The organism is Rhizobium sp. FY34 (assembly GCF_005222845.1).
Taxonomy (GTDB): domain Bacteria; phylum Pseudomonadota; class Alphaproteobacteria; order Rhizobiales; family Rhizobiaceae; genus Neorhizobium.
Map to the genome: position 1 here is coordinate 1 of NZ_STFZ01000022.1, position 89962 is coordinate 89962.

The 89962-nt window shown below is 60.8% G+C and carries 106 protein-coding genes and 2 pseudogenes; 66 read left to right on the forward strand and 42 right to left on the reverse strand.

What is annotated here, in order from left to right; translation table 11 throughout:
• Positions 1-323: 323 nt before the first annotated feature.
• The 3 genes from E8M77_RS17945 to E8M77_RS17955 all read right to left on the reverse strand — a co-directional run bounded on the left by E8M77_RS17945 (position 324) and on the right by E8M77_RS17955 (position 4073).
• Complete coding sequence (locus tag E8M77_RS17945) at positions 324-1730, reverse strand: D-alanyl-D-alanine carboxypeptidase (protein ID WP_246659318.1); 1407 nt, start codon at positions 1728-1730, stop codon at positions 324-326.
• 390 nt (positions 1731-2120) lie between these two features.
• Positions 2121-3269: an AIPR family protein gene (locus E8M77_RS17950; protein WP_137132005.1), complete on the reverse strand. Its 1149-nt coding sequence runs from the start codon at positions 3267-3269 to the stop codon at positions 2121-2123.
• A 414-nt stretch (positions 3270-3683) separates the two neighbouring features.
• Positions 3684-4073 (reverse strand): hypothetical protein, encoded by a 390-nt coding sequence (locus E8M77_RS17955; protein ID WP_137132006.1) that lies wholly within the window; start codon positions 4071-4073, stop codon positions 3684-3686.
• A gap of 261 nt (positions 4074-4334) precedes the next feature.
• Between E8M77_RS17955 and E8M77_RS17960 the strand changes: the two genes are divergently transcribed.
• Positions 4335-5948 carry a helicase HerA-like C-terminal domain-containing protein gene (locus E8M77_RS17960; RefSeq protein ID WP_137132007.1) on the forward strand — a complete coding sequence of 538 codons (1614 nt, stop codon included), beginning with the start codon at positions 4335-4337 and terminating at the stop codon, positions 5946-5948.
• A 235-nt stretch (positions 5949-6183) separates the two neighbouring features.
• A complete protein-coding gene (locus E8M77_RS17965; protein ID WP_137132008.1) occupies positions 6184-6525 on the forward strand; it encodes a hypothetical protein in 342 nt (113 codons plus the stop codon).
• A gap of 242 nt (positions 6526-6767) precedes the next feature.
• Here the strand turns inward: E8M77_RS17965 and E8M77_RS17970 are convergent, their stop codons facing one another.
• The 3 genes from E8M77_RS17970 to soxR all read right to left on the reverse strand — a co-directional run bounded on the left by E8M77_RS17970 (position 6768) and on the right by soxR (position 8793).
• Positions 6768-7697 carry an IS110 family transposase gene (locus E8M77_RS17970; RefSeq protein WP_137132009.1) on the reverse strand — a complete coding sequence of 310 codons (930 nt, stop codon included), beginning with the start codon at positions 7695-7697 and terminating at the stop codon, positions 6768-6770.
• 260 nt (positions 7698-7957) lie between these two features.
• Positions 7958-8260, reverse strand: a complete 303-nt coding sequence (locus E8M77_RS17975) for an alkylphosphonate utilization protein (protein WP_137132010.1) — start codon at positions 8258-8260, stop codon at positions 7958-7960.
• A 65-nt stretch (positions 8261-8325) separates the two neighbouring features.
• Entirely contained in the window at positions 8326-8793 is a 468-nt protein-coding gene (gene soxR / locus E8M77_RS17980; RefSeq protein WP_137132011.1) for a redox-sensitive transcriptional activator SoxR, read from the reverse strand.
• A 50-nt stretch (positions 8794-8843) separates the two neighbouring features.
• Here soxR and E8M77_RS17985 point away from each other — a divergent pair, with 50 nt between their 5' ends.
• The gene (locus E8M77_RS17985; RefSeq protein WP_137132012.1) at positions 8844-10148 is read left to right on the forward strand and encodes an MFS transporter; all 1305 of its coding nucleotides are present in this window, start codon (positions 8844-8846) and stop codon (positions 10146-10148) included.
• Positions 10149-10161: 13 nt separating this feature from the next.
• Here E8M77_RS17985 and E8M77_RS17990 read toward each other — a convergent pair whose 3' ends face one another.
• Genes E8M77_RS17990 through E8M77_RS18000 form a run of 3 tightly spaced genes read right to left on the reverse strand, consistent with a single transcriptional unit; the run spans position 10162 to position 12233 of the window.
• On the reverse strand, positions 10162-10956 hold the full coding sequence (locus E8M77_RS17990; RefSeq protein ID WP_137132013.1) for a VOC family protein: 795 nt from the start codon (positions 10954-10956) through the stop codon (positions 10162-10164).
• Positions 10957-11009: 53 nt separating this feature from the next.
• Positions 11010-11477 carry a DUF1579 domain-containing protein gene (locus E8M77_RS17995; RefSeq protein WP_137132101.1) on the reverse strand — a complete coding sequence of 156 codons (468 nt, stop codon included), beginning with the start codon at positions 11475-11477 and terminating at the stop codon, positions 11010-11012.
• A 27-nt stretch (positions 11478-11504) separates the two neighbouring features.
• Positions 11505-12233, reverse strand: a complete 729-nt coding sequence (locus tag E8M77_RS18000; RefSeq protein WP_137132014.1) for a thioredoxin family protein — start codon at positions 12231-12233, stop codon at positions 11505-11507.
• 63 nt (positions 12234-12296) lie between these two features.
• Here E8M77_RS18000 and E8M77_RS18005 point away from each other — a divergent pair, with 63 nt between their 5' ends.
• Positions 12297-12743 (forward strand): MarR family transcriptional regulator, encoded by a 447-nt coding sequence (locus E8M77_RS18005; RefSeq protein WP_137132015.1) that lies wholly within the window; start codon positions 12297-12299, stop codon positions 12741-12743.
• A 12-nt stretch (positions 12744-12755) separates the two neighbouring features.
• On the opposite strand, the gene E8M77_RS18010 is transcribed toward E8M77_RS18005, so the two are convergent.
• The 3 genes from E8M77_RS18010 to E8M77_RS18020 all read right to left on the reverse strand — a co-directional run bounded on the left by E8M77_RS18010 (position 12756) and on the right by E8M77_RS18020 (position 14382).
• A complete protein-coding gene (locus E8M77_RS18010; protein ID WP_137132016.1) occupies positions 12756-13517 on the reverse strand; it encodes an RES family NAD+ phosphorylase in 762 nt (253 codons plus the stop codon).
• A complete protein-coding gene (locus E8M77_RS18015; RefSeq protein ID WP_137132017.1) occupies positions 13477-13860 on the reverse strand; it encodes an MbcA/ParS/Xre antitoxin family protein in 384 nt (127 codons plus the stop codon). The genes E8M77_RS18010 and E8M77_RS18015 overlap by 41 nt, the downstream gene beginning before the upstream one ends.
• Before the next feature lie 99 nt (positions 13861-13959).
• Entirely contained in the window at positions 13960-14382 is a 423-nt protein-coding gene (locus tag E8M77_RS18020; RefSeq protein ID WP_137132018.1) for an organic hydroperoxide resistance protein, read from the reverse strand.
• A gap of 207 nt (positions 14383-14589) precedes the next feature.
• Here E8M77_RS18020 and E8M77_RS18025 point away from each other — a divergent pair, with 207 nt between their 5' ends.
• From E8M77_RS18025 to E8M77_RS18040, 4 genes are all read left to right on the forward strand, one after another.
• Positions 14590-15066: a MarR family transcriptional regulator gene (locus E8M77_RS18025; protein WP_205910499.1), complete on the forward strand. Its 477-nt coding sequence runs from the start codon at positions 14590-14592 to the stop codon at positions 15064-15066.
• Positions 15067-15185: 119 nt separating this feature from the next.
• Positions 15186-15773, forward strand: coding sequence for a YqaA family protein (locus E8M77_RS18030; protein ID WP_137132020.1), 588 nt, complete (start codon positions 15186-15188; stop codon positions 15771-15773).
• A gap of 99 nt (positions 15774-15872) precedes the next feature.
• Positions 15873-16184 (forward strand): type II toxin-antitoxin system HigB family toxin, encoded by a 312-nt coding sequence (locus tag E8M77_RS18035; protein WP_137132021.1) that lies wholly within the window; start codon positions 15873-15875, stop codon positions 16182-16184.
• A 14-nt stretch (positions 16185-16198) separates the two neighbouring features.
• A complete protein-coding gene (locus E8M77_RS18040; RefSeq protein WP_137132022.1) occupies positions 16199-16576 on the forward strand; it encodes a transcriptional regulator in 378 nt (125 codons plus the stop codon).
• A 38-nt stretch (positions 16577-16614) separates the two neighbouring features.
• On the opposite strand, the gene E8M77_RS18045 is transcribed toward E8M77_RS18040, so the two are convergent.
• A complete protein-coding gene (locus tag E8M77_RS18045) occupies positions 16615-17442 on the reverse strand; it encodes an aldo/keto reductase (RefSeq protein WP_137132023.1) in 828 nt (275 codons plus the stop codon).
• 242 nt (positions 17443-17684) lie between these two features.
• Between E8M77_RS18045 and E8M77_RS23940 the strand changes: the two genes are divergently transcribed.
• Entirely contained in the window at positions 17685-17852 is a 168-nt protein-coding gene (locus E8M77_RS23940) for a hypothetical protein (RefSeq protein ID WP_170975926.1), read from the forward strand.
• Between the two features lie 202 nt (positions 17853-18054).
• The gene (locus tag E8M77_RS18050) at positions 18055-18942 is read left to right on the forward strand and encodes a branched-chain amino acid aminotransferase (protein ID WP_137132024.1); all 888 of its coding nucleotides are present in this window, start codon (positions 18055-18057) and stop codon (positions 18940-18942) included.
• Positions 18943-19002: 60 nt separating this feature from the next.
• Here the strand turns inward: E8M77_RS18050 and E8M77_RS18055 are convergent, their stop codons facing one another.
• Positions 19003-19914, reverse strand: a complete 912-nt coding sequence (locus tag E8M77_RS18055; protein ID WP_137132025.1) for a GGDEF domain-containing protein — start codon at positions 19912-19914, stop codon at positions 19003-19005.
• A gap of 307 nt (positions 19915-20221) precedes the next feature.
• Here E8M77_RS18055 and E8M77_RS18060 point away from each other — a divergent pair, with 307 nt between their 5' ends.
• From E8M77_RS18060 to E8M77_RS18105, 10 genes and pseudogenes are all read left to right on the forward strand, one after another.
• Positions 20222-20824, forward strand: a complete 603-nt coding sequence (locus E8M77_RS18060; protein WP_137132026.1) for a superoxide dismutase — start codon at positions 20222-20224, stop codon at positions 20822-20824.
• Between the two features lie 114 nt (positions 20825-20938).
• Positions 20939-21847: a metallophosphoesterase gene (locus E8M77_RS18065; RefSeq protein WP_137132027.1), complete on the forward strand. Its 909-nt coding sequence runs from the start codon at positions 20939-20941 to the stop codon at positions 21845-21847.
• A gap of 66 nt (positions 21848-21913) precedes the next feature.
• Positions 21914-22357, forward strand: coding sequence for a cytochrome c (locus E8M77_RS18070; RefSeq protein ID WP_137132028.1), 444 nt, complete (start codon positions 21914-21916; stop codon positions 22355-22357).
• Between the two features lie 105 nt (positions 22358-22462).
• On the forward strand, positions 22463-23377 hold the full coding sequence (locus E8M77_RS18075; protein ID WP_137132029.1) for a cytochrome c: 915 nt from the start codon (positions 22463-22465) through the stop codon (positions 23375-23377).
• A 71-nt stretch (positions 23378-23448) separates the two neighbouring features.
• Positions 23449-23703 (forward strand): type II toxin-antitoxin system HicA family toxin, encoded by a 255-nt coding sequence (locus E8M77_RS18080; protein WP_137132030.1) that lies wholly within the window; start codon positions 23449-23451, stop codon positions 23701-23703.
• Positions 23700-24032 carry a type II toxin-antitoxin system HicB family antitoxin gene (locus E8M77_RS18085; protein WP_137132031.1) on the forward strand — a complete coding sequence of 111 codons (333 nt, stop codon included), beginning with the start codon at positions 23700-23702 and terminating at the stop codon, positions 24030-24032. Before E8M77_RS18080 ends, E8M77_RS18085 begins: the two co-directional genes overlap by 4 nt.
• A gap of 148 nt (positions 24033-24180) precedes the next feature.
• Entirely contained in the window at positions 24181-25056 is an 876-nt protein-coding gene (locus E8M77_RS18090; RefSeq protein WP_137132032.1) for an ornithine carbamoyltransferase, read from the forward strand.
• 127 nt (positions 25057-25183) lie between these two features.
• Positions 25184-25666 (forward strand): annotated as a pseudogene (locus tag E8M77_RS18095) (CbtA family protein); the annotation flags it as partial.
• Positions 25663-26013, forward strand: a complete 351-nt coding sequence (locus E8M77_RS18100) for a hypothetical protein (RefSeq protein WP_137132034.1) — start codon at positions 25663-25665, stop codon at positions 26011-26013. The pseudogene E8M77_RS18095 and the gene E8M77_RS18100, both read left to right, overlap by 4 nt.
• Positions 26014-26154: 141 nt before the next feature.
• Positions 26155-27279 carry a GGDEF domain-containing protein gene (locus tag E8M77_RS18105; RefSeq protein WP_137132035.1) on the forward strand — a complete coding sequence of 375 codons (1125 nt, stop codon included), beginning with the start codon at positions 26155-26157 and terminating at the stop codon, positions 27277-27279.
• Positions 27280-27402: 123 nt separating this feature from the next.
• Here the strand turns inward: E8M77_RS18105 and E8M77_RS18110 are convergent, their stop codons facing one another.
• The 4 genes from E8M77_RS18110 to E8M77_RS18125 all read right to left on the reverse strand — a co-directional run bounded on the left by E8M77_RS18110 (position 27403) and on the right by E8M77_RS18125 (position 29703).
• Positions 27403-27969 (reverse strand): type 1 glutamine amidotransferase family protein, encoded by a 567-nt coding sequence (locus E8M77_RS18110; RefSeq protein WP_137132036.1) that lies wholly within the window; start codon positions 27967-27969, stop codon positions 27403-27405.
• Between the two features lie 25 nt (positions 27970-27994).
• Positions 27995-28483 carry a GNAT family N-acetyltransferase gene (locus E8M77_RS18115; protein ID WP_137132037.1) on the reverse strand — a complete coding sequence of 163 codons (489 nt, stop codon included), beginning with the start codon at positions 28481-28483 and terminating at the stop codon, positions 27995-27997.
• A 330-nt stretch (positions 28484-28813) separates the two neighbouring features.
• Positions 28814-29281 carry a cupin domain-containing protein gene (locus E8M77_RS18120; RefSeq protein WP_137132038.1) on the reverse strand — a complete coding sequence of 156 codons (468 nt, stop codon included), beginning with the start codon at positions 29279-29281 and terminating at the stop codon, positions 28814-28816.
• Positions 29282-29289: 8 nt separating this feature from the next.
• A complete protein-coding gene (locus tag E8M77_RS18125; protein WP_137132039.1) occupies positions 29290-29703 on the reverse strand; it encodes a helix-turn-helix domain-containing protein in 414 nt (137 codons plus the stop codon).
• An 87-nt stretch (positions 29704-29790) separates the two neighbouring features.
• On the opposite strand from E8M77_RS18125, the gene E8M77_RS18130 reads away from it, so the two are divergent.
• The 3 genes from E8M77_RS18130 (at position 29791) to dmeF (ending at position 31969) form a co-directional block, all read left to right on the forward strand.
• Complete coding sequence (locus tag E8M77_RS18130; protein WP_137132040.1) at positions 29791-30510, forward strand: cation transporter; 720 nt, start codon at positions 29791-29793, stop codon at positions 30508-30510.
• A gap of 70 nt (positions 30511-30580) precedes the next feature.
• Positions 30581-30859, forward strand: coding sequence for a Ni(II)/Co(II)-sensing transcriptional repressor DmeR (gene dmeR, locus E8M77_RS18135; protein WP_137132041.1), 279 nt, complete (start codon positions 30581-30583; stop codon positions 30857-30859).
• Positions 30860-30904: 45 nt separating this feature from the next.
• Positions 30905-31969, forward strand: a complete 1065-nt coding sequence (gene dmeF / locus E8M77_RS18140) for a CDF family Co(II)/Ni(II) efflux transporter DmeF (RefSeq protein WP_137132042.1) — start codon at positions 30905-30907, stop codon at positions 31967-31969.
• A 69-nt stretch (positions 31970-32038) separates the two neighbouring features.
• Here the strand turns inward: dmeF and E8M77_RS18145 are convergent, their stop codons facing one another.
• The 7 genes from E8M77_RS18145 to E8M77_RS18170 form a co-directional block, all read right to left on the reverse strand.
• A complete protein-coding gene (locus E8M77_RS18145) occupies positions 32039-32320 on the reverse strand; it encodes a hypothetical protein (protein WP_137132043.1) in 282 nt (93 codons plus the stop codon).
• Between the two features lie 158 nt (positions 32321-32478).
• Entirely contained in the window at positions 32479-34071 is a 1593-nt protein-coding gene (locus E8M77_RS18150; protein WP_137132044.1) for a diguanylate cyclase, read from the reverse strand.
• A gap of 273 nt (positions 34072-34344) precedes the next feature.
• Positions 34345-36450 (reverse strand): S9 family peptidase, encoded by a 2106-nt coding sequence (locus E8M77_RS18155; RefSeq protein WP_137132045.1) that lies wholly within the window; start codon positions 36448-36450, stop codon positions 34345-34347.
• A 105-nt stretch (positions 36451-36555) separates the two neighbouring features.
• Positions 36556-36678, reverse strand: a complete 123-nt coding sequence (locus E8M77_RS24415) for a hypothetical protein (protein WP_281408204.1) — start codon at positions 36676-36678, stop codon at positions 36556-36558.
• Positions 36675-36947: a hypothetical protein gene (locus tag E8M77_RS18160; protein ID WP_137132046.1), complete on the reverse strand. Its 273-nt coding sequence runs from the start codon at positions 36945-36947 to the stop codon at positions 36675-36677. The genes E8M77_RS24415 and E8M77_RS18160 overlap by 4 nt, the downstream gene beginning before the upstream one ends.
• A gap of 3 nt (positions 36948-36950) precedes the next feature.
• Positions 36951-37172, reverse strand: coding sequence for a type II toxin-antitoxin system HicB family antitoxin (locus tag E8M77_RS18165; RefSeq protein ID WP_137132047.1), 222 nt, complete (start codon positions 37170-37172; stop codon positions 36951-36953).
• A complete protein-coding gene (locus tag E8M77_RS18170; protein ID WP_170975927.1) occupies positions 37169-37438 on the reverse strand; it encodes a type II toxin-antitoxin system HicA family toxin in 270 nt (89 codons plus the stop codon). The genes E8M77_RS18165 and E8M77_RS18170 overlap by 4 nt, the downstream gene beginning before the upstream one ends.
• Before the next feature lie 380 nt (positions 37439-37818).
• Between E8M77_RS18170 and E8M77_RS18175 the strand changes: the two genes are divergently transcribed.
• Positions 37819-38199 (forward strand): DUF930 domain-containing protein, encoded by a 381-nt coding sequence (locus E8M77_RS18175; RefSeq protein WP_137132102.1) that lies wholly within the window; start codon positions 37819-37821, stop codon positions 38197-38199.
• An 18-nt stretch (positions 38200-38217) separates the two neighbouring features.
• Here the strand turns inward: E8M77_RS18175 and E8M77_RS18180 are convergent, their stop codons facing one another.
• Both E8M77_RS18180 and E8M77_RS18185 read right to left on the reverse strand, forming a co-directional pair.
• On the reverse strand, positions 38218-39372 hold the full coding sequence (locus E8M77_RS18180) for an AI-2E family transporter (RefSeq protein ID WP_137132048.1): 1155 nt from the start codon (positions 39370-39372) through the stop codon (positions 38218-38220).
• 136 nt (positions 39373-39508) lie between these two features.
• Positions 39509-40381 (reverse strand): VOC family protein, encoded by an 873-nt coding sequence (locus E8M77_RS18185; protein ID WP_137132049.1) that lies wholly within the window; start codon positions 40379-40381, stop codon positions 39509-39511.
• Positions 40382-40573: 192 nt separating this feature from the next.
• Between E8M77_RS18185 and E8M77_RS18190 the strand changes: the two genes are divergently transcribed.
• The 5 genes from E8M77_RS18190 (at position 40574) to E8M77_RS18210 (ending at position 43987) form a co-directional block, all read left to right on the forward strand.
• Positions 40574-40984 carry a universal stress protein gene (locus E8M77_RS18190; RefSeq protein WP_137132050.1) on the forward strand — a complete coding sequence of 137 codons (411 nt, stop codon included), beginning with the start codon at positions 40574-40576 and terminating at the stop codon, positions 40982-40984.
• A gap of 18 nt (positions 40985-41002) precedes the next feature.
• A complete protein-coding gene (locus tag E8M77_RS18195) occupies positions 41003-41323 on the forward strand; it encodes a TraR/DksA C4-type zinc finger protein (protein WP_137132051.1) in 321 nt (106 codons plus the stop codon).
• A gap of 137 nt (positions 41324-41460) precedes the next feature.
• The gene (locus E8M77_RS18200) at positions 41461-42126 is read left to right on the forward strand and encodes a hemolysin III family protein (RefSeq protein ID WP_137132052.1); all 666 of its coding nucleotides are present in this window, start codon (positions 41461-41463) and stop codon (positions 42124-42126) included.
• 98 nt (positions 42127-42224) lie between these two features.
• Entirely contained in the window at positions 42225-43364 is a 1140-nt protein-coding gene (locus tag E8M77_RS18205; RefSeq protein ID WP_137132053.1) for an acyltransferase family protein, read from the forward strand.
• Between the two features lie 122 nt (positions 43365-43486).
• Positions 43487-43987, forward strand: a complete 501-nt coding sequence (locus tag E8M77_RS18210; protein ID WP_137132054.1) for a GNAT family N-acetyltransferase — start codon at positions 43487-43489, stop codon at positions 43985-43987.
• A gap of 73 nt (positions 43988-44060) precedes the next feature.
• Here the strand turns inward: E8M77_RS18210 and E8M77_RS18215 are convergent, their stop codons facing one another.
• Positions 44061-44579 carry a phenolic acid decarboxylase gene (locus tag E8M77_RS18215; protein ID WP_137132055.1) on the reverse strand — a complete coding sequence of 173 codons (519 nt, stop codon included), beginning with the start codon at positions 44577-44579 and terminating at the stop codon, positions 44061-44063.
• 119 nt (positions 44580-44698) lie between these two features.
• Here E8M77_RS18215 and E8M77_RS18220 point away from each other — a divergent pair, with 119 nt between their 5' ends.
• Positions 44699-45601, forward strand: a complete 903-nt coding sequence (locus E8M77_RS18220) for a LysR family transcriptional regulator (RefSeq protein WP_137132056.1) — start codon at positions 44699-44701, stop codon at positions 45599-45601.
• 62 nt (positions 45602-45663) lie between these two features.
• Here the strand turns inward: E8M77_RS18220 and E8M77_RS18225 are convergent, their stop codons facing one another.
• Both E8M77_RS18225 and msrB read right to left on the reverse strand, forming a co-directional pair.
• Complete coding sequence (locus tag E8M77_RS18225; RefSeq protein ID WP_137132057.1) at positions 45664-46593, reverse strand: DMT family transporter; 930 nt, start codon at positions 46591-46593, stop codon at positions 45664-45666.
• Positions 46594-46717: 124 nt separating this feature from the next.
• Positions 46718-47125: a peptide-methionine (R)-S-oxide reductase MsrB gene (gene msrB, locus E8M77_RS18230; protein WP_137132058.1), complete on the reverse strand. Its 408-nt coding sequence runs from the start codon at positions 47123-47125 to the stop codon at positions 46718-46720.
• A gap of 202 nt (positions 47126-47327) precedes the next feature.
• Between msrB and E8M77_RS18235 the strand changes: the two genes are divergently transcribed.
• From E8M77_RS18235 to E8M77_RS18280, 10 genes are all read left to right on the forward strand, one after another.
• Complete coding sequence (locus tag E8M77_RS18235) at positions 47328-49685, forward strand: putative monovalent cation/H+ antiporter subunit A (protein ID WP_137132059.1); 2358 nt, start codon at positions 47328-47330, stop codon at positions 49683-49685.
• Positions 49682-50101 carry a Na+/H+ antiporter subunit B gene (locus E8M77_RS18240; RefSeq protein ID WP_137132060.1) on the forward strand — a complete coding sequence of 140 codons (420 nt, stop codon included), beginning with the start codon at positions 49682-49684 and terminating at the stop codon, positions 50099-50101. The genes E8M77_RS18235 and E8M77_RS18240 overlap by 4 nt, the downstream gene beginning before the upstream one ends.
• Positions 50101-50478: a Na+/H+ antiporter subunit C gene (locus tag E8M77_RS18245; RefSeq protein WP_137132061.1), complete on the forward strand. Its 378-nt coding sequence runs from the start codon at positions 50101-50103 to the stop codon at positions 50476-50478. The genes E8M77_RS18240 and E8M77_RS18245 overlap by 1 nt, the downstream gene beginning before the upstream one ends.
• A gap of 11 nt (positions 50479-50489) precedes the next feature.
• Entirely contained in the window at positions 50490-52058 is a 1569-nt protein-coding gene (locus E8M77_RS18250; RefSeq protein ID WP_137132062.1) for a Na+/H+ antiporter subunit D, read from the forward strand.
• Positions 52055-52528, forward strand: coding sequence for a Na+/H+ antiporter subunit E (locus tag E8M77_RS18255; protein ID WP_137132063.1), 474 nt, complete (start codon positions 52055-52057; stop codon positions 52526-52528). The genes E8M77_RS18250 and E8M77_RS18255 overlap by 4 nt, the downstream gene beginning before the upstream one ends.
• On the forward strand, positions 52528-52905 hold the full coding sequence (locus E8M77_RS18260) for a cation:proton antiporter (RefSeq protein WP_137132064.1): 378 nt from the start codon (positions 52528-52530) through the stop codon (positions 52903-52905). Before E8M77_RS18255 ends, E8M77_RS18260 begins: the two co-directional genes overlap by 1 nt.
• On the forward strand, positions 52902-53243 hold the full coding sequence (mnhG, locus tag E8M77_RS18265) for a monovalent cation/H(+) antiporter subunit G (RefSeq protein WP_137132065.1): 342 nt from the start codon (positions 52902-52904) through the stop codon (positions 53241-53243). The genes E8M77_RS18260 and mnhG overlap by 4 nt, the downstream gene beginning before the upstream one ends.
• 428 nt (positions 53244-53671) lie before the next feature.
• Positions 53672-54100: a MucR family transcriptional regulator gene (locus E8M77_RS18270; RefSeq protein WP_137132066.1), complete on the forward strand. Its 429-nt coding sequence runs from the start codon at positions 53672-53674 to the stop codon at positions 54098-54100.
• A gap of 270 nt (positions 54101-54370) precedes the next feature.
• Positions 54371-54808: a helix-turn-helix domain-containing protein gene (locus E8M77_RS18275; RefSeq protein ID WP_246659314.1), complete on the forward strand. Its 438-nt coding sequence runs from the start codon at positions 54371-54373 to the stop codon at positions 54806-54808.
• Positions 54801-55562 (forward strand): DUF6456 domain-containing protein, encoded by a 762-nt coding sequence (locus E8M77_RS18280; protein WP_137132067.1) that lies wholly within the window; start codon positions 54801-54803, stop codon positions 55560-55562. The genes E8M77_RS18275 and E8M77_RS18280 overlap by 8 nt, the downstream gene beginning before the upstream one ends.
• Positions 55563-56145: 583 nt before the next feature.
• On the opposite strand, the gene E8M77_RS18285 is transcribed toward E8M77_RS18280, so the two are convergent.
• The 3 genes from E8M77_RS18285 to E8M77_RS18295 all read right to left on the reverse strand — a co-directional run bounded on the left by E8M77_RS18285 (position 56146) and on the right by E8M77_RS18295 (position 57667).
• On the reverse strand, positions 56146-56490 hold the full coding sequence (locus E8M77_RS18285) for an HNH endonuclease (protein ID WP_137132068.1): 345 nt from the start codon (positions 56488-56490) through the stop codon (positions 56146-56148).
• A 183-nt stretch (positions 56491-56673) separates the two neighbouring features.
• Entirely contained in the window at positions 56674-57093 is a 420-nt protein-coding gene (locus tag E8M77_RS18290) for a SufE family protein (RefSeq protein ID WP_137132069.1), read from the reverse strand.
• A 166-nt stretch (positions 57094-57259) separates the two neighbouring features.
• The gene (locus E8M77_RS18295) at positions 57260-57667 is read right to left on the reverse strand and encodes a DUF5330 domain-containing protein (RefSeq protein WP_137132070.1); all 408 of its coding nucleotides are present in this window, start codon (positions 57665-57667) and stop codon (positions 57260-57262) included.
• A 494-nt stretch (positions 57668-58161) separates the two neighbouring features.
• Between E8M77_RS18295 and E8M77_RS18300 the strand changes: the two genes are divergently transcribed.
• On the forward strand, positions 58162-59655 hold the full coding sequence (locus E8M77_RS18300) for a HAMP domain-containing sensor histidine kinase (protein WP_137132071.1): 1494 nt from the start codon (positions 58162-58164) through the stop codon (positions 59653-59655).
• A complete protein-coding gene (locus E8M77_RS18305; protein WP_137132072.1) occupies positions 59627-60490 on the forward strand; it encodes a peptidoglycan-binding domain-containing protein in 864 nt (287 codons plus the stop codon). The genes E8M77_RS18300 and E8M77_RS18305 overlap by 29 nt, the downstream gene beginning before the upstream one ends.
• Before the next feature lie 66 nt (positions 60491-60556).
• Here the strand turns inward: E8M77_RS18305 and E8M77_RS18310 are convergent, their stop codons facing one another.
• A complete protein-coding gene (locus E8M77_RS18310; protein WP_137132073.1) occupies positions 60557-60790 on the reverse strand; it encodes a hypothetical protein in 234 nt (77 codons plus the stop codon).
• Between the two features lie 152 nt (positions 60791-60942).
• On the opposite strand from E8M77_RS18310, the gene E8M77_RS18315 reads away from it, so the two are divergent.
• Positions 60943-61281 (forward strand): DUF1491 family protein, encoded by a 339-nt coding sequence (locus tag E8M77_RS18315; RefSeq protein ID WP_137132074.1) that lies wholly within the window; start codon positions 60943-60945, stop codon positions 61279-61281.
• A 3-nt stretch (positions 61282-61284) separates the two neighbouring features.
• On the opposite strand, the gene E8M77_RS18320 is transcribed toward E8M77_RS18315, so the two are convergent.
• Positions 61285-62274 carry a DUF2336 domain-containing protein gene (locus E8M77_RS18320; protein WP_246659315.1) on the reverse strand — a complete coding sequence of 330 codons (990 nt, stop codon included), beginning with the start codon at positions 62272-62274 and terminating at the stop codon, positions 61285-61287.
• Between the two features lie 700 nt (positions 62275-62974).
• Here E8M77_RS18320 and E8M77_RS18325 point away from each other — a divergent pair.
• The gene (locus E8M77_RS18325; RefSeq protein ID WP_137132075.1) at positions 62975-63154 is read left to right on the forward strand and encodes a hypothetical protein; all 180 of its coding nucleotides are present in this window, start codon (positions 62975-62977) and stop codon (positions 63152-63154) included.
• 13 nt (positions 63155-63167) lie between these two features.
• On the opposite strand, the gene E8M77_RS18330 is transcribed toward E8M77_RS18325, so the two are convergent.
• Entirely contained in the window at positions 63168-63716 is a 549-nt protein-coding gene (locus E8M77_RS18330; protein ID WP_137132076.1) for a DUF1254 domain-containing protein, read from the reverse strand.
• Positions 63709-64335: a DUF1214 domain-containing protein gene (locus E8M77_RS18335; RefSeq protein WP_137132077.1), complete on the reverse strand. Its 627-nt coding sequence runs from the start codon at positions 64333-64335 to the stop codon at positions 63709-63711. The genes E8M77_RS18330 and E8M77_RS18335 overlap by 8 nt, the downstream gene beginning before the upstream one ends.
• A gap of 133 nt (positions 64336-64468) precedes the next feature.
• Here E8M77_RS18335 and E8M77_RS18340 point away from each other — a divergent pair, with 133 nt between their 5' ends.
• Together E8M77_RS18340 and E8M77_RS18345 are read left to right on the forward strand one after the other, a co-directional pair.
• Positions 64469-64825 (forward strand): hypothetical protein, encoded by a 357-nt coding sequence (locus tag E8M77_RS18340; protein ID WP_137132078.1) that lies wholly within the window; start codon positions 64469-64471, stop codon positions 64823-64825.
• A 3-nt stretch (positions 64826-64828) separates the two neighbouring features.
• Complete coding sequence (locus E8M77_RS18345; protein WP_137132079.1) at positions 64829-65446, forward strand: PIN domain-containing protein; 618 nt, start codon at positions 64829-64831, stop codon at positions 65444-65446.
• A gap of 48 nt (positions 65447-65494) precedes the next feature.
• Here E8M77_RS18345 and E8M77_RS18350 read toward each other — a convergent pair whose 3' ends face one another.
• Complete coding sequence (locus E8M77_RS18350; protein WP_137132080.1) at positions 65495-67696, reverse strand: transglycosylase domain-containing protein; 2202 nt, start codon at positions 67694-67696, stop codon at positions 65495-65497.
• 183 nt (positions 67697-67879) lie between these two features.
• Here E8M77_RS18350 and E8M77_RS18355 point away from each other — a divergent pair, with 183 nt between their 5' ends.
• From E8M77_RS18355 to E8M77_RS18395, 8 genes are all read left to right on the forward strand, one after another.
• Positions 67880-68350 carry a YcgN family cysteine cluster protein gene (locus E8M77_RS18355; RefSeq protein WP_137132081.1) on the forward strand — a complete coding sequence of 157 codons (471 nt, stop codon included), beginning with the start codon at positions 67880-67882 and terminating at the stop codon, positions 68348-68350.
• Positions 68351-68704: 354 nt separating this feature from the next.
• Positions 68705-69598, forward strand: a complete 894-nt coding sequence (locus E8M77_RS18360; protein WP_137132082.1) for an NAD(P)-dependent oxidoreductase — start codon at positions 68705-68707, stop codon at positions 69596-69598.
• An 88-nt stretch (positions 69599-69686) separates the two neighbouring features.
• Positions 69687-69947 carry a ribbon-helix-helix protein, CopG family gene (locus E8M77_RS18365; RefSeq protein WP_137132083.1) on the forward strand — a complete coding sequence of 87 codons (261 nt, stop codon included), beginning with the start codon at positions 69687-69689 and terminating at the stop codon, positions 69945-69947.
• Positions 69948-70255: 308 nt separating this feature from the next.
• Positions 70256-71023 carry a hypothetical protein gene (locus E8M77_RS18375; RefSeq protein ID WP_137132084.1) on the forward strand — a complete coding sequence of 256 codons (768 nt, stop codon included), beginning with the start codon at positions 70256-70258 and terminating at the stop codon, positions 71021-71023.
• Between the two features lie 215 nt (positions 71024-71238).
• Positions 71239-73431 (forward strand): methyl-accepting chemotaxis protein, encoded by a 2193-nt coding sequence (locus E8M77_RS18380; RefSeq protein ID WP_137132085.1) that lies wholly within the window; start codon positions 71239-71241, stop codon positions 73429-73431.
• An 89-nt stretch (positions 73432-73520) separates the two neighbouring features.
• The gene (locus E8M77_RS18385; protein ID WP_246659316.1) at positions 73521-76028 is read left to right on the forward strand and encodes a heavy metal translocating P-type ATPase; all 2508 of its coding nucleotides are present in this window, start codon (positions 73521-73523) and stop codon (positions 76026-76028) included.
• Entirely contained in the window at positions 76025-76453 is a 429-nt protein-coding gene (cueR, locus tag E8M77_RS18390) for a Cu(I)-responsive transcriptional regulator (protein WP_137132086.1), read from the forward strand. Before E8M77_RS18385 ends, cueR begins: the two co-directional genes overlap by 4 nt.
• Entirely contained in the window at positions 76453-76659 is a 207-nt protein-coding gene (locus tag E8M77_RS18395; protein WP_348639910.1) for a heavy-metal-associated domain-containing protein, read from the forward strand. The genes cueR and E8M77_RS18395 overlap by 1 nt, the downstream gene beginning before the upstream one ends.
• 325 nt (positions 76660-76984) lie before the next feature.
• Here E8M77_RS18395 and E8M77_RS18400 read toward each other — a convergent pair whose 3' ends face one another.
• The gene (locus E8M77_RS18400) at positions 76985-77626 is read right to left on the reverse strand and encodes an outer membrane protein (RefSeq protein ID WP_137132088.1); all 642 of its coding nucleotides are present in this window, start codon (positions 77624-77626) and stop codon (positions 76985-76987) included.
• Between the two features lie 233 nt (positions 77627-77859).
• Here E8M77_RS18400 and E8M77_RS18405 point away from each other — a divergent pair, with 233 nt between their 5' ends.
• The 5 genes from E8M77_RS18405 (at position 77860) to E8M77_RS18425 (ending at position 82464) form a co-directional block, all read left to right on the forward strand.
• Positions 77860-79347 (forward strand): protein adenylyltransferase SelO, encoded by a 1488-nt coding sequence (locus E8M77_RS18405; protein ID WP_137132089.1) that lies wholly within the window; start codon positions 77860-77862, stop codon positions 79345-79347.
• A gap of 122 nt (positions 79348-79469) precedes the next feature.
• The gene (locus tag E8M77_RS18410; RefSeq protein ID WP_137132090.1) at positions 79470-79706 is read left to right on the forward strand and encodes a DUF4160 domain-containing protein; all 237 of its coding nucleotides are present in this window, start codon (positions 79470-79472) and stop codon (positions 79704-79706) included.
• Complete coding sequence (locus E8M77_RS18415; RefSeq protein ID WP_137132091.1) at positions 79696-80154, forward strand: DUF2442 domain-containing protein; 459 nt, start codon at positions 79696-79698, stop codon at positions 80152-80154. Before E8M77_RS18410 ends, E8M77_RS18415 begins: the two co-directional genes overlap by 11 nt.
• A gap of 287 nt (positions 80155-80441) precedes the next feature.
• Entirely contained in the window at positions 80442-81026 is a 585-nt protein-coding gene (locus E8M77_RS24295; protein WP_246659317.1) for a hypothetical protein, read from the forward strand.
• Positions 81027-81213: 187 nt separating this feature from the next.
• Entirely contained in the window at positions 81214-82464 is a 1251-nt protein-coding gene (locus tag E8M77_RS18425) for a terminase family protein (protein WP_137132106.1), read from the forward strand.
• Between the two features lie 366 nt (positions 82465-82830).
• Here the strand turns inward: E8M77_RS18425 and E8M77_RS23945 are convergent, their stop codons facing one another.
• On the reverse strand, positions 82831-82968 hold the full coding sequence (locus E8M77_RS23945) for a hypothetical protein (protein ID WP_170975925.1): 138 nt from the start codon (positions 82966-82968) through the stop codon (positions 82831-82833).
• Between the two features lie 221 nt (positions 82969-83189).
• Between E8M77_RS23945 and E8M77_RS18430 the strand changes: the two genes are divergently transcribed.
• From E8M77_RS18430 to E8M77_RS18445, 4 genes are all read left to right on the forward strand, one after another.
• Positions 83190-83831, forward strand: a complete 642-nt coding sequence (locus tag E8M77_RS18430; RefSeq protein ID WP_137132092.1) for a hypothetical protein — start codon at positions 83190-83192, stop codon at positions 83829-83831.
• Between the two features lie 33 nt (positions 83832-83864).
• On the forward strand, positions 83865-85100 hold the full coding sequence (locus E8M77_RS18435; RefSeq protein WP_137132093.1) for a phage portal protein: 1236 nt from the start codon (positions 83865-83867) through the stop codon (positions 85098-85100).
• Between the two features lie 72 nt (positions 85101-85172).
• On the forward strand, positions 85173-85445 hold the full coding sequence (locus E8M77_RS18440; protein ID WP_137132094.1) for a ribbon-helix-helix protein, CopG family: 273 nt from the start codon (positions 85173-85175) through the stop codon (positions 85443-85445).
• Positions 85445-85741 carry a type II toxin-antitoxin system RelE/ParE family toxin gene (locus E8M77_RS18445; protein WP_137132095.1) on the forward strand — a complete coding sequence of 99 codons (297 nt, stop codon included), beginning with the start codon at positions 85445-85447 and terminating at the stop codon, positions 85739-85741. Before E8M77_RS18440 ends, E8M77_RS18445 begins: the two co-directional genes overlap by 1 nt.
• A 26-nt stretch (positions 85742-85767) precedes the next feature.
• Here E8M77_RS18445 and E8M77_RS18450 read toward each other — a convergent pair whose 3' ends face one another.
• On the reverse strand, positions 85768-86625 hold the full coding sequence (locus tag E8M77_RS18450; protein ID WP_137132096.1) for a phosphatase PAP2 family protein: 858 nt from the start codon (positions 86623-86625) through the stop codon (positions 85768-85770).
• Positions 86626-86994: 369 nt separating this feature from the next.
• Between E8M77_RS18450 and E8M77_RS18455 the strand changes: the two genes are divergently transcribed.
• The 3 genes and pseudogenes from E8M77_RS18455 to E8M77_RS18465 all read left to right on the forward strand — a co-directional run.
• Complete coding sequence (locus E8M77_RS18455; protein WP_137132097.1) at positions 86995-87318, forward strand: DUF6107 family protein; 324 nt, start codon at positions 86995-86997, stop codon at positions 87316-87318.
• 76 nt (positions 87319-87394) lie between these two features.
• Positions 87395-87967, forward strand: coding sequence for an HK97 family phage prohead protease (locus E8M77_RS18460; RefSeq protein ID WP_137132098.1), 573 nt, complete (start codon positions 87395-87397; stop codon positions 87965-87967).
• 4 nt (positions 87968-87971) lie between these two features.
• A pseudogene (locus tag E8M77_RS18465) lies at positions 87972-88649 on the forward strand (phage major capsid protein); the annotation flags it as partial.
• Positions 88650-89307: 658 nt separating this feature from the next.
• On the opposite strand, the gene E8M77_RS18470 reads toward E8M77_RS18465, so the two are convergent.
• Complete coding sequence (locus tag E8M77_RS18470) at positions 89308-89841, reverse strand: helix-turn-helix transcriptional regulator (protein WP_137132100.1); 534 nt, start codon at positions 89839-89841, stop codon at positions 89308-89310.
• Positions 89842-89962 lie beyond the last annotated feature (121 nt).

The following is an 89962-nucleotide window of genomic DNA, read 5'->3' on the forward strand; positions in this document are numbered from 1 at the left end:
TGATGTCCCAAAGGGCACTCGGTCTCCCATCCGCCACCGCACCAGGCATTACAGCGCTGAATGCGGCTTTTGGGAAGTTACAAGGGGATCAGCAAGCGCTGCGGCTCTTGCTCCCTACTCCCGCCTCTGTTTTGCTCGGCGAACCTTGCCCTGCAGGGGATAGGGGATACGCGAAGGCTTCGGCTCCTGCTCCCCTTCTCCCCAGCGGGGAGAAGGTGCCGGCAGGCGGATGAGGGGGCATAGGTCACTGACGATAGCCGGGATTACCAAGCTTTCTGCCCGCCTTTGCCCGGTGATGCCACCCTCCCGACAAGCCGATCCCCTCAACCTCCCGCCGGCACGACCTGGCAGGCAAAGCGGCTTTCCTTCAGCACCTTGCAGGCGGAAAGCGCTGCGGCCTGATCGGCAAAGCCGGAAAAGCGGGCGCGGTAGCTTGAGCCCGGATTGCCATGGGTGGAATCCGTATAGGGCGTGACATTCTTGAAGCGACCATCGAGTTTCGGCATGGCGCGCGACAAAAGCGTGATGGCATCCGTTTCGCTGCCGGCTGCACCGATCTGCACCCGCCAGCCGGCAGAGGACATGACCTTGAAGGGCAGGGCGCCGGCATCCGTCGGCTCGGCATAGGCAAGCCCCGGTGTGGCAGATTGTGTGGCAGCCGGAGTAGCAGATAGCGTGGCAGCTGGCGCAGGCGTCGCGACAGGCTGGAGAGAGGCGGTTTCTTGAAGGGCGGGTTTCACCTTCGGCGGCTCATAACGCTCGGCCACCAAGGCCTGCTGCACGGGGGCGGCCGGTGCTGCCGGCGCTGCCGGGAAAGTGGCAAGTGCCTTGGCAGACGGGCGCGGAGCCTGTGCGGGTTTCGCCGCCGGCTGGCGTGCCACGGGGGCTGGAATCTCGGTGCCTGAAGAGGGCAGAAGCGTTGCCTGGCGTGCCGGAGAGACAGAGGCGATCAGCGCATTGCCGCCGCGCACGGTTGCCTTCGGCATCGCCTCATCCAGAAGTTCCGCCATGCGCGCATCGCGGCTGCGGGCGCTCTTGCCGCCCAAAACCACGCCGATCACCCGCCGTCCATTGTCGTTGACGGCGCTCACCAGATTGAAGCCGCTGGCATTGGTAAAGCCGGTCTTGATGCCGTCCATGCCCTTGTAGCGATACATGAGATTGTTGTGGCCACGGATCGGCTTGCCGCGAAAGGTAAAGCTTGGCGTGGAAAACAGCTGATATTCGCGGGGAAAATCGCGCATCAGCGCCAGTCCCAGCCGCGCCATGTCGCGCGCCGTCGTCACCTGCTGGCTGTCTGGCAGGCCGGACCCATTGCGAAACACCGTGCGCGACATGCCAAGCTGGCGGGCCTTGGCGGTCATTGCCTGCGCAAAGCGGTCTTCCGAACCATAGAGATGGTCGCCCATGCCTTCCGCCACGTCATTGGCCGAACGCACGATCATGCCGAACACTGCCTCGCGCACCGTATAGGTATCGCCGGCACGAATGCCGAGCTTCATGGGAATGGTGCGGGCGCCGTTGGCCGACATCACGATCTTCTGGTCCCATTTCAGCCGGCCGTCGCGCAGCGCCTCAAACACCATATAGAGCGTCATCATCTTGGTCAGTGATGCCGGGTGGTTCAGCTCATCGGCATTGGTGGATTGCAACACCTTGCCGCTGTTCACATCGAGGATGAAATCCGCGTAACCGGCCCTGGCTTCCACTGCAAAAAGCCATGCGCCCATTACCAGCAGCACGGCGATGGCCTTTTGGCCAAGGCCGCCTTTGCCGCGTGTCATATCCTTCATCCCGAACCCCCGAATTTCGTGCAGCTGTCACAATACCGTCCAACTGCGGCGGAAAATTAGAGACAGTTTTAAATTTTAAAGTTGTAGTTAATGGATGGTTAACAAAGGGATAAGGCGGAGGAGTGGGGCGGTGTGTCTGCCGGGGAATTGCGTCGTGGGGTGTTCAGAGCGGGTGGGGGCGCCAAAGGTGAAAGCCCGGTTTGGTTCGTTGCTATTATTGGCCGCCGCAAAAGCCCGTCGTTAAACTTCGACTTCTCCAATAAATCCGACAGTGGCGGATGGAAATGCCTTCGCATAGGGGATACGCGCGTGCGAAGGCATACGGCGTTATCCAAGCTTAGCGTAAATTGAAGTGATCTGCGACAGACTGGAGTAGCAGGCTTTGCTTTTGCCCATAGTTTGTGGGTTGCTACCTGCAATTTCCATGTATACTTGCTTTGTCGGCCCAATAATATCGTTGTCGGTAAAAACTTTCGGGGGTGTCATATCCCATCCCTTTGTGCTCTTTTTAGCAAAAACCGCGTGTGCAGCTAAGATCGGAAAGATTACACCGTCGGGCACTTCAATGATTTCACCGTTTTCACGCGTGATCGAGCGAATACGAGTTCCTCGAAATCCTTGGTGGGATTTCCATTTATCATAAAGATCAAGCGCCATGGGAGCTAGATCCAGGAAGCACTTATACACGTCGGCTGGGCCGTTCTCTACAAGGCGTTGAAAAATCTTCAAGCACCGCGTCTTCTGACTATAGGTGAAAGTACGGCCTCCGGCATCACTCGCAACGTCAAGTTTTTTTAGCATCGACTCTGGCATGATAGCCATGGTGACCTGTATCAGCTTTTCAGTATCCAAAAAGCCACCATCCCCTGTTAGGTCGGTTTCCGACTTACGTAATTTGGCACCTGGACGGCTTGCCGCGATCGCCTGTTCAAGTTCGTCGAGTTGTCCGCGGCGTCCTGCTATAGATATTGCGCGTACATCATTCTGAAAATTTCGCGCGATTGAAATTTCGGCCGTTAAGTCAGCGTCATCGGTGACAATAATCTCAAACTTAACGTAAGGTACAACTGGTGGCTGGTTATCCCATTGCTCATAATAACGACGCAATTCACCTTGCGTTTGCGAGCCGTTTATAATGCTTGCATTGGACAAAGTGATCACGCGAGCTTTGTCATCGACTTCCGCCGCGCTTGCTACGATAGTCATTCCACCGTTCAGCACGCAAAATTCTGCTGCATTGTCACTAAGAGTTTTACGGATTGCTTGATGAACCAACGTTGGCGACCGCTTCTGCTTGCCCTTCGCATCGACAAGATAGTCGCGAACATTCTCATTGTCCTCCAGTGGGAGGACGGAGGCAGCCGGCGCATGCCCAGAGTAGATTTTGCGCCCAGCCGCGTCGTCATCGGGAGAGCTAATGTTCCGGCATACGGAATACAAGAACGCATACGTCTTGGATTTGGCGTTTGAAGCCATAGTAATTTCTCCTTTTTCCAACCTCCGCCATCAAAAGGCGCGTCCACCTGGGCGGCCCAAACGAGAGGTCAGTAAAGGATGACTTAATATTCTTAATTGCACAAGTGAATTTCTAAAAAATAAATTATAACGTACCGCTCTCGCAAGTAGCTTCATCTCGTTGCGAAACGATTCAAAAAATCCTGATTACAACTACCGTTACTTTTGCGACTTTTCTGCGCTGCAGAATATAAGTTTCTACAGGAGCTAGACGATCGCTTTTGGCGCAAATCTGTCACGCCAATCCGCACCCCTCAACCTCGCGAAAATCCGCCTATTGTCCAAGAGCTTCGCGACAGGCGGTCCTTCACATATCCATCAGGCCGGCCCCACCTGGGCCGGCCTTCAGCATCAAGCTCTGATCACTTCAAAAAATCACACGAACTGGCTCAAGCCCGGAACGGAATTCACCACCTGATCGACGGTTTCTGCACCGGCATGTTCGCGGGCAACGGCCATGGTTTCGCGGGCCAGCGCTGTAATTTCGCTCATGCCGAGACCCTGCGCCATCAGCTGCTGGCCAAGCGCCATCACGCCGCCGCCAAAGCTTGCCATCAGCCCGCCCAGCAAACCGCCGCCGCCGGAACCTTCGCCATTGAACTTGGCCACCAGTTCGGCAGCGCCGGGAATGGCCTCGATCATGCGTGCCACGGCGCCGTCATCGGCCTCGCGCTGCAGGAAGCCCAGCATCATGCCAACGGCCTTTTCCGCAATCTCCGGCGAAATGCCGACATTATCCGCCACGCGGCTCACCAGCTCGTTCATCACTCTCTCCTCAAGGTGTTTTGACGTTCACGTCAACGTAAAAAAGATTCCGGCCTTATGCAAGCCGTTACAGGCCTCTATCATGCGGCTATGACACGCGTCTGTGAACAATGACAAGACGGGGACCTTAAGGAGGATTTTTGCCCTTCGCATCGGACATCACCGATGCCCCGTTTGCTGCGCCGTGATCGCCGTTGCCCATCGGTTGCGCCCGTCCTATACATGAGGAAATACTGAACCGAGCGAGGGAAGGGCGGTTGCATGCTTGAGGCGGGAAAACTCTTCATTGGCGCAAGTCGCAAGCCGGACGATACGCTGAAGAAGCCCGAATATCTGAGCCTCAAGTTTGGCAATCGCCACGGGCTGGTGACCGGCGCCACCGGCACCGGCAAGACGGTGACGCTGCAGGTGCTGGCCGAAGGCTTTTCGGCCGCCGGCGTGCCGGTCTTCTGTTCCGATATCAAGGGCGATCTATCCGGCATTGCCGCGATCGGCGAGCCCAAGGATTTCCTGTTGAAGCGCGCCGAACAGATCCAGTTCGCAGACTATGATAACGCGGCTTTCCCGACGATTTTCTGGGATCTCTATGGCGAAAAGGGCCACCGCGTGCGCTCCACCGTGGCCGAAATGGGGCCGCTTCTGCTGGCCCGGCTGATGGATGCGACGGAGGCGCAGGAAGGCGTGCTCAACATCGCCTTCAAGATTGCCGATGAGGGCGGCTTGCCGCTTCTTGACCTCAAAGACCTGCAGGCGCTTCTCAATTATATGGGCGAACATGCGGGCGAGATTTCCACCCGCTATGGCTTTGTCTCCAAGGCCTCTGTCGGTTCGCTGCAGCGCGGCCTTCTGGTGCTGGAACAGCAGGGCGCCGAGCATTTCTTCGGCGAACCGGCGCTGAAAATCACCGATATCATGCGCACCACGACCGATGGCCGCGGCATGGTTTCGATCCTGGCCGCCGACAGGCTGATGATGAACCCGCGGCTTTACGGCACCTTTCTGCTCTGGCTCTTGTCGGAACTCTTCGAGGTCCTGCCGGAGGTGGGCGACCCGGAAAAGCCGCGCCTCGTGTTCTTCTTCGATGAAGCGCATCTTCTGTTTTCCGAAGCGCCGAAAGTGCTGCTGGAACGGGTGGAACAGGTGGTGCGCCTCATCCGCTCCAAGGGGGTCGGCGTCTATTTCATCACGCAGAACCCGCTGGATGTGCCGGAAACCGTGCTGGCCCAGCTGGGCAACCGGGTGCAGCATGCGCTGCGCGCCTATACGCCGCGCGAGCAGAAGGCGGTGAAGACGGCGGCCGATACGTTTCGCGCCAATCCCGATTTCAAGACCGATGAGGCGATCACGCTTTTGGGCACCGGCGAGGCGCTCGTCTCGACGCTGGAGGCCAAGGGCGCGCCCTCGATTGTCGAGCGTACGCTGATCCGCCCGCCCTCCGGCCGTATCGGGCCGCTGACCGATGAGGAGCGCCGCCGGCTGATGGCGGCAAGCCCTGTTGCTGGCCAGTATGATACGGATATTGACCGCGAATCCGCCTTCGAGATCCTGATGGCGCGGGCGCAGAAGGCGGCCAAAGCCGAAATGCCCCAGCGCGCCCGCGTGGAGGAAGAGGACGTGGTGGAGGAGGTGTCTAGGCCCAAAGCCGATAGCGCCGCCGGGCGCTGGTCTCTGCCCGGCTTCGGCGATGCCGAGGAAGAGGATGCCGCACCGGCGCCGGCGAAAAAGCGCGCCACGACCACCAGAAGCAGTGGCTATCAGCGCGAAACCGTGGTCGAGGCTGCGATGAAAAGTGCGGCCCGCTCGGTCGCCACTTCGGTTGCCAACCAGCTTGGCCGGGCGCTGGTGCGCGGCATCTTGGGAAGCTTGAAGCGCTAGGGCTGGGGCGGTGCGGGGCTTGGGCGAACCCTGCATCGTTTCATTCTTGGCAACCTGGTGCTACAATGCCATATTCATCTCAACTGCAGTTATTGCCTGATGACACCTGCAGAACGGATAGAATAGCGCAACGCCGGAGACGCTGACAAACGGTTGGCCTGTTTGCGCTCCAAATGACTGGAATGCCGCAATTGCGGCGTCATGCGGTTTGATACTGTAACGATCGTGGGAACACATGGTTGAGAACAGACGCGGCATTAGCGCATCTTCGGGCAAGGCGGCGCACCGACTGGACAATGTCCCACAGAACGGCGGCAGCGGAGGAGGGACCACGATGGAGCCGAGGGTGGCCAAGTTGGAGGCCGATATGGATTATGTGAAAAGAGATGTTGGCGAATTGCGGGTTGATATGCGCGAAATTCGAGATCGCGTTATCAAGATCGAGGCGGACGTTTCACATTTGCCATCGAAGGCCTTCGTGTTCGCCGTATTCGGTGTTGTAACGGCATTCCTTTCTGCTGTTACTTTGTTCCAGACGCAAATTCAACGTCTTCTGGGTCTCACCATCGGCTCGTAAAGTCGGGTCACGACAGAAGGCGGATTGGCCTTATCGCTCAGCCCCTCACCCTAACCCTCTCCCCGCTTGCGGGGCGAGGGGACTGCGCCGCGCCTCGTCCTCAGCGTCCAGCCCGATGGCCATGCTTTCACCGCGTGCAGAAGAGTTTCGATGACATAGATTGAGGCGTTGCTCGGATGTCGATCCTATCGGTCCTCGCGTCCCTCTCCCCGTCCTTACGGGGAGAGCGACTGTCTTGGCAGTCAAGCGTTTTGCCATGGTTTTTCGTCCCGGATGATGGCGTTGAGGATGGTGAGCAGTTTGCGCATGGTGGCAACGACGGCGACGATCTTGGGTTTCCCGGCAGCGACGAGACGGTCGCGGAAAGCCTTGAGCACAGGGTTGTGTCGACTGGCGACGAGGGCTGCCATGAACAGCACGGCCCGCACCTTGCCCCGACCACCGCCGATGAAGCTCTTGCCTTTCCACGTGCCCGATTGGCGGGTCCAGGGGGCGAGCCCGGCAAGGGAGGCAATCTGCCGCCGGTCGAGGCCGCCCAGTTCCGGCATCTCGGCGAGAAGCGTGCGTGCCGTCGCCGGTCCCACGCCCGGTACCGATGTCAGCAGCGTCTCGCGCACCCGCCAGACGGGCGACTTGCGGATCTGATCGTCGAGGTCCTTGTCGAGGCTTTCGAGCTCGCGTCTGAGGGCTGCAAGCAGGCGCTTGATGCTCTTCTGCGCCTCTTTCGCGAGCGCCATGCGCTCCCGGTTCTCCTCGGCCACGATCATCTGGACGATCTGCTGCCTGCGGGCAACGAGTGCCGAAAGCGCCTGGGTTTCCGCATCCTTGAGCGGTCGGAGCTCGGGCCTTGTTGCCAACACATAAGCGGCGATCACCGCCGCATCGATGGCGTCGGTCTTGGCCCGACGGCCGAGCGCATTGGCATAGGCGCGCACCTGTGCCGGATTGACCACGACTACGGCAAACCCGGCTGCGGACAGTCCTGCAACGGCGGCCGTCTCGAAGCCGCCGGTGGCTTCCAGTGCGACCACATCGGCGCCGATTGGCTGCAGGCGTTGCACCAGATCGTCGATGCCGGCTTGTGTGTTTTCCACTTGGAAGACCAGGCCGGACGGCGCTACGGCCACATCCAAACGATCCTTCGACACATCGATCCCGACCACAATATCCATCTTATCCCATCCTTGCCTAAACGGACTTTGCTTGCGCAAGCGGCCCTGGCGACTGTTCGGGTTCGATGGAACGGCGGACGGAGACCCTTGCTCTCCCACGGGCTTGATGTCCCAAAGGGCACTCGGTCTCCCATCCGCCACCGCACCAGGCATTACAGCGCTGAATGCGGCTTTTGGGAAGTTACAAGGGTTAGGGTGAGGGGCAAATCGACCGTGGGATGGCGGACGGCCTCGGGTCTCTCGACGGCCCCCTCAAAAAGTTAGCGCTTGCGCACAAATTCCGTGCGCAGCACGAGGCCCTTGATGGCATCGTGGCGGCAATCGATTTCTTCCGGATTGTCGGTCAGCCGGATGGACTTGATGACAGTGCCCTGTTTCAGCGTCTGGCCGGCGCCCTTCACCTTCAGATCCTTGATCAGCGTCACGCTGTCGCCATCGGCAAGCACCGTGCCGGCGGAATCCACCACTTCTGCCGCCTTGGCGGCAAGAGCGGCCATTTCCGAGGCCGGGCGCCATTCGCCGGTCGCTTCGTCATAGATATAATCGTCATCATCGGCTGCCATGGCGCCTGTTCCTTCATCGCTGTTGAGGATCGTCTCCTGCGGCTTAGGCCTCAGGGGGGCAGATGTCAAAGCAGCAGGCGCGCACCGGAACCCTCGCTGGACAGCCGGTCCTCGCTATTGCGCAGCGGGCACTGGTCGAGCGACAGGCAGCCACAGCCGATACAGCCGGTCAGATCGTCGCGCAACCGCGTCATTTGCAAGATGCGTTCGCTCAACAGATCACGCCAGCCGGCCGATAGTTTGGCCCAATCCCTGGCGGAGGGCGTGCGGCCATCGGGCAGGGCGGCAAAGGCACGGGCAATCTCCTGCAGGCTGAGGCCCGCCGATTGCGCCACCCGGATCACGGCGATGCGGCGCAGCACATCACGCCCATAGCGCCGGTGGCCGCTTTTCGTCCGCTGGCTCTTGATCAGCCCTTCCGTCTCGTAGAAATGCAGGGCAGAAATGGCAATCCCGCTGCGCCGCGCGACTTCGCCAACGGAAAGTTCGCTGGCCTTTGATTTGGCTTTAGAATTCTGCTTGACCTCAACCATGCTTGAGGTTTTACACGCCTTGTCCAGCCACGCAATGGGAAGAATGGGCCATGGACCAGATGACGAGAGAGCCGGACGCAAGCCAAGACACAAGCGATACAAGCGATACAAGCGATACGGGCTGGAAGGCGCTTCTGGCGCCGCCGCATGGGCTGCGCCTGATGGCTGTCTCGATCGGTATCGGCCTGCACGCCTTCAACGAGGTGGCGATCGGTCCGGTTCTGCCCATTGCGGTCACGGCACTCGGCGGCGTCGCACTTCTGCCTTTCGTCTATGCGGTGTTTTTTGCCAGTATCATGGCCGGCGGCCTGTCTGCCTCGCCGCTCCGGCGCCGGCTTGGCGCGCGTTCGGCTTTGCTTGTCGCAGGCCTTGTCTATGCTGTGGGCATGATCGTGCAATGCGCGGCCCTCGATGCCTATGGCCTGATGGCGGGGCGCGTGCTGCAAGGCGTGGCTGATGGCTGGATCGTCGCACTCTGCTACACGCTGATTGCCGATTTGTTTCCCCCGCGCCTCGTGCCGCGCATCTTTGCCGCCGAAGCCATGGTCTGGGCCATTGCCGCGGTGCTGGGTCCGTTTGCCGGCGGGCTTGTGGTGGAACATTTTGGCTGGCGGCTGGCGCTGGCCGTCAGCGTGCCGGTCATCGCGCTGTTTTTCGTGGTCATGCCCTTTGCCCTGCCGGCCGATAGAGCAAAGCCCGCCGGTGCCGCGCCTGTTTCGCATGCGCTCTTGCCGCCTCGGCTTTTCGGTCTTTCCTCCACCGTCGGGCGTGGCAGCTGGCTGCTTTTCCTGATGACGGCGGCGCAGAGCGTATCGACCGTGTTCCTGGCCTATACGCTGCATGCGCGGCTTGACCTGTCGCCGGTCCATGTCGGGCTGGTTCTCATCACGCTGTCGCTCAGCTGGAGCGCTGCCGCAATCCCGGTCGGCAATATCGCTAGCGTCGAGAAGCGCCAGGCGATCATGCGGGCGGGACCGCTGGTGCAGGCCTGCGGCGCACTATTGGTTGCAACCGGGCTTTATCTCATGCTGCTGCCCATCGTGCTTTTCGGCCAGATGCTGAATGGCATTGCCTTTGCCATGGTGTTTGCCAGTGCCAATCAGGCGGTGATCGAGGATGCCGATCCGGACCATCGCATTACCACAAGCGCGCTTTTGCCGGCGTTGGAAACCAGCGGCTATGTGGCGGGCGCCGTGATTGTCGGCGGGCTGGGTTCGCTGTTTCAGGCGCAAAGCTCGGTCATGGCCGGCGAACCCGGCCATGTGGTCTTTGCGCTCTGGGGCGCTGCGGCAGGCCTGTCGCTTCTGTCTTTCCTTGCCGCACGCGGCGTGGTGCTGAAGCTGCGCGCGGCCTGAAAACCCGAAAGCCTCATGCCATGCCGACCAGGGAAAAATAGGCGCCCTGCGGGTCCATGGCATTGACGATAACACTGCCGCCCGGCACGTCCTGCGGCCCGAAGACCACCTGTCCGCCACCCGCCTTGATCGTCTCCACCGCAGTCGCGATGGAGGGTACGTTGATGTAATAGGCCCAGCAGGCAACGGGCACTGTGGGCGGGCGGGTCATCATGCCGCCGATCTGGCGCCCGTGATGGGCAAAGATCAGGTAATCGCCCATCTCGCCCATGGGCATGGCCTGGTCCAGCGTCCAGCCGAACACCTTGCCGTAAAAGGCGAGCGCCTCGCGCCCATCATTGGCATAGAGTTCGTTCCAGCCGAAAGTGCCGGGCGTGCCGACCGGCGCCATGGGCGGCGGATTGTCCATGGGCTGTGGCGTCATGATGCAGATCACGGCGCCATGCGGATCGGCGACCACGGCCATGCGTCCGACGCAGGGAACTTCAAACGGCGGCTTCATCACCGAACCGCCCTCGGCTTCAAACAGCTTGACCGTCGCATCCACATCATCCACGCCGACATAGCCCGTCCAATTAGGCGGAACTCTGCCCTCCATGTCCGGCGGAATGGTCATCAGGCCGGCCACGCCGCAATCTTCGTCACCGCTGCGGGTGTCGAAAATGATGTAATCCTCACCCTCCATGCCGGGCATGGCGATAGTCTTTGCACTCCAGCCGGTCACCGCGCCATAGAAGGCGGCGGCGGCGGCCATGTCCGAAGTCATCAACTCGCACCAGATGAAGGTGCCATGGGTGGGAGAGGGCATGGGCGGTTTCCTCGTCTTGATCAAATGGTTCTGAACGGGTGCGGGATGTGGCGTCAGGCAATCCGCGTATAATCGGCGCGCATGAAGGCGTGCCAGCCGCCATCCGGCTGGCCGGCGCTGGAGGTGAAAACGCGCGTGTCATCGCCGGTAAAGATGATCTGTTCGCGATACGCCTGTGTGACTGTGGGGTCGCTGAAGCTCGGGCCGGTCGTGTAGAGGCTGAGCGTCGTGCCATCCTCGGAAAGATCGCCCTCATAGACCCACATATGCTCCATCATCGTGCCGATCCAACTGCCGATATATTTGCCGGTGGCGCTGTTATGGCCGAGTGTCAAAAGCGTCGTGGCCGGCATCCCGCCCGGCATCTTGCCGCACCCTTCCGCCACAAACCAGATGCCGTGGAGAGACCGCACCTCCTCCTCCCAATCCTCGCCATCGCTCATGTCGGCGGCTGCCACCTTCCAGCGGCCGACAAGCCGGTTGAGAAAGGCGTGTTCGGCACGCGGCTGCGGCATGGTCATGTCCATTTCTCGTTCTCCCTGTAGGGCTCAATGGCAGCAGGCCGCAGCTTTCGGCCCCGTCTCATATTCATCGTGACGCTTGATGAAGTTCATCGTCTCGCTCTCGTTGCGCCCAAGCGGCGCGATATCGAGGATCATCATCGTCGCCAGCATTTCCTCGCCGCCGCGGGCATAGGAAGAATAGGTATGGAAGATCTGGCCGGTCTCATCCTTGTAAAAGGCCGATTGACCCGGCAGCTCGTCATGCGCCTTGGCAGAGGGCGTGTCGCGGAAATTGTAGAAGACCGAGCCGGAGGCCAGCTCTTCCGGCCTGAAGGAGACGCCGAAATCCAAGTTGAAACTGCTGCCGAAGGAGGAGACCCAGGGAAAGCGCCAGCCCATGCGCCGCTTATAGGCCTCGATCTTGTCGAGCGGCGCGCGTGACACGCAGGTCAGCGTCACATCATGATGGTTGAGATGCGGCAGCGTGCCATCCAGATGATCGGCAAGGAAGGAACAGCCGGTGCAGCCGGCATCCCAATCCGGGCCGAACATGAAGTGATAGACAATCAGCTGGCTGCGGCCTTCGAAAAGGTCGGCAAGGCGGCGCTCGCCGAATGGGGTCTGAAAGCGATAATCCGCCTCCACTTTCACCCAGGGCAGGTCCAGCCGCTCGCGATTGATCGCGTCGCGCAGCCGCGTCATTTCCTTTTCGCGGGCAAGCAGCGCCTTGCGCGCCTCAAGCCATTCCTCTTTGGATACCACGGCATGCTTCATCGTCACATCCTCCCAGATGTTCCAGTGCCTTGACATTTACGTTGATATCAACGTAAATAGGTCATGTCAAACGAAATTGTGATTCCTTTTGCAACCACAGTGCATGTGCGCGATACCTGCCTCTGCCTGCACGTGCAGCGCGCCGCAAGAGCCCTGGCGCGCAAGTTTGACACGGCCTTACGCCCGCTTGGCCTGACGAATGGCCAGTTTTCGCTGATGATGTCGCTCAACAGGCCGCAGCCGGCTGCCATGGGCTCGGTCGCCACGCTGCTTGACATGGACCGCACAACGCTGACGGCAGCGTTGAAGCCGCTTCAGCGGCGCGGCCTGATCGAGACCTTTGCCGACCCCAAGGATGCCCGCAGCCGGCTGTTGCAGCTGACCCCGGAGGGTAAGACCATTCTTGCGGCCGCCGTGCCGATCTGGACACGCATCCACGCCGAACTGGATGAGGGCCTGGGCGAGGGTGGGGCGCCGCGGCTGCGCGCCGATCTGGCTCTGATCCGGTAGACAGCGTCAGGTTCAGCCAAATCGCGCCGCAATCCGTGGGTCGGATACGAAGTCGGACAGGGTGAAGCCCAATCGGCGGTGCGGAAATTCGCACAGGGCCTGTACATGGTGAGCCGACCAGTGGATGCGCCAGCTTTGGCGGGCAACGGGCTCGCGGTGTGCAAAAGCTGCGGGGCTGAGAAGGGCAATGTTCATTCCCTTGCCGGGATCTCTGATGGATCGATACAGGATAGCCTCCAGCTTCGCAGACCGGGCCGTGTCGGCCAATGCCTGACAGGCGCTGTACTCGACTGGGTCTTCGAAGGCCTGCTGATTGTCGGAAAGAGGCGACCGCGTCAGGTCAATGCCGCGCGTGGTGCTGATCCGGGCGGCAAAGGCGGTATAGTCGGCCGGATTGGCGGGCAGCGGCGTTTGCGGCGAGTCCGTGAAGAACAGCAATCTGTAAAAGGCCATCTCGGCCACGGCTGTCGTCTCGCTCAGCGCTGCATAGAACACGCCCGGCGTCCTGCCTGCGCGGCGAAACCGTGAGCCATGGGGATAGACGGCGCCGTAACGGAAGGGTGTGGCCAGCAGATAATCGAGGGGCAGCGTTTCGGCCGGCAGTGCAGGCTTGGTCGTCTCCAGCACCTGTTCGAGCAGCGCCTGTTCATCGCTCGTATCAACCAGTTTCATGGTCGATACCTGATGTTGCGCCTCCACCAGTCGCCAGACGTCGTGGCGGATGGTGATCGCCTCAGACGAGAGCGCGGCGGGCGTCCAGATAGCCGAGAACATCGATCAGACCTGAAATTGTGAGAATTTTTTCAAGCGGAATACCGTCAATGGCCGTGTTTTCGTTGCGTAGCCAGGCCTTCGCAACGGTCTCGTCACCATTGGTGATCGCATCCAGCGAGCGAAACAGGCGAATGAACAGCAGGGCCAGTTCGAAACTTTTGTCGCCGGGATAGAGGAGCAGTTCGGATCGCTTCAGGCGGGATACCGAGGCTTCCGACAGCCCGAGAATGGCGCCCAATGTCTTGCCGTTCATGCCCAGGCGATCTGCCGCACGCACAACCGCCTTGCTCACCACAGCGGCTTCTGCGGAAGGGTCTGCCTTCGAGCGCACTTGAATATTCATGATCGCATCCTTTCCTGAGAAAGAATGTAGCACTCAGACGTCAAAATGCAAGAAGGGCCGCGATGGGCGACCCTTCCGGCATGCGGTGAACGCTGATGCTTAAGCGACGGAGACCGGCACTTCGGTCGAAGTGCGCATGGCATGGCTATAGGGGCATACGATATGCGCCTTGGCGACCAGGTCTTCGGCCTGTGCCTTGTCCATGCCGGGAATGTCGACGACGATCGAGACTTCGATGCCAAAGCCGGTGCCATCCTCGCGCGGGCCGATGCCGACACTCGCCGTCACCTTGGCGTCTTCCGGGATCTTCACCTTGGCATTGCCGGCCACGAATTTCAGCGCGCCGAGAAAGCAGGCGGAATAGCCGGCTGCAAACAGTTGTTCCGGGTTGGTGCCGGTGGCGCCATCGCCGCCCAGTTCCTTCGGCACGGTCAGCGTGACGTCCAGAACGCCGTTTTCCGAATGGGCGCGGCCAGCGCGGCCGCCGGTGGCAGATGCCTTGGTTGTGTAGAGAATAGCCATGATCGTCTCCTTGGTGCGTATTTGGGGTTGCGTATTTGGGTTTCGTTCTCGGGGTTATGGGTCGTTCGAAAACCGGTCCGGTTGGATCGGTGATATTAATGTTGTGCAATTCAATTGCGCGCAATATAATTAGACGCATTGAAGTCCGGCGTCAAGCCTGCGACAATGAAGAAATTAGGGCGTCAGATGAGGAAGTCAGGATCGGCCATGGAAAATAGCGGCACCACCGGCGAACAGATCCGCTTGCAGCAAATGCTGTGCTTTGCGCTTTATGGTGCAGCTCATGCCTTTTCGCGCGCCTATAAGCCGCGCCTGGAACCGCTCGGTCTCACCTATCCGCAATATCTGGTCATGGTCAGTCTTTGGGAAAAGGATGGCCAGCCGGTGAAGGCGCTGGGCGCGGCGCTGGGCCTTGATTCCGGCACGCTCTCGCCGCTTCTGAAGCGGTTGGAGCAGGCGGGGCTTTTGGCACGCACCCGCGCCAAGGCCGATGAGCGGCAGGTGCATATCACGCTGACCGAAAAGGGTCGGCAGTTGCAAAGCGAGGCGGCCGGCATCACGCCGCTGATGCTGTCTGCCACCGGCTGCGGACTGGAGGAGGTGGCCGATCTTCGCGACCGCCTGCAGGATCTGAAGGACAATCTCGTCAGGGCCGGCGATGCCTCTGCCGCCGAGCACGGGTGAACCGGGTTCCGAAGTCAGCGGGGGCTGGACTTTTGCGCGCCCAACCTTTTGAGTAGTTGCCGCTCTCCCCAAAACCGCAGACCTGCGGCTCTTTCCTTCGCTTGTTCCCCGAGATCTTCATGCTGCGCAATCTCTATACGTGGACCATGGCCCTTGCCGCGCGCAAGGGTGCTGCCTGGTGGCTTGCCATCATCGCCTTTGTCGAAAGCTCGCTGTTCCTGGTGCCGGCCGATGTGCTCTTCGTGCCCATGGTCTTGGCGAGGCCACGCCGGGCCTATCTCTACGCGACCATCGCCACGATTGCCTCCGTGCTCGGCGGCATTCTCGGCTGGATGATCGGTCACTATGCCTTCGAAGCCATTGCCCGGCCGGTGCTGACCTTCTATGGCAAGCTCGATACATTCGAGGGGTTGGCGCAATCGGTCGATTGGAAAACCATCCTTGTCCTGCTCGTCACCTCCGGCCTTGCGCATCTGCCGCCGATCAAGGTGGTGACCATCCTGTCGGGCGTTGCAAATTTCAGCCTGCCACTGTTCATCCTGTCGGCCATCGTGGCGCGCGGGTCGCGTTTCTTTGCGCTGGCCTGGCTGCTCAAGACCTATGGCGAGGATATGCGCCATTTCATCGAAAAGCGGCTGAAACTGATCAGCGCTCTGGCCGCCGGCATGCTGATCGCCGTCTATGCGGCCTATATGCTTCTGCGCTGACATTTCATCGCGCGGCCATCGGTTTTCACAAACGGCTTGACGATCGTTCCCAGATCGGGAATTCTATCCTCGGTTTTCCCATGGCGGTGACGGAGCGTCATGAATGTCATCGCAAAATCCGCGCTGGTGCGGTTCTGGGAAGGGCAGCCAAAGGGCGAGCCACGCAGGGCCGCGCAGGCGGCCTTTACGCAATGGCACACGGCGGCATCGGATGCCAGCTGGAACAATTTCGATGCATTGAAGCATACCTTCAATTCCGCCGATTATGTCGGCAATGGCAAGGTTGTCTTCGATGTCGGCGGAAACAAGTATCGACTTGTGGGGCTGGTTGCCTATCGGACGAAGCGGATTTACGTCCTCTTTGTCGGCACCCATGCAGACTATGACCGGATCGACGTGACGGTGCTGTGAAAGGAGACTGTCTCATGGATATCACCGCCATCCGCACGTTGCAGACGCAAGCGGAATATGAAGCGGCTCTCCAGGCCGTTCGCCCCTATTTCGAGGTTGAGCCGGCAGAGATGACGGCGGAGGCGGCCCATTTCGATGCGCTGGTCCTGCTGATCGAGGAATATGAGGCGCGGCATTTTCCCATCGAACGCGCTTCGCCCGTTGAGGTCGTCAAGGCCATCATGCACGCCAACAACTATACGCGCGCCGATCTGGTCGCGGTGATTGGCTCCAAGGCGCGGGCTGCCGATCTTCTGAATGGCCGCCGTGAGATCAATCTTGACCAGATCCGCAAGCTGAGCAAGGCTTGGGGCATTCCGCCGTCAGCCCTTATCGCCGATCTGGCTGCGTGAAAATCACCCGCCGGAAGGCTCCGGCGGGCGGTTGCACATCAATCCCAATGCGGCGGGCGCAGGTGCGCGGGGTTGACGATGCGGCCATCGGCTTTGGCCAGTGCCTGCACCGCCTGCATTTCCTCGTCCGACAGGGCAAAATCGAACAGGTCGAAATTTTCCTTGAGCCGGCTTTCGGTCGCGGTTTTGGACAGGGCGATCACGCCCTCCTGCTGCACGGCCCAGCGCAGAGCCACCTGGGCTGCCGTCTTGCCATGCTTTGCGCCTATGTCTTTCAGTACCTCCTCCTTCGGCACTTTGCCATCGGCCATCAGATAATAGGCGGTCAGCGAAATCCCGTGGCTGCGGGCTGCAGCGAGCAATGTCCGCTGGTCCAGATAGGGGTGAAATTCCACCTGGTTGGTGGCAAGCGGCGCCTCGGACAGTTTTGCCGCTTCCTCCATCATCTCGATGTTGAAATTGGAAATGCCGATATGCTTCACCTTGCCGGCACGGTGAGCCGCGTTCAGGCTTTCCATGCGCTCGGCAAGCGGCACGTCGCTTTGCGGCCAGTGCAAAAGCAGCAGATCGACATGATCGGTCTTCAGCTTTGTCAGGCTCTCGTCCACCGAGGCTGCAAAATCCTTGGCGGCGAATTTATCGACCCAGACTTTCGTGGTGAGGAAGATCTCGTCGCGCGGCACGCCGGATGTGGCAATCGCCTGGCCGACTTCCGCCTCATTGCCATAGATCTGCGCCGTATCGATATGGCGAAAGCCGAGTTCGATGGCTTTCGGCAGCACGCGCAGCACATCGGCGCCGGGCATGCGGAACGTGCCGAAACCGAGTGCCGGGATATTGGCGCCATTGGCGTTTACTGAGTGCATTCTACTCTCCTTGTCAAACAATCGGCCCTTTGCGCGCTGGCGCGCATGGGTGAAATCGGCCATAGCGGATGGCGTCACATCTTTTGCGCTCCGACACGACAGCAGTTCCGCCGGTCTCTGTATCTTGTCCAAAAAAACGAGGGCGCAAGGCCCGTAGCCGTGTTGCGCAAAAAAATCCGACGGTGCATCGAATTTGTGCCCCATAGAGCGTGTTTCATGCCAAGCAACAAGAATGAGGGACGATGCGTATTTTCTGGTGTCTGTTGTGGCTTGCGGTGCTGATTGCCATTGTGTTGAGCATCCCGCTGATTGATGGCTCAGCCATCCATTTCGAAACCCGCTCCAGCGGTCAGGGTCAGGGCCAGGGCCAAGGGCAGGAGAGCCCGCTTCTGCCCATGCCGCGCCAGTGAACAGGTGGCCTCCCGCAGCGCCAATCATCACGCGATCTGATGGGTTCATTCGGCGCAATGCTGGCTCGCGAACAGCGATGTCCGCCAAAGGCCATGCGCAAGCAATATTCTTTCGAAGGCTGCCCGGCGCGCAGAAAATCCTTGACCTTCCGCTGCTTGGCGGCCTTCACTTGGCCAAAATCTGCAAGTCAAGGAGACGATCATGCCCGTCGATACAACGCCCCGCAGCGCCACCCTTACCTTTGTCGACGGGCAGTGGGTGAGCGGCAATCCGCCGCTGATCGGCCCCACCTCGCATGCCATGTGGCTGGGTTCGACAGTGTTTGACGGCGCCCGCTGGTTCGATGGCATGTCGCCGGATCTCGACCTGCATTGCGAACGCGTCAACCGCTCGGCCCTCAACATGGGCATGAAGCCGGTGATGGAAGCAGCCGAAATCGAGGCGCTGGCACTGGAAGGCGTCAAGAAATTCGACGGCCAGACGGCGATCTACATCAAGCCGATGTACTGGGCCGAACATGGCCTGTCCTATTCGGTCGTGGCACCGGATCCCGATTCCACCCGTTTTGCGCTTTGCCTATTCGAGGCGCCGATGCACACGGCAAAGCCCGGCTCGATCACCGTTTCGCCGTTTCGCCGGCCGAACCCGGAAGTTGCCATGACCGGTGCCAAGACCGGCAGCCTCTATCCCAATAGCGGACGGGCCATCATCGAGGCGCGCGGCCGCGGCTTTGAAAACGCCCTGATGCGTGACCTGAACGGCAATGTTGCCGAAACCGCATCCTCCAACATCTTCCTGGCCAAGGATGGCGTGGTGATGACGCCAGTGCCGAACGGCACGTTTCTGGCCGGCATTACCCGTTCGCGCGTCATCACGCTTCTGCGCGGTGCCGGCATCGAGGTGCGCGAATGCACGCTGACGGTGGAGGATTTCCACGCAGCCGACGAGATCTTCACCTCCGGCAATTATTCCAAGATCGCACCGATCAACCGCCTCGACGAGCGCGAATTCCAGGAAGGCCCTGTCGCCCGCAAGGCGCTGGCGCTGTACATGGATTGGGCGCGTTCGACGACAAAGGCTGCCGCGTAAACCATCGGTCTTTCAAGCGATCGGGGAGGGGCGTCATGGGGCGCCCTTTGTCTCGCCGCCCTATGCCGCCTGCCGATAGGCGAGCACGCTGCCGCGCCCGGCTGCCTTGGCGGTATAGAGGGCCTGGTCGGCTGCCCGCGTCAGGCTGGGGATATCGCCGGCGTCTCTTGGAAAAGTGGCATAGCCGATTGTCACGCCGATCGTCAGGCTATTGCCCTCGAATTCCACCGGATGGGCGACGCAGGCGGCAAGCCGCTGCGCCAGCGCCTTGGCATTGACCACCAGATCGTCTTCCGGGGTGAGGAACACGAATTCGTCGCCGCCAAAGCGTGCCGCGAAATCCTGGCCATCGAGACATTCGTGGAAGCGGCGGCCAATTTCGCGCAGCACGGCATCGCCGGCGGCATGGCCATGCACATCATTGATGGATTTGAACAGATCGAGATCGGCCATCAGCAGCGAAAAGGAGCGGTTCTCCGCCGCCTGCCTGTGATGCAAACGCTCTGCCTCCGCCTCAAAGCCGGCACGGTTGGCAAGACCCGTCAGCACATCATGGCGCGCCAGATAGGACATCTGCCGCTCGGCCAGAATATGATCGGTAATGTCTTTCTGGGTCGAGACGATGATCTGCCCGTCGATCAGCACGTCATGCACATCCATGATCCGTCCGCCGATCTCCACCTGCGCCCTGTTCCAGCCCTTGCGCAAAAGTTCCTGCCGGGCCGCTTCGAAATAGGCTTGCGGATCGACACCCCATTTGCCGGCCGCACCGGAGCGCGCATAGTCGGCCAAGTCGACATAGCTATGGATCGGGTCGTCGATCTGCGGATGATAAAACTCCCGGAACCGCCGGTTCATATAGACCGCTTTGCCATCCAGGGTGAACAGGGCAACACAGACCGGAAGATGCTCCATTGCCAAGACCATGGCCGCATGTTCGCTTATGCTGCGTGCGTATAGTTTGGTTTCCATGGATACCCCGCCGTACAAATCCCCAGTGATGCTAGGAAATCCGGGTGAACAACCAATGAAAGACTTGCCGAAACGCGATACAATGTAGTTTCAACTTATAGTTGCGCGAAACATTTGAACTCTTAACCTCGGCTGAAGGGGTATTGCACCGCAATGGTATTGCCCGCTCCTGTGGCCGGGTGCCGATGCAAGGATTTGCCATCCTATCGGAAATTTGCCTTTCCACAGGTTGCCACGTGGCGTCGGGGAACCTATGTTCCGCTCACCTCACGCTTATTCGATCTCGATGCCAAGAGGAGATGATTTCATGGCCTTCGAACTTCCGGAACTTCCCTACGCCTACGATTCGCTGAACCCTTTCATGTCGGCGGAAACGCTGGAATTCCACCACGACAAGCACCACAAGGCCTATGTCGACAACGGCAACAAGCTGGCCGTTGAAGCCGGCATGGCCGATCTGTCGGTCGAAGATGTCGTCAAGAAGTCGTTCGGCACGCATGCCGGCCTCTTCAACAATGCCGCCCAGCACTACAACCACATCCATTTCTGGAAGTGGATGAAGAAGGACGGCGGCGGCAAGGTTCTGCCGGGCAAGCTTCAGGCTGCCATCGACAGCGATCTGGGCGGCTATGACAAGTTCAAGGCTGATTTCATTGCTGCCGGCACCACGCAGTTCGGCTCCGGCTGGGCTTGGCTTTCGGTGAAGGATGGCAAGCTCGTCATCTCCAAGACCCCGAATGGCGAAAACCCGCTCGTGCATGGCGCTTCGCCCATCCTCGGCGTCGATGTCTGGGAACATTCCTATTACATCGATTATCGCAATGCCCGTCCGAAATATCTCGAAGCTTTCGTCGACAGCCTGATCAACTGGGATTACGTGCTGGAAATGTACGAAGCTGCTTCGAAGTAATCTTTCGAACCGCAATGCCTTTCAAAAAACGCCCGGCCGGTTTTCCCGCCGGGCGTTTTTCATGCAACAGAACCTGTCACAGGCATGTCACGTCTCGGGCCTATCTCGCTTTGCATGTCGCAAGAACCCATTCTCCGCTTCGGCGTCATCGCCGATCCCCAATATGCCGATCTTGACCCCAACCGGGCGCTCGACCGGCATTTCCGCCAAAGCCTTGCCAAGCTGTCGCAGGCCATCGGCACATTCGAGGGCGAGGATCTCGATTTCATCGTCACGCTCGGCGATCTGATCGATCGCGGTTGGGAGAATTTCGAAGCACCGCTCGAAATCTATCGGCGCTCGCGCCATGAATGCCTGTTCCTGCCCGGCAATCATGATTTTCTGGTGAAGCCGGAACGCATAGCCGAGGTCTATGACAAGCTCGGCATGCCATCGCCCTATTACAGTTTCGTGCGCTCCGGCATCCGCTTCATCGTCACCGATTGCTGCGAGGAAAGCCTGTTTGCAACCGCAGCCGATCCGGCCCGGCATGCGAGAGCCAAGGCGCGGCTGGAGCGTCTGGAAGCGGCCGGTGCCCAGAATGCCAAGGATTGGAATGCCGGCATTTCCGAGCGCCAGTTCGCCTGGATTGCCGGCCAGCTGGAAACGGCGCGGGCCTCCGACCAGACAGTCATCGTCCTCGGCCATTATCCGCTTCATCCGCAAACCGACCATGCGCTCTGGGATGCCGGCGCGCTTGCCGAGCTTTTGTCCAGCGCTCCGCATCTGCTGGCCTATCTCTGCGGTCATGACCATCGGGGCGGGCTCGCCAAGGCTGGCCATTGCTGGTTCTTCAACGCCATGGGCATGGTGGATACCGAGGAAGACAATGCTTTTTGCGTCGTCGAAATCCATGCCGATCGCATCGAGATCCGTGGTTTCGGGCGCGAACAGAACAGGACATTGCCTTTGTCCACCCTCTTGCATCAGGAGCGTTCACATCTTGGTGTGCTCGCAAAAACGTCATTTCTTTCAGATGCGTAGGGTGTAATCATTCAAGGGTACAAAGTGCCGCGGGGTCCGTCTGGCGCTGATCAAGGGGAGACTTTCATGAATTTCAAAATGGTAACTGCTGCCGCCCTGGCGCTCTGTCTTGGCGCGAGCGCCGTGTTCGCCGCTGGCGAACCACAGGTCGTTCGCCAGGATCTGATGAAGAAAATCGGTGGCTCGCTCGGTGCGCTCGGCGCCATTGCCAAGGGGCAGAAGCCCTATGACGCCGAAGCGGTGAAGACGGCGCTTTCGACGATCAGTGCCTCTGCCAAGGATTTCCCCAATCATTTCCCGGCCGGCTCTGAAACCGGTTTTGAGACGGAAGCCGCTCCGGCCATCTGGCAGAATATGGCAGACTTCAAGGCGAAGGCTGCAAAGCTTTCCACTGATGCCGATACGGTTCTGGCCGCTATGCCGGCCGATTCCGCCGGCGTTGGCCAGGCGCTGCAGACACTCGGCGCCGAATGCGGCGCCTGCCACCAGCCCTACCGCCTGAAGCGCTGATTTCGCCCTCACGTCTTTGACCGCCGCCCCGGACCTTCCGGGCGGCGGCATTGCCTGTTTTTGTATTTTACCTGATCATTGAACTCACCTGCGAGCGGACATCCCATGGCGTTGAACTGGACCAGAGTGCTAACCGCCGGCGTGGTTCTGGCCGGTCTCGGCGGCGGGCTTGCCTATGCGCTGACCAGGCCATCTGCGCATCCCGCACAATACTGGACTGGGCTCGGGACACCGGATCTGGCGAATGGCGAAACGCTGTTCTGGGCCGGCGGCTGTGCCAGTTGTCATGCGGCCAAGGATGCCGAAGGCGAGGGCCTGAAGGTTCTGTCCGGCGGGCGGGCGCTGCCCACGCCGTTTGGCACCTTCCACGTTCCCAATATTTCGCCCGATCAGAAGGCCGGTATCGGCGCCTGGACGCTGGCGCAGTTCGGCGATGCGATGACGCGTGGCGTGGGCGTCGATGGCGAGCATCTCTACCCCTCATTCCCCTATGGCTCCTATGCGCGGCTGACGGCAAAGGATGTCAACGATCTTTTCGGCTATCTGAAAAGCCTGCCGGCCAATAGCAATGTCGCTGCCGCCCATGAACTGGGCTTTCCCTTCAATATCCGCCTGTCGCTCGGCGGCTGGAAGCTTCTCTATTTCACCGATCAGCCGCGTGTAGAGCTTGCCAATGCATCCGCTCAAGTGAAGCGCGGCCAATACCTGGTCGAAGGTCCGGGCCATTGTGGCGAATGCCATACGCCGCGCAATGTGCTGGGCGGCTTCCAGAGCGGCATGTGGCTGGCCGGTGGCCCGAACCCGGAAGGCGAGGGGCGCATTCCCGATATCACGCCGGGCTCGCAGACGATCGGCGCCTGGAGCGCGGATGAAATCGTCGCCTATCTGGAAACCGGCTTCACGCCCGATTACGACAGTGTCGGTGGCTCCATGGTCGAGGTGCAGAAGAACATGACGCATCTGCCGAAAAGCGATCTCGAAGCGATTGCAGCCTATCTGAAGGCCGTTCCGGCACGGTGACGGGCGAGGTTCGTCCGGCGTTCGACAGGACGGATGCTTGCAATAAGTGCTAGCATAGTTATAATCCGCCCATGAACAACAAGCATCGGCGTGTCTTGCTGTCTATTTTCACAGACCCGGTTTCCGGCTCGATTGCCTGGACCGATATAGAGAGCCTGTTTCAGGCGGTCGGTTGTCGTGTCGTTGAAGGTTCGGGGTCGAGAGTGAAGTTCGAGAAGGACGGGACTATTGCCGCGTTCCACCGACCGCATCCAGACAAGCACGCCAAACGCTATCAGGTCCGGGACGCTCGCCTGTTCCTGACTGAGATTGGAGTGGAGCCATGAACACGTTGACCTATAAGGGCTATGCCGCACGCATCGAATTTGACGGCGATGATGAGATCTTTGTCGGGCATCTGGCGGGCATTGCCGATGTGGTCGGCTTTCACGCAGACACGGTCAGCGGGCTGAAGACCGCCTTTCGCGAGGCCGTCGATGACTATATCGACACATGCCTGAAGCTGTCGCGCACGCCCCAGAAACCCTATTCCGGCAAGGTAATGTTCCGCATTGATCCGCAGGTGCATGCGCGGGCCGCCAAAGCTGCCGAACTCGCCGGCAAAAGCCTCAACGAATGGGCCGGCGACGTGCTGGCCAAGGCGTCGGGAGAGTGAGGGCTGCGCGGGTAGGCAGCTTGGCTGGGAAACGGCAGCTTTGCGCCAATGGCGGCCATTGCACCAACCGCGAAACCGAATACGTTGGGAACGGCCGCTTCGTCGGCGATGTTGCCAGCAGTCGTACCAAGCTCGAAATCGGTGCCCTATGTCTCTTCAAGCCACTAGAGATTTTCTAGAATTCCATTCTCTTCCAATCGATACCCTGACAAGCCTGCTCGAAAGAGCTGAACAACTCGCGGCCGATTGGGATAGCCACACCATGCCGCAAACCTTGAAAGGCAAGCGCATCGGCCTCATCGTTGATGATACAGGATGGCGAAATACTGCCGCCTTCGATCTCGGAGCAAAGGCGATGGGCGGCGTTGTGGTTCAACCACCGATCAGCTTCAACACCAGAGAAACTACTGCTGACCTCGCGGGCTACCTCGACAATTGGTTCGACCTCCTTGTCGTAAGAACAAAGGAACTGGCTACCTTGAAGGAGCTGGCAGCAGCAATGCAGGCTCCCGTCATTAACGCGCGGACGAGGTCCAATCATCCATGTGAAACACTCGGCGATCTGGCCTATGTGAGGAAAATCAGAGGTTCATTGGACACGCTCAAAGTCGTCGGCATTGCCCCTGACGCCAATATTTTGCGTTCATGGGTCGAGGCTTCAAAGACATTGCCGATAAACGTGGTTCAGGTGTATCCAGAGCGGTGGCACGTTACCGACCCAGCACTCATCAACATTAATTTCGAAGTAAGCCAAGATATCCACCACGTCTTAGAGGCTGACGTGATCGTAACAGATTCATGGCCGACGGATGCTCATGATGCTGAACTGATTAACTATCAGGTCACTGCAGCGGTTCTGAACGAATGCAAGAGCAACGCAATATTTCTGCCCTGTCCACCCGTCGCAAGGAACCAGGAAGTGACGGCAGATGCGATGGAACACAGCTCTTGCCAGAGCAGACAGGCAAAAGCGTTCTTGCTGCACGCGCAGAACGCTCTCATGGAATGGGCCACAAACGCATGATGTCCGCTCAGGGCCAATATCAAACATCTCCGTTCACGCAAGCGGAAGTGTGTATGGGCATTGAACGGTGCCTTCCCGGCTCGCACCCACTCCCTACCGAAACTCCGCGCCAAACCCTGCAATCTCCGCTTCCGCTATCCTGACCGCCATCGGCTACGCGCTGGTGCTGAGCGCGATCCTGTCCATTGCTGGCCAGATGGGTGCTGCGCAACATGGCGGCTGGCGCACGGGCCTGTTGTTTGGGCTTGCCGGCTTTGCCTCAGTGATGTTGGCGCCCATGCTGGGCTTGCCGCCGGAACTGCCGGGCTCGCCCGCAGCCCAACTTGGTGCGCGCCAAACCTGGTGGATCGCAACTGCTATTGCCACCGCTGTCGGCATTGCGCTTTTCGCAATTCGCCGAGAGCCCTGGGCGGCCGTTCTGGCTGTGGCGCTGGTCGCTGCGCCGCATGTCATCGGCGCGCCACCGCCGCCGGACGGTGAGCATCCGCTGGCGCCGCTTGCGCTCGAGCGGCAGTTCATCGTGGCGGTCACCGTCACCAGCTTCGTCTTCTGGGCACTGCTCGGGGCCTTGAGCGGCGCGCTGTTGAAGCGTTTTGAGGCCGCGCGGTGACAGAAACCGGTGCGGCCTGGCGCGACGATCTTGATGCACTGCAATTTGCCGTGGCTGATCACGGCGGAGCCTGCCTCATCCATCGTCTCGCCTTCCGCGCCCTTATTGGCATGCTTGTGGGCGGTCCCGCCGCCCACAAGCTTTCCGGCGATCTCAGCCGCGACACCTGCCTTGCCTTTTTCGCTCGCGAGGAACAGGCTTTCCACGCCGCTGCAGAGGCTAAGATTCGGCGGCAATTCATTCCGCCCGGCCGAAACCTGCATCTCAACAGCCGCGATATCCGCCGTGCCATGGCCGGCGATGCAGGTGGAGCCAAGGCCAAAGCCTGCCGCGTGCTCGGCGGGTGAGGGGGTGCCAATCTGGAACAGCGATAGTCGCAATCACAATTTTCTGAGGCGCGAATGGGGAAATTATTAAGAACCACACCCTCAAGATCCAGGGGGTTTTAGCGTCCGCAGGTCGGGACCGCCGCCAACAAGGGGTAAGATGTGCGTTACAGAGAGACCGACGAGCTGTTCAAGACGTTGGTGTTGGAGCTAGCCTCTACATTCACCCCGACGACAATCATGGGGCTGACGATACTGACTGTCGGTCTGTATGCCTATCAGAGCCTTGGCAGCCCCATCCTCTTGCTGGCCACCATCACCGGCATCATTGCATCCATTGCCAAGATCGCCGTGACGTTAGCCCACCGGCGGTCTGACGCGACCAAGCATGCCACTGCCAAGGATGCCGCCCGCTGGGAGATGGCGCATGGGCTGCTGATCTTCATCATCGCCACCTGTGTCGGAACGCTGGCCAGTCTGGTGTTTCACCATCGCGACCTTTCGGTGCAAATTCTGGCGACAGTGCTCGTCTTTGGATATTCTGCCGGTGTGACCGTGCGGGTATCGGTTCGGCCCTTCATTGCTGTTGCTGCGATCATGATTGCAGGTCTGCCCGCCACGATCTCCGTCATGCTGTCGGACGATCCGGCCCACCGGATACTGGCGGCGCTGTGTGTCGCCTTTCTGGTGGCGGCGATCCAGAGCGTCTGGCATGTCTATCGGACGTCCGTCAGGCAAATCGGTCTGCGTCTCGACATGGAGCATCAGGCGCGCCACGATTCGTTGACAGGACTGCGCAATCGCACGGCACTGAATGAGGCATTCAAATCGACTGGCCGCCCCGAGGATTCGCTGACCGGCGTTCATTGTTTCGATCTGGATGGCTTCAAACATGTCAATGACCGCTTTGGTCACGCCGTCGGGGATGAACTGTTGGCGCGTCTTGCCGCCAGACTTTGCGAAACCCTCGTCTCACCCAATATCGCCGTGCGCGTGGGCGGCGATGAATTTGCCGTGCTTCAGCCGGATGTCCGGCATCTCGCTGAAGCCGACGTCCTGGCCAGAAAGATCGTCGATGCTTTGAGCTTGCCGTATCGGATCGGCGGCGAAGAGATCACCATTGGCATCAGCCTGGGCTATACGGTCGCCCTGTCCGGCTCCGCAAAGCTGGAACATATGATGGTGATTGCGGATAAAGCCTCCTATCGCGCAAAGCGCAATGGCGGCGGCATCGACCGCGAAATCCCGCCAGACCTGGCACCCGGCGCATCCCCTTTCGCCGCCTGACCGCCAAAAGCGGACATTGCGCGCTCAGGGCCAATATCAAACATCGCCGTTCACGCAAGCGGAAGTGTGTATCGGAGGAATGCCTGTTCAGCGAACGGCGCCTTCCCGGTTCGCACCCACGCCCTACCGAAACTCCGCGCTAAACCCTGCCATCTCCGCTTCCGCCTCCGGCGTCCACATATCAAGTGCCTTCAGGATCTCCACTGTGAAGGTGAAGGGCGAGGTGCCGGGGGCGGTGATGACACCCTGGTCGGAAACGGCCTTTGGCTGGTCGCGGTAAAGCGCTTCGCCGCGATAGGCGGGATGGGCCTTGTGGGCGGCAAGCGCATTGCCGGTATGAGCCACTTCGTTCAAGAGGCCGGTGGCGGCCAGCGCGCTCGAGGCGGCGCAGATGCCGGCGATCAGTTTTTGCTGCGTGCGGAAGGCAGCGGTGAGGGGGGCAAAGTCGGGGGCTGCTCCCTTTTCCCAGCTCATGCCGCCCGGAATGACGAGCGCATCGAAATCCTTTGGCGAAAGGTCGCCATAGGCGCACTCGGGTGTCACGCGCAAGCCGCCCATCGAGGTGACGGGCGCGCCGTCCGGCGAGGCGGTGACGATCTCGGCGCCCAGGAAGCTGCGGGCAACGGCAGTCAGCAGGCCGATTTCCCAATCGGCATAGTCTTGGGTGAGTGCAATCGCAATCCGGGCCATTCGGGTCTCCTTCTCGGCTGCGGGGTCAGGCAAGTGCCTGCAAAAACCGCATGCCCGTCACCGGGCGGGCGGTGAAATCCATGTTTTCATAGAAGCGATGGGCGGCGAAATTGCCGGTGGCGGCCGAAACGGAGAGGAAATCGCAGCCCTGCGCCTTGGCTGCGGCGCGGGCGCGGTTGACGAGGTGCTGGCCAATGCCATGGCCGCGATGGCCGTCGCGCACGAAAAGCTGGTGCAGGTCCATGCCGCGCTGACCTTCCTGGGCGCGGTAGAGCGGCACGAGTATGGCATAGCCCATCAACTCGTCGCCGGCATCGGCCACCAGCATCTGGATCCAGGGCATGGGGCCGAACAGGTCGCGCTCCAGCGCTTCTGGCGTCATCGCCGCTGCATCGCCGTGATGGGCGGCCAGCTGTGCGATCATGGCATTCAGCTCCGGCAGGTCACGCGGCTTTGCAACGCGGATGTTCACCACGGCCGGGCGGATCAGGGAGATTTCGGTATCTTCAGGCATTTGCGGCGTCCTTGAGGTTTTCTCGTGCCGTCAGGTGCCGTCTTTTAACAACAAAGCCGCCTGACGGCGGCTTGTTGACATTATGATCTGTCCAAGCCGCCCGTTACCGGTAGGCCCAAAAATACGTGGCAGCGATGGGTGCGTGGATGATCATCATGGCACGATCAGTGCGCCAGCTTCGGCGTGATGTCAAGAGGCCGTGTGCCGGGGCGTGAACTTGGCAAATGACATCCGGCACGCTTTCATCCCGCCTCTGAGGTTCTTGCAGGCCTGGATGAACGGCATCGGAACCGGAAAACCGTCTCGGGAGATCGTTGGCCCATCGTCTCGTCATTCATCAAGCGGCGGCACCGGGTTTCCTTGCTTGTCCGTCAGTCGTTTCGCAAAATTCACCTTGGTCAGCATGAGGTCCTTCTGCGTGTAATGCACCACATCATCCGGCGAGCGGGTGCCGACCACCAGATAGGTGGCGTCGCTGCCCGACCGGTTTTCAAGGCAATGGCCAACAGCGATGCCCGCCTTGAAGGTGGCCGCATCGCCGGGCTGCATATCTGTCGCGCTATCGCCTTCCAGAAGCGTCACCGTGCCGGCAAGCATATAGACGAATTCGTCCTCCCGTTCGTGCCAGTGCTGGTGCGAAGAGCGCGCGCCGGGTTTGAGTGTTTCTACAAAGGCACCGAACTGGGTTAGTCCGCCCGCATCACTCATGAGCCGCGCCGTATAGGGGCCAAGCTCTGCGTTATGTCCGCTACCGGTCCATTCGTCCAACGGCGCGTCTTCCTGTCGTATGATCGGCATTTTCCCTCTCAATGTTCGTGTTCGCACAAGCCATGGTCGGATAGCGCGCGGATCACATAGCAATCCTCCACCGTGTGGCCGCCGCAATGGGAGAGGATGCGCTCCAGCTCGTGTTCCAGCCGTTTCAGCTTGTCGATCTTTTCGCGCACCTCCGCCAGATGGATCGCGGCAATGCGGTCGGCGCCGTCGCAGGGTCGGTCGGGATGGCTGCTCAGCGCAATCAACTCGCGAATGCGCTCGATCTCGAAGCCGAGGTCTCGTGCATGGCGGATAAAGGCCAGCCGCTCTACATCGCTGCGACTGTAGCGGCGCTGGTTGCCGTCGGAGCGCTCGGATGGCGCCATCAGCCCCATCTGTTCATAGTAGCGGATAGTCGGCACCTTGACGCCGGTGCGTTTTGAAACCTCGCCGATCGACAGCATTTTTGTGCAACTTTCCGCTTGAAGCTCTAGTCCCTAGAGGGATTATCTGTGCTGTCACCATCAGATTGCAAGGAGAAAGGTGACATCATGAGTGCAGGCTGCGGACACAATCACGGTACGTTCGAGGGGCTTTCGCAAGATTACAAGCGCAGGCTCTGGATCGTTATCGCCATCAATGCGGTGATGTTTGCCGTGGAAATGACGGCGGGCCAATTGGCGCGCTCGCAGGCCCTGCAGGCCGATGCGCTGGATTTCTTCGCCGATGCCGTCACCTATGGCATATCGCTGGCCGTCATCGGCACCTCGCTGAAGGTGCGCAGCCTGGCCGCCGCCGCCAAGGGCATCAGCCTGTTTTTCATGGGGCTATTTGTGTTCGGCTCGACGCTTTACCGGGTGTTTTACATGGGCATGCCGGAAGCGCCGCTGATGGGCGCCATCGGCTTTCTGGCGCTTGTCGCCAATCTTGCAAGCGTGCTTTTGCTCGTCAATTACAAGGATGGCGATGCCAATGTGCGCTCCGTCTGGCTCTGCTCGCGCAATGATGCGATTGGCAATGTCATTGTCATGGTGGCCGCGCTCGGCGTGTGGGGCACGGCCACGGCCTGGCCGGATCTGGCGGTCGCAGGTGTCATGGCCGGGCTTTTCCTGACCTCCTCGGTGCAGATCCTCACGCAATCCTATCGCGAGTGGAAGGCGGGCGGTGCCCTGGCCATTACGCCGGCGCCGGATCATGATCATGCTCACGATCACGACCATGATCATGCGCATGCCGGCACATGCGGTCACGGCCATCATCGCCCCGGTTGATCTTTATCAGCTTGCGCGAATGGAAGCCTCATTATAGGGTAGCCCCCTATTCTATAGTTGAGGTATGTCCATGTCCCATACGCTGCGCGAGCATGACAGGCTTCTGGCCCGCGTCAGGCGCCTGAAAGGCCAGATGGAGGCGGTGGAGCGGGCGCTGGAGGCGCAAAAGCCCTGCGGCGAGGTTCTGCTGCTTCTGTCGTCCATTCGCGGTGCGCTGTCTGGCCTTACCGGCGAGATCATGCAGGAACATCTCGAAGAGCATGTCGTGCATGCCGCAGACGAGGGTGAGCGGGCGGCGGCAGCCTTGGAACTCTCGCAGGCTCTGCGCAGCTATATGCGCGGCGAATGAGACGGGGCGCAGCCTTCGTCTTCACTGTCAAAGGATGAACCCACCATGTCCGCTCCGATCGATAGCTTGAGCCACGACCATGTCTTCTTGGGCAAAGACCATGCCCGCAACGAGCGCAAGGTCTGGCTGGTGATTGCCATTACCGCAACGATGATGGTGGTGGAGATTGCCGCCGGCTCGTTTTATGGCTCGATGGCGCTGCTTGCCGATGGCTGGCACATGTCCACCCATGCCGGCGCCATGCTGATTGCCGCCGGCGCCTATTGGTATGCCAGGCGGTCGGCGCGTGATCCGCGCTTCACCTTCGGCACCGGCAAGCTGGGCGATCTGGCGGGCTTTGCCAGCGCCATGGTTCTGGCCATGGTGGCGCTGCTGATTGCCGCCGAAAGCGCCGTGCGGCTGGCGCAGCCGGTCGAAATCGCCTTCAACCAGGCCATTCTCGTGGCGATCCTCGGTCTTGCCGTCAATCTCGTCAGCGCCTATCTGCTGCGCGATGAACCGCATCATCATGGCCATGGCCATGGGCACGGCCATGCGCATGATCATGATGACCACGACCATGACGATCATGATCATGATCATGATCATCACGACCACCATGATGCGCATGATCATGCCGAGGGCCATCACCATGAGGGCCATCATCACCCCCATCCGCATCCGGTTCATGCGCCCGCGCGCCGCTCGCAGGATCATAACCTGCGCGCGGCCTATCTGCATGTTCTGGCCGATGCGCTGACCTCGGTTCTCGCCATCGTCGCGCTGCTCTTTGGCCGCAGCTATGGCTGGGTCTGGCTTGATCCGCTGATGGGCATTGTCGGCGGTCTGGTGATTGCCCGCTGGTCCTTCGGCCTGTTGCGCGATACCGGACGGGTGCTGCTCGATGTCTCGCCGCGCGGTGGTGCCGTCGCCAAGGATATCCGTGACCGCGTCGAAAGCGACGCAGACCAGATCACCGACCTGCATGTCTGGCAGGTCGGTCCGGGCCATCACGCGGCCATTCTATCGATTGCGGCGCGTGAACCGCAGCAACCGGCGGCCTATAAGGCAAAACTGCGGGATGTCGGGGGATTGTCGCATGTGACCGTCGAGGTCACGCGGGCGGCTTGACGCTGCTGGGGGCAGGCGCTATCGACCACTCACTGCCTGTGTCTCGGGGCTTGGATTGCGTCGCGGCGGTCAGAATTCGGAATAGACGTCTTCCACGCGCTCCAGCGAGGAGGGCGTCGTTTGCAGAATGCTGGTATTCTCGCGTGATGCCGGTGCCTTTTCGCGATTGCCTTCCACGGCCCACAGGGCATTGGCAAGCGATGAGGATAGAAGCGTGCTGCTGCCCGTCATGCCCCAATTGGCGCGCCTGCGGTTTTCGGTCTCCCGCTGCGCTTCGTCTTCGGGCTTGCGCTCGGCGACAAGCGGTCTTCCGGTATATCCGTAGCCGCTGATGGTGCTGTCGATCTGCATGGCATTCTGCCCGGTCTTATGAAAGCTGTTAACCCTTCATTAACCGGCGAAGCTTGCGCGAAGCTTGCGTAAGTGCCTTGCCCCTCACTTGACAGAGATCCGATCCTGCGGGGTGGACTGGTTCGAAGAACGCCTCACGACTGGCGGGAGCCTGTCGTCTATGCGCCGATCAGGGCGACAGACGCGGTCTTGCCGCCGGCTGCCCTGGTTGTCGCCTCATCGCCAAACACGATGAGCCGGTTGCGCCCGGCAGCCTTGGCCGCATAGAGCGCCTTGTCGGCAGCCTTTACCGCGTCTTCCAGCGTTGTGCGCATGGTCGCCGTCACCTCGCATAGGCCGGCGGAAAAGGTGATGTTCATGTCCAGGACATCCGGCAGCGTGATGGAGGGCATCTGGGCACGCCAATGCTCGGCCCGTTCGCTCGCCGTCTGGCGGTCGGCGCCCGGCAGCACCACCAGGAATTCCTCGCCACCCCAACGGAACACATTTTCCTCGCCGCTCATGCCCTGTCTCAAGATATTGGCGAAGATTTGCAGCACGGCATCGCCCGTCTGGTGGCCGAACCGGTCGTTGAACATCTTGAAATGGTCTATATCGACGATCAGCAGAGACAGCGGCATGCCGGCCCGCTCGCGCTCGAACAGCGCCGGCAATATGGTCTGGGCGTGGCGGCGGTTGTAGAGCCCGGTCAGGTGGTCGCGCGAAGCCTCGTCACGCAGCAGGGTCTGCAGGCGCACATTTTCTTCCAGCCGTGTTTCAAGATCGCGCGACAGCGCCGCCAGCCGCTGCGCATCGGCCTTGCGCAGCGAAATGTCGCGCAGCACGACCATGCGGCCGCCATCACGTCCCCAGGGTGCCAGCGAATGGCAGGAAAGCTCATAGGTCAGGCCATTGGCGGCCAGCCGCACTTCATGTCGCAGGCCATCGCCGCAGCAGCCATCCTGCAACAGCGTATTGAGTTCGGATGCGTCCGTCAGGTTCTTGCCGATCGGCTGGGCCGGTACGCCGGGCAGGCGGGCTGCCGCCGGATTGAGTTCCAGAATGCGGCCCTTTTCGTCCAGAACCAGAACCGGATCGGGCAGCATGGCAAACATCGCGTCGCGACCGATCGGCGGCAGCACGAACAACTGTCCGAACAGTTGCGCCCCCAGCATGAAGGCGCCGGTGGCCGTGAAGAGAAACGGCGTCGGATCATCGTTGAACAGGGTGAAGCCGTAGATCGTATAGGAAATATTGCCTAGCCACGGCAGGATGGCAGAGGCCAGGAGCGCCCAGAGTTGCCAGCGATGGATGCCATTCGAGCGCAAGGCCGTCACCGTGCCGTAGAGGCAGGCCGTCGCCATGGTCGAATAGGCAAAGATCAGCCCGACATTATAGATCCAGCCATGTTCGAAGAGCATGGTCGTCTCGTCGATCAGGCTGATATAGAGGCTTTGATGCCAGTCATTCGTCAGGGCCAGAATGCCGAAGACTGCGGCAATGATGCCGACTGTCACCAGCTGCCAGGTCTTTTCCAACTCGCGGCCGCGCGCATAGGTCAAAAAGCTCAAGGACCAGTAGAGCGGTGTGGCCATGATGCCGAACCAGGCCAGCTGGCAGAGCAGAAATCGTGTCTCATAATCGGTAACGCTGTGGCGATAGAGAACGCAGATCGTCCACCAGAGCGCGAAGGTGACCGAAAGGGTGAAGGCCCTGCGGCCCGGCGCACTGGGTGCGCGGATCGCGGCAAACAGGATCAATATCGCAAGCATCGCGACAGTCCCGAGGAGCCATATCGAAGTCCCCACTTGCCAATACCCCGCGTTTCGCTGGCGCTTAGTGTCCAAGGCCAAGTTCGAAATGCGAACACTAGGGCCGATTTGCTAATTATATCCTTATACGCGAGGAGAATGATGAAGGACAATCCTGCGTGCTTATTGTCGCTGCTGAAATCACCGGTTGATATCGGGCTCCGCTCTGTCAGCCTGCCTCGCCGAGGTGTCGGCCGGCTGCCTTGTCAACAAAGCGAAGCTCGGCCGTCGCCATTACATCCGGCCGGCCACCTTGATGGCAAAGGCATATTCGAAGGCGATTTCCTCCAGCCGCTGGAAACGGCCAGACTTGCCGCCATGGCCGGCGGCCATGTTCGTCTTCAACAGATAGGGGCCGGCATCCGGGGCCTGGTCGCGTAACTTCGCCACCCATTTGGTCGGTTCCCAATAGGTGACGCGCGGATCGGTAAGGCCGGAAATGGCCAGTATTGGTGGGTAGGATTTTACTCCTACATTGTCGTAGGGTGAATAGGCGGCGATCCAGGCGTATTCTTCCGCAGAGTCAAGCGGATTGCCCCATTCGGGCCATTCCGGCGGGGTAAGCGGCAGCGTATCGTCGAGCATGGTGTTCAACACATCGACAAAGGGCACGGCGGCGATGATGCCGGCGAATTTTTCCGGCGCCATATTGGCAATCGCCCCCATCAGCATGCCGCCGGCCGATCCGCCTTCGGCAATGATGTTGTCGTAAGACGTAAAGCCCTCTTTCACCAGATGGTCGGCAGCGGCAATGAAATCCTTGAACGTGTTCGGCTTGTCTTCCATCTTGCCGTTTTCATACCAGGCAAAGCCCTTGTCCTTGCCGCCGCGCACATGGGCGATGGCATAGATGAAGCCGCGATCGGCCAAAGACAGGTTATTGGTGGAAAACGAGGCGGGAATGCTCATGCCATAGGCGCCGTAGCCATAGAGAAGGCAAGGCGCCGATCCATCGAGCTTGGTGTCTTTGCGGTACAGGAGGGAGACCGGCACCAGTTCGCCATCATGCGAGGGAGCCATCACCCGGCGCGTCACATAGTCTTCTGCCGTGTGGCCCGAGGGCACTTCCTGCGTCTTGAGCAGTGTGCGCTCGCGCGTTGCCATATGATAGTCAAACAGCTGCGAGGGCGTCGTCATCGAGGAATAGGAAAAGCGGATGACGTCCGTGTCATATTCGGCAGCGCCCGACAGGCCGAGCGAATAGGCTTCCTCGGCAAAGGCGATGGCATGTTCCTCGCCTGTTGTGCGGTCGCGCACGACAATGCGCGGCAGACCGTCGCGCCGCTCCAGCCAGATCAGGTGGCGCGCATAGGCCATGTGGGAGAGGATCAGCCGGCCCGGCTCATGCGCCACAAGCTCTGTCCAGTTCTCCTTGCCCGGTGCCGAGACCGGCGCCTCGACGATCTTGAAATCCTTGGCGCCATCGGCATTGGTGAGGATGTAGAAGACATCGCCGCCTTCGGTCATCGAATATTCGACGCCTTCCTCGCGCTCTGCCACCAGAACGGGCTCGGCGGTCAGGTCTTTCGTCGAGAGCAGCCGGTATTCCGATGTCTCATGGTCATGGATGTCGATATAGATCACGTCATCCAGCAGCGATCCGCCAACGCCCATGAAGAAGCCCGGATCGGTTTCCTCATAGACCAGCCGGTCGGACGATTGCGGCTCGCCGATGATGTGGTGGAAGACTTTTGACGGGCGGTGGTTCTCATCCTGCAGCGTGTAGAAAAAGCTCTTGCCGTCCTGGGCCCAGACGCCACCGCCAGCGGTATTGTCGATCACGTCGGGAAGATCCTTGCCGGTTGCAAGATCACGCACCCGCAGCGTGAAGTATTCCGATCCCTTGTCATCATAGCCCCAGATGCCGAAGGAATGATCGCTGCAATGATCAATGCCCGACAGGCGGAAATAATCCTTGCCCAGGGCTTCCTTGTCGCCATCCAGCAGCACGTCGCGCTCGCCGCCATCGCGCGGCGTGCGGAAATAATGCGCCTGCTCGCCGCCGGTCACATAAAGCGTGCCATAGGCAAAAGGCCCGTCCTTCACGGGAACCGACGAATCGTCTTCCTTGATGCGGCCCTTCATCTCGGCAAACAATTGCGCCTGAAGCGCTGCCGTATCGCCGAGTGCGGCTTCCATATAGGCGTTTTCCGCCTCCAGATGGGTGCGGATTGCGGGATCGAGCAGGGAAGGGTCCTTGAACATCGCCTGCCAGTTGTCGGCGCGCATCCAGGCAAATTCGTCTGTGCGGGTGATGCCGTGGCGGGTATCGCTCAGCGGCTTTTTTGCAGCTTTCGGCGGGGTCGGGAGGTTCTGGAAAACGGCTTTGGACTTGGCCAAGGGGACACTCCGGCATCAGGGATCAGGAGTGCCAGAGATAGGCGCCGCAGCGCAGGAGAACAAGCCCGGCATCAAGGCGGCGGGCATTGGCCGGCGCTTATTGCCTTACTTTTTCTTGGAGCGCTGGCCGGGCAGCACGCCGTCACGCCAGCTCTGCCAATAGACAAATCCGATTGCCATCGCGACGCCGATCACGGGCAGGGAGATCAGGATGATATTTTCGATCATTGGCTCAATCCTTTCAGGATCATGCTGCCGGTCCAATGTAATGCGAGCCCCAGAACAAAGCAACCAATCGTCCCGATGGCCAGCCAATAGGAATTGATATCCATGCGCATGTCGCCATAGATCATGCGGGTCACAGGGGTGAATACTCCGATCAGCATGACCCCCATGCCGATGCCGTTGAGGAACGTGGCGCGCAGTTTCACCTGTTCCTTGCGGGCATCGGAAAGCACTGACAAGCCTTTTGCCTTGTCTTCATCGTCCACCGTCATGGTTCAGACTGCCATCGGGTGTCTCAGAGGACGCGGAACCTGTCGTCCCAGCGCCTCGGCGGCCTCTGTCCAGGCTGCAATGGCGTCGGCCACATTCGAGAGCGCTTCCTGCGGCGTTTCGCCGTCGCTCATGCAGCCCGGCAGATCCGGCACGGTTGCCAGAAAACCGCCGCCGTCTTCCGGCGAAAGCGGTGAAATCAGCACGGCATAGGTCAGGTCCGTCATGGCAGGCGCCCCAGTGTGTCGATGAACTGCACGAGCTTTCGAATATATACCGGCTTGACCGGGCGTTTGAAAGGGATGGTGAGGATTTCGCGCATGGCCGGATGGCTGATCTTGAAATGCGAACTGCCGGACCTTGGGCGCGCGCAGGTGACGCCAAATTCCGCGCAGATGGCCTCTATATCCTCGATGCGCCAGTCTGCCTGTGGATTTCCCGTATTCTCTGAAGACGCTTGCTCATGGCTTCCCCCGGCATGACATGCGATCATATTTTATATGCGTTCGCGCTACAATGGGTGGTCAATCGGCCATGTCTCCCCTAGGTTCCGCCCCGTCCTGGTCACTCAGAGCATTTCCGGCAAACTGGGGCTCATTCTGACGGAGCGATTTTGTGACGAGATCAAGCCGAGGCACGAAGGGCGTATCCTTTGATACGGTCGAGTGGCTCGGCGCCGATATCGGTGCAAAAGCGCTCGTCCCTTCGGGTTTCCGATCGGCGGACGCCCGATGGCGAACCGGTCTTGCCCGATGCGGGAGCATTGAACTTCACCCGTTTCACCACCGGATCGTACGCGCCGATCGTGAAACAGAATTGAACCCGAGTTTGCCGGAAATGCTCTAGGATGGGAATGACATGACACAGAAACGCATGCCCGCCGCCCTGCTGCTTGGCCTGGCGTCGGTGGTTCCAGCTCACGGGCTGGATGACAGCATTATTCGCCAGCTGGACCGGCTGACGCCGGAAGAGCGCCGCGAACAGCGCTGCGATATCGAGGCCATGAACCGCATATCGCGGGAGATAAAGAGTTTTCGGCCAGACAAGGTGATCGCCTACACGTTCGGCGACCCGGTCGAGAAGGGCAATCAGCTGAAGGCACCGGGCGCGGTTTTCCGCTCGGATGGCGATTGGTACCGGCTGAAGTTCAAATGCGAAACAGCCGAGGACGGATTGAAGGTCCTGTCCTTCGATTACAAGGTCGGCTCGAAAATCCCGCGCGAGCGGTGGAACGAGTTCTACCTTTACGAATGAATGGGAGAAAGGTGTGCCTCAGCCGGGAAGCTGGGGCACGGTCTTGCGGTCGGGAAACAGTTCCTGGGCAATCGTCATGACGATCAGCGACAGGGGAAGCGCCAGCATGGCGCCGACCGCACCCCACATCCAGGTCCAGAACAGGATGGCGACGAAGACCACGAAGGGGTTGATCTCCAGCTGCCGGCCCATCACGGTCGGGAAGAGCAGGTTTTCCATCATCAGATGGGCGGTAAAGAAGATTGCCGCCGGCAGAAGGCCTAAAAGCAGCGTATCATGGCTGAGCATGCCGCCGACCCCCACGGCAAAGGTCATCAGCGTAATGCCGAGAAAGGGCACAAAGCTGGAGAGGAAGGCGAATATGCCCCACATGACCGGCATTCCGAGCCCGCCGAAATAGGCAATCACCATCATCGCCACACCAAGGCCGAGATACATCAGGCTGGCGGTGGCAAAATAATAGCCGAGCACTTCTTCCACGGCATTCAGGATGCGGATGGTCAGCAGCCGCTGATGGCGGTTGGGAAAGGCCATGATGATGGCGCGGCGCAGGCGCAGCCGGCCATAGAGAAACAGCAGCAGGCCGGCAAAGAAGATCAGCCCCTGCACGATGGCCGGCGTCAGGCTGGTCGACAGAAGGCCGAGAATGCTGCCGCTGTTTTCCAGCAGCTTTTCCATCGACATCGGCCCGGTCTCGAAGGTTGCGGGCGTGATATGCAGCCAGGGATTGCGCTCCAGAAAAGGCGTGATGCGTATGATCGCCTGTTCCAGCACGCTCGGGCCGGATTGGATCAGCGTCGCGGTCGGTTCTGCCAGGGCATTGATGATGAAGAAGATCGATAGCATCACCAGACTGGAAAGAATGAGTGCAATGCCAAAGCGCGGAATGCCGAATTCGCCCATGCGCTCGGCCACCATGCCAAGGATCATGCCAACGACGATGGCCAGCGTCAGTGGTTTCAGCACCAGCGACAGATGCTCCACCACGGCAAAGCCGATGATCAGGAAAATGCCGATCACCGCCCAGGCCTTGGCCACTTCCAGCGCCTCGCGGCCAAGCGGCATGAATTCGGTCGAGTCGCCCGAATGGAGGGCCACCTCTTCATGCCGAGAGGCTTCGCGTTGCAGTATCCGGCGCCTGTCCTTGCCGTTCTGGGCCTGTGTCGTGTTCATCGCCGGAAATCCTCTTGAGCGTGCCCACAACGCGCAAAAGACAGACCGGTTCCACGCCTATGGCGTGTAAGATTGTGGCCTTATGCCAAGCGTCGATGATAGAAAACCAATGGGTTCCTATCATCGATCCTTCGTATTACGCGGCAAGCGTCAGGCCGATGCCCCAGGGATCCTTCAGCGACCAGCCGGAGGCGGTGCGGCGCGTGTCTATCTCGAGCTTTTCGAGGCCGGACAGCGCCGTCTGCAACTGCGCCGCATCGGTGAATTTCAGCGTGTAATCCGAAAGACCGCTCATGTTGTCGGCGCGGGCCGTGGCGCCACGGCTGTTCCACACATTGGCGGCGATATGGTGGTGGTAGCCGCCGGTGGCAAAGAAGCTGGCGCCGGGATAGCGGGCCATGACCTTGAGGCCGAGAACATCGCGGTAGAAGGCATCCGCCTGCGGCACATCGCCGACCTGCAAGTGAATATGGCCAATCGCCGTGCCCTTGGCCATGCCCTGCCAAGCATCCTTGCGCGCACTGTTGTACAGCGCCTGCAGGTCCAGCCGCTCGGTCGCCATCTTCACCGTGCCATCGTCAAGATAGGTCCATTCAAGTGGCGAGCGGTCGCGGTAGATCTCGATGCCATTGCCTTCCGGATCGGTCAGATAGATCGCCTCGCTGACCAGATGATCCGAGGCGCCGTCCAGATGCACGCCCTTGTGCACGGCATGCGCCAGCCAGGCGGCAAGTTCAGTGCGGTTCGGCACAAGGAATGCCGTATGGAACAGGCCGGCGGCGGTGCGCGGTGCGCGGGCAATCATGCCACCGGTCGACAGCGTCAGCAGCGGCACGCCAGCAACGCCGAGCACTTCGCCGCTGGGCTGGGCCTCGATCAGGGACAGGCCGATGATCTCGCGGTAATAGCGCGAGACAAGCGCCAGATCGGTGACGACCAGATGCGCCGTATCGACATGGGCTGGCCGTGTCAGGGCAAAGGAGGCGGTCTCTGTGGTAGTGTCGGTCATGGCGGATCTTCCTGCGTCCATCGTAAGAGTAGATATAGGCAGGCGGTATCGTTCACGAAAGATGGTTGTTTGGCGAAACTTCGTTCGACAATTGGAGACAGTGGCATTTCTTCTCATATTTGACTTCGCTCAAGGTGCAACTGCCGCGAAAGCTGCACCCTGTCGATGAAGAACACCTGGGAGCGAAACGCAATGTACAAATCCATCATCGTCGCCGTCGATATCGGTCAGCTGGAACGGGCCGAGCGCCTGCTGCACAAGGGGTTGAGCCTTGTCGATACCGGCGGCCGCATCACTTTGGTCAATGTCGTGGAAGAATTGCCGGGCTATCTCACCATCGATATCCCGACCGATATCATGGGCGAGGCGCGCACCGACAGCCTGGCCAAGCTCGTTGCCCTGAAGGACAAGACTGGCGCCGATGCCGCCGTCGAAATCCGCCAGGGCGCACCGGCGCATGAAATCCTCGCTGCCGCCACAGCGCATCAGGCCGATCTCATCATGCTGGCCTCGCATGTGCCGGATTTCAGCAATTATTTCATCGGCGCAACGGCAGACCGCGTGGTGCGCCACGCCAAGTGCTCCGTGCTGGTCGATCGCTGAAACAAGGGCAGAAAAACAATGGATACGCACAAATATCAGGCCATTCTGATCGCCCGCCGCAGCGAATTGCAGCACCGTTTGGAACGGATCGAAACTGATCTTGACCGGCCCGGCAACCCCGATGACGATGACCGCGCCATCGAGCGCAACAATGACGAGGTGCTGGAAGAACTGGGCGGTGCCGGGCAAAAGGAGCTGGAAGCCATCGAGGCAGCGCTCGACCGCGTCGTGGCCGGCACATTCGGTGCCTGCGCGCAATGCGGCCAACCGATTGCCGACGAGCGGCTGCAGGCCGTTCCGCATGCAGCACTCTGCAGTGATTGCCTCAAGGATCGTTGAAGAGACTGTGATCTGCCGGCAGCCGATTGAACCAACGTAACGCGGCATCACGCAAAGTGATGCCGCGTTTTGCGGCTGCCCCGTTGCGTCTTTCCCTGTCGCCCGGCATTTTGGGTCGGGCAGAGGAAACGTGACGCATGAATGACCTGTTCCGATTCGGACGACCCTATGATTTTCACGAGATCGTTGCCGATGGTGTCATCCATGGCATCGGCATCGTCTTGGCGCTGGTCGGTGTCACGGCGCTGATCTTCTATGCCACGCTGTGGTCGAGCCATGGCGAGATCATTGCCGCCTGGGTCTATGGTGTGGGCCTGCTGCTCTGTCTGTCGGTATCCTTCACCTATAATATCTGGCCGCATTCGCGCACCAAATGGGTGCTGCGGCGCTTCGATCATTCAGCCATCTTTGTGTTGATCGCTGCCACCTATACGCCCTTTCTCCAGCGCGGCGCCTCTGATCCGCTGATCCTGTCCATGCTGGTCTTCGTCTGGGCCATGGCGGTGATCGGCATCACGCTGAAATGCGTCTTTCCCGGGCGTTATGATCGCCTCGCCATCCTGCTTTATCTCGGCATGGGCTGGAGCGGCATAGTGGTGGTGGCGCCGCTGTCGCAGCTTCTTCCCTCCGTCACGCTCTGGCTGATCGTCATCGGCGGCGTGATCTATTCGCTCGGCGTCATCTTCCATGTCTGGGAGCGGCTGCGCTTCCAGAACGCCATCTGGCACGGTTTTGTCATCTCGGCGGCTGCCGTGCATTATTCGGCGGTTCTCACCTGCTTCAGCCTGTCGGGGAGTGCGTAAGGGGCGCCTCGGCACGCCGCCCTTCCGTAACGTCAGCGGCTGAGCGTTAACGGAATTTCAACCGCCCTCTGGTTGCATGCTTGCAATTGGAGCGCGATATGATGACGTGCAATGGATCATACAGGCGGCGGCATGATTTCGATCTTCTGCGCGTCGTGAGCTTTGGAACGCTGATCGTATACCACGCCAGCCTGATGTTTGGCACGAAGCCATGGTTGATCAAGTCGGAGACACCCAGCCGTCTGATGGACCTGATCTCGGTCGCGTCGCATCCCTGGCGGATGAGCCTGCTGTTCCTGCTCTCGGGTTTCGTCACCTCATCGAGCCTTGGCCGGAAGACCGTCAAGGAGATTCGCAGTGCGCGCACCCGTCAGCTGCTGCTGCCGTTCATCGTGGGTGTTCTCCTGATCGTCCCGCCGCAGGTCTACCTTTCCGACACCAACCCGTTCCCTGATTTGTCCTATTGGCAGTTCTGGAAGGCCTACCTGATCTCTGCGGTCAGGCTCGAGCACGTGTGGTTTCTCGCCTATCTCTGGATCTACATCTTCGTCTGGTCGATGGTGTGGCCCCGGTTCGAGGCGCATTGGGCACGGATTGCGTCGACGGCTGCCGCGCTGCTGAAGGGCCCCAACCTGTTCCTGCTGCCGGTCGTCTTTCTGTCCCTGTTGCGGATCGTGCTTTATCCGGTCTTCGGAGAGGTGCTGATCATCACCCACGACGTGTATGCGCACGTACTATATTTTTCGATGTTCATGGCCGGCGTGCTTCTGATGAACGAGGACGGCTTCTGGCAGGAAATCGACCGGCAGCGCCGGGTAAGCTGCGCCTTGGCCGTCATCTCCTTCACTGCTCTTGCGATCACCGTCGTTGCCGTGCCCCGGGAGCAGCTGTCGGATATAGTCCTCGTCGCAGTGCGCATCGTCAGATCGATCTTCCAGTGGAGCATGATCATCACCCTTCTGGCGTTTGCCCGACGGTATGCGACGCGGCCCAACCGGGTGGTGACCTATCTCAACAACTCGATCATGACCTATTACGTCGTCCATCAGACGGTGCTGGTCGTCGCGGCCTATTATCTATCGCGGGAGAGCCTTCTGGATGTGCAGGCCTTCGTCCCGGTTTGCATCGTGACAGCGCTAACCTGCGCGGTGATTGCGGAGGTGAAGCGCTTGGCCGCGATCTATTGTCCATCGACCGGTCTCCTGGCGGGGATGGGACACAAGCCAACGCGCCCCTAATCCCATGCAACGCGGACCCGTTCCTCGGCCCCCGCGTGGTCACCGGCGTTCCTCCAAGGCTCTTTACCGGGGGCTTTTTCGTCTGTTATAAGAGATGAAAGTCAACTATAGTGGAATAGCCCATGGCCGCCGAACTGCTGATCCGCGATGCAACTGAAGCCGACCTGCCGGCGATCCTCGACATCTATAATGATGCGGTGGCCAACACGACGGCGATCTGGAACGACAACCTGGTCGATCTGGCCAATCGTCAGGACTGGTTTGCCGCCCGCCGCGCCCGCGGCTTTCCCGTTCTGGTCGCCGAGCAGAATGGCGTGATTGCCGGCTATGCCGCCTATGGTGACTGGCGTGCCTTTGAAGGCTTTCGCCACACGGTCGAACATTCGGTCTATGTCGAAAAGGATCATCGCGGCGCCGGCATTGGCAGGCTTTTGATGCAGGCACTGATCGTAAAAGCCCGCGAGGGCGGCGTGCATGTGATGATCGCCTGCGTCGAGACCGGCAACCAGGCCTCGATCCGCCTGCATCAGAGCCTTGGCTTTCGCGTGGCCGGCCAGTTTTCCGAGGTCGGCACCAAGTTTGGCCGCTGGCTCGATCTCACCTGCCTGGAACTGCGCGTGTAGCGCATAGGGTATTTGCCAGACGCCCCGGCTCCTGCGGAGGTCGGGGCGCTGGTTGGCATGCGGGTCGCGATTGTCAGTTGCGACGTGCGGCATAACCCTGCGCAAGCTGGTCCGGCGGGCAAATGATCACGGTCTCGTTGTCGGCGCCGCAATCTTCCAGATAGGTAATGTCGGCGAATTCATCGATGACCAATTTCGGATAGGTCGGCCCGGCATCGCGAAAGGCCTTCATCTGGTCCAGATGATCGTTCTGGAAGCAGACGGTCTTGCCGGGATTGTCGCCAACCCAGGCCGGGAAGAAGATCACCCCATGCAGCCGGCGTTCCGTGAGATTGACGGCGACGCTGACAGTGGTGCCGGTCGGCTCATCCCAGGAGATCTTGAAGACCTTTGGGGCGAGGCGCACGATATGGGCAAGCTGGTCGCGGACCCAGCGGCCGCCCACCAGACCGGCATGGATGCGGTAGTCGATCGTGCGGTCGTTCTTCACATACATTTCGTACTGCCAGCCATTTTCATAGGTGTAGATGAAATGCTGGCCCACCAGATCGGTCAGTTCTTCTGGCTTCGTGGATTCGAAAAGATCGGACATCTGAAATTCCTCATGCGTTGATAATCATTGAGAATAAAAGAAAATTTCCGCTATTCCAGTTTCGAATTCGGTCCATTATCATCGGATTATCCGATTGATCGCTTCCGAGGTCCCTGTTCATGTCCTTGTTGCCACGCTCCACGCTCGAACAATGGGGTGTCTTGCGCGCCATCGTGGCGGAGGGAAGCTTTGCGGCGGCAGCCGAACGATTGAACCGCAGCCAGTCCTCCATCAGCTATGCCATCGCACGGCTGCATGATGCGGTGGGCGTCGAGCTTTTGACGCTGCAGGGCCGGCGCGCCGCCTTGACGGAGGCCGGAGCGCGGTTGCTGGCGGAGGTGACGCCGCTTCTGGATGATCTGATGCGGGTGGAGCGGCGAGGCCAACATGTCGGCCGAGGCGGTGCGATCACCGTTCGTCTGCTGGTGGACAGGCTTTTTTCCCGGTCACGCCTGTTTTCCGTGCTGCGGGACTTTGCCTCCATCTGTCCGGATGCCGAGGTGCAGCTGGTTGAAACGGTGCGCCTGACTGTGACGGATGCCGATCCCGACAGCTATGATGTCGCGGTTCTGGCCGTCGAGGCCGGCAGCCGTGAGGTGGATATCATTGCGCATGTGAACCTGATCGCGGTTGCCCATGCGGCACATCCGCTCAATGCCTCAACCGTGGCCATCCGCCAGAGCACTCTCGCGCGCTATGCCTGCGTGGAGGTGCGCGGGTTGGAAGTGGAGGACGGCGCTCAGCGGCCGCCGGGACGGCTCTGGCGCATGAGCACTGTCGAATCCGCCATCGATGCGGTGCGCAGCGGCCTGTGCTTCGGTTGGCTGCCGGCCGATGCGATCCGCGCTGATCTGGAAAATGGCACTTTGCGGGCGCTGCCGCTGGCGATCGGGCGGGTTCGCCCGGTTCTGCACGGTTTGCGCGTCGCACGTGAAGACCTGTCCGATGATCATCCCGTAGCCATTCTGCGCCGCCTGCTGCAGGCCGGGCGGAGCGCGACAACCGGCGGGGCGGATGGCTGATCTGCCATGCGTGCCTCGCCCCGCCTGCCTTGACTCCCTATCGATGGGATGCGGACCGGCCATCAGGCCGTGCGTCGGCTTGGCAGGGTCATGGCGATGACGCCGATCATCACGAAGGCAAGTCCGATCCAGGCGGTAACGGAGAGCCGTTCGCCGAGAAAGATGGCGCCGATCGCCACGCCGATCGGAACGCGCAGATAGGCCTGCGAGGTCGTCGCCACCGAACCGAGCGTCTGCACCAGACGGAAATAGATGACGAAGGCGAGCGAGGTGGAAAAGACCGAGAGCGCCAGAAGCGCCGCCAGCGAGGGCAGCGAGGGGCTGAGCGTCCAGGGATGATCGATGACGAGACTTGCGGGAAACAGCAGCACGGCACCGCAGACGAGCGAACCGGCCGCCGGCATCATCGGATCGAGACCCTTGAAATTCTTGCCGTAGATGGCAGCACAGGCATAGCAGACGGTGGCCGCCACCACGGCAAGCTGCGCCACGACATCGCGCCCCAACCCGTCCAGCGCGCCGACGCCGATGATCAGGCTCGCCCCGGTCAACCCGGCCGTAACGCCCAGAAGCTTGCGGCCGGAGACCGCCTCGTGCCGGGTGACGAATGCCGTGATGAGGAAGGTGACGACCGGCGTCAGCGAATTCAAAATGACGGCAAGCCCCGCATCGACGCTCTGTTCCGCCCAGGCGATCAGCGTGAAGGGCACGGCGCTGTTGAGGCAGGCCTGCACCAGGAAGCGGCCCCAGACAGCCCTGTCCCGCGGCATGCGAAGCCCCCTCAGTCGCAGGATCGCCAGCAGCAATGCACCGGCAAGCAAGGTGCGCGCGGCAATCAGCGTAACCGGCGGGATCGTTTCGATGCCGATTTTGATGAAGGTATAGGCCGATCCCCAGCAGGTGGCGAGCAGCAAAAGAAGAAGAAGTTCGCGGGCAAGTGTGCCCTGGGAGGTGCTTTGAGGTGTGTTCTGAAGGGTGTTCTGTACGGGCATCGGAAGGACATTTCCTGTGGGTCTTGCCCGGACCCTATCCCCTCGCGAGTGCCATATGCTTCGATCGCGGACGAACTATCGCGTTGCTGCGGCCTGCCGCAGCAACGCCCTGTGGCTTGGCCCCTTACACCGGTTCAAACACCATGGAATGGCCGTTGATGCAGTAGCGCAGGCCGGTCGGCGGCGGGCCGTCGGGAAAGACATGGCCCAGATGCCCGTCGCAGCTGGCGCAGCGGATTTCCGTGCGCACCATGCCATGCGTTGTATCGCGCAATTCGCGCACGGCATCCGGTGTCACGGCGGCAAAATAGCTTGGCCAGCCGCAGCCGGAATCGAATTTCGTATCCGAAACGAAGAGCGGCGTGTCGCAGCCCGCGCAGCGGTAAAGGCCCTTGTCCTTGGCATTCCAGTAGGGGCCGGTAAAGGCGCGTTCCGTGCCCGCCTGGCGCAGGATCCGGTATTGCTCGGGCGTCAATTGCTCGCGCCACTCCGCATCACTCTTGATCACCTTCGGCGTGATTGTCTCCGTCATCGCTTGCTCCTTGGGGTTTCTGCCTAAATAGGGAGGGTGCGTGTCCCGAAAAAGGCCGGATAGTGGTTGATTTCGACGCACAAGACGTTGAGCCGGTCAAACCCATGGCTTACACAGGGCCAAGCTACAACGATCAGACGCCGAATTGACGACGGGAGACGTAGAGCATGATGCCCAATGCGGCGAGGAGGCCAGGGAAACCATGATCACCCTGTTGTGTCTGTTCCTTCCTTTCATCGCTGCCATTGTCGCGCCCTTTGCCACGCGCCGGCTGGGGCATCAGGCGGCCTGGCTGCTGGCCGCGGCACCGGCCTTTGCCTTCGTCTATTTTACCGGATATCTGCCGGAAATTGCAGCCGGCGAAGTGGTGACCGGCGGTTTTGTCTGGGTGCCCAGCCTCAACCTGTCGTTTTCCTGGTTCATTGACGGTCTGTCGCTGACCTTTGCGCTGCTGATCACCGGCATCGGCACGCTGATCGTGCTTTATTCCGGCGGCTATATGAAGGGTCATCCGCAACAGGGGCGCTTCTTCTCGTTCATCCTTCTGTTCATGGGCTCGATGCTCGGCGTCGTGCTCTCCGACAGTTTCCTGATGCTGTTTGTCTATTGGGAACTCACCTCGATCACCTCCTTCCTGCTGATCGGCTTTGACCATGAGCGGGCAGCCGCCCGGCGCGCGGCATTGCAGGCGCTGGTGATTACCGGTGGCGGCGGGCTCTGCCTGCTCGCCGGATTGATCTTTCTCTGGAATATCAGCGGCGTGACGCAGCTGTCGCTTCTGGTGCATGCCGGCGATGTGGTGCGCCAGAGCCCCTTCTATCTGGCGGCGCTGCTGCTCGTGCTGGGTGGCTGCTTCACCAAGTCCGCGCAATTTCCCTTCCATGCCTGGCTTCCCAATGCCATGGAAGCACCGACACCGGTCTCCGCCTATCTGCATTCGGCCACCATGGTGAAAGCGGGCGTCTATCTTTTGATGCGGCTCAACCCGACGCTGGGCGATATGCCGGCCTGGGAAATCCTGCTGCCCTTCTTCGGCGGCGTGACGCTGATTGCCGGCACCTTCCTGTCGCTGCGCCAGACGGATCTGAAATTGATGCTGGCCTATACGACCATGGCCTCGCTCGGCCTTCTGGTCATGCTGACCGGCTTCGGCTCCGATCATGCCATTATCGCTGCCGTCCTCTATCTCGTGGCCCATTCGCTGTTTAAAGGCGCGCTGTTCATGGTCGCCGGCCTCATTGATCACGAAGCGGGCACGCGCGACGTGACGCGGCTTGGCGGCCTGATGCGGGCCATGCCGATCACCTTTGGCGCGGCCCTGCTTGCCGCTCTGTCCATGGGTGGCCTGCCGCTTTTCCTCGGCTTTCTGGCCAAGGAAGAGATCTATTATGCGCTGGAAGGCGGCAATCTGCGCGCCATCGTCTTTGCGCTCATCGCCGTCATCGGCAATGCGCTGATGTTTGCCATCGCCTTTGCCGTGGCGCTGAAGCCGTTCCTCGGCCCCAAGGTGGACACACCGAAACAGGCGCATGAAGGCCCGCTTCTATTGTGGATCGGCCCGGCGGTTCTTGCCGTTCTCGGCCTCTGCGGCGGCCTGTTTTCCGGCATTCTGCATCGCTTTGTCTCCACGCCCATGGCCAGTGCTGTGGAAGGCGTGCCGACGCAGGTTTCGATTTCCACCATCCCGCATATCGGTGTTCCGCTTCTCCTGTCGCTTGTCACCGTGGCGCTCGGCGTCCTCGTCTATCTGCAGCTGTCGCGCGCCCGCGCCCTGATGGTGCGCCTCATGGATGGCATCGGCCCCGGCCCGGACCGCGCCTTTGATGGCTTCATTGCCGGTCTGGTGCGTCTGTCGGTGCTGGTGACCCGGTTCGTCCAGCCCGGCCGGCTGGAAGTCTATCTCACGGCCACTTTCATCTTCCTGGCGCTGACGCTTCTGGTGCCGCCGATCCTCTATGGCGAGCTGCCCGCCGTGCCGCTCTTCCCCTCGGATGTGGCGCTGCATGAATGGGGCTTCTTTGCCATTGCGCTCATCGGTCTTGTAGCCGTGCTGATGGCCAGCAACCGCCTGACCGCGATTGTCTCGCTCGGCATTCAGGGCTTTGCCGTGGCGGTGATCTTCCTGCTGTTTGGCGCACCGGATCTGTCGTTCACGCAGTTCATGGTCGAAACCCTGTCGGTGGTCATTCTGGCGCTCGCCATGACACGGCTCAGCCTGTCGCCATCGGATCATCGGCCGATTGCGCACCGGCTTTTCGATGGCACGATTGCGCTTGCCTGCGGCCTGGGCTTTGCGCTTTTGCTGCTCAAATCCACCCAGAGCGTGTTTGATGACCGCCTGACGGATTTCTTCAACGCCTATTCGAAAATCATCGCCCACGGTGCCAATGTGGTGAATGTCATCATCGTCGATTTCCGCGGCGTGGATACGCTGGGCGAAATCGCCGTGGTGATGATCACCGGGCTTTCGATCCTGGCGCTGATCCGCATCCGCCCCGGCGGCGGGGCGACAAAACCGGCCGATAACAATCCCGATGCCAATGGGGGAGGGCGGCGATGAACACCCTGATTTTCCGCAGTGTTGCGCCGTTTCTCACGGCGCTGATGATCATGTTCTCGATCTTCGTCCTGTTACGCGGCCATAACGAACCGGGCGGCGGCTTTATCGGCGGGCTGATTGCCGCCTCCGCCTTTGCCATTTACGGCATTGCCTATGGCGTTGCCGCCGTGCGCCGTGCGCTGTGGTTCCACCCGATGTCGATTGCCGGTTCAGGCCTGCTTCTCGCCGCCCTGTCCGGCTTCGTGTCTATCCTCGCCGGCGTGCCCTTCATGACCGGCATCTGGATCTATCCGCGCCTGTTTGGCGTCGAGATACCGCTTGCCACCGTCATGTCCTTTGATATCGGCGTCTATCTCGTCGTCGTCGGCGCCATCACCTCGATTGCGCTTGCGCTCGAAGAAAAGGAGCGCGACTGATGGAAGCGGTTTTCTCCGTCCTGGTCGCCGCCTTTTTCTCAGCGGCCATCTATCTCATCCTCTCCAAACATTCGGTGCGCATGCTGCTGGGCATCGCCATTCTCGGCAATGCGGTCAATCTTTTGATCTTCACCGGTGGCCGGCTGACGCGCGAAGTGCCGCCGATCATCGGCGCGGGTCTCGACAGCCTGCCGGCCGGTGCCGCCAATCCGCTGCCGCAGGCGCTGATCCTGACGGCCATTGTCATCTCCTTCTCCTTCTTTGCCTTCCTGTTGACGCTGACCTACCGCGCCTATCAGGAGCTTGGCACCGACAATACCGATGAGATGCGGCTTGCCGAGCCGAAGGATGACCCCATGCCGCCGCTCGGCTACTGAAAGGGACGATCATGGCTACCCCATCCTCGACCCCCGTCGATCTGTCCGCCGCTTTCGTCATGGCCGCACCCACTGCCGGCGACTGGCTGGTCATCCTGCCGCCGGCGCTGATGATCACTGTCGGCGCCGTGCTGGTGATGGTCCGTCACCGCATTCGCCTGCATGCGCCGATTGCCATTGCAAGCCTTGGGTTTCTGGTCTTCCTCGACATGCTTCTGCTCTGGAAGGTTGCGGTGGAAGGTCCGGTCACCATGACCATGGGCCGCTGGCTGCCGCCCTTCGGCATTTCCTTCACGGTGGATGTGTTCGGCGCGCTTCTGGCGCTCGTCTCGGCCATTGCTGCTCTTGCAGCCGGCATTGCCGCCGCAAGCGATGTCAATGATAGCGGGCGCCGCTACGGCTTTTATCCCTTCCTGATGCTGTTGATGGCCGGCGTTTCGGGCGCCTTCCTGACCGGCGACATCTTCAACCTCTATGTCTGGTTCGAAGTGCTGCTGATCTCGTCCTTCGGCCTTCTGATCCTCGGCTCGGAGCGCCAGCAGATCGACGGCGCGCTGAAATACGGCATTCTCAACCTGCTCGGCACGACCTTCTTCCTCATCGCCGTCGCCTATCTCTATGCCATTTTCGGCACGCTCAACATGGCCGATATCGCCATGCGGGTCGGCAGCCTTCAGGGCGCGCCGCTGATGACGCTATCGGCGCTTTTCGTGCTGGCCTTTGCCATGAAGGCTGCGGCCTTCCCGGTCAATTTCTGGCTGCCGGCCTCCTATCACACGCCGCGCATCACCGTATCGGCCCTGTTTGGCGGGCTTTTGACCAAGGTTGGCATCTATGCGCTGATGCGCGTGATGATCATGCTGTTTCCGCTGCAACGCGAGGAATTGAGCCTCGTCATCGGCATTGTTGCGGTGCTGACCATGGTTCTGTCGGCCATCGGCATGCTTGCTCAGAATGATCTGCGCCGGCTGGTCGGCTATGCGGTGATTGCCGGCATTGGCAATATGCTGGCCGGCGTGGCGATCGGGTCGCTGGCCGGCGTTTCCGGCGCCATTTTCTATGCGCTGCATTCGATCATCGCCATGACGGCGCTTTATCTCGTCGTCGGTCGGGCGGCGGCGATCTCCGGCAGCTGGACGCTGGAGGGCGGCGGCGGCATCTACCGGCTTGCACCCGGCTTTGCCTTCTTGTCGCTTGCCATGCTGCTGGCCGTGGCCGGTCTACCGCCATTTTCCGGCCTCTGGCCGAAAATCATGCTGGTCAAGGCCTCGCTCGATATCGGCGCCTGGTGGCTGGCCGCCGGCATTCTTGTCTCCGGCTTCCTGTCGACGATTGCGCTTGGCCGGGTCTTCCTCTTTGCCTATTGGCGCCCGCAGGCCGCCCAGACGCCTGATGCACCGTACGGGCCTTCGGCCATGGACTGGCCAAGCCTTGGGCCGATCATCGGGCTGACGCTGCTGGTTACCGCCTTCGGCCTCTTCCCCGAAGGCGTCATCCGGCTGTCCGAGACAGCCGCCGCCGGCCTTCTCGACCCCAGCCGCTATATCGGCTCTGTCTTTGCGACGGGAGGTGCCCCATGACCGCCTTTTCCATGAATGTCCTGTTTGCCGTGATCTGGGTGGCGATCAGCGGCAGCGCGACCTTTCTCAATTTCGTCTTCGGCTTCTTCGTCTCGGCGCTTGCCATCGGGCTTGTGCGCGAACAGGCAGACGGGCTCAGCTACCTGAAGCGCATCGGCCGCATCGGTTCGTTGACGCTGCTGTTCTTCAAGGAACTGGCACTGTCGGCCTTCAAGGTCGCCGTGCTCGTTACGCGACCCAAATTGGACATCAAGCCCGGCATCTTCGCTTTTCCGCTGACCGTCGATCGTGATTTCGAAATCACACTTCTGGCCAATCTCATCACGCTGACGCCCGGCACGCTATCGGTGGATGTGTCGGACGATCGACGTTTCCTCTATGTCCACGCCATCGATTGCAGCGATATCGCGGCCACCAAGCGCGACATTGCCGATGGTTTTGAACGCAAGATCCTGGAGGCCTTCCGCTGATGACCGAACAGGCCATTCTTTCTGCGGCGATCTGGTTTGCGCTGGCGCTTCTGGTTGTGTCCTTCCTGCTCACCGTCTGCCGCGTCATCCTCGGCCCGACACTGGCCGACCGGGTGGTGGCGCTCGACATGCTGGTCGGCATTGCCATCGGCTTCATCGCGGTGATTGCGGTGAAGACCGGCTTCACGCTCTATATCGATGTGGCAATTGCGCTGGGGCTTGTCGGCTTCCTCGCCACCGTCGCCTTTGCCCGGTTCATCCTGTCGCGCGGCATGGTGAATGAGGAGGGCATTGCCGAAGACAAGCCGAAACTGGCCATGGCGCGCAGGAAGGTCGCTGCCGCCAAGACGGCAAAGCGCAAAGGAGCAAAATCATGAGCCTTGTGCTGACGCTTGCAACCGCCATCCTGATCGTGTCCGGCGCGGTCTCTGCGCTCATCGCTGCGATCGGTGTTCTGCGCCTTCCCGACATGTTCACCCGCATGCATGCGGCCTCCAAGGCGGGCACGGTGGGCTCCGGACTGCTGCTTCTGGCTGCCGGCCTCAATGCCGGCGATCTGTCGATTTTTGCCCGTTCCTTGGCCGGCTTCCTGTTCTTTATTCTGACGGCTCCCGTATCTGCGCATTTGCTTGCGAAAGCAGCTCATCAAGTAGGCTACCGCTTGCACGCCTCCTCTGTTGTTGATGAGCTAAAGCGCGATAGACCACTTGAATAACGGCGCATCTGCCACAAATACTTCGGGTGTCCGGTTACGGCAGAATTACGTTGAAAAACTCTAGCTCTTCAACGTGAAGTTACCCAAAGGCCGGTCTGGAACAAAGACGTGCAAATTGTATTTGGACTTTGTGCCGAAGGATGTTAATCGCAAACGAGTAGAGCGTTGATACTGATATTGGTTCGTAGCGCCTCTCAATCTCCGACTTCTCAATCTATGCAATGAGGATGCCGGCGTTTTGAGCCTGGCATGCGAGCATTTTGTATTTGTATCCGTCGTTGAAACTGGCTGGCTGCCGCATGGATCTAGGGGTGGATCCTTTTTCCTTTTCAAGGAAAACGGCGGCCTGAACAGTGCTTTTCGGCGTGCTCTGCTACGTGGCAGGACAGTTGCCTGGCCTGCCGAGCCAAGACAACAGGAGACCTGAAATGACTGAAATTGTATCGGGCAAGGCGCCCGATCTTCTTGTGGAACTGACCGCCGATATTGTCGCTGCCTATGTCAGCAACCATGTCGTGCCAGTGAGCGAACTTTCCCATCTGATTGCTGATATCCACGCCGCTCTCAGCAACACGACCTCGCCCGCGCCTGCACCTGCTGCGGTCGAAAAGCCCAAGCCGCCCGTGTCGATCCGGAAGTCCATCGAGGACGATTACCTGATCTGCCTTGAAGATGGCCAGAAGTTCAAGTCGCTCAAGCGCCACTTGATGACCCACTATAACATGACGCCGGAAGAGTATCGCGAGAAGTGGGGCCTGCCGTCCGACTATCCGATGGTCGCTCCGGCCTATGCCGAAGCACGGTCGCGTCTGGCCAAGGAAATGGGCCTCGGCCAGCGTCGCAAGCGGGCCAAGTAAGGCTCTTTTGCTCAAATGCCTCCGGGCATTTACCCCGCTCCGCCGGAGCTGATCAGGTTTCGATCCCTCCGGCGGTGCCCGCCTCGCTGCGTCGAGCGCGACCAACCTCTCTAGGCCTGTGGGCATGGGGCGAGGAAAATAATCCCAAAAATATCTGTGACTCACTCTGAAAATCGTGTTAAATCAACGCGAAGTTGATAATGCTCGGCTTTCTCCATCCCCGCATTTCCTCTAGGGTGTATGAATTAATTCCTATCACAGGAGTTGTTCATGTCTTTTGAGAAGCCTTACGACACCCCAACCCACCTGTTGGACAATACCGGCCCTGCCCAGAATGCCGAGGTGGAGCAGCCGGCGCCGGGCCTTGTCTCCCCCGCCAGCATGCCGCTGACACAGGCCTGCCGCGTCGTGCGCCATGTCGTTGCCGAACTCGTGATGATGACCAGCGACCGCGCAATGCTGCGGCGCGACCGTCGCCGCATGCTGTGCCATGTGCGTCAGATTGCCATGTATGTCTGCCATGTCTCGCTCAGCATTCCTTTGGGCGAGATCGGCCAGGCCTTCGGGCGTGATCGCACCACCGTCAGCCATGCCTGCCATGTGGTGGAGGATCGCCGCGACGACAGCGCCTATGACGAACTGATCTCCACCGTCGAGCGCATTGTCAGCGCCGTCTTCGCCCGCTCGGAGGTGCCGCGCTATGAATGAGGCGATCGACAGTTTCACGAGGGGCGAGCGCAAGGCGCTGGCCCGCCTGCTGCGCCTTCTGGCATGCGGCCCGGCGCCTCTCGACATCACCGATCCGCTCGTCATCCGCGCGCTGCGGCTCGGGCTCATCTCGGAGGCCCCGGAAGGATTTTCCGCCCGGCCGGAAGCCAGGGGCTTTTTACGCCGGCTGCTCTGCGACATGCCGGAGGATGCCTATGCCGAACAGCACCGCGAGATCGAGATCGATACCGTTGTTGTCGAGACCATTCGCCAGACGGTGCGTCGCAATCTGAACGAATCGCCGCTTGCCGGTCTTGCGCGGCTGAAAGACCGGCAGGGCACGGCCTTTCTCCCACGCGAGGCGGTGGAGGCCGGCGACCGGCTGGCCAGCGATTTCGAGCGCGGCCAGATGCAGCCGAGCATGACCGCCCGCTGGGAACCGCGCATCGACAGCGCAGCATCCGGCGCACGCGGCGGGCAGGCGGATTTGGCCGACAGCGCCCTGGCCGCCCGCAACCGTGTGGGCCAGGCGCTCGATGCCATGGGTCCGGAACTTTCCGGCGTGGCGCTCGATATCTGCTGCTTCGGCAAGGGGCTGGAACTGGTGGAGCGGGAAAGGGGCTGGCCGGTGCGCTCAGCCAAGTTGATGCTGCGCACGGCGCTTCTGGCGCTGGCCCGCCATTATGCGCCGCCGGCACCCCGGTCACGCAGCACGCATCGCTGGGGAGTGGAGGGCTATCGGCCGGAGCTATGATAAAGAAAGCGGGGTGAGGTTAAGGTCTTTCGCGCTTTTTCAGGGCTGGGCGCGGTAGTTGCGTCGGCATCTGCAATCGGCCCGAAGCGGACTTGGGCCAAATTTGCACTTGATTTTTGTGCGGTCTAACCTGTTGGAATCGCAGACATGAAAAGCGGTGCATAAACATTGATGTTTCAATCGGCAGGGCCTGGCGGGACCGTCGGGTTCCGACCCTTTCGAGACGTTGTCTCCGCGCTCGGGAGCTGGTAAAAGCTGCCGTCAGAAGGGGACGTCAGATGCTGCGTGGAATTACGGTATTAGTGCTATTGTTGGGCCTCCTTTTCTACTGCGCCAAAATAACCAACGACGAAATGGATCGGGTGAGCTGCGATTCGTCCTACCGTGGGCATCCACGCGAACTCGAACGTTGCAAGTCAAACACACCATAATAGGGCACGCGCTCGAACCCGCGAAGCGGTTTTCCACTCATACCGACACACACCCTATGCTGGATAAATCCTGTTATCTGATCGATTTCCGCAGTTGGCGCATACCCGCCACGGCAGCATTCGCTTCCAGCCGGAACATTCGCCTGTGACGGTTAGCGGCCTCGACGCAATGACTGCCGTGATTCCTTTGCAGAATCCGAAAAGCTCGGAGGCTTGTTTCTCACCCAGGTGACGAATGTCTGCACGGCAGGGTCTTCCACGATGGCTTCGATCGTGGAAAATTTCTTGGCGAGTTGGGCATCGGTAAAGATCGAATGTATCTGGTCGTGGCAGATACGGTGCAGGAGGACGGTTTTCTTTCCACCCTTGCTCTTGGGAACGAGATGATGCTCGTCTCTCTGATCCTCCGGGATGACGCGCTCGCATATCGGACAGAACACCGGCTCTGGCGCAGGCTCGTCCCATGAAGCGAGCTCATCTCTGTTCTTGCGGGCCAATGCTCGATCTTTCCTGGTCTAGTCCCCGGATGCTGTTCCCGAGGATAGGTGCTCGTTTCAATACGTGCACGCCAGTAGCACGAAACCATCAGAGCCCTATGGCTTCTTTTGGCACTTTCCAGCCGAAAGCGCGCTCAACACGAGCAGGTTTTCGCGGCCCGCGCTTCTTTCCGGGATAGACTGTCAGGCCGGCGCAAGCAGCTTTGCTTCATCGCGGATACGCTTGACCATCGAGCGCAGGCCGTTCGCCCGCTGCGACGAAAGGTTCTCCACCAGCCCGATACTGTCGAAGATCTGGATGACATCGGTTTCGGCAACCTGCGAGGCGTGCTTGCCCGAATAGGCGGCAAGCACGATGGCCACCAGCCCGCGCACGATATGCGCGTCGGAATCGCCCTCATAGGTCATCAGCGGATCGGCCTCGGCCCCGTGATGCGAAACGACCCAGACCTGACTTGCGCAGCCATTCACCTTGTTGTCTGCCGTCTTCTTCTCCTCGGCCAGATCCGGCAGCGCCTTGCCCAGTTCGATGACATAGCGATAGCGGTCTTCCCATTCCTCGAGATAGGCAAAATCCTCGATGATCTTGTCGATGCGCGTCATGTCGGCTCCTTGGCTTTCAGCGATCATATAAGGAGCCGCAGCGCCGGCGAAAACGAAAAAAAACGCCGCGAGAACAGGTTTCTCGCAGCGCCAGTCAAAGACCGTAAGGAGACAGGGTAGACAGGCAGCGGGATCAGCCGATGCAAGGGCGTGGATGGGGAGGCCTTCAGCGTTCAGGACGCTTCTGGGGCAGGGGAATGGTGCCGGTCGTCACGCCGTCGGCCTGAGAGGTGATGACGGGTGGCATCGGCTGGGTCGGGCTCGTATTGGCGCCAGGTTTTGCGCCCTCCTGGGCTGCGAGCTGCGTATCGAGGAACTGGTAGGCAACGCGGGCGCCTTCCTTGGCGCGGATGGCCAGCGCCGTGAAGGTTTCGCCGCCCTTTTCGCAGACCTCCGGCTTTTCCGTGCACAGTGCACTGACATAGCCATAGGCATCGGTGGCGGCGGAAATGGCATGCGACAGCTGTAGCTGGCTTGCCTGACTGTCAGACGGCGCTTCCGGGGCGCTGCTGAAGTAGGACAGCACCACCAGGCCCATCGTAAAGACCATGCTTGTCTTGATCAGAAACCACATTTGCGTTCACCTGCCTGGGGCTCATCGGCTGCCGGATCGTGTCCGGTCTTGGATTGCCCTGACCTTAAGCGTGATGCTGAAACGTCCTGTTGCGGTAAAAGCTGCACTTTTCATCAAATTTGTATCGCATTTTATCGATTGCTGTCCACAGGCCCGCAGCAAGTTGAATAGATGCAACTTTACCGGTTGTTGTTAAGCATAAATGTGGCAGCGAGCACCAAAAGCTGGGGATTTATCGGGGCCCACCCTGCCGCAAGTCTTAACGCAATAGCGAAAATTGAAATAAATCCGCTGCTTACGTCCCATTAACCACAAGCGCAGATGGTTCGTTCCGGGACAGCGAAAGCCTCGTTTTGGGCCTTTTCTGGGGGGCTTGGACCCCTGCCTTTTATAATTTCCTTAAGCGGCCCGGCCCTATGGTCGGGCATCGAGATTCGCGGTTAGGTATAAGAGTGCGCGCATTCAACGACATTGGCGGAAGGACGATCCAGATCATGGATCGCTTGGCGCTGCGCTGGCTCCGGCAGCTGGGCGGAGGTTATTCCGTGCGTGCTTCGGATGCGGCGGCCCTGCGTCTGCTGGGTCTTGCCTGCCTTGCCTGCCTTATCTGCCTGCCGGCACTGTCGGCTCTGGTGCTGAGCCCCGCACTGGCGCTGCCCGTCGGCGCCTCGCTGATGCTGGCAACCTTTCTCAGCCTGTCTGCCGCCGCCATTGCCCTGTCGCGTGGCACTGTTGCCGAACAGGTGCCGGAAGACAATGTCGATCACGCCTTTGATGTCTGCCCCGGTGTCGTCTTCCACTGCGATGTGCAGGGCGCCATCCTGAAATGCGGCGGCCGTGACCGCGCCCTGCTGCCGGCCATGCGTTTTGACCGCCCCGGCCTGTCGCTTGCCGAACTCGTGCATGTGTCCGATCGCATTGCTGTTGCCCAGGCGCTCGATGCGCTGCGCCAGGGCGCGACTTATGCGCTGGTGGATGTGCGCATCGAACGCGGCATGGATGCCGAGGGTGACCGCCAGTTTCTGACCGTACGCCTCGATCTTTCCCCGGTGACTGCCGAGGATGGCGACTTGCGCCAGATCTTCGTGCAGCTGCGCGATGTCACTGAAGAGGTGGGCCTGCGCGAGGAAATCCAGCTGCGCACCGCAGACGCCCAATCGGCCAATGATGCGAAGTCGCGGTTTCTGGCCGCCGTCAGCCATGAGCTGCGCACGCCGCTGAATGCCATTCTCGGCTTTTCCGATGTGCTGGCTGGCGAGTATTTCGGCGCGCTGGCCAATGATCGCCAGCGCGAATATGTCTCTCTCATCCGCCAGTCGGGCGGCCATCTTCTCTCGGTCGTCAACACCATGCTCGACATGAGCCGCATCGAATCGGGCCGTTACGAGCTTCTGACCGAGCATTTCCGCATTGCCGAAGCCGTGGAAACCTGCCGCGCCATGCTGGATCTCCAGGCCCGCAACAAGGGCGTGACGCTGACGGCGCGCGTGTCGCGCAGCCTTGGCGAAGTGGTGGCCGATCGCCGCGCCGTGCAGCAGATCCTCATCAATCTTGCCGGCAATGCCATCAAGTTCACCCAGTCGGGCGGCGTCGTCTCCATCGATGCCAGCCAGCAGGGCACTGATCTGAAGCTCACCGTCAGCGATACCGGCATCGGCATTGCGGCGGAAAAGATGGCGCTGATCGGCCAGCCCTTCATGCAGGTGCAGGATGATTACGCCCGCGCTTACGAAGGCACCGGTCTCGGCCTGTCGCTGGTCAAGGGCCTGGTTGCCCTTCACGGTGGAAACTTCACGATCGAAAGTCGCCTCGGTGAAGGAACCGTGGTAACCATTCTGATACCGGTTGAAGGACCGGGCGAGCGCGCTAGCGTGCATGATGCAGGCGATGCCATTGAATTCCCGCCGCGTTTGAGAACGGTCTCGGATGCGTGTGTAGCGAGTGGACAGGGATTGGCGCATGACCGCGCGAAAGCGAAAAGGGCCTGATCGCAGAAAGGTGCCGGTAAAGCCGCCGGGTCTTGTCTGGCGGGTATTTTCGGCGGCCGGCCGTCTGGCGATCCGCAATCCGCGCAGCCTTGGCGGAAGCCTTTGCCTTGCCGTGGCCTTCAGCTTCGTGGTTGCCAATGCCCTCTGGTACCAGCCAGGCGGCCACCCGTCGCCTTTCCTGCGTACCCGTGACCCGGAAGACCCGAACGCCATTGCCGGCTATCGCCCGGCCCGTCGCGCCGAGCCGGCGGAAATGACCACATTCCGCATCGAGCGGGCCGGCTCGGAACGCCCGGCCAGCGCGCCTTCGACAGTGACGGCGCCTGCCAATCCATTGGAAACCGCGCATCGTGCAGCGCCTGCGCCGGCTCAGCCTGCCATAATGGCGCCCGCAAGTTCCACCCCGGCTGGCGAGCCCGTATTGCCGCAGCAAACGGCTTCCATCCCGGTGACGAAGGTTGTGCCCATGCAGCGCCCGTCTGGCAATCTTGTCGCGGACGATCCGGTCGCCGCTGCCATTCGCGCCGCCGAAAAACAGCCGGTGCCCAAGCCGCCGGCCGATATTCCCGCCGCCGCCCGTGCGGCAAAGGCCGAAAAGCCGGATGCAGACAGCGTTCAGCCGACGAAGATTTCGGTCTCCACGGATGTCGATCTGGTGATGAAGATCCAGCGCGGTCTCGTCAACATCGCCTATACGGATGTGACGATCGATGGTGTGGCGGGGGCACAGACGCGCGCCGCCATCCGGCATTTTCAGAAACATTACCGTCTGGAAGAAACCGGCGAACCTTCCGAGATCGTCCTCAAGAAGCTGAAATCGATCGGCGCGCTCTGATTGCGCAGTTCTGCGGGCAAGCTCCTGCCCAGGTGAGGCGGCAGAGAGTCTCGGCTTCCGGCCTGTCTATTTCGGATGTTCCTGCGCAAAGATCAGCAATTGCCAGACAACCGGCCCAAGCACCGAATGCTGGTGATGAGCGGTCGGCACTGCCTGGCCCCGCGCCAGGACCAGTTCATCGCCGCAGGCCTTGCAGCGATAGATGCCGGCATTGACGGCGATCTGGCCCGGCAACCACTCCTTGTCGAATGCGCCGACATCGCTTTGTATGATGTGGTGAAGATATTTGTATTTCGCCATGGTCACTCCGCAGGTCCGCTGCATGATGCAATATGGCGCTATGATAACGCGACAAACGTTAGGAAAGTCGAACAGACATGCAGCAGCTTGTACCGATCGGGCACAAAAGCCGTGCCATGGCGGCATGCTGCGTCTTGCTATAGGACACTGTCATGCGCATCCGTTCAGACATTCTCGTTTCCGCCATGATCCGCCGCGTTTTCTCCGCCGGCGGTTTTGCCGCCGTCGAGCACAAGGGGGCCGACCAGGCCGGCGCGATTTTCATTCGACAACGCCACCGCGACGGGCTGGAGGATCTCTACGGGCCGGCCCCGCAGATGATGCTGGAAGAGGATGGCGAGCGGCGCTTCGAGCGCAGGCTTCAGCGCGCCGAGGCCTCGGCTGTCAATGAGACGATCGCCCGTGAGCGCCGTTTCGACAGCGATCTCTGGCTGATCGAACTGGAGGTCGAGGCGATCGGTGATCTGTTTGTCGTGGTCGAGACGAATTGACGGTCAGCGTCCGCGATTGCCGGCGCGTAGCAGAGAATGGCGCGGTGCTTCTGGCCGGCGTTCGACCTGCGGATCGGCATAGGTATAGCGGTCGGCGCGGCGCCAGGCTTCCACCCGCTGGCTGCAGTCGTCCTCGTCCAGCGACTGCCAGAGGATTTCGCTGCGTGTCGTATCGACAATCACCTCGCGCAGATGGCCGTAGAACCGTTCCAGGATGAACATAGCCTCATCGCGCGGCATGCCGATGCCCTTCAGCGTCGTGCCGAGCTGGTGGCCGGAAATATCGAGCATGATGCGTTCGGCAAGCCAGCGGCTGGCCGACAGCGTATCGGCAAGCGTAGTGGCAAAGGCGTCGGCCTCGCGGGCGCGGGCAAAGCGAACCAATAGCGCTTCCTGCACGGCGGTGACGGTGCGAAGGCCCAGACGGTCGCTGGAAAGCCGCGCCTGCATGGCGGCCATCTGTTTCAGCTGGCGGCGCAGTGCCTCCTCGCGATCAACCTCGGGTGAGGGAGCGCCAGAGGGAGCGTGATTGGTGGAGGCCTCGCTTGTCGAAACCGTGGGGGCAGGGGTGGCTTGCTGTGAAGCCGTGACGCGCGAGACGGCGGGCGGCAAAGGCTGGCGGCTTTGGCGCAGGCTGACCAGCGCATCGACCACCGCTACGGAAAGATTATCACGCCGCGCAATGGCGCGGGCATGGTCGGAGCCTTGGCTGCGGGCAATGGTCACCAGCGCATCATCATCCAGGCATTGGGAGGCCGACAGGAAGGGGGCGGAGATGGAAATGGGCTGGCTGGCGATGAAGAAGGCGACGGCTTGCGGCACGGTCGGGCTGCGCGACAAGGCAGCCACGGCCTGGCGGCGGGCTTCTTCGCTCGAAGCCTGAAACAGCGGCGTGAAAAGCTCTGCAAACTGTCGAAGTTCTGATTTGGTCGGGTGTTCGAGGTCCTCGAAACTCGTCACCGTGGCCATCAGAACCACATCCTTTCTGCGCATGCCCTGCGGCCTCTCAAGTTCACGAAAACGGTCCACGGTCATATCCACCGACGCATTACAAAAGATAGACATTCAAGCTTGCCCACGACGCATCATGCGCCGGGTCTTGTCCGTACGGACGAGGTGGAGGCCGGGCTGTGGCGCATTGCGTTGCGCAGATGACGTGCGGCGCGCATCGCCTTGACCCTTCTCTGACCGTGCCGGTCTGGCATGGTTAAGACATGGTAGGCATCACGAGGTTAATGGGCGGTGAAGAATGGCACAGATCCTCTCGTCGTCCCCAGAAGCTGTGTCAAACCGTTGCATGCTTAGGCGCTGAAAAACCCGTTTCGGGACGAAGCCGCATCCGCTGTCGCGCAAAATCGAGGCACGCGCTACGTGCTTTATTAGAATTAGTGAAATGTTAACGGGCCTGTGGCTGAATTCCACTCAGAAGGCATGATTCGTGTTTCCCGCTGGGGAGGCGCAAAGTCCAGGGGCACCGGTTCGAACCCGGCGCTGCTTGGCCGACAGAGGCGGCGATACCGCATTTTCGTCTCATGCCTTCAGGATTGTCGCTGGAGCCTTGGGGATCATGGGATCTCGGGCGCTGACGAGAAAGGCGCAGATGCCTCGTCGTTGAGGATGCGCCGGCCCTCGGTGAGGGCAGGGTGAGATCGGTCCGTCCTTCATCCGTCTCGAAACCTTTATGGAGACGAGCATGGCAGAGATCGTTGTAATGAAGAAATGGCGCGATGCGCATGCCGCCCGGCTGCCGATGCGCAGTGAAAAGCCGGTCCCGGCGCAGCTGGTGATGTTCACTGGCGTGCGCTATGAGCGGCTCGAGGATCTGACCCACCGCAAGATGGACGAGATTTCGCTGCGCTTCGACAAGCACTGAGGAAAGCAGGAGATCAGGGCAAAGGCAGCGCCGCACAGCTGGCGCCGGCCAGAAAGCCCGCGGCCATGGGCTTGTAGCTGGCCTTCGGCGCCATGGCCCGCAGAACCGCATAGCCCTGTGGCTGATGCGTTTCCACGATGATCGACTGCATCAGGCTGGCCGGGATCGCCTTGCGCAGTGCCGTTGCCTGCACCGGGGTCGCCACGATAATATCCAGCGCCCGACCCGCCGAGGTGCGGTCATTGATGCTGAAAGTTTCGTTGGAGGCATCGTCAAAACTGGCAAGCGACCAGAAGGGCACGCCATTTCCGGCAGAAAGCCGCACCGGCTGTTCGCTGAGATCAAAGGCGCAGACGGCGGTTTCCAGAAACGGATCCTCGCTCAATAGTCCCGCCGCATCGGCAGTCTTGCCCATCACATGGAACCGGAACGGCGCGCCTTCATCCAGCACGCGGTTATAGGCATCGTGCTGCGCAAAGGCAGGCAGCGACAAGATGATGACAAGATGCAGAAGACCGGCGCCGACAAGACCGGTGAGGGCGGCAAGCAGGACCTTAAACATGGGCACAGCCCTTGCGCTCCAGCCTGGGCATGGACAGATCGATAAGGCCCGAACTGCCGGCCGTCGGCGTGTCAAGCAGCGTCAGCACCAGCCGGAAGGGTTGCCCGCCTGCGACCGCCAGCCAGTTGCCGGGGCTTGCCGTGGGCGAAATGCTGATCTCGAAACTGCCATCGGCGCGGCGCAGAATGATCTGCGAATTGAGCGCCACCGGAAGATCGGGCGACAGGGTCGCTGACCGATCGGCCGGCCGGGCCAATGCACCCCCGACCCTGCCGATGGCACCCGGTTCGGCCGTATAGAGTGTCCAGGCGCGGGCCGGCGGCACTTGGCCGGACAGCACATAGGTGCAGCTGCCATTCAGGCTTTCGCCCCCATCATCCCGTTCGGCGGTAAAGCGCAGGCCCTCGGCACTGCCCAACAGCAATTGCCCGGCATTGGCGCGGTGCGCCTTGGCGTAAGGATCGGCCTCGATGGTCTGCGCCTGAGGAAAGGCCTGCCAGGCCCCGAGCTGAATGGCGCCAAAGCCGCTTGTGGCATCCAGCGCAATGAGGGTGGACCAGACACCGCCGCCAAACGCAATGAGGAGGCTCAAAGCCACGAGAAGGGGGAGGCGGAACAAGGATGCATCAACCTTTGCAAATCATGCCTCACGACTAGCATTGTTTCGCCCGCGCGAAAATGGCGAAGCGGCGATTTGGCAGATGGGGTGGATTGCAGTATATAGGAGTGAGGCGTTTCTATAGGAGCTTGCCATGTCCTCTACCGTTTCGGCGAATGTCGATGGCAAAACAGCCACGAAATTGAAGATGGTGGCATCACTGGAAAACCGGTCCGTTTCAAATGCGGTTTCCAGTGCAATCACCGTGTTTGTGGGACTTCCCAAGGGGGTGCGCGATTTTCTACTCGAACTTCACGCACAGAACGACCAGGAAACGATCGGCAGGCTTGGCCGCGAAATGATGGCGGCGGCGGCCAGGGTTCGTCTGGAAAAGGCAACCGCCGACCTTGCATCCGAACAGCGTTTCGGCGGCCCGGACATGGCCTCGAGCGAGATCGACCTGATGGAAGAAGCAACGCGTCTCAGCCGCGCCGCCGCACAGCGGTCTTAAGATATGGATCGTCCGGTCCGCGTGGTGCTCGATGTCAATATCTTCGTTGGCAATATCATTGCGCATGACCGTCGTCATATCGGAACCGCGACACAGACCCTCGTCTCCATGGTCAGCAGTCAGAAATGGGGGATGGCCGACAGCGCGCAACTGGTGATCTCGTTCGAGATGATCGAAACCCTCGAAACGGTTCTCCGCCGGCTGAAATTTGCGGAAGACCGAATCCTGGCCTATTCCGGCTCCTTGATCGACATCATGAAATACGGCCCAGACGGGCTCGATCCCTATCTCATCCTGGGCGGTGAAGAGCGCTTCGCGATGTCCGATATCGAGGATGTCGGCGTGTTGGCGACCGCCTTCGGTGCCAGAGCCGACATTCTTGTCACGGACAATTTGCGGGATTTCACCAGCAAGGATGCCTCTGTCATCGATACGCAAGTGGTGGAGACGCGGTCTGCCGGCAAGCGAACATTGCAGGCCCTGAGATATGAGATCGCACCGGCGGATCTGATTGTCGCCCACCCGTTCGATGTGATGCACTGGATGCGCCTGGGCTATGATTTTTCGCCGGGCAGTCTCTGGAGTACACTTCAGAGGCCGGGAAAAGAGCATGTGCCATGATGCCCGGCAGTGTCGTTTGGTCCCAGCCGTCTGGCGTGAGACAGCCCCTCACGGCTTGGCATTGACCGGCGTTGAACCGCGCAGGTCCGCTTCCGCCACCTTTTGCGTGATCGGGGCAAGCGGTGTGGCCTTCGACAGATCGCCGCCGATGCGCCGCAGGATGCGCGTGCTTTCCGCCGACAGCGAGCGGGGGCGGATCAGCGCCGGAAGCCCGGTTTCCGAGCCTTTGGCGGCAAGCGCCCGGCCATTGGCGTGGTTGCCGGTGGGCAGCGGATTGTCGATGCCGGGAATGGCTTTCAACTCTATGCCCTGATGGGCATAATCCATCAGCTTCTTGAAGGTCATGGCCGGCAGCGAGCCGCCGGTCATATTGTTCATCGAGGTGAAATCGTCGTTTCCGAACCAGACGGCTGTCGTGTAATTGCCGGTGAAGCCGATGAACCAGGCATCGCGATAGCTCTGCGAGGTGCCGGTCTTGCCGCCCGTCACGATGCCGCCATCAAGGGCCGCGCGCTTTGCAGTGCCGATGACCGGGATCTGCACCAGCATGCGGTTCATCGAGGCAGTGGCCTGTTGCGAGACAATGCGGGCCGGGGGTGGCATGTCGCGGGCAAAATCAAACAGCACGTCGCCATTGTAATCCAGGACCTGGGCAAGCCCGTGCCGCTGCGATTGCACGCCGCCGGCGGGCATGACCGCATAGGCCGTCGCCTGATCCATGACGGTGACTTCCGACGTGCCGAGCGGAATGGTCTTGTCGGAGCGCAGCGGCGTTTCCACACCCATCAGCTTGGCCGTCTCGACGATCTTGTCGGTGCCGAGTTCATCCTTGGCCAGCCTGACCGGCACGGTATTCAGCGATTGCGCCAGCGCCGACATCAGCGTTACCTTGCCCTTGTAGGAGCGGGCGTAATTTTGCGGCGACCAGCCGCGCCAGGTGATCGGCGCATCGGAAATCACCGATTCCGGCGTAAAGCCCTTTTCCATGGCCGCCGTATAGGTGAACAGTTTGAAGGAGGAACCCGGCTGGCGCAGCGCCTTGGTGGCGCGGTTGAACTGGCTTTCGCCATAATCGCGCCCGCCGACCATGGCGCGCACGGCACCACCCGTTTCGATCATCACCAGCGCGCCCTGCTTGACGCGGTAGCTTTCGCCATATTCGCGCAGCGAGCTTTCCATCGCCTCTTCGGCGGCCTGTTGCAGGCCCATGTCGATCGTGGTGCGCACGATCACCGAATGCTTGGTGAGCTTGCCGCTTTCGGCCAGTTTTTGCACTTCCTCGAAGGCCCAGTCGAGGAAATAATCGGGGGCGGTGGCATCCGCCCGGTCGATGACGCTGGCCGGATTGCGGCGCGCCGCCACCACCTGGCCCTCGGTCATCAGCCCGCCCTGCACGAGATTGGTCAAAACTTCGTTGGCACGGGCACGCGCCGACGGCAGGTTGACATGCGGGGCATATTTGGCCGGTGCCTTGAACAGGCCGGCGAGCATGGCGGCTTCGGCAAGGTTCACATCGGTAATGTTCTTGCCGAAGTAAAATTGTGCGGCCGCCGCTGCGCCAAACGTGCCGCCGCCCATATAGGCGCGGTCGAGATAGAGCGACAGGATCTCCTTCTTCGACAGATTGGCTTCCAGCCAGAGCGCGAGGAAGGCTTCCTTGATCTTGCGCTCGATGGAACGTTCATTGGTGAGGAAGAGGTTCTTGGCCAGCTGCTGCGTCAGCGTCGAGCCGCCCTGCACGACGCCACCGGCACGGGCATTCTCGCTCATGGCGCGGATCAGGCCCAGAAAATCAATGCCGAAATGCGAAAAGAACCGCCGGTCTTCGGTGGCAAGCACGGCTTTCACCAGATGATCGGGCAGCTGATCGACGGGCACCGAATCCTCGTGGATAATGCCGCGATGGCCGATCTCATTGCCGTAGCGATCCAGAAAGGTGACAGCGAAATCGCCGCGGGCGCGCCAATCCTCCTTGGTTTCCTCGAAGGCGGGAATGGCAAGCGCCAGAAGCAGCACGAAGCCGGCGGTGCCAAATGTCAGGCCCTCATCGGCAATCTCGACAACGAGACGCTTCCAGCCGCGCACGCGAAACCGGCGCGAGAAGATGCTGATCTCCTCCCAGATCTCCGAGAGCCTGAAGCCGAGGTTCCACAGGGTTGAATCCAGCCAGGCATCGGCGCGCAGGAGAAAATGGCGCCGGCGGCGACGCGGCGGCTCTTCGAGATTGCGATTGTCCTGTGGCCCTGCCATGAAGTTCGCTCGGTCCCTGCTCGGCCTGATGCACCAGCCGCTTGACGCCTGAAGCGCGAAGGACGAAAAGCCGGTACAATTCCATACGCCCGCAATGGCTGACAAATGGTTGACGGACAGGTGTTCATCGCCCGCCAAACTCCGCCATTGGGAATATGTTCAGTCCATGCTAAAAAAGACAAGATGCAAAATCCTTTCTGGAAAACCAAAAGCCTTGAAGAGTTAACCGGCGCGGAGTGGGAAAGCCTCTGCGACGGCTGCGGGCTCTGTTGTCTCAACAAGCTGGAAGATTGGGATACGGGCGAAGTGGCCTTCACCTCGGTCGCCTGCCGCCTGCTCGACGGGGAAAGCTGTCGCTGTTCCGACTACGAGAACCGCAAGGCCACCGTGCCCGAATGCATCCAGCTGACGGTGGAAAGCGTGCGCGAAATCCCCTGGCTGCCGCCCACCTGCGGCTATCGGCTGATCCGCGATGGCGAGGACCTTTACTGGTGGCATCCGCTGGTTTCCGGCGATCCCGAAACCGTGCACCAGGCGGGAATTTCGGCGAAAAACCGCACGATTTCCGAAGAGCATGTCGATATCGATGATTTCGAGGATTACCTGATCGACTGGCCGCTGCATGTGGGCGACCTTGCGCAGGAGCGCCGGTGAGGGATTTTTTGCGTCCTTGAGAAGACCCCATCTGGCTGCCGCACGGACCGGGGTTGAAACTGCATTGACCCCCCTCTGTCCTGCCGGACATCTCCCCCTCAAGGGGGGAGATCGACTCGCGGATACCGCTCGGTCTTACTTCTTTGCATAATCTCGATCGGGCGGTTGGACTATAAGCGGTTGCCGTTCTGCTGATCTCCCTCCTTGAGGGGGAGATGTCCGGCAGGACAGAGGGGGGTGCAGGATGCTCAACCCAGATACCCGGCAGGGCAGACGGAAATCCCCCCCATTCCCAATTGCCCTGCCGCACCCTATCTCTGGGCTCGACCAGAACCAGGCGGAGGAGACACAAGCATGGGCAAAAGGATCATTTTTACCGGCGGCAGCGGCAAGGCCGGGCGCCACGTCATTCCTTATCTGATCGGCAGGGGCCACCGGGTTCTCAATCTCGATCGCAACCCCTTTCCCGGCGGGGCGGTGGATACGCTGATCACCGATCTGACGGAGAGTGGCGAAGTGTTCAACGCGCTGTCGCAGCATTTCGGTTTCGATGGGCTGGAAACCGGCGACGGCCCGGCAAAGGTGGATGCGGTGGTGCATTTTGCCGCCGTGCCGCGCATTCTCATTCGCCCCGATAATGTGACTTTTGCCGAAAATGTCACCTCCACCTATCATGTCATCGAGGCGGCGCTGAAGCTTGGCATCAAGAAGGTCATCATTGCATCGAGCGAAACCACCTATGGCGTGTGCTTTGCCGAAGGGGATAAGGATTACCACCAATTTCCGCTGACCGAGGAGTATGATGTTGACCCGATGGACAGTTACGGTCTGTCCAAAGTGGTGAACGAAAAGACGGCGCGCGCCTTTGCCATGCGTTTTTCGGCCGATGTCTATGCACTGCGGATCGGCAATGTCGTTTCGCCGGAAGATTACGTCCATGTGCCGGCCTGGCTTGCCGATCCGCAAAGCCGCAAGCGCAATGCCTGGAGCTATATTGATGCGCGGGATTTGGGCCAGATCGTCGATCTCTGCGTGGAAAAGGACGGGCTCGGCTTTCAGGTGTTCAATGCGGTGAATGATACGATCACCGCCCGCGAGCCGACGCGCGAATTTCTGGCAAAACACGCCCCCGGCACACCGGTGACCGGCGAGATCGACGAATTCGGCGCGCCGATCAGCAACAAAAAGATCCGCGAGGTGCTGGGCTTTCGCGAGGCGCATGACTGGCGCCGTTATGTGAAGGATTGATGGGAGGGGGCTGCGGCGGCGTATCGGCAATTTGACGTCGCGCCTGTTTGCGATTAAACTTTCTGTATTACAAACACCAGGAAAAATCATGGCTAAACAGGAGCTTTCCGATCCGATCACCATGCGGCTGCCGAAGGATGTTCTCTCCGAGATCGAGCAGATTGCAACGATTTGCGATCGCAGCAGAAGCTGGGTCTTCGTACGGGCCCTGAAAACCTATCTCGCGGCGGAAGGCCGCGAGATGATCGAGTTGCATCAGGCCCGGCGGGATATCGAAAACGGATTGGGACATGATCTTGATGACGTGATTGCGGAAGTGGACGCGATCACAAAGGGAGAGGCTGCTTGAAGGTCACTCTGTCGCCCAAGGCAAAATGACCCGCAGTATTCCTTTATCGACCCCCCTCTGTCCTGCCGGACATCTCCCCCTCAAGGGGGGAGATCAGCAGAACGGCAACCGCTTATATTCCCGACCCTCTGATCCAGGTTCGACAAAGAAGTAAGGGCGAGAGGTGTCCGCTGGTCGATCTCCCCCCTTGAGGGGGAGATGCCTGGCAAGGCAGAGGGGGGTAAGTGCAACAAAGGCGCGAGACCCGCCTCCTTCGTTGGCCCTCACTTCCCCATGTTCGCGCAAGGACGCGCCGCTAGCCTTATCCGATGAACAGGATCCGCCAGTTTCCCATTTTAGGCGCCGCCCTTGCCCAGGGGCTGGCGGCCATCGTGTCGCTCGGGCTTGCGGTAATCCTTGCCGGACGCATGCCGCCCTTGGCGCTGGTATTTGTCGTTCTGGCCGTGCAGGTGGGCCTTGCCATGGCCGTGACCTGGCGGCTGAGGCTTCCCGTCTGGTGGCTGTGGATTGCCGCGCTGTTTCCGCTGGCGCTGGCGCTGGTGCTCAATCTCGGCAGCCTGCCGGCCTGGCCCTTTGGGCTTGCCTTTCTGATGATCTATCTGTTCTTTTCCAATACGGCGCGCGAGCGGGTGCCGCTCTACCTCAGCAACCGGCAGACGGCAGAAACGATGCTGGGCCTGATGCGCGAGCGAAAGGCGAAAACCTTCATCGATCTCGGCTGCGGCTTTGGCGGCGTGGTGCGCGCGGTGGCCGGAGAAGACCGGCAGGCATACGGCGTCGAAACCGCGCCGATGACCTTTCTCATTGCCTGGCTATTGTCGCGGCTGGCACGGCGCGGCACGATTATGCGCCAGGATATCTGGGCGACCGATCTGTCGCGCATGGACGTGACCTATGCCTTCCTGTCGCCGGAGCCGATGGCGCAGCTTTACGCCAAGGCCAAGGCCGAAATGGCGCCCGGCAGCCTGCTCGTTTCCAACAGTTTTGCCGTGCCGGATGTCGAGCCCAGCGAAATCTGGGAGCTTTCCGACCGGCGAAAGACGCAGCTTTTCCTTTATGCCATGACCGGCCCTTGATCTTCTGATGATGGGAAACGGCCTGCAAACATGCCGGCGTGCAATCGCTGTGGCAACCGAAGGCTGCTGCTGATACCGCCTGCGGTAATCGCAGGTTATTGCATCAAAAAATAGAAAATCCTCTTTGTAATCAGTGTATTGCTATAATTACTTATATATTATATCTAAATTTACCTTGCCATTGCAACCTTGGGAGGTCCAATGGAGATACTGCAATGCGTTTTTCGGATCTGTCCATATCAACCCGTCTCAGTATCTGTGCGCTGGTTCCATTGGCAGCCGTCGTGGCGCTCGCCTGGCATCTCATGATCGATGAATATGCCTCCTACAAGGCATCCGCCCGCATAGCCGAGGCAAGCCATGACATCGAGTTGATCAGCCATGTGGTGCAAAGGTTGCAGGTGGAACGCGGCCAGACGGCGGGTTTCCTGAGTTCCAAGGGCAGTGCCAACCGCCAGGAGCTGGGCAGCGCGCGCGCAGAGACCGACAAACAGATTCTGCAGCTGGATGAGGCACTCGTCAATGCCGCAATCCTTGGCGTTGCGCCGCAGGCGCTGGCGAAGGTGACCGACCGGTTGCCGGGCTTGTCTGCTCTGCGCAGCGGCATCGACCAACTGACGACCACGCCGCCGCAATCATTTGCCTTCTATACTGGGCTGGTGGGGGACCTGCTGGACGTGACGCGCACGCTCTCGCTATCGGGACTGGATGAAACCGTCGGTGCGCGCCTGCAGGCCTATGTGAACCTTGGGCTTGCCAAGGAACTGGCCGGTCAGGAGCGCGGCATGGGCAATGGCTTTATCACGTCGGGCCGCATTCCCCCGGACCTCTACATGAATTTTGCCCGCTATTCCGGGGCCGGCGATATCCTGATCAAGGAATTTGCCAAGCTGGACCCGACGCTTGCCGCAACCAAGCTGCAATCCTTCGCGGCCAGCCCGGAGCAGGCGCAGATCGAGGAGTTTCGCCGCAAGATGCTGACGGCTGGCGGCGAGGCCTCGCTTGCCGGCCTGGACGCCAGGGACTGGTTCGGCAAGACCACGGCGCGCATCAATATTCTCTACGAAGCAGAGCTTGCCGAACTGGCGCAGATCCGTGCCGCATCGCAAGCCATGGCTGCCAAGGACGCACGCGAACTGCTGATTGCCGGCGCGATTGCGGCTACATCCGTAGGCCTCACGCTGTTTCTCGGCTTTCTGACATTGATGACGGTGGTGCGTCCCCTGCGCGCCATGGTGACTGTCGTTGAAGAGCATGGGCGCGGAGAGGCGGGTGCAACCATGGTGGTATCGCAGGCGCGCGACGAGATCGGCCGGCTTGGCCGCGCCATTCTGCTGTGCATGGAAAATCACGCCCGAAGCGCCCGTGACGATGCCGAGGAGCGCCAGCGCCAGGCCGAGCTTCGCCTGCGCGATACGCAAGCGCATCGCATGAAGGAGGCCGAACGGGCGCGCGCCGTGGAGTATGCGGTTCATGCGCTGGGCGATGGCCTGACGCAGCTTTCCGCCGGTAACCTGACCTACCAGATTGCTGATGCGTTTACCGGCGATCTCGAACCGCTGCGGCTGGCCTTCAACCGTTCGGTGGTCGAGCTCAAATCCACGATGCAAGGGGTCTCTGCAACGGTGGTGACCCTGACGCATGGCGTATCGGAACTGCGCGCCGGCGCAAACGACCTGGCCGAGCGGACGCAGCGCCAGGCCGCCTCGCTGGAAGAGGCCTCCGCAGCGCTGAGCGAGGTGACCTCGACCCTGGAGGAAACCAGCAATCGCATGCGCACGGTGAGCGGCGTGACGAATGGCGCGCGCAAAAGTGCCGAAACCTCGGCGAAGATCACGCAGGAAACCGTTGGCGCCATGGAACGCATCGAAGCCTCCTCCGGCCAGATCGGCCAGATTACCGAAGTGATTGACGGGATTGCCTTCCAGACCAATCTTCTGGCGCTCAATGCCGGTGTGGAAGCGGCGCGTGCCGGCGAGGCCGGCAAGGGCTTTGCGGTAGTTGCCCAGGAAGTGCGCGAACTGGCGCAGCGTTCGGCCAAGGCTGCCAAGGAAATCAAACAGCTGATCCAGGCTTCGGCGCAGGCGGTGCAGAGCGGTGTGGAACTGGTGCAGAATTCCGGCCGCCACATGGTGGAGATCAGAGATCACATCCTGACGATTGACCGGGAAATCAGCACGATTACCGAAGGTGCGCGTCAGCAATCGACGGCCATTGCCGAAATCTCATCGGCTGTGAACAATATGGACCAGATGACGCAGCGCAATGCCGCCATGGTCGAGGAAAGCAATGCGGCCACGCAGGCCATCGAGCAGGAAGGCCAGCAATTGTTCGACAAGATCAGCCGCTTCCGGCTGGAGGATGGGGCAGGCCGGCAGGATTTACGGGCTCGCCGGGTTGCAGCCTGACGCAAAGCTTTTCCTTTATGCCATGACCGGCCCTTGACCTTCCCATGATGGGAAGGCCCATGTAAGCATGGATCAAAGGATTCCATGCCATGAATGCCATTGCACCATCGTCTGCACTTCTCCCGTCACTCATCATCCCCGTCGAGGGCATGACCTGCGCCTCCTGCGTCAAGCGGGTGGAAAAGACCGCGGCCAAGGTGGCGGGCGTGACCTCCAGCGCGGTGAATTTTGCCACCGAAAGCCTGACCGTGGAGACTGGTGCGGGCTTTTCGGCAAAGGTTCTGGCCGAGGCCATCCGCAAGGCCGGCTATGAGCCGAAATCCGAGCGGCTGGATCTGGTGCTGGATAGACTGCCGGATGCCGGTGCGGCGGACAGGCTCATGCAGGGGCTTCAGGCGCTGCCCGGCGTGGTGGCGGTCGATCTGGTGGCAGGCCGGACCAGTTTTAGCGTCGATACCTTTGGCCGCGAGGCAAAGCGCGCCGTGATCGCAGCACTTGCGGGGCAAGGTTTTGCGCTTGCCCGGCCGAAGGCCGCCGAGCAAGGCAAAGGTGAGGCGGCGCATCATGGTCATGCGGGCCATGATCACCATGCCGAGGATGCCGCAATCCTGAAGCGCGATCTGGCGATTGCTGCCATCCTGACCCTGCCGCTATTTGTGCTGGAAATGGGCGGCCATCTCTACCCGCCCTTCCACCACTGGCTTTTGGGCGCGGTGGACAGCGAGGTGCTCTATTACGTCTATTTTGCGCTCGCCACTCTGGTGATCTTCGGCCCCGGCTGGCGCTTCCTCAAGGCCGGCATTCCGGCACTTTTGAAAGGCGCACCGGAGATGAATTCGCTGGTGGCGCTGGGCGTTCTGGCCGCCTATGGCTATTCGCTGGTCACCACATTTGCGCCGGGTCTTCTGCCGGCCGCTTCGCGCTTCGTCTATTACGAGGCCGCAACCGTCATCATCACGCTCATTCTTCTCGGACGGCTCATGGAGGCGCGCGCCCGTGGCCGCACCGGCGCTGCGATCAAAAGGCTGCTGGATCTGCGGGTAAAGACTGCGCGGGTGGAGCGAGACGGCGAGACACTCGATATTCCAACCGACGAGGTTCAACCCGGCGATGTGCTGATCGTGCGTCCCGGCGAACGCATTGCCGTGGATGGCACGCTGATCGACGGCACCTCGAATGTGGATGAATCGATGATGTCCGGCGAGCCGCTGCCGGTGGCAAAATCCGCCGGTGCAGGCGTTATCGGCGGCACGATCAATGGCACGGGCAGTTTCCGGTTTCGCGCCGAAAAGGTGGGCGCCGATACGATGCTGGCGCAGATCATCCGTCTGGTGGAAGAGGCGCAAGGGGCAAAACTGCCGATCCAGGCCATGGTGGACCGCGTGACCGGCTGGTTCGTGCCAGCGGTGATGGGTCTGGCCGTGCTGACCTTTCTCGTCTGGTGGCTTATGGGGCCACAACCGGTTCTGCCGCATGCACTGGTGGCGGCGGTGGCGGTGCTGATCATTGCCTGCCCCTGCGCCATGGGGCTTGCAACGCCCACGTCGATCATGGTCGGCACCGGCCGCGCCGCAGAACTTGGCGTGCTGTTTCGCAAGGGCGATGCGCTGCAGGTGCTGCAGGGCGTCACACTCGTGGTGCTCGACAAGACCGGCACGGTAACCAAGGGTCACCCGGAACTGACCGATGTTGTGGTCTGCGACGGCTTTGAGGAAAACGCCGTCCTGTCTCTGGTTGGGGCCGTCGAGGCGCGCTCGGAACATCCGGTGGGCCAGGCGATCCTGGCCTCGGTCACGGCCCGCGGATTGGACATGGACGAGGCGAGTGATGTGCAAGCCCGCGCCGGCTATGGCATAGAGGCCGTGGTGGGTGGCAAGCGGGTGGCCGTCGGTGCCGACCGGTTCATGACAGCGCTCGGGCTTTCGGTTGATCTGTTTGCCGATCAGGCGGCAAGGCTCGGCGATGAGGGCAAGACGCCGCTTTATGCGGCCATCGACGGCAGGCTTGCCGCCATTCTGGCGGTGGCCGATCCGGTCAAGCCGACAAGCCGGGAGGCCATATCCCGGCTGAAGGCGATGGGCATCACGGTTGCCATGGTGACCGGCGACAATGTCCGCACGGCGCGCGCAGTGGCCACTGAGGTTGGCATCGACAAGGTTGTGGCCGAGGTTCTGCCGGCCGGCAAGGTGGAAGCGCTGCGGCAGTTGAAGACTGACAAGGGCGCGCTCGCCTTTATCGGCGACGGCATCAATGATGCGCCGGCGCTTTCGGCGGCCGATATCGGCATCGCCATCGGCACCGGCACGGATGTGGCGATCGAAAGCGCCGATGTGGTTTTGTCCTCCGGCGATTTGAACGCCGCCGTCGATGCGATCGCCGTCAGCCGTGCGACGATGCGCAACATAAGCCAGAACCTGTTCTGGGCCTTCGGCTATAATGCAGCACTTATTCCGCTGGCCGCCGGTGCGCTCTATCCGGCCTTTGGCATACAATTGTCGCCAATGATCGGCGCCGGCGCCATGGCTCTGTCGAGCGTTTTCGTGCTCACCAATGCGCTGAGGCTGAAGCGCGTGGACCTGAAAGGCGGTGGTGCATGAATATCGGTGAGGCGTCGAAAGCCTCCGGCGTTTCGGCCAAGATGATCCGCTATTACGAGGAAATCCGGCTGATCCGGCCAAAGGCGCGCAGCGACAACAATTACCGGATCTATGGCGAGGACGAGGTGCATGGGCTGCGCTTCATCAAGCGCGAAAGGTCGCTGGGCTTTTCGCTGGAAGAGACCGAGCGACTTTTAGCACTGTGGCAGGACAAGGAGCGCGAAAGCGGCGCGGTGAAACAGGTGGCGCTCAGCCATATTGCCGATCTCGAGCGGCGCATCGCAGAAATGTCGGCCATGGTGAAGACGCTGAAACATCTGGCGCATTGCTGCGGTGGCGACAAAAGGCCCGATTGCCCGATCCTTGAGGATCTGGCAGGGCAGGGCGATGCAGCGGACGAAGACTGCAAACCAAGGAGACGATGATGACCACCACATTCCAAGTCAGCGACATGACCTGCGGCCATTGCGAAAAGGCGGTGAAGGCAGCGCTTGCCGAAGCGCTTCCGGGCATTCCCGTGGCCGTTGATCTGGCAGGGCACCGGGTGACGCTGGAGGGTGGCGATGCCGCGACCGCCGAAGAGGCGATCCGCGAGGCAGGGTATACGCCGGAGCGGCTGGGCCTCGCCTAACAGTCTGCCCATCAATTGCCTCTGACCGGCTGCAAATGGCACTGTCTGCGCTTGCGGCCATGATCGGTCGGGCGGTGGCCTTTTGTTGAAGGCCCTCTCTGGCCTGCCGGGCTACCGGGGTTGAGCCACGGGTCTCAACCCGTCCTTCGGACCCCCACATGGGGGGAGAAGACAAGCGGAACTGTCCCGCATAGTCAGAATGCCGACGATGCGGCGAGTTAAGTCCCTCCCCCTTGTGGGGAGGGGTTGGGGAGGGGACTTTGCCTCATACCCGGTTCCCAGCCGTCAGGCGGGGAGAGCTTCGCGACCCACGGGACGCGAACAATCAGAACTTGACGGCGAGGCCGACATTGACGACGTGCTGGTCGAAATCGGTGTTGATGCCGGCGAGGTTCTTGTCGCTGAAATCGTTGTAGCGATATTCCAGACGGCCGAACATATTGTCGGTGAAGGCGTAATCGATGCCGGCGCCGACGGTCCAGCCGTTGAAGGTTTCGCTTTCATCGACGCCCGGACCCTTGACGAAGCCATTGGCTGCCGTCCAGCCGCCTGCGGCATAGATCAGGGTGCGATCCATGGCATAACCGATGCGACCGCGAGCCGAGCCGGAGAATTTGGTGCCGGCATTGAAGCCGCCAGCATAATCATTGTCGTTCCAGTCGTAATTCACATCGCCTTCAAGGCCGACGAGGAAGCCCGACGACATCTGCCAGTTATAGCCGACAAAGGCACCGAGACGACCGCCATCGAAATTATCGCTGGCCGAACCCGTGGCCGACTGGAAGTCGCCGTCTGCCCAACCATAGCCGCCGAGAATACCGATATAGGCGCCGGTCCAGGTGAAGGCAGGCGCCATTTCTTCAACGGCAACCGGAGCCTGGGGGATCTGTTCGACGGCATCGGCAGCCAGAGCCGCAGACGAACCGGCAAAGGCGACGGAGGCGGCGAGAAGAAGGATCTTGTTCATATCTGCATTCCCTGTGATGAAGTCTGGAATGGAGGTAGGGCGCAGCCATCATAAAGCTGTAGCTAAAATACAACAGAGTATCAGAAATGCTTGGATCGGGGTGCCCGTGCCGGGAAAATGCGCGGTATCATCGGCTTTTCCGCAGTGCTTGCGTATCCTCTGCCATACCCCATATGGAAAGCAGACAGGCTTTCCGATAGACTGAAAGTGGCTGGCAGAAAAGGAGAGACCCCTTGTTTCCATTCGATAATTCCTATGCCCGCCTGCCGGAGAGCTTTCATGCCTCGGTCTATCCCGAACCGGTGGAAGGCCCGGTGCTGATTGCCTTCAATGCGCAGCTTGCCCAACATCTCGGCCTGGACCTGGACGCTTCAGATGCCGGGCGATTGGCGGCGATTTTTTCCGGAAATGTACTGCCGCCGGGTGCCGAGCCGCTCGCCATGGCCTATGCCGGCCACCAGTTCGGCAATTTCGTGCCGCGCCTGGGCGATGGCCGGGCGATCCTTCTGGGCGAAGTGGTGGATGCGGGGGGCAAGCGTTGCGACATCCAGCTGAAGGGGGCGGGCCCGACGCCGTTTTCCCGCCGTGGCGATGGGCGGGCAGCGCTGGGGCCGGTGCTGCGCGAATATATCCTGTCTGAAGCCATGGCAGCGCTTGGTATTCCCGCCACGCGGGCGCTTGCGGCCGTGGCCAGCGGCGAGCGCGTGCAGCGCGAACGCATGCTGCCCGGCGCCGTGTTTACCCGTGTGGCGGCAAGCCATGTGCGCATCGGCACGTTCCAGTTCTTTGCGGCGCGCAGCGATACGGATGCGCTGAAAACCCTGGTGGACTATGTGATTGACCGGCATTATCCGGACCTGAAAGCTGAGGAAAAGCCGGCGCTTGCGCTGTTGCAGCGGGTGGCGGAGCGCCAGGCGGAGCTGGTGGCGCGCTGGCTTGGCATCGGTTTCATCCATGGGGTGATGAATACCGACAATATGACGCTGTCCGGCGAGACCATTGATTTTGGCCCTTGCGCCTTTCTCGACGAATACGAGCCGATGAAGGTGTTTTCCTCCATCGACCAGCAGGGACGCTATGCCTATCGCAACCAGCCGGGCATTGCCCAGTGGAACATTGCGCGGCTGGCCGAATGCCTGCTGCCGCTGATCGATGCGGATGAGGAACAGGCGGTAACGGCGGCCAATGCCGTGCTGCAAAGTTTTGGTGCCCATTTCCAGGCCGCCTGGCTTGGCGTGTTTCGCGGCAAACTCGGGCTTGCCACGCAAGAGGATGGCGATGACGAACTCGTGCAGGCGCTGCTCTCCGCCATGCAGGATGGGCGCGCCGATTTTACGCTGACCTTCCGCCGGCTGACCGATCTGGCGCAAGCCGATGCGGCAGGCGGCGATGCGAGGCTCCAGGCGGAAGCGGTATTTCTCGAAGGCTTCATGCCCTGGGAAAAGGCCGAGGCCTGGCTTGCCACCTGGCGCAATCGTCTGTCGCGCGAGCCGGATGCGCCTGCAAGCATCGCGCTGATGCGGCGCGCCAACCCGGCAATCATTCCCCGCAATCATAGGGTGGAAGAACTGATTGCCGCGGCTCTCGCCGGCGATCTGTCGCCCTTCCACCGCATGCTTGCCGCCGTCAGCGATCCATACGCGGATCATGCTGAGTTTGATGCCTATCGCGAGGCGCCGAAGGATGAGGAGCGCGTGCTGCGGACATTCTGCGGCACGTGAAGGTAGAAAGATCATCGCTGATGCACTTGAATGCGAAACGGGCATGACGCATTCTGCCGCAACATTTTGCAGCCGGTGCGCGCTTGAAATAGTGCGCTTTGTGCACTATTTTGGCGATCAACATGCCGGTCATCATGCGTCTGGGATCGATCAGGATCATGATTTTCGCGGATGATCACAATCCGCCGCATTTCCATGTCTCGACACCGGACCATGATGCCTTGATGCGGATTGATGACCTGAGCATTCTGCAGGGCCAGATTACCGCAAGGACCCTGCAACAGGTTCGGCAATGGGCGCAGATGGACGGCAATCGCCAGCATCTGGAAGAGGAATGGAGGCGCCTGAATGAGCGATGATCTGATCTCGGTGGGCGCACCGCTGCCGCGTATCGGTAAAGCAGAGGCGCTGGAGGGGCGGCTGGTGCGGGTGACCTGGACGACAGGCCGGCAAGAGGTCGTCGATCTGGCACCGGCTCTCTTCAGCCGACGCGTTTTCATTCCCTTGCGCGAGGATGATAGTCTGTTCCGCGCGCTGCAGGTGGACGAGTGGGGAACCGCGCTGGAATGGCCGGGCGGTATTGATTTTTCGGCGCTGTGGCTGAGCAAATTGCCGGCCATCGAATTTGGCAATGACGATTTCCGCCATGCCATGGACGAATTGGGCATGACGCTGGAGGGCATGGCGGCGGCACTGGATATTTCCCGCCGACAGGTGGCGGATTATCGAAAAGCCAAGGCGATCCCGCGCTCCGTGGCCTTTGCAACGCGTTATCTCATCGGTATCCGCCGACAACGCGCCGGCTGATATCTGATGCAGTCTTCACGGGTTCTAGGGTCACGCCCGCAGCAAACCGGCCAGAAAAATCGCGACGATAGGAAAATAGTCCTTGACGGCGTCACGGTGATTTGATAGGTTTTAGTCACAGTCGAAGAATTGTATCCGGCAAAGACAAGAGCCGGCGACACGACATTGAAATGAATGACAGCAAGGTCCGGGCTCAGGCGAGCGGCGGGCCTTTTTTCGTGCCCGGCATTCGGTTGGCATTCGGCATTTGGCTTCCAGTTTTCGTGCAGCGCTTCAGGAGAAAGACAATGGACAGGCTCGATGGGATCGATCTTTCGTTGTTTTCCACCTTTGATGCCGAGGAGTGTGGGCCGGTGGCGCTGCAAGCGGCGCGGCTGGATGCGGACGTGGTGGCGGATGCGCGGCGGGTGCTGCTGGAGCTGAAAAGTGCCGATGCAGCCGCCGGTGCCGAGGAATTGCGCCTGTTGCTGAGTGAGATGACGCGCGAAATGCGCGACCAGTTTTCAGCCTTCCGCGCCTTGCGGGCGCAGGCCGAGGAACAGGGCATGCATGGCGACGAGGCAGCGCAAAAACTGGCACGCGCTGACCTGAAGGCGGCAACCGATGCCATGAGCCTGATCGTGCGCACGCTGGAAAAGATTGACAGCCTGCAACGGCAGCTGGCCCGCGACCGGGCCGAAGAGGCCGAGCGGCAAGGGGATGAGGGCGGTTTCGAGGAGGCTTTGCGCGATGTTCAGGCGCTTATCGAGGCACGCGCCAAAGAGCTTCTGGCAACCTGGCTGCAGCACAAGCACGCTGGAACGGGTGAACCCGGTGGTGCGCTTGGGACAGGACCACCCGGATCTGCTGGGGCTGATGGCGGCAATCCATGAGATTTCGGCTGAGCATGAGGGCGGTATGAGAGGTGTTGAGGCTGCTCGGCACGATATCAGGGCGGCCGTCGATGCGGGCCTGCCCATGCTGGCCGGCACGGGCCCGGCTCCAGCTCTGCCACCAGTGGCTCCTTGCGAAAAAGGCCGGCCGGTGGAGGCCGTCGTGGTGCAGCAGATAGCAGGCGGCATGGCGCTTCCGGCCTCGGTTCTCGCCCATGCGTATCGGGTTCGCCGCACCTGGGAGTTTGCCGGACGCGCCGAGCAGAGACCGCCGAAAGGCGACTGGCGCAACTGGCTGTTGATGGGCGGTCGCGGCTCCGGCAAGACACGCGCCGGCGCCGAATGGGTGCAGGCGCTGGCGACCGGGCCACAGGCCAGGGGCTTGCGGATTGCGCTGGTGGCCGAAACGCTGGGCGATGCCCGCGAGGTGATGATCGACGGCGTATCGGGCATTTGCCGGATTGCCGGGTCCAAGGCGCCGGATTTCGAGATTACACGGCGAAGGCTCGTATGGCCCTCCGGGGCGGTGGCGCAGATCTTTTCCTCCGAAGACCCGGAAAGCCTGCGCGGGCCGCAGTTTCACTTTGCCTGGTGCGATGAACTGGCCAAATGGAAACATGCCGAAGAGACTTTCGACATGCTGCAATTTGCGCTCAGGCTGGGCGAAGATCCGCGCCAGCTGGTGACGACGACGCCGCGCCCGGTGCCGATCCTCAAACGGCTGATGGCCGATCCGGGCACCCGGCTGGTGAAAATGTCGACGCGCGACAATGCCGGCAATATGGCGCCGGGCTTTATCGCGGCACTCGAAAGCCGTTATGGCGGAACGCGGCTCGGGCGCCAGGAACTCGATGGCGAGTTGATCGACGACCGCGAGGACGGCTTGTGGAAGCGCGCCGATCTGGAGGCGCTGACCATTCGCTTTACCGGCGCGCTGCGGCGCGTGGTGGTGGCGGTCGATCCGCCCTCCGGCATGGGGTCCGGCTCCTGCTGCGGCATTGTCGTGGCCGGGGTGGAGGCGAGCGGCCGCGCCGTGGTGCTGGCCGATTGTTCCGTCGAGGGCCTGAGCCCGGCAGGCTGGGCGCTTGCCGTCGTCAAGGCCTATCACCGCTTTGCCGCCGACCGGGTGGTGGCGGAGGTGAACCAGGGCGGCGAAATGGTGGCGGCCATGCTGAAAAGCGTCGATGAAAGCCTGCCGCTTGCCCAGGTGCGTGCCACGCGCGGCAAATTTCTGCGCGCCGAGCCGGTGGCAGCCCTCTACGAGCAGGGACGCGTGGCGCATGCCGGGCGCTTTGCGGCGCTGGAAGACCAGATGTGTGATTTCGGCCCGGACGGGCTATCGTCTGGCCGGTCTCCCGACCGTCTCGATGCGCTGGTCTGGGCGCTGACGGCGCTGATGCTGGAAGGGCATGGGGAGCCGCGCGTGCGGGGATTGTGATGGCGGTGGAATTTACGCTGGCGGGCTGCAAATGGCACTGTCTGCGCTTCCGGTGCTTACGTATCAAACATACGCTGCGCTCCGGGTCTCGACATCATCATTTTAGCCACGTCATCGACAATTCTTGAGAGGTCTCATGCGGACGTCCGCTTGGAGGGCGGTATAATTTGCCCCTCACCCTGGCCCTCTCCCCGTCAAGAACGGGGAGAGGGGACGCAAGAGCCGCAAGGGTTCTGCTATCCCTCGCCCCGCCTGCGGGGAGAGGGTCGCCAAGCGAAGTGGAGGCGGGGTGAGGGGCAATAGGGCCCTTGCCCGCCGCGCAAGATTGATGGCGATAAAGGCACCGCACGAAGCGGCAAACGCGATTCAGCGTGCCGGAGCCGGCTGCGGAGCGCTGTCGCGCATCTGCTTCCATTCGGATTCGAGGCGCTCGACAAGATGCAACGGAATCTGCGGCTTTGCGGTTTTGGAGGTCTGGGACACGGTGGCAGGTTGCGACATCATCATGATCTCCTGACGTTGACTGATCGGACGCTTAAACGGCGCTCTGACCCTGTTGGTTCCATATCGTTAGCAGAAAGTAAAGCACCTGCTAAACGACTAAACCGATTAGTATATTTCAAATCGATTGAAAGATTTGCATGAAGCCCTCCGCAACCTGTGTGCGGCGGTCAAACCATGTTTGCAGGCACAGCGGGCGGGTGGTTCGGGCAAGGGAGCAGCCGATGGCAGAGGGTGAGACAGACTGGATCCGGCGGGTCAGCGTAGCACTGTATGGCGGGCGCATGAGCGCTTCGGCAGGTGAGGGCCATAGGGCCGTGTTGCATGCCTGGCAGGCGACAGTGGCGCGCGGTGACCACCGGTTTTTAAGCTATATCCTGGCGACCGCTTTTCACGAGACGGGCGGGAAGATGCAGCCGGTGGCGGAAAACCTCAATTATAGCGAGGCCGGCCTGCTGCGCAGCTTTGCCCGGTATTTCAGCCCGGCAGAGGCCAAGGCCTATGCCCGCCAGCCGGAGAGGATTGCCAACCGCGCCTATGGCGGACGCATGGGCAATGGAAGGGAAGACAGCGGCGATGGCTGGCGCTATCGCGGCCGGGACCTGGTGCAGATCACCGGGCGTGACAATTACCGGCGCTTTGGCATCGAGGATTGCCCGGAACGTGCGCTGGAGCCGCAACGCGCCGTATCTATCCTGATCGAGGGCATGCTGACCGGCACCTTTACCGGCAGGCGGCTTGCGGATTTTTTCGATGAGAAACGCAGCGACTGGAAGGGTGCGCGCGCCGTGATCAATGGCCGGGACCGGGCAGAGGATATTGCCCGCTATGGGCGCAGCTATCTGCAGGCGCTGACCGGCGCCTGAGCCTGTTTCACCCTTTCAAAGAACGAGGATGTGATGAAAACACCGTTTCGTCTGCCCTGGCGCCGTGCAGATCCGGCACGACAGCCGCCAAGCCCGACCGCGCCCGTTCTAGCCGCCGAGCAGAAGGCGACGGTTGGCATGGGGTCCGGTTTCGCGTTTCTGTCGGGCGAGGGCGGGGTGCACTGGTCCGGCCGCTCCTATGGTGCGCTGTCACGCGCCGGCTTCATGGGCAATCCGGTCGTCTACCGGGCGCTGCGCATGGTTGCGGAGGCGGCAGCCTCGGTGCCCTGGCTCGCCTATCTTGGACTCCGCGAAGTGGCAGGCCATCCCGCTCTTCTGCTGTTACAACGACCCAACCCGCGCCAGAGCGGCCCGGATTTTCTCGAAGCGCTGTTTGGTCAGCTGATGCTGTCCGGCAATGCCTATGTGGAGGCGCTGGAGATTGGCGGGGCGCTGCGCGAACTGCATCTGCTGCGGCCCGATCGGGTCAGCGTGGTGGCCGGCGCCGATGGTTGGCCGCTGGCCTATGATTACCAGGTGGGTAGCGTGCGCCGGCGCATTGCAGCCACAGGCGAGGCCAGCCGCGACGGGGCAGGCGGCGGGCAGGGGGGCGATGCTGCGCAGCTTTTGCATCTGAAGCTGTTTCATCCGCTCGACGATCATTGCGGTTTTTCGCCGCTATCGGCCGCGGGAGCAGCGCTTGACCTGCACAATGCCGCTGCCCGCTGGAACAAGGCGCTTCTTGATAATTCGGCGCGGCCCTCCGGCGCGCTTGTCTACCAGCCGAAGGAGGGCGGCAATCTTTCCGCCGACCAGTATGAGCGGCTGCGCGCCGAGCTGGAACAGGGCTATGCCGGTGCCGTGAATGCCGGGAGACCTCTGCTTCTGGAAGGCGGGCTGGACTGGAAGGCCATGGGGCTTTCGCCCAAGGACATGGATTTCATCGAGGCGAAGAATGCCGCTGCCCGCGATATCGCCTTGTCGCTCGGCGTGCCGCCTATGCTGATCGGCATTCCCGGCGATACGACCTATGCCAATTATCAGGAGGCCAACCGCGCCTTTTATCGCCTCACGGTGGTGCCGCTCCTGACGCGCACGGCGGCAAGCTTTTCCGCCTGGCTTTCCGACCATTTCGACGAGGGGCTGCGGTTGGAACCGGATCTTGACCGCGTGCCGGGGCTTGCGGCCGAGCGCGATGCGCTCTGGGCCCGAGTGGGGGCGGCGGCGTTTCTGAGCGATGACGAAAAGCGCGAGGCAGTGGGCTATTAGTGTGATTGGACGGGCGGTCGGCAAGCGCGTATGCTCTTGTAATACACGGTAAGACAAGAGGAGCCCGACCGCATGGCAGACGCATCCGACAGACGAGCCCTTTCCGACCCCATCACCCTGCGCATTCCGCAAGACATTCTGGCCGAGGTGGAGCAGATCGCCAAGGCGACCGAGCGTAGCCGCAGCTGGGTGATCGTGCGGGCACTGAAATACTATCTGATGGCCGAGGGTAACGACATCCTGCAGATCCTGAAAGGGGAGGAGCAGGTGCGCAATGGCGAGTTTGTCGAGGCCGAGGATCTGTTTGCGGACCTTCTGGGCGATGCCCGACCTGATGCTGCCTGATGCGCGTTGTTCTGTCGAAGAACGCCGCTGATTATTTGCGACGGGAACGCGACTATCTTGAACAGGTCAATCCTCGTGCCGCCCGGCGCGTGATGGAGCATTTCAAGACTGCATTCCAGCTGCTGGCCCGCCACCCGCAGGCCGGAGCGCCGTTACCGCTTGACGGGCGTCGTCGCTATGTCTGCGGCGCCTATGTGATCGACTATTCGCTGGAAAACTTGCGCTTGGTGGTTTCGCATATCCGACATGGCCAACAGGCCGATCCCGACCTGGCACTGGATGATGACGGGTTGTGATCGGCGGTGGGGTACGAGCCGCCCTGTCAGCTTGCGTTGAAGGACCAGCGGAGCCGGGCCAGCCGGGTCAACACAAGAGTGAGGCCGGCGCGCACCTGGCGGATGGTCTTGCGGCGTTTCTCATGCAGGGCAAAGCCGATCTGGCTGAGCAGGGCATCGAGCTTGTCATCGCAGGATTCGGTGCCCGGACGCACATAGATCAGATACCAGAGGCCGCTGGCGAGCATGGCCATGAGGCCGGCGGCAATCAGCACATCCGACAGGAAATGGGCGCCGAAGACCATGCGGTTAAGCCCGGTGGCCGCGGCAAACAGCGAGAGCAGGACGAAGACGCAGCGGCGCCAGACCGGTGGCACGAAGAGGGCAAGCGGGATGAGACAGACGACCACCGCCACTTCGCCGGAGACGAAGGACCGTGCGTCAAACGTTTCACCGCCGAATTGCCAGGGCGTCATGAAATGCTTCTCGCCGCCGAATTCCAGGATCTGGCGGGGGCGGGGACGATCCCAGAAGGGTTTGAGGATGAGGTTGACGATAAGGCCCGGTCCCAGCAGGAAGAGACTGGCGAAATAGACCGTGAAGCGCGGATTGAACAGGCAGGGCCGCGTGGGGTAGATGAGTTTCAGCGCTAGCCCGACCAGCATGGCGATGGAGAGTGTCAGCGGAAAATACTGGCCGATGGCACGAAATGTCTGCAGCACTGTCACATGGCTTGCCGGAAAACCCTGGCCTTCGACATAGAACAGGCGGCTTACACCAAGATCGATCTGCGGAAATGCCGAGAAGATCATCGAGATCGAGGCGGTGACGAAAGCCGATACGAGGATCGGTTTTTCCTGCAGCGTGCCGCGATGCGCCTGCCCGGAAGACGTGACATAGACCATGGATCGTTCCCCAACATACCCGACCCGCACATAATACAAACTTCATGTAGGGCGTATGACGCAGGCAGTTCATACAAAGGATGACGTGCGGGCGATGGCCGGCAAATAGCCCGGCTGCGCTGGTTTCTCAGCCAGGGCCAAGGGGTTGAGCGCGGGTGTTCCGGCGAAAGGGCAGGGGCGGCCTGACGCTCATCCGACGCTTCAAACGCTTCACCTGCCACATGAAGAGCCGCAACCGCCCTGTGAGGGGTGACGCGCAAGCGATTCGAAAGCTTGAAGGATTTGGTGGCGCGGCAGAAGCCGGCGGTCCTCACGTGGCACGTGAAGACGGCGCCGATAAAGATGATCATCGCTCAGAAAGGTAAATAAATGGCTGAGCTTGGCCATGATGGCGGCCTGATGGCTGCAAAACTGGCGGGTGCCGCTGCCGGCGCCTGGGTGTCGCTCGTCTATCTCGTGCCCAAAAGCGGGCGCGAGGCGGCCAGCCGTTTCCTGACCGGGTTGTCCTGCGGGGTGATGTTCGGCGGACCGGTGGGGCTGTGGCTCGTGGAGCGCCTGGGGCTATCGGGCCAGCTGTCACCGGTGGAAACCATGCTGAGCGGGGCGGCGGTGGCAAGCCTGTGCGCCTGGTGGGTGCTCGGCGCGCTGGTGCGCATTGCTAACCGCTACGGGGCGAAATCCGATCCGCCGTGAACGCTCGGCGCGCTTCTGGCGCCTGAAACGCCGCACAGTCGCGGCACAGGATCACGATCATCTGAGGGAGAGTCTCATGCACGCTTACCGCGGGCCGCGCCCGAATGCGCGCAAATTTGCCAGTCTCGAGCTTTCGGGACTGGGCGGCGACGGAACATTCAGCGGCTATGCCAGCGTGTTTGGCGAGGTGGATCTTGGCCGCGACACGATCGAGCGCGGGGCGTTTCGCAACTCGCTGATGGAGCGCGGCGCACCCAGCGTGCGCATGCTCTACCAGCATGATCCGAACGAGCCGATCGGCAGCTGGACGGTGATCCGCGAGGATGCCCGCGGGCTTTACGTGGAGGGCGTGCTGTCTTCCGGCGTGGCGCGGGCCCGCGAAGTGCATGCGTTGATGAAGAGTGGCGCACTGGACGGGCTTTCCATCGGCTTTCGCACCGTCAAAGCCCGCACCGACGCCAAAACCGGGGTGCGGCGCATTCTGGAGGCCGATCTCTGGGAAATTTCCGTGGTGACCTTTCCGATGCTGCCATCGGCCAGGGTCTCCGATGTCAAGCATGCGCGGTTCTTCCGCGACCGCGAAACCGAACTCGTGCGCAGCATGCGGCGGGCGGCAAGACTGATGATGGCAACCAGTTTCAAAGGATGACGCAATGACACAGGCGACGACGATGGTGACGGCACCGGAAGTGAAGGCCGTGCCGGACACGGTGACGGCGGCCTTCGACGATTTCATGGAGGCTTTCGAGGCCTTCAAGGAGGTGAACGACCGAAGGCTCGGCGAAATCGAGCAGAAACTGACCGCCGATGTGGTGACGCGCGACAAGATGGACCGCGTCAACCGCGCCGTCGACGAGCAGAAGAAGCTGCTTGACCAGCTGGTGCTGAAGAAGCAGCGCCCGGCGCTGGGCGGGAGGGCAGAGATGAGCCTTGAGGCCAGCGAGCACAAGGCGGCTTTCGACGCCTATATGCGGCGCGGCGACGAAGGCTCGCTGCGCGATCTGCAGGCCAAGGCGTTTTCGGTGGGCACGCCGACCGATGGCGGCTATCTGGTGCCGGCCGAGACCGACAGCGCGATCGGCCGGCGTGTCTCGGTGGTTTCGCCGATGCGGGCACTGTCCACCGTGCGCACGGTCTCGGCCTCCGTTCTGAAGAAGCCGTTTGCCACCGCCGGCCTTTCGACCGGCTGGGTGGCCGAAACGGCGGCGCGCCCGCAGACCAATACGCCGGCGCTGGTGGAGCTTTCCTTCCCCACGATGGAACTCTATGCCATGCCGGCCGCCACCCAGGCGCTGCTGGATGATGCCGCCGTCGATATCGAGGACTGGATGTAGGGGGGTGTTACCTTTGTCACAGATCAAAGAGCGACGAAGTCTCAGATAAACTCATGTTTATCAATCACTTGCTGCAGAAATTGTCCCAGCGCAGCGCGGTTCAGAATGTAAATTATCCGCTGAAATCGCCGAACCATCGCGCAATCTTTGGCACAGTTTCGCGCATTCTTCCCGCATTGTTCTGCCATTCGCTCTGACAAGAACAACATTCTGAGAAGTCTAGATAATTTTTGGCCCAGACCAAATGAAACGGCGAATTGCCGTGTTGCGCAGACGTGCCGTGGTGCGGCCTGACCCGTTACCCCAGAAATGGAAACTGGGACGATTGATCCCAGTTCCGTCAAGCCCGTCCCACTTACCTGCTCTATCCGAAAATTTGGGGTTTCGTTGTTCCTGAGGGGATCAGCCTTCTCAAATAATGGGCACGCCACGATACAGGACCTGTCACGCGCGGCCAGCCGTCACAGTAAGCCGGTCTGTGAGGCCTCATTTAACGTAGCGGTGTATGGTTATAAAATTTCGCCCAATGATTTTAGCAATGAGCCAACCAACATAAAGGCAAGTTCGGTGGATACCCCGTCGCGCATATGGAACAGGCACTGGGATGCAACTAGAGATGCGCCGTGCGGCGCCCCTAAAATCAGTGCCTTTATGACTATGAAGCCGAACGTTTCCCGGTGCCAGGTTCGGCTGCAGCGCGCTCAAGCTTGCGTTTGAACTCCAATGTCAACATTGGCAATGCGGCGTCTAGCATTTCCTTGTCGCCCATATCCCGCACCACTTTTGCAAGTTCGTTATAGAGGTATGCGACCTCTCGGGCGATGCGCCGTTGTGGCGGTTTTTGGCCAACCTCGCCAAATATCGCGGATACACGGTCATGGAGCCGTTCCATCAGGTCGGGGTCGATCTGTAACGTTGCCATGTTTCCATGGCCGGGCGCGAACATGTCGCCTTTCCCGGTAGCAAGCCAATTGATGTTGATACCGAACCGCTCGTTATAGATTGCGAGTGTCATGGCATCGGGGGTCCGCTCTCCACGCTCGTAATACGCAAGCGTGTTTTTGCTGATGCCAAGTGAATCAGCAAATTCAGTCCGGTCGGGATCCCCCAAGGCCCGACGAACATCCCGAATTCGCCCGCCCAGTAGCGTTTTCGGCTCGCTTTCCGGCTTCGCCAATAACTCACCCATTAGACAACAATCGCGTATTTACAAATACGCGATTGTCCGACATCAGCGCCCTTGAGACAGATCGTGTTTAATTGAGAGGAGAGGATTTCTGGTTCATCGTAGCTCGATCAAAGGAAGCGAA

Bases quoted from the DNA above. Each gene is read 5' to 3' on its own strand.
- E8M77_RS18360 (WP_137132082.1), top strand. From the start codon at position 68,705: ATGGGCAAAAGGATCATTTTTACCGGCGGCAGCGGCAAGGCCGGGCGC.
- E8M77_RS18040 (WP_137132022.1), top strand. From the start codon at position 16,199: ATGGATATCACCGCCATCCGCACGTTGCAGACGCAAGCGGAATATGAA.
- E8M77_RS18055 (WP_137132025.1), bottom strand. From the start codon at position 19,914: ATGGAAACCAAACTATACGCACGCAGCATAAGCGAACATGCGGCCATG.
- E8M77_RS18345 (WP_137132079.1), top strand. From the start codon at position 64,829: ATGGATCGTCCGGTCCGCGTGGTGCTCGATGTCAATATCTTCGTTGGC.
- E8M77_RS18175 (WP_137132102.1), top strand. From the start codon at position 37,819: ATGCCCGCCGCCCTGCTGCTTGGCCTGGCGTCGGTGGTTCCAGCTCAC.
- E8M77_RS18375 (WP_137132084.1), top strand. From the start codon at position 70,256: ATGAACAGGATCCGCCAGTTTCCCATTTTAGGCGCCGCCCTTGCCCAG.
- E8M77_RS18250 (WP_137132062.1), top strand. From the start codon at position 50,490: ATGGCTACCCCATCCTCGACCCCCGTCGATCTGTCCGCCGCTTTCGTC.
- mnhG (WP_137132065.1), top strand. From the start codon at position 52,902: ATGAGCCTTGTGCTGACGCTTGCAACCGCCATCCTGATCGTGTCCGGC.
- E8M77_RS18270 (WP_137132066.1), top strand. From the start codon at position 53,672: ATGACTGAAATTGTATCGGGCAAGGCGCCCGATCTTCTTGTGGAACTG.
- E8M77_RS18305 (WP_137132072.1), top strand. From the start codon at position 59,627: ATGACCGCGCGAAAGCGAAAAGGGCCTGATCGCAGAAAGGTGCCGGTA.
- E8M77_RS18410 (WP_137132090.1), top strand. From the start codon at position 79,470: ATGCCGGTCATCATGCGTCTGGGATCGATCAGGATCATGATTTTCGCG.
- E8M77_RS18050 (WP_137132024.1), top strand. From the start codon at position 18,055: ATGCCCGTCGATACAACGCCCCGCAGCGCCACCCTTACCTTTGTCGAC.
- E8M77_RS18075 (WP_137132029.1), top strand. From the start codon at position 22,463: ATGGCGTTGAACTGGACCAGAGTGCTAACCGCCGGCGTGGTTCTGGCC.
- E8M77_RS18330 (WP_137132076.1), bottom strand. From the start codon at position 63,716: ATGTTTAAGGTCCTGCTTGCCGCCCTCACCGGTCTTGTCGGCGCCGGT.
- E8M77_RS18180 (WP_137132048.1), bottom strand. From the start codon at position 39,372: ATGAACACGACACAGGCCCAGAACGGCAAGGACAGGCGCCGGATACTG.
- E8M77_RS23945 (WP_170975925.1), bottom strand. From the start codon at position 82,968: ATGATGTCGCAACCTGCCACCGTGTCCCAGACCTCCAAAACCGCAAAG.
- E8M77_RS18080 (WP_137132030.1), top strand. From the start codon at position 23,449: ATGAACAACAAGCATCGGCGTGTCTTGCTGTCTATTTTCACAGACCCG.
- E8M77_RS18280 (WP_137132067.1), top strand. From the start codon at position 54,801: ATGAATGAGGCGATCGACAGTTTCACGAGGGGCGAGCGCAAGGCGCTG.
- E8M77_RS23940 (WP_170975926.1), top strand. From the start codon at position 17,685: ATGCGTATTTTCTGGTGTCTGTTGTGGCTTGCGGTGCTGATTGCCATT.
- E8M77_RS18110 (WP_137132036.1), bottom strand. From the start codon at position 27,969: ATGGCCCGGATTGCGATTGCACTCACCCAAGACTATGCCGATTGGGAA.
- E8M77_RS18030 (WP_137132020.1), top strand. From the start codon at position 15,186: ATGCTGCGCAATCTCTATACGTGGACCATGGCCCTTGCCGCGCGCAAG.
- E8M77_RS18170 (WP_170975927.1), bottom strand. From the start codon at position 37,438: ATGATCGCATGTCATGCCGGGGGAAGCCATGAGCAAGCGTCTTCAGAG.
- E8M77_RS17995 (WP_137132101.1), bottom strand. From the start codon at position 11,477: ATGACCATGCCGCAGCCGCGTGCCGAACACGCCTTTCTCAACCGGCTT.
- E8M77_RS18185 (WP_137132049.1), bottom strand. From the start codon at position 40,381: ATGACCGACACTACCACAGAGACCGCCTCCTTTGCCCTGACACGGCCA.
- E8M77_RS18440 (WP_137132094.1), top strand. From the start codon at position 85,173: ATGGCAGACGCATCCGACAGACGAGCCCTTTCCGACCCCATCACCCTG.
- E8M77_RS18320 (WP_246659315.1), bottom strand. From the start codon at position 62,274: ATGCGCAGAAAGGATGTGGTTCTGATGGCCACGGTGACGAGTTTCGAG.
- E8M77_RS18295 (WP_137132070.1), bottom strand. From the start codon at position 57,667: ATGTGGTTTCTGATCAAGACAAGCATGGTCTTTACGATGGGCCTGGTG.
- E8M77_RS18235 (WP_137132059.1), top strand. From the start codon at position 47,328: ATGATCACCCTGTTGTGTCTGTTCCTTCCTTTCATCGCTGCCATTGTC.
- E8M77_RS18070 (WP_137132028.1), top strand. From the start codon at position 21,914: ATGAATTTCAAAATGGTAACTGCTGCCGCCCTGGCGCTCTGTCTTGGC.
- E8M77_RS18260 (WP_137132064.1), top strand. From the start codon at position 52,528: ATGACCGAACAGGCCATTCTTTCTGCGGCGATCTGGTTTGCGCTGGCG.
- E8M77_RS18035 (WP_137132021.1), top strand. From the start codon at position 15,873: ATGAATGTCATCGCAAAATCCGCGCTGGTGCGGTTCTGGGAAGGGCAG.
- E8M77_RS18220 (WP_137132056.1), top strand. From the start codon at position 44,699: ATGTCCTTGTTGCCACGCTCCACGCTCGAACAATGGGGTGTCTTGCGC.
- E8M77_RS18395 (WP_348639910.1), top strand. From the start codon at position 76,453: ATGACCACCACATTCCAAGTCAGCGACATGACCTGCGGCCATTGCGAA.
- E8M77_RS17965 (WP_137132008.1), top strand. From the start codon at position 6,184: ATGGTTGAGAACAGACGCGGCATTAGCGCATCTTCGGGCAAGGCGGCG.
- E8M77_RS17985 (WP_137132012.1), top strand. From the start codon at position 8,844: ATGGACCAGATGACGAGAGAGCCGGACGCAAGCCAAGACACAAGCGAT.
- E8M77_RS18435 (WP_137132093.1), top strand. From the start codon at position 83,865: ATGAAAACACCGTTTCGTCTGCCCTGGCGCCGTGCAGATCCGGCACGA.
- E8M77_RS18000 (WP_137132014.1), bottom strand. From the start codon at position 12,233: ATGAAGCATGCCGTGGTATCCAAAGAGGAATGGCTTGAGGCGCGCAAG.
- E8M77_RS18025 (WP_205910499.1), top strand. From the start codon at position 14,590: ATGGAAAATAGCGGCACCACCGGCGAACAGATCCGCTTGCAGCAAATG.
- E8M77_RS18300 (WP_137132071.1), top strand. From the start codon at position 58,162: ATGGATCGCTTGGCGCTGCGCTGGCTCCGGCAGCTGGGCGGAGGTTAT.
- E8M77_RS18195 (WP_137132051.1), top strand. From the start codon at position 41,003: ATGGATACGCACAAATATCAGGCCATTCTGATCGCCCGCCGCAGCGAA.
- E8M77_RS18115 (WP_137132037.1), bottom strand. From the start codon at position 28,483: ATGCCTGAAGATACCGAAATCTCCCTGATCCGCCCGGCCGTGGTGAAC.
- E8M77_RS18005 (WP_137132015.1), top strand. From the start codon at position 12,297: ATGTCAAACGAAATTGTGATTCCTTTTGCAACCACAGTGCATGTGCGC.
- E8M77_RS18255 (WP_137132063.1), top strand. From the start codon at position 52,055: ATGACCGCCTTTTCCATGAATGTCCTGTTTGCCGTGATCTGGGTGGCG.
- E8M77_RS18020 (WP_137132018.1), bottom strand. From the start codon at position 14,382: ATGGCTATTCTCTACACAACCAAGGCATCTGCCACCGGCGGCCGCGCT.
- E8M77_RS18200 (WP_137132052.1), top strand. From the start codon at position 41,461: ATGAATGACCTGTTCCGATTCGGACGACCCTATGATTTTCACGAGATC.
- E8M77_RS18240 (WP_137132060.1), top strand. From the start codon at position 49,682: ATGAACACCCTGATTTTCCGCAGTGTTGCGCCGTTTCTCACGGCGCTG.
- E8M77_RS18245 (WP_137132061.1), top strand. From the start codon at position 50,101: ATGGAAGCGGTTTTCTCCGTCCTGGTCGCCGCCTTTTTCTCAGCGGCC.
- E8M77_RS18215 (WP_137132055.1), bottom strand. From the start codon at position 44,579: ATGTCCGATCTTTTCGAATCCACGAAGCCAGAAGAACTGACCGATCTG.
- E8M77_RS18015 (WP_137132017.1), bottom strand. From the start codon at position 13,860: ATGAATATTCAAGTGCGCTCGAAGGCAGACCCTTCCGCAGAAGCCGCT.
- E8M77_RS17960 (WP_137132007.1), top strand. From the start codon at position 4,335: ATGCTTGAGGCGGGAAAACTCTTCATTGGCGCAAGTCGCAAGCCGGAC.
- E8M77_RS18340 (WP_137132078.1), top strand. From the start codon at position 64,469: ATGTCCTCTACCGTTTCGGCGAATGTCGATGGCAAAACAGCCACGAAA.
- E8M77_RS18315 (WP_137132074.1), top strand. From the start codon at position 60,943: ATGCGCATCCGTTCAGACATTCTCGTTTCCGCCATGATCCGCCGCGTT.
- cueR (WP_137132086.1), top strand. From the start codon at position 76,025: ATGAATATCGGTGAGGCGTCGAAAGCCTCCGGCGTTTCGGCCAAGATG.
- soxR (WP_137132011.1), bottom strand. From the start codon at position 8,793: ATGGTTGAGGTCAAGCAGAATTCTAAAGCCAAATCAAAGGCCAGCGAA.
- E8M77_RS17975 (WP_137132010.1), bottom strand. From the start codon at position 8,260: ATGGCAGCCGATGATGACGATTATATCTATGACGAAGCGACCGGCGAA.
- E8M77_RS17945 (WP_246659318.1), bottom strand. From the start codon at position 1,730: ATGGGCGCATGGCTTTTTGCAGTGGAAGCCAGGGCCGGTTACGCGGAT.
- E8M77_RS18275 (WP_246659314.1), top strand. From the start codon at position 54,371: ATGTCTTTTGAGAAGCCTTACGACACCCCAACCCACCTGTTGGACAAT.
- msrB (WP_137132058.1), bottom strand. From the start codon at position 47,125: ATGACGGAGACAATCACGCCGAAGGTGATCAAGAGTGATGCGGAGTGG.
- E8M77_RS18355 (WP_137132081.1), top strand. From the start codon at position 67,880: ATGCAAAATCCTTTCTGGAAAACCAAAAGCCTTGAAGAGTTAACCGGC.
- E8M77_RS18125 (WP_137132039.1), bottom strand. From the start codon at position 29,703: ATGCTGTCGATCGGCGAGGTTTCAAAACGCACCGGCGTCAAGGTGCCG.
- E8M77_RS18445 (WP_137132095.1), top strand. From the start codon at position 85,445: ATGCGCGTTGTTCTGTCGAAGAACGCCGCTGATTATTTGCGACGGGAA.
- E8M77_RS18045 (WP_137132023.1), bottom strand. From the start codon at position 17,442: ATGCACTCAGTAAACGCCAATGGCGCCAATATCCCGGCACTCGGTTTC.
- dmeR (WP_137132041.1), top strand. From the start codon at position 30,581: ATGTCCCATACGCTGCGCGAGCATGACAGGCTTCTGGCCCGCGTCAGG.
- E8M77_RS17955 (WP_137132006.1), bottom strand. From the start codon at position 4,073: ATGAACGAGCTGGTGAGCCGCGTGGCGGATAATGTCGGCATTTCGCCG.
- E8M77_RS18425 (WP_137132106.1), top strand. From the start codon at position 81,214: ATGGCGCTTCCGGCCTCGGTTCTCGCCCATGCGTATCGGGTTCGCCGC.
- E8M77_RS18430 (WP_137132092.1), top strand. From the start codon at position 83,190: ATGGCAGAGGGTGAGACAGACTGGATCCGGCGGGTCAGCGTAGCACTG.
- E8M77_RS18150 (WP_137132044.1), bottom strand. From the start codon at position 34,071: ATGCTTGCGATATTGATCCTGTTTGCCGCGATCCGCGCACCCAGTGCG.
- E8M77_RS18225 (WP_137132057.1), bottom strand. From the start codon at position 46,593: ATGCCCGTACAGAACACCCTTCAGAACACACCTCAAAGCACCTCCCAG.
- E8M77_RS18460 (WP_137132098.1), top strand. From the start codon at position 87,395: ATGCACGCTTACCGCGGGCCGCGCCCGAATGCGCGCAAATTTGCCAGT.
- E8M77_RS18210 (WP_137132054.1), top strand. From the start codon at position 43,487: ATGGCCGCCGAACTGCTGATCCGCGATGCAACTGAAGCCGACCTGCCG.
- E8M77_RS18380 (WP_137132085.1), top strand. From the start codon at position 71,239: ATGCGTTTTTCGGATCTGTCCATATCAACCCGTCTCAGTATCTGTGCG.
- E8M77_RS18325 (WP_137132075.1), top strand. From the start codon at position 62,975: ATGGCAGAGATCGTTGTAATGAAGAAATGGCGCGATGCGCATGCCGCC.
- E8M77_RS18470 (WP_137132100.1), bottom strand. From the start codon at position 89,841: ATGGGTGAGTTATTGGCGAAGCCGGAAAGCGAGCCGAAAACGCTACTG.
- E8M77_RS24295 (WP_246659317.1), top strand. From the start codon at position 80,442: ATGGACAGGCTCGATGGGATCGATCTTTCGTTGTTTTCCACCTTTGAT.
- E8M77_RS18290 (WP_137132069.1), bottom strand. From the start codon at position 57,093: ATGACGCGCATCGACAAGATCATCGAGGATTTTGCCTATCTCGAGGAA.
- E8M77_RS18120 (WP_137132038.1), bottom strand. From the start codon at position 29,281: ATGCCGATCATACGACAGGAAGACGCGCCGTTGGACGAATGGACCGGT.
- E8M77_RS18145 (WP_137132043.1), bottom strand. From the start codon at position 32,320: ATGCAGATCGACAGCACCATCAGCGGCTACGGATATACCGGAAGACCG.
- E8M77_RS18130 (WP_137132040.1), top strand. From the start codon at position 29,791: ATGAGTGCAGGCTGCGGACACAATCACGGTACGTTCGAGGGGCTTTCG.
- E8M77_RS18310 (WP_137132073.1), bottom strand. From the start codon at position 60,790: ATGGCGAAATACAAATATCTTCACCACATCATACAAAGCGATGTCGGC.
- E8M77_RS18010 (WP_137132016.1), bottom strand. From the start codon at position 13,517: ATGTTCTCGGCTATCTGGACGCCCGCCGCGCTCTCGTCTGAGGCGATC.
- dmeF (WP_137132042.1), top strand. From the start codon at position 30,905: ATGTCCGCTCCGATCGATAGCTTGAGCCACGACCATGTCTTCTTGGGC.
- E8M77_RS18060 (WP_137132026.1), top strand. From the start codon at position 20,222: ATGGCCTTCGAACTTCCGGAACTTCCCTACGCCTACGATTCGCTGAAC.
- E8M77_RS18065 (WP_137132027.1), top strand. From the start codon at position 20,939: ATGTCGCAAGAACCCATTCTCCGCTTCGGCGTCATCGCCGATCCCCAA.
- E8M77_RS17990 (WP_137132013.1), bottom strand. From the start codon at position 10,956: ATGCCCTCTCCCACCCATGGCACCTTCATCTGGTGCGAGTTGATGACT.
- E8M77_RS18205 (WP_137132053.1), top strand. From the start codon at position 42,225: ATGATGACGTGCAATGGATCATACAGGCGGCGGCATGATTTCGATCTT.
- E8M77_RS18450 (WP_137132096.1), bottom strand. From the start codon at position 86,625: ATGGTCTATGTCACGTCTTCCGGGCAGGCGCATCGCGGCACGCTGCAG.
- E8M77_RS18160 (WP_137132046.1), bottom strand. From the start codon at position 36,947: ATGACGGTGGACGATGAAGACAAGGCAAAAGGCTTGTCAGTGCTTTCC.
- E8M77_RS18400 (WP_137132088.1), bottom strand. From the start codon at position 77,626: ATGAACAAGATCCTTCTTCTCGCCGCCTCCGTCGCCTTTGCCGGTTCG.
- E8M77_RS18090 (WP_137132032.1), top strand. From the start codon at position 24,181: ATGTCTCTTCAAGCCACTAGAGATTTTCTAGAATTCCATTCTCTTCCA.
- E8M77_RS18085 (WP_137132031.1), top strand. From the start codon at position 23,700: ATGAACACGTTGACCTATAAGGGCTATGCCGCACGCATCGAATTTGAC.
- E8M77_RS18385 (WP_246659316.1), top strand. From the start codon at position 73,521: ATGAATGCCATTGCACCATCGTCTGCACTTCTCCCGTCACTCATCATC.
- E8M77_RS18190 (WP_137132050.1), top strand. From the start codon at position 40,574: ATGTACAAATCCATCATCGTCGCCGTCGATATCGGTCAGCTGGAACGG.
- E8M77_RS17970 (WP_137132009.1), bottom strand. From the start codon at position 7,697: ATGGATATTGTGGTCGGGATCGATGTGTCGAAGGATCGTTTGGATGTG.
- E8M77_RS18350 (WP_137132080.1), bottom strand. From the start codon at position 67,696: ATGGCAGGGCCACAGGACAATCGCAATCTCGAAGAGCCGCCGCGTCGC.
- E8M77_RS18455 (WP_137132097.1), top strand. From the start codon at position 86,995: ATGGCTGAGCTTGGCCATGATGGCGGCCTGATGGCTGCAAAACTGGCG.
- E8M77_RS24415 (WP_281408204.1), bottom strand. From the start codon at position 36,678: ATGATCGAAAATATCATCCTGATCTCCCTGCCCGTGATCGGCGTCGCG.
- E8M77_RS18165 (WP_137132047.1), bottom strand. From the start codon at position 37,172: ATGACGGACCTGACCTATGCCGTGCTGATTTCACCGCTTTCGCCGGAA.
- E8M77_RS18365 (WP_137132083.1), top strand. From the start codon at position 69,687: ATGGCTAAACAGGAGCTTTCCGATCCGATCACCATGCGGCTGCCGAAG.
- E8M77_RS18415 (WP_137132091.1), top strand. From the start codon at position 79,696: ATGAGCGATGATCTGATCTCGGTGGGCGCACCGCTGCCGCGTATCGGT.
- E8M77_RS17950 (WP_137132005.1), bottom strand. From the start codon at position 3,269: ATGGCTTCAAACGCCAAATCCAAGACGTATGCGTTCTTGTATTCCGTA.